This window comes from Streptomyces sp. NPDC002825 (genome assembly GCF_040295385.1).
In the GTDB taxonomy this organism is placed as follows: Bacteria; Actinomycetota; Actinomycetes; order Streptomycetales; family Streptomycetaceae; genus Streptomyces.
Genome location: NZ_JBEOVH010000027.1, coordinates 1 through 113,649, shown reverse-complemented (window position 1 = coordinate 113,649; position 113,649 = coordinate 1). Strand labels below are relative to the sequence as shown.

The 113,649-nt window shown below is 71.6% G+C and carries 112 protein-coding genes and 1 pseudogene (1 of these 113 only partly in view); 83 read left to right on the top strand and 30 right to left on the bottom strand.

Going from position 1 to position 113,649, the window contains the following annotated elements; all coding sequences use genetic code 11:
* Positions 1-111, bottom strand: the 5' portion of a protein-coding gene (gene cofC / locus ABT041_RS28975) for a 2-phospho-L-lactate guanylyltransferase (RefSeq protein ID WP_351189786.1). Its footprint begins 555 nt before the window's first position; only the first 111 of its 666 coding nucleotides appear in the window; it begins with the start codon at positions 109-111; its stop codon lies off the left edge, out of view.
* 127 nt (positions 112-238) lie between these two features.
* Here cofC and ABT041_RS28970 point away from each other — a divergent pair, with 127 nt between their 5' ends.
* The 3 genes from ABT041_RS28970 to ABT041_RS28960 all read left to right on the top strand — a co-directional run bounded on the left by ABT041_RS28970 (position 239) and on the right by ABT041_RS28960 (position 3,196).
* Entirely contained in the window at positions 239-991 is a 753-nt protein-coding gene (locus tag ABT041_RS28970) for a lysophospholipid acyltransferase family protein (protein WP_351189783.1), read from the top strand.
* Entirely contained in the window at positions 988-1,989 is a 1,002-nt protein-coding gene (locus tag ABT041_RS28965; RefSeq protein WP_351189780.1) for an NAD(P)H-dependent glycerol-3-phosphate dehydrogenase, read from the top strand. The genes ABT041_RS28970 and ABT041_RS28965 overlap by 4 nt, the downstream gene beginning before the upstream one ends.
* Positions 1,990-2,056: 67 nt before the next feature.
* The gene (locus ABT041_RS28960) at positions 2,057-3,196 is read left to right on the top strand and encodes a D-alanine--D-alanine ligase family protein (RefSeq protein WP_351189777.1); all 1,140 of its coding nucleotides are present in this window, start codon (positions 2,057-2,059) and stop codon (positions 3,194-3,196) included.
* Between the two features lie 29 nt (positions 3,197-3,225).
* Here the strand turns inward: ABT041_RS28960 and ABT041_RS28955 are convergent, their stop codons facing one another.
* The gene (locus ABT041_RS28955) at positions 3,226-3,708 is read right to left on the bottom strand and encodes a DUF3515 domain-containing protein (RefSeq protein WP_351189775.1); all 483 of its coding nucleotides are present in this window, start codon (positions 3,706-3,708) and stop codon (positions 3,226-3,228) included.
* A 20-nt stretch (positions 3,709-3,728) separates the two neighbouring features.
* Positions 3,729-3,962 (bottom strand): Lrp/AsnC family transcriptional regulator, encoded by a 234-nt coding sequence (locus tag ABT041_RS28950; RefSeq protein WP_017947604.1) that lies wholly within the window; start codon positions 3,960-3,962, stop codon positions 3,729-3,731.
* A 233-nt stretch (positions 3,963-4,195) separates the two neighbouring features.
* On the opposite strand from ABT041_RS28950, the gene ABT041_RS28945 reads away from it, so the two are divergent.
* A complete protein-coding gene (locus tag ABT041_RS28945) occupies positions 4,196-5,158 on the top strand; it encodes a thiamine-phosphate kinase (RefSeq protein ID WP_116158650.1) in 963 nt (320 codons plus the stop codon).
* On the top strand, positions 5,155-5,949 hold the full coding sequence (gene thiD, locus ABT041_RS28940; RefSeq protein WP_351189771.1) for a bifunctional hydroxymethylpyrimidine kinase/phosphomethylpyrimidine kinase: 795 nt from the start codon (positions 5,155-5,157) through the stop codon (positions 5,947-5,949). Before ABT041_RS28945 ends, thiD begins: the two co-directional genes overlap by 4 nt.
* A gap of 162 nt (positions 5,950-6,111) precedes the next feature.
* Here thiD and rpmB read toward each other — a convergent pair whose 3' ends face one another.
* A complete protein-coding gene (gene rpmB, locus ABT041_RS28935) occupies positions 6,112-6,297 on the bottom strand; it encodes a 50S ribosomal protein L28 (RefSeq protein WP_003957616.1) in 186 nt (61 codons plus the stop codon).
* A 275-nt stretch (positions 6,298-6,572) separates the two neighbouring features.
* Between rpmB and ABT041_RS28930 the strand changes: the two genes are divergently transcribed.
* The 9 genes from ABT041_RS28930 (at position 6,573) to mutM (ending at position 15,642) form a co-directional block, all read left to right on the top strand.
* Entirely contained in the window at positions 6,573-8,297 is a 1,725-nt protein-coding gene (locus ABT041_RS28930) for a DAK2 domain-containing protein (RefSeq protein WP_351189769.1), read from the top strand.
* Between the two features lie 59 nt (positions 8,298-8,356).
* A complete protein-coding gene (recG, locus tag ABT041_RS28925; protein ID WP_351189766.1) occupies positions 8,357-10,549 on the top strand; it encodes an ATP-dependent DNA helicase RecG in 2,193 nt (730 codons plus the stop codon).
* An 80-nt stretch (positions 10,550-10,629) separates the two neighbouring features.
* Positions 10,630-11,211 (top strand): 16S rRNA (guanine(966)-N(2))-methyltransferase RsmD, encoded by a 582-nt coding sequence (rsmD, locus tag ABT041_RS28920; protein ID WP_351189763.1) that lies wholly within the window; start codon positions 10,630-10,632, stop codon positions 11,209-11,211.
* Positions 11,212-11,237: 26 nt separating this feature from the next.
* Entirely contained in the window at positions 11,238-11,717 is a 480-nt protein-coding gene (gene coaD / locus ABT041_RS28915; protein WP_351189829.1) for a pantetheine-phosphate adenylyltransferase, read from the top strand.
* A gap of 110 nt (positions 11,718-11,827) precedes the next feature.
* Positions 11,828-12,850, top strand: a complete 1,023-nt coding sequence (locus tag ABT041_RS28910) for a F0F1 ATP synthase subunit B (RefSeq protein WP_351189761.1) — start codon at positions 11,828-11,830, stop codon at positions 12,848-12,850.
* Between the two features lie 138 nt (positions 12,851-12,988).
* Positions 12,989-13,651, top strand: coding sequence for a YceD family protein (locus ABT041_RS28905; RefSeq protein ID WP_351189826.1), 663 nt, complete (start codon positions 12,989-12,991; stop codon positions 13,649-13,651).
* Positions 13,652-13,653: 2 nt separating this feature from the next.
* Positions 13,654-13,827, top strand: coding sequence for a 50S ribosomal protein L32 (gene rpmF, locus ABT041_RS28900; protein WP_015036448.1), 174 nt, complete (start codon positions 13,654-13,656; stop codon positions 13,825-13,827).
* A gap of 19 nt (positions 13,828-13,846) precedes the next feature.
* Complete coding sequence (gene rnc, locus ABT041_RS28895) at positions 13,847-14,641, top strand: ribonuclease III (RefSeq protein ID WP_351189757.1); 795 nt, start codon at positions 13,847-13,849, stop codon at positions 14,639-14,641.
* A gap of 140 nt (positions 14,642-14,781) precedes the next feature.
* Entirely contained in the window at positions 14,782-15,642 is an 861-nt protein-coding gene (mutM, locus tag ABT041_RS28890; protein ID WP_351189754.1) for a bifunctional DNA-formamidopyrimidine glycosylase/DNA-(apurinic or apyrimidinic site) lyase, read from the top strand.
* 161 nt (positions 15,643-15,803) lie between these two features.
* Here mutM and ABT041_RS28885 read toward each other — a convergent pair whose 3' ends face one another.
* Positions 15,804-16,214 carry a winged helix-turn-helix transcriptional regulator gene (locus ABT041_RS28885; protein ID WP_351189751.1) on the bottom strand — a complete coding sequence of 137 codons (411 nt, stop codon included), beginning with the start codon at positions 16,212-16,214 and terminating at the stop codon, positions 15,804-15,806.
* Between the two features lie 123 nt (positions 16,215-16,337).
* Between ABT041_RS28885 and ABT041_RS28880 the strand changes: the two genes are divergently transcribed.
* A complete protein-coding gene (locus ABT041_RS28880) occupies positions 16,338-16,922 on the top strand; it encodes a flavodoxin family protein (protein WP_351189748.1) in 585 nt (194 codons plus the stop codon).
* Between the two features lie 491 nt (positions 16,923-17,413).
* Here ABT041_RS28880 and ABT041_RS28875 read toward each other — a convergent pair whose 3' ends face one another.
* The 3 genes from ABT041_RS28875 to ABT041_RS28865 all read right to left on the bottom strand — a co-directional run bounded on the left by ABT041_RS28875 (position 17,414) and on the right by ABT041_RS28865 (position 20,686).
* A complete protein-coding gene (locus ABT041_RS28875) occupies positions 17,414-18,442 on the bottom strand; it encodes a hypothetical protein (protein ID WP_351189745.1) in 1,029 nt (342 codons plus the stop codon).
* Positions 18,443-19,035: 593 nt separating this feature from the next.
* Positions 19,036-19,848, bottom strand: coding sequence for a protein phosphatase 2C domain-containing protein (locus ABT041_RS28870; RefSeq protein ID WP_351189742.1), 813 nt, complete (start codon positions 19,846-19,848; stop codon positions 19,036-19,038).
* Position 19,849: 1 nt separating this feature from the next.
* Positions 19,850-20,686, bottom strand: a complete 837-nt coding sequence (locus ABT041_RS28865; protein ID WP_351189739.1) for a sigma-70 family RNA polymerase sigma factor — start codon at positions 20,684-20,686, stop codon at positions 19,850-19,852.
* Positions 20,687-20,853: 167 nt separating this feature from the next.
* Between ABT041_RS28865 and ABT041_RS28860 the strand changes: the two genes are divergently transcribed.
* The 13 genes from ABT041_RS28860 to ABT041_RS28800 all read left to right on the top strand — a co-directional run bounded on the left by ABT041_RS28860 (position 20,854) and on the right by ABT041_RS28800 (position 28,427).
* Complete coding sequence (locus tag ABT041_RS28860; RefSeq protein ID WP_351189736.1) at positions 20,854-21,186, top strand: SCO3933 family regulatory protein; 333 nt, start codon at positions 20,854-20,856, stop codon at positions 21,184-21,186.
* Positions 21,187-21,188: 2 nt separating this feature from the next.
* Positions 21,189-22,538 carry an FtsK/SpoIIIE domain-containing protein gene (locus tag ABT041_RS28855; protein WP_351189734.1) on the top strand — a complete coding sequence of 450 codons (1,350 nt, stop codon included), beginning with the start codon at positions 21,189-21,191 and terminating at the stop codon, positions 22,536-22,538.
* 79 nt (positions 22,539-22,617) lie between these two features.
* Positions 22,618-23,322, top strand: coding sequence for a DUF2637 domain-containing protein (locus tag ABT041_RS28850; protein WP_351189731.1), 705 nt, complete (start codon positions 22,618-22,620; stop codon positions 23,320-23,322).
* 19 nt (positions 23,323-23,341) lie between these two features.
* Positions 23,342-23,530: a mobile element transfer protein gene (locus ABT041_RS28845; RefSeq protein WP_351189728.1), complete on the top strand. Its 189-nt coding sequence runs from the start codon at positions 23,342-23,344 to the stop codon at positions 23,528-23,530.
* A gap of 18 nt (positions 23,531-23,548) precedes the next feature.
* The gene (locus tag ABT041_RS28840; RefSeq protein ID WP_107103710.1) at positions 23,549-23,704 is read left to right on the top strand and encodes a hypothetical protein; all 156 of its coding nucleotides are present in this window, start codon (positions 23,549-23,551) and stop codon (positions 23,702-23,704) included.
* A 12-nt stretch (positions 23,705-23,716) separates the two neighbouring features.
* Complete coding sequence (locus tag ABT041_RS28835; RefSeq protein WP_351189724.1) at positions 23,717-24,031, top strand: SpdD-like protein; 315 nt, start codon at positions 23,717-23,719, stop codon at positions 24,029-24,031.
* Position 24,032: 1 nt separating this feature from the next.
* Positions 24,033-24,272 (top strand): hypothetical protein, encoded by a 240-nt coding sequence (locus ABT041_RS28830; protein ID WP_351189721.1) that lies wholly within the window; start codon positions 24,033-24,035, stop codon positions 24,270-24,272.
* 5 nt (positions 24,273-24,277) lie between these two features.
* Positions 24,278-24,829: a GGDEF domain-containing protein gene (locus ABT041_RS28825; protein WP_351189718.1), complete on the top strand. Its 552-nt coding sequence runs from the start codon at positions 24,278-24,280 to the stop codon at positions 24,827-24,829.
* A 94-nt stretch (positions 24,830-24,923) separates the two neighbouring features.
* Complete coding sequence (locus ABT041_RS28820; protein WP_351189715.1) at positions 24,924-25,103, top strand: hypothetical protein; 180 nt, start codon at positions 24,924-24,926, stop codon at positions 25,101-25,103.
* Positions 25,104-25,107: 4 nt separating this feature from the next.
* Positions 25,108-26,505, top strand: a complete 1,398-nt coding sequence (gene repSA, locus ABT041_RS28815) for a replication initiator protein RepSA (protein ID WP_351189713.1) — start codon at positions 25,108-25,110, stop codon at positions 26,503-26,505.
* 2 nt (positions 26,506-26,507) lie between these two features.
* The gene (locus ABT041_RS28810) at positions 26,508-26,705 is read left to right on the top strand and encodes a helix-turn-helix domain-containing protein (RefSeq protein WP_351189710.1); all 198 of its coding nucleotides are present in this window, start codon (positions 26,508-26,510) and stop codon (positions 26,703-26,705) included.
* A complete protein-coding gene (locus tag ABT041_RS28805) occupies positions 26,705-27,937 on the top strand; it encodes a tyrosine-type recombinase/integrase (protein ID WP_351189707.1) in 1,233 nt (410 codons plus the stop codon). The genes ABT041_RS28810 and ABT041_RS28805 overlap by 1 nt, the downstream gene beginning before the upstream one ends.
* A gap of 52 nt (positions 27,938-27,989) precedes the next feature.
* The gene (locus tag ABT041_RS28800) at positions 27,990-28,427 is read left to right on the top strand and encodes a hypothetical protein (RefSeq protein WP_351189704.1); all 438 of its coding nucleotides are present in this window, start codon (positions 27,990-27,992) and stop codon (positions 28,425-28,427) included.
* A gap of 96 nt (positions 28,428-28,523) precedes the next feature.
* On the opposite strand, the gene ABT041_RS28795 is transcribed toward ABT041_RS28800, so the two are convergent.
* Positions 28,524-29,420, bottom strand: coding sequence for a CAP domain-containing protein (locus ABT041_RS28795; RefSeq protein ID WP_351189702.1), 897 nt, complete (start codon positions 29,418-29,420; stop codon positions 28,524-28,526).
* A gap of 202 nt (positions 29,421-29,622) precedes the next feature.
* Here ABT041_RS28795 and ABT041_RS28790 point away from each other — a divergent pair, with 202 nt between their 5' ends.
* The 4 genes from ABT041_RS28790 to ABT041_RS28775 all read left to right on the top strand — a co-directional run bounded on the left by ABT041_RS28790 (position 29,623) and on the right by ABT041_RS28775 (position 35,900).
* On the top strand, positions 29,623-29,904 hold the full coding sequence (locus ABT041_RS28790) for an acylphosphatase (RefSeq protein ID WP_351189699.1): 282 nt from the start codon (positions 29,623-29,625) through the stop codon (positions 29,902-29,904).
* A 384-nt stretch (positions 29,905-30,288) separates the two neighbouring features.
* A complete protein-coding gene (locus ABT041_RS28785) occupies positions 30,289-30,507 on the top strand; it encodes a hypothetical protein (protein WP_351189696.1) in 219 nt (72 codons plus the stop codon).
* 232 nt (positions 30,508-30,739) lie between these two features.
* Positions 30,740-34,273, top strand: coding sequence for a chromosome segregation protein SMC (gene smc / locus ABT041_RS28780; RefSeq protein ID WP_351189694.1), 3,534 nt, complete (start codon positions 30,740-30,742; stop codon positions 34,271-34,273).
* A 193-nt stretch (positions 34,274-34,466) separates the two neighbouring features.
* Positions 34,467-35,900: a sugar porter family MFS transporter gene (locus ABT041_RS28775; RefSeq protein WP_351189692.1), complete on the top strand. Its 1,434-nt coding sequence runs from the start codon at positions 34,467-34,469 to the stop codon at positions 35,898-35,900.
* A 45-nt stretch (positions 35,901-35,945) separates the two neighbouring features.
* Here ABT041_RS28775 and ABT041_RS28770 read toward each other — a convergent pair whose 3' ends face one another.
* Positions 35,946-36,917 (bottom strand): LLM class flavin-dependent oxidoreductase, encoded by a 972-nt coding sequence (locus tag ABT041_RS28770; protein WP_351189690.1) that lies wholly within the window; start codon positions 36,915-36,917, stop codon positions 35,946-35,948.
* A gap of 202 nt (positions 36,918-37,119) precedes the next feature.
* A pseudogene (locus ABT041_RS28765) lies at positions 37,120-37,962 on the bottom strand (RNA-guided endonuclease InsQ/TnpB family protein); the annotation flags it as partial.
* Between the two features lie 85 nt (positions 37,963-38,047).
* Between ABT041_RS28765 and ftsY the strand changes: the two are divergent.
* The gene (gene ftsY / locus ABT041_RS28760) at positions 38,048-39,253 is read left to right on the top strand and encodes a signal recognition particle-docking protein FtsY (RefSeq protein WP_351189688.1); all 1,206 of its coding nucleotides are present in this window, start codon (positions 38,048-38,050) and stop codon (positions 39,251-39,253) included.
* Between the two features lie 63 nt (positions 39,254-39,316).
* Here the strand turns inward: ftsY and ABT041_RS28755 are convergent, their stop codons facing one another.
* Positions 39,317-39,970: a bifunctional DNA primase/polymerase gene (locus ABT041_RS28755; protein WP_351189686.1), complete on the bottom strand. Its 654-nt coding sequence runs from the start codon at positions 39,968-39,970 to the stop codon at positions 39,317-39,319.
* Between the two features lie 424 nt (positions 39,971-40,394).
* On the opposite strand from ABT041_RS28755, the gene nsdA reads away from it, so the two are divergent.
* The 6 genes from nsdA to ftsH all read left to right on the top strand — a co-directional run bounded on the left by nsdA (position 40,395) and on the right by ftsH (position 50,166).
* Positions 40,395-41,870, top strand: a complete 1,476-nt coding sequence (nsdA, locus tag ABT041_RS28750) for a transcriptional repressor NsdA (protein WP_351189683.1) — start codon at positions 40,395-40,397, stop codon at positions 41,868-41,870.
* Positions 41,871-42,189: 319 nt separating this feature from the next.
* Positions 42,190-43,536, top strand: a complete 1,347-nt coding sequence (locus ABT041_RS28745; protein ID WP_351189680.1) for an ammonium transporter — start codon at positions 42,190-42,192, stop codon at positions 43,534-43,536.
* Positions 43,533-43,871, top strand: coding sequence for a P-II family nitrogen regulator (locus tag ABT041_RS28740; RefSeq protein WP_015036464.1), 339 nt, complete (start codon positions 43,533-43,535; stop codon positions 43,869-43,871). The genes ABT041_RS28745 and ABT041_RS28740 overlap by 4 nt, the downstream gene beginning before the upstream one ends.
* Before the next feature lie 20 nt (positions 43,872-43,891).
* Positions 43,892-46,339 carry a [protein-PII] uridylyltransferase gene (locus ABT041_RS28735; RefSeq protein ID WP_351189677.1) on the top strand — a complete coding sequence of 816 codons (2,448 nt, stop codon included), beginning with the start codon at positions 43,892-43,894 and terminating at the stop codon, positions 46,337-46,339.
* A 212-nt stretch (positions 46,340-46,551) separates the two neighbouring features.
* Complete coding sequence (gene ffh, locus ABT041_RS28730) at positions 46,552-48,105, top strand: signal recognition particle protein (protein WP_351189674.1); 1,554 nt, start codon at positions 46,552-46,554, stop codon at positions 48,103-48,105.
* A gap of 141 nt (positions 48,106-48,246) precedes the next feature.
* Complete coding sequence (ftsH, locus tag ABT041_RS28725; RefSeq protein WP_351189672.1) at positions 48,247-50,166, top strand: ATP-dependent zinc metalloprotease FtsH; 1,920 nt, start codon at positions 48,247-48,249, stop codon at positions 50,164-50,166.
* 40 nt (positions 50,167-50,206) lie between these two features.
* Here ftsH and ABT041_RS28720 read toward each other — a convergent pair whose 3' ends face one another.
* Entirely contained in the window at positions 50,207-50,932 is a 726-nt protein-coding gene (locus tag ABT041_RS28720; protein ID WP_351189669.1) for a methyltransferase domain-containing protein, read from the bottom strand.
* 377 nt (positions 50,933-51,309) lie between these two features.
* Here ABT041_RS28720 and ABT041_RS28715 point away from each other — a divergent pair, with 377 nt between their 5' ends.
* From ABT041_RS28715 to ABT041_RS28635, 17 genes are all read left to right on the top strand, one after another.
* Positions 51,310-51,903 carry a hypothetical protein gene (locus ABT041_RS28715; protein WP_030690647.1) on the top strand — a complete coding sequence of 198 codons (594 nt, stop codon included), beginning with the start codon at positions 51,310-51,312 and terminating at the stop codon, positions 51,901-51,903.
* Positions 51,904-52,057: 154 nt separating this feature from the next.
* Entirely contained in the window at positions 52,058-52,501 is a 444-nt protein-coding gene (rpsP, locus tag ABT041_RS28710; RefSeq protein WP_015036470.1) for a 30S ribosomal protein S16, read from the top strand.
* Positions 52,502-52,503: 2 nt separating this feature from the next.
* Positions 52,504-52,743, top strand: coding sequence for an RNA-binding protein (locus ABT041_RS28705; RefSeq protein ID WP_020868149.1), 240 nt, complete (start codon positions 52,504-52,506; stop codon positions 52,741-52,743).
* A gap of 109 nt (positions 52,744-52,852) precedes the next feature.
* Positions 52,853-53,434 (top strand): ribosome maturation factor RimM, encoded by a 582-nt coding sequence (rimM, locus tag ABT041_RS28700; RefSeq protein ID WP_351189664.1) that lies wholly within the window; start codon positions 52,853-52,855, stop codon positions 53,432-53,434.
* Positions 53,431-54,252 carry a tRNA (guanosine(37)-N1)-methyltransferase TrmD gene (trmD, locus tag ABT041_RS28695; RefSeq protein WP_041131460.1) on the top strand — a complete coding sequence of 274 codons (822 nt, stop codon included), beginning with the start codon at positions 53,431-53,433 and terminating at the stop codon, positions 54,250-54,252. The genes rimM and trmD overlap by 4 nt, the downstream gene beginning before the upstream one ends.
* Before the next feature lie 127 nt (positions 54,253-54,379).
* Positions 54,380-54,730: a 50S ribosomal protein L19 gene (rplS, locus tag ABT041_RS28690; RefSeq protein WP_015036473.1), complete on the top strand. Its 351-nt coding sequence runs from the start codon at positions 54,380-54,382 to the stop codon at positions 54,728-54,730.
* Positions 54,731-54,799: 69 nt separating this feature from the next.
* Entirely contained in the window at positions 54,800-55,591 is a 792-nt protein-coding gene (lepB, locus tag ABT041_RS28685; protein ID WP_351189659.1) for a signal peptidase I, read from the top strand.
* Complete coding sequence (gene lepB / locus ABT041_RS28680) at positions 55,584-56,564, top strand: signal peptidase I (protein WP_351189656.1); 981 nt, start codon at positions 55,584-55,586, stop codon at positions 56,562-56,564. The genes lepB (ABT041_RS28685) and lepB (ABT041_RS28680) overlap by 8 nt, the downstream gene beginning before the upstream one ends.
* The gene (gene lepB, locus ABT041_RS28675) at positions 56,533-57,462 is read left to right on the top strand and encodes a signal peptidase I (protein ID WP_351189823.1); all 930 of its coding nucleotides are present in this window, start codon (positions 56,533-56,535) and stop codon (positions 57,460-57,462) included. The genes lepB (ABT041_RS28680) and lepB (ABT041_RS28675) overlap by 32 nt, the downstream gene beginning before the upstream one ends.
* A gap of 74 nt (positions 57,463-57,536) precedes the next feature.
* Complete coding sequence (gene lepB / locus ABT041_RS28670) at positions 57,537-58,304, top strand: signal peptidase I (protein ID WP_351189653.1); 768 nt, start codon at positions 57,537-57,539, stop codon at positions 58,302-58,304.
* Complete coding sequence (locus tag ABT041_RS28665) at positions 58,301-58,816, top strand: NUDIX hydrolase (protein WP_351189650.1); 516 nt, start codon at positions 58,301-58,303, stop codon at positions 58,814-58,816. The genes lepB (ABT041_RS28670) and ABT041_RS28665 overlap by 4 nt, the downstream gene beginning before the upstream one ends.
* Before the next feature lie 55 nt (positions 58,817-58,871).
* Complete coding sequence (locus tag ABT041_RS28660; RefSeq protein WP_005311352.1) at positions 58,872-59,180, top strand: DUF2469 domain-containing protein; 309 nt, start codon at positions 58,872-58,874, stop codon at positions 59,178-59,180.
* Positions 59,181-59,302: 122 nt separating this feature from the next.
* Positions 59,303-59,668: a YraN family protein gene (locus tag ABT041_RS28655; protein WP_351189647.1), complete on the top strand. Its 366-nt coding sequence runs from the start codon at positions 59,303-59,305 to the stop codon at positions 59,666-59,668.
* Positions 59,668-61,281 carry a YifB family Mg chelatase-like AAA ATPase gene (locus tag ABT041_RS28650; RefSeq protein WP_351189644.1) on the top strand — a complete coding sequence of 538 codons (1,614 nt, stop codon included), beginning with the start codon at positions 59,668-59,670 and terminating at the stop codon, positions 61,279-61,281. The genes ABT041_RS28655 and ABT041_RS28650 overlap by 1 nt, the downstream gene beginning before the upstream one ends.
* A complete protein-coding gene (dprA, locus tag ABT041_RS28645) occupies positions 61,278-62,447 on the top strand; it encodes a DNA-processing protein DprA (protein WP_351189641.1) in 1,170 nt (389 codons plus the stop codon). The genes ABT041_RS28650 and dprA overlap by 4 nt, the downstream gene beginning before the upstream one ends.
* A gap of 239 nt (positions 62,448-62,686) precedes the next feature.
* A complete protein-coding gene (gene whiG, locus ABT041_RS28640) occupies positions 62,687-63,523 on the top strand; it encodes an RNA polymerase sigma factor WhiG (RefSeq protein ID WP_041131468.1) in 837 nt (278 codons plus the stop codon).
* A gap of 53 nt (positions 63,524-63,576) precedes the next feature.
* On the top strand, positions 63,577-64,143 hold the full coding sequence (locus ABT041_RS28635) for a TetR/AcrR family transcriptional regulator (protein WP_351189820.1): 567 nt from the start codon (positions 63,577-63,579) through the stop codon (positions 64,141-64,143).
* A gap of 320 nt (positions 64,144-64,463) precedes the next feature.
* On the opposite strand, the gene ABT041_RS28630 is transcribed toward ABT041_RS28635, so the two are convergent.
* Complete coding sequence (locus tag ABT041_RS28630; RefSeq protein ID WP_351189637.1) at positions 64,464-64,922, bottom strand: M23 family metallopeptidase; 459 nt, start codon at positions 64,920-64,922, stop codon at positions 64,464-64,466.
* 256 nt (positions 64,923-65,178) lie between these two features.
* On the opposite strand from ABT041_RS28630, the gene rpsB reads away from it, so the two are divergent.
* The 10 genes from rpsB (at position 65,179) to ABT041_RS28580 (ending at position 75,688) form a co-directional block, all read left to right on the top strand.
* Entirely contained in the window at positions 65,179-66,051 is an 873-nt protein-coding gene (rpsB, locus tag ABT041_RS28625; protein WP_351189634.1) for a 30S ribosomal protein S2, read from the top strand.
* A 111-nt stretch (positions 66,052-66,162) separates the two neighbouring features.
* Positions 66,163-66,999, top strand: coding sequence for a translation elongation factor Ts (gene tsf / locus ABT041_RS28620; protein ID WP_351189631.1), 837 nt, complete (start codon positions 66,163-66,165; stop codon positions 66,997-66,999).
* Between the two features lie 163 nt (positions 67,000-67,162).
* The gene (gene pyrH / locus ABT041_RS28615) at positions 67,163-67,927 is read left to right on the top strand and encodes a UMP kinase (RefSeq protein WP_351189628.1); all 765 of its coding nucleotides are present in this window, start codon (positions 67,163-67,165) and stop codon (positions 67,925-67,927) included.
* 94 nt (positions 67,928-68,021) lie between these two features.
* A complete protein-coding gene (gene frr / locus ABT041_RS28610; protein WP_030690629.1) occupies positions 68,022-68,579 on the top strand; it encodes a ribosome recycling factor in 558 nt (185 codons plus the stop codon).
* Positions 68,579-69,682, top strand: coding sequence for a phosphatidate cytidylyltransferase (locus ABT041_RS28605; protein WP_351189625.1), 1,104 nt, complete (start codon positions 68,579-68,581; stop codon positions 69,680-69,682). The genes frr and ABT041_RS28605 overlap by 1 nt, the downstream gene beginning before the upstream one ends.
* Positions 69,683-69,854: 172 nt before the next feature.
* Positions 69,855-70,967: a dual-specificity RNA methyltransferase RlmN gene (rlmN, locus tag ABT041_RS28600; protein WP_225800131.1), complete on the top strand. Its 1,113-nt coding sequence runs from the start codon at positions 69,855-69,857 to the stop codon at positions 70,965-70,967.
* Between the two features lie 220 nt (positions 70,968-71,187).
* Positions 71,188-72,282 (top strand): thiamine ABC transporter substrate-binding protein, encoded by a 1,095-nt coding sequence (locus tag ABT041_RS28595; RefSeq protein WP_351189622.1) that lies wholly within the window; start codon positions 71,188-71,190, stop codon positions 72,280-72,282.
* Between the two features lie 38 nt (positions 72,283-72,320).
* On the top strand, positions 72,321-73,937 hold the full coding sequence (locus tag ABT041_RS28590; protein WP_351189817.1) for an ABC transporter permease: 1,617 nt from the start codon (positions 72,321-72,323) through the stop codon (positions 73,935-73,937).
* The gene (locus tag ABT041_RS28585) at positions 73,937-74,959 is read left to right on the top strand and encodes an ABC transporter ATP-binding protein (RefSeq protein ID WP_351189619.1); all 1,023 of its coding nucleotides are present in this window, start codon (positions 73,937-73,939) and stop codon (positions 74,957-74,959) included. The genes ABT041_RS28590 and ABT041_RS28585 overlap by 1 nt, the downstream gene beginning before the upstream one ends.
* Before the next feature lie 81 nt (positions 74,960-75,040).
* A complete protein-coding gene (locus ABT041_RS28580) occupies positions 75,041-75,688 on the top strand; it encodes a dihydrofolate reductase family protein (protein ID WP_351189616.1) in 648 nt (215 codons plus the stop codon).
* A gap of 386 nt (positions 75,689-76,074) precedes the next feature.
* On the opposite strand, the gene ABT041_RS28575 is transcribed toward ABT041_RS28580, so the two are convergent.
* The 5 genes from ABT041_RS28575 to ABT041_RS28555 form a co-directional block, all read right to left on the bottom strand.
* Positions 76,075-77,211: an LOG family protein gene (locus tag ABT041_RS28575; protein WP_351189613.1), complete on the bottom strand. Its 1,137-nt coding sequence runs from the start codon at positions 77,209-77,211 to the stop codon at positions 76,075-76,077.
* A gap of 49 nt (positions 77,212-77,260) precedes the next feature.
* Positions 77,261-78,406 carry a hypothetical protein gene (locus ABT041_RS28570; RefSeq protein ID WP_351189610.1) on the bottom strand — a complete coding sequence of 382 codons (1,146 nt, stop codon included), beginning with the start codon at positions 78,404-78,406 and terminating at the stop codon, positions 77,261-77,263.
* A complete protein-coding gene (locus ABT041_RS28565) occupies positions 78,388-79,116 on the bottom strand; it encodes an ABC transporter ATP-binding protein (protein ID WP_351189607.1) in 729 nt (242 codons plus the stop codon). The genes ABT041_RS28570 and ABT041_RS28565 overlap by 19 nt, the downstream gene beginning before the upstream one ends.
* Before the next feature lie 213 nt (positions 79,117-79,329).
* The gene (locus ABT041_RS28560; protein WP_179199699.1) at positions 79,330-80,709 is read right to left on the bottom strand and encodes an aspartate aminotransferase family protein; all 1,380 of its coding nucleotides are present in this window, start codon (positions 80,707-80,709) and stop codon (positions 79,330-79,332) included.
* On the bottom strand, positions 80,694-81,200 hold the full coding sequence (locus tag ABT041_RS28555; RefSeq protein ID WP_265864573.1) for an Lrp/AsnC family transcriptional regulator: 507 nt from the start codon (positions 81,198-81,200) through the stop codon (positions 80,694-80,696). Before ABT041_RS28555 ends, ABT041_RS28560 begins: the two co-directional genes overlap by 16 nt.
* A gap of 190 nt (positions 81,201-81,390) precedes the next feature.
* On the opposite strand from ABT041_RS28555, the gene ABT041_RS28550 reads away from it, so the two are divergent.
* The 3 genes from ABT041_RS28550 to ABT041_RS28540 all read left to right on the top strand — a co-directional run bounded on the left by ABT041_RS28550 (position 81,391) and on the right by ABT041_RS28540 (position 84,057).
* Entirely contained in the window at positions 81,391-82,827 is a 1,437-nt protein-coding gene (locus tag ABT041_RS28550; protein ID WP_351189603.1) for a gamma-aminobutyraldehyde dehydrogenase, read from the top strand.
* A 111-nt stretch (positions 82,828-82,938) separates the two neighbouring features.
* Positions 82,939-83,472: an HXXEE domain-containing protein gene (locus ABT041_RS28545; RefSeq protein WP_351189601.1), complete on the top strand. Its 534-nt coding sequence runs from the start codon at positions 82,939-82,941 to the stop codon at positions 83,470-83,472.
* Between the two features lie 63 nt (positions 83,473-83,535).
* The gene (locus ABT041_RS28540; RefSeq protein WP_351189599.1) at positions 83,536-84,057 is read left to right on the top strand and encodes a hypothetical protein; all 522 of its coding nucleotides are present in this window, start codon (positions 83,536-83,538) and stop codon (positions 84,055-84,057) included.
* Here the strand turns inward: ABT041_RS28540 and ABT041_RS28535 are convergent.
* The 6 genes from ABT041_RS28535 to ABT041_RS28510 form a co-directional block, all read right to left on the bottom strand.
* A complete protein-coding gene (locus ABT041_RS28535; RefSeq protein WP_351189597.1) occupies positions 84,039-85,205 on the bottom strand; it encodes a serine hydrolase domain-containing protein in 1,167 nt (388 codons plus the stop codon). The genes ABT041_RS28540 and ABT041_RS28535 overlap by 19 nt on opposite strands.
* Before the next feature lie 96 nt (positions 85,206-85,301).
* Positions 85,302-86,006 carry a response regulator gene (locus tag ABT041_RS28530; RefSeq protein ID WP_351189594.1) on the bottom strand — a complete coding sequence of 235 codons (705 nt, stop codon included), beginning with the start codon at positions 86,004-86,006 and terminating at the stop codon, positions 85,302-85,304.
* The gene (locus ABT041_RS28525; protein WP_351189592.1) at positions 86,003-87,121 is read right to left on the bottom strand and encodes a sensor histidine kinase; all 1,119 of its coding nucleotides are present in this window, start codon (positions 87,119-87,121) and stop codon (positions 86,003-86,005) included. Before ABT041_RS28525 ends, ABT041_RS28530 begins: the two co-directional genes overlap by 4 nt.
* Before the next feature lie 14 nt (positions 87,122-87,135).
* A complete protein-coding gene (locus tag ABT041_RS28520; protein WP_351189589.1) occupies positions 87,136-87,915 on the bottom strand; it encodes an SAM-dependent methyltransferase in 780 nt (259 codons plus the stop codon).
* A complete protein-coding gene (locus ABT041_RS28515) occupies positions 87,912-88,601 on the bottom strand; it encodes a glycerophosphodiester phosphodiesterase (RefSeq protein WP_351189587.1) in 690 nt (229 codons plus the stop codon). Before ABT041_RS28515 ends, ABT041_RS28520 begins: the two co-directional genes overlap by 4 nt.
* A 19-nt stretch (positions 88,602-88,620) precedes the next feature.
* Entirely contained in the window at positions 88,621-89,652 is a 1,032-nt protein-coding gene (locus ABT041_RS28510) for an adenosine deaminase (protein WP_351189584.1), read from the bottom strand.
* Between the two features lie 75 nt (positions 89,653-89,727).
* On the opposite strand from ABT041_RS28510, the gene ABT041_RS28505 reads away from it, so the two are divergent.
* Positions 89,728-90,420 (top strand): DUF4190 domain-containing protein, encoded by a 693-nt coding sequence (locus ABT041_RS28505; protein WP_351189581.1) that lies wholly within the window; start codon positions 89,728-89,730, stop codon positions 90,418-90,420.
* Positions 90,421-90,524: 104 nt separating this feature from the next.
* Here the strand turns inward: ABT041_RS28505 and ybiA are convergent, their stop codons facing one another.
* On the bottom strand, positions 90,525-91,073 hold the full coding sequence (ybiA, locus tag ABT041_RS28500) for a riboflavin biosynthesis intermediates N-glycosidase (RefSeq protein WP_351189578.1): 549 nt from the start codon (positions 91,071-91,073) through the stop codon (positions 90,525-90,527).
* A 175-nt stretch (positions 91,074-91,248) separates the two neighbouring features.
* Between ybiA and ABT041_RS28495 the strand changes: the two genes are divergently transcribed.
* The 8 genes from ABT041_RS28495 to ABT041_RS28460 all read left to right on the top strand — a co-directional run bounded on the left by ABT041_RS28495 (position 91,249) and on the right by ABT041_RS28460 (position 100,936).
* Positions 91,249-92,763 carry a gamma-aminobutyraldehyde dehydrogenase gene (locus ABT041_RS28495; RefSeq protein ID WP_351189575.1) on the top strand — a complete coding sequence of 505 codons (1,515 nt, stop codon included), beginning with the start codon at positions 91,249-91,251 and terminating at the stop codon, positions 92,761-92,763.
* 49 nt (positions 92,764-92,812) lie between these two features.
* Entirely contained in the window at positions 92,813-94,060 is a 1,248-nt protein-coding gene (locus ABT041_RS28490; RefSeq protein ID WP_351189572.1) for an ABC transporter substrate-binding protein, read from the top strand.
* 43 nt (positions 94,061-94,103) lie between these two features.
* Complete coding sequence (locus tag ABT041_RS28485; RefSeq protein ID WP_351189569.1) at positions 94,104-95,273, top strand: ABC transporter ATP-binding protein; 1,170 nt, start codon at positions 94,104-94,106, stop codon at positions 95,271-95,273.
* Positions 95,270-96,199, top strand: coding sequence for an ABC transporter permease (locus ABT041_RS28480; RefSeq protein WP_351189566.1), 930 nt, complete (start codon positions 95,270-95,272; stop codon positions 96,197-96,199). Before ABT041_RS28485 ends, ABT041_RS28480 begins: the two co-directional genes overlap by 4 nt.
* Positions 96,199-96,993: an ABC transporter permease gene (locus tag ABT041_RS28475; RefSeq protein WP_351189563.1), complete on the top strand. Its 795-nt coding sequence runs from the start codon at positions 96,199-96,201 to the stop codon at positions 96,991-96,993. Before ABT041_RS28480 ends, ABT041_RS28475 begins: the two co-directional genes overlap by 1 nt.
* Before the next feature lie 37 nt (positions 96,994-97,030).
* Complete coding sequence (locus tag ABT041_RS28470) at positions 97,031-98,449, top strand: NAD(P)/FAD-dependent oxidoreductase (RefSeq protein ID WP_351189560.1); 1,419 nt, start codon at positions 97,031-97,033, stop codon at positions 98,447-98,449.
* Between the two features lie 114 nt (positions 98,450-98,563).
* On the top strand, positions 98,564-99,037 hold the full coding sequence (locus tag ABT041_RS28465; RefSeq protein ID WP_351189558.1) for a hypothetical protein: 474 nt from the start codon (positions 98,564-98,566) through the stop codon (positions 99,035-99,037).
* 93 nt (positions 99,038-99,130) lie between these two features.
* The gene (locus ABT041_RS28460) at positions 99,131-100,936 is read left to right on the top strand and encodes a chitinase (protein ID WP_351189555.1); all 1,806 of its coding nucleotides are present in this window, start codon (positions 99,131-99,133) and stop codon (positions 100,934-100,936) included.
* A gap of 79 nt (positions 100,937-101,015) precedes the next feature.
* On the opposite strand, the gene ABT041_RS28455 is transcribed toward ABT041_RS28460, so the two are convergent.
* On the bottom strand, positions 101,016-101,840 hold the full coding sequence (locus ABT041_RS28455) for a phosphatase PAP2 family protein (RefSeq protein WP_502976610.1): 825 nt from the start codon (positions 101,838-101,840) through the stop codon (positions 101,016-101,018).
* Positions 101,841-101,963: 123 nt separating this feature from the next.
* Positions 101,964-103,298, bottom strand: a complete 1,335-nt coding sequence (gabT, locus tag ABT041_RS28450; protein ID WP_351189549.1) for a 4-aminobutyrate--2-oxoglutarate transaminase — start codon at positions 103,296-103,298, stop codon at positions 101,964-101,966.
* A gap of 571 nt (positions 103,299-103,869) precedes the next feature.
* Between gabT and ABT041_RS28445 the strand changes: the two genes are divergently transcribed.
* Together ABT041_RS28445 and ABT041_RS28440 are read left to right on the top strand one after the other, a co-directional pair.
* Positions 103,870-106,395 (top strand): ATP/GTP-binding protein, encoded by a 2,526-nt coding sequence (locus ABT041_RS28445; protein WP_502976611.1) that lies wholly within the window; start codon positions 103,870-103,872, stop codon positions 106,393-106,395.
* A 159-nt stretch (positions 106,396-106,554) separates the two neighbouring features.
* Positions 106,555-108,117 (top strand): PucR family transcriptional regulator, encoded by a 1,563-nt coding sequence (locus ABT041_RS28440; protein WP_351189543.1) that lies wholly within the window; start codon positions 106,555-106,557, stop codon positions 108,115-108,117.
* Here ABT041_RS28440 and ABT041_RS28435 read toward each other — a convergent pair.
* Positions 108,114-108,317, bottom strand: coding sequence for a hypothetical protein (locus ABT041_RS28435; protein WP_351189540.1), 204 nt, complete (start codon positions 108,315-108,317; stop codon positions 108,114-108,116). The two genes, ABT041_RS28440 and ABT041_RS28435, sit on opposite strands and share 4 nt — an antisense overlap.
* Before the next feature lie 151 nt (positions 108,318-108,468).
* Between ABT041_RS28435 and ABT041_RS28430 the strand changes: the two genes are divergently transcribed.
* The gene (locus ABT041_RS28430) at positions 108,469-109,443 is read left to right on the top strand and encodes an EamA family transporter (protein WP_351189537.1); all 975 of its coding nucleotides are present in this window, start codon (positions 108,469-108,471) and stop codon (positions 109,441-109,443) included.
* Between the two features lie 161 nt (positions 109,444-109,604).
* Positions 109,605-111,050 (top strand): aldehyde dehydrogenase family protein, encoded by a 1,446-nt coding sequence (locus ABT041_RS28425; RefSeq protein WP_351189535.1) that lies wholly within the window; start codon positions 109,605-109,607, stop codon positions 111,048-111,050.
* 86 nt (positions 111,051-111,136) lie between these two features.
* On the opposite strand, the gene ABT041_RS28420 is transcribed toward ABT041_RS28425, so the two are convergent.
* Positions 111,137-111,439, bottom strand: coding sequence for a putative quinol monooxygenase (locus tag ABT041_RS28420; RefSeq protein ID WP_351189532.1), 303 nt, complete (start codon positions 111,437-111,439; stop codon positions 111,137-111,139).
* A gap of 134 nt (positions 111,440-111,573) precedes the next feature.
* Here ABT041_RS28420 and ABT041_RS28415 point away from each other — a divergent pair, with 134 nt between their 5' ends.
* Complete coding sequence (locus ABT041_RS28415; protein WP_351189530.1) at positions 111,574-113,496, top strand: acyl-CoA dehydrogenase family protein; 1,923 nt, start codon at positions 111,574-111,576, stop codon at positions 113,494-113,496.
* Positions 113,497-113,649 lie beyond the last annotated feature (153 nt).

Sequence of the window (113,649 nt, the reverse complement as noted above, 5' to 3'; positions counted from 1 at the left end):
CGCGCCCGCCGCCGCGGCGAGCCTGCTCTTCGCCAGGGCAAGGGGCTTCAGGGGTACGACCAGGGACCAGCCGTCGTCGGCGTCGGTGTGCGTCGGGTGCAGCGGCTTCATCGCGGCCCATTCTGTCCCGCCCACGCGGTCCGCCGGAGTCCCCGGGGCGTACGGTGTCACTCGACAGACCAGGAGCATGGGGCGACACTTGACCCCCTGCCAGCCAGTCCCGGAGAAAGGTGTCCGAGTGCCCCGCCGCAGAATCGGCTTCTGGTACCGCCTCGCGGCGGTCATCGCCAAACCCCCCCTGGTGGTTCTGTTCAAGCGGGACTGGCGCGGTATGGAGCACATTCCGGCCGACGGCGGTTTCATCACCGCCGTCAACCACAACTCCTACCTGGACCCGCTGTCCTACGCGCACTACCAGTACAACACCGGTCGCGTCCCGCGGTTCCTCGCCAAGGCCGGCCTCTTCAAGGGCGGCTTCGTCGCCACCATGCTCCGCAACACGGGCCAGATCCCGGTCTACCGCGAGACGACCAACGCGCTGGACGCCTTCCGCGCCGCCGTCGACGCCATCGAGCGCGGCGAGTGCGTCGCCTTCTACCCCGAGGGCACCCTCACCCGCGACCCCGAGATGTGGCCCATGGCCGGCAAGACCGGCGCCGCCCGCGTCGCGCTGCTCACCAAGGTCCCGGTCATTCCGGTGGCCCAGTGGGGCGCCAACCTCGCGATGCCGCCGTACGCCAAGGAGAACAAGCTCCGCCTGTTCCCCCGCAAGACGCTGATCGTGCAGGCCGGGCCGCCCGTCGACCTCTCGCGCTTCGACGGCCTCGAGCCCACGCCCGAGGTCCTGCGCGAGGCCACCGAGGTCATCATGGCCGCCATCACCGCCCTCCTGGAGGAGGTCCGCGGCGAGAAGGCGCCCGCCGAACCGTACGACCACCGCAGGGCCCGCCTCGAACAGCGGCGCAAGGCCGCCGGGGAGGGCACCAAGTGACCAAGGCAGCCGTCTTCGGCAACGGATCCTGGGGCACCGCCTTCGCCATGGTGCTCGCCGACGCGGGCTGCGAGGTGAGCCTCTGGGGCCGCCGCGCCGCACTCGCCGAGGAGATCAACACCACCGGCACCAACCCCGACTACCTGCCCGGCGTCGAACTCCCGAAGGGCATCACGGCCACCGCCGACCCGGCCGAGGCCGCCGCGGACGCCGACTTCACCGTCCTCGTCATCCCCTCGCAGACCCTGCGCGGCAACCTCGCCGCCTGGAAGCCGCTGCTCGCCCGGGACACCGTCCTCGTCTCCCTCATGAAGGGCGTCGAACTCGGCACCGCCAAGCGGATGAGCGAGGTCATCACGGAGGTCGCCGACGTCCCCGCCGACCGCGTCGCCGTCCTCACCGGCCCCAACCTGGCCAAGGAGATCGCCGCCCGGCAGCCCGCCGCCGCCGTCGCCGCCTGCGTCGACGAGACGGTCGCCCAGCGCCTCCAGGCCGCCTGCATGACCCCGTACTTCCGCCCGTACACCAACACCGACGTGGTGGGCTGCGAACTCGGCGGCGCCGTGAAGAACGTCATCGGCCTCGCCGTCGGCATCGCCAACGGCATGGGCCTCGGTGACAACTCCAAGGCCACCCTCATCACCCGCGGCCTCGCCGAGACCACCCGCCTCGGCCTCGCCATGGGAGCCGACCCGCTCACCTTCTCCGGCCTCGCGGGCCTCGGCGACCTCGTCGCCACCTGCTCCTCGCCGCTCTCCCGGAACAACACCTTCGGTACCAACCTCGGCCGCGGGATGACCCTCCAGGAGACCATCGCGGCCACCAAGCAGACCGCCGAGGGCGTCAAGTCCTGCGAGTCGGTGCTCGATCTGGCCCGCCGCCACGGCGTCGACATGCCCATCACCGAGACCGTCGTCTCGATCGTCCACGACGGCAAGCCGCCGGTCGTCGCGCTCAAGGAACTGATGTCGAGGTCGGCGAAGCCCGAGCGCCGCTGAGCCATCCGCGTGCGGGGAGTGCGGGGCGCTCAGGAGTTCGGGAGTCGCAAGGTACGCTCATCGCGATATGAGCGAGAACACCCAGAGCCCCCGCAAGCCGCGCGTGGCCGTCGTCTTCGGCGGACGCAGCTCCGAGCACGCCATCTCCGTCGTCACGGCGGGCGCCGTCCTGAGCGCCATCGACCGGGACAAGTACGACGTGCTGCCCATCGGCATCACGACGGACGGGCGCTGGGCGCTCACCGCCGACGCCCCCGAGCGGATGGCCATCACGGACCGGAAGCTGCCCAACGTCGCCGAACTCGCCGAGTCCGAGCAGGGCGGCGTCGTCCTCCCCGTCGACCCCTCGAGCCGCGAGGTCGTCCTCACCGAGCCGGGGCAGGTCCCCACGGCCCTCGGCGAGGTCGACGTGGTCTTCCCGATGCTCCACGGCCCGTACGGCGAGGACGGCACCCTCCAGGGCCTCCTGGAGCTCTCCGGCGTCCCCTACGTCGGCGCGGGCGTCCTCGCCTCCGCCGTCGGCCAGGACAAGGAGTACATGAAGCGGGTCTTCGTCTCCTTCGGCCTCCCCGTCGGCCCGTACGAGGTCATCCGGCCGCGCGAGTGGGAGCAGAGCCCCGCCGCCGCCCGCAAGAAGATCGTCGAGTTCGCCGCCGACCACGGCTGGCCGCTCTTCGTGAAGCCGGCCCGCGGCGGATCCTCCATGGGCATCACCAAGGTCGACGACCTCTCCGGCCTGGACGAGGCCATCGAGGAGGCCCGCCGCCACGACCCCAAGATCATCGTCGAGTCGCTCCTTCGCGGCCGTGAGATCGAGTGCGGCGTCCTGGAGTTCGAGGACGGCCCGCGCGCCAGCGTCCCGGCCGAGATCCCGCCGGTCACGAACCACGACTTCTACGACTTCGAGGCCAAGTACATCGACTCGGCCTCCGGCATCGTGCCCGCCCCCATCGGGGACGAGGCCACCGCCGAGGTCCAGCGCCTCGCCGTCGCCGCCTACGAGGCCGTGTCCTGCGAGGGCCTGGTCCGCGCCGACTTCTTCCTCACCGAGGACGGCGAGTTCGTCATCAACGAGATCAACACCATGCCGGGCTTCACGCCCATCTCCATGTACCCGCGCATGTGGCAGGAGAGCGGCGTGAGCTACCCCGAGCTCGTCGACCGCCTCATCCAGGCCGCGCTGACCCGCTCGACGGGGCTGCGCTAAGCCGGAACACGGCCGTGCCGCCGCGCCTCTCAGAGGCTCGGCGGCACGGCCTTCGCGACCGGGGCGGCGAGATCGGCGAGCGGCGTGACGTCGTGCGCGTACCGCTTGTCCAGCGTCACCTCGACGTACGTCTTCCGGTACGTCGTGGTGAAACGGGGGCCGCTGCCCTCCGGGCGCTCCAGCATCCAGTTCACGCCGTTCGCCTCGACGGCCCGCGCCTTGGGATCGCTCATCTTTTCGGGCCGGGGGACCCCGCAGCGCAGTACGATCGCACCGTCACCCCACCCGGCGGTCAACTCGGAGCCGGGCTCCGGGTCACTCCGCTCAAGGCCCGCCACGGTCTCGGGAAGCTCCTTCGCCAGGGCCTGGCAGAAGGCGGCCTCCTCCGCCGGCGGACTGGGGACCACGACGGACGCCGCGGCGTCCGGCGAGGAACAGCCGACGGCGGCCGAGAGCAGGACGGCGGCCGCGACGGCGGCGGGCAGGCCGAAGGGCCGGTGGGAAGACGTCACCGGCCAAGCGTAGACGGGGGCTACAGATGAACGACCGGGCAGGTGAGGGTGCGCGTGATGCCGTCCACTTGCTGGACCTTGGCGACCACCATGCGGCCCAGCTCGTCGACGGTGTCCGCCTGCGCGCGCACGATGACGTCGTACGGACCGGTCACGTCTTCGGCCTGGATGACCCCCGGGATCTTGGAGATGGTGTCGGCGACGGTCGACGCCTTGCCCACCTCGGTCTGGATGAGGATGTACGCCTGAACCACGGAACCTCCAGGGCGACCACGAGGATCTTGTGGGAGAAAGGGACGCCACGGTACCGCGTCGCCGCGGGCCACGGGGAGACCCGCGCGTCCGGAGGCGCTCGGGGTGTGGCGTACGCAGGACAGAAGTTGACGGTCTACTTGACGGTACCCAGCACGGTGACGGCCCGCGACCCGCGGCGCGAGACGACGCGCCCCCGCCCGCCGGCCGGCACGAAGACACGAGGTGAGACGCGGTGAAGGGCACAGTCGGAGAGCTGGGCGAGTTCGGGCTCATCAGAGAGCTCACGTCCCGGCTCACCTCCACCCCGGCGGTACGGATCGGGCCCGGCGACGACGCCGCGGTCGTCTCCGCGCCCGACCGGCGCGTGGTGGCCAGCACAGACATCCTCCTCGAAGGACGTCACTTCCGGCGCGACTGGTCGACGGCGTACGACGTCGGCCGCAAGGCCGCCGCGCAGAACCTCGCCGACATCGCCGCCATGGGCGCGGTCCCCACCGCCCTCCTCCTCGGCCTCGTCGTCCCCGCCGAACTCCCTGTGACATGGCCCACGGAATTGATGGACGGCCTGCGCGATGAATGTCAGGTCGCGGGCGCCGCGGTGGTCGGCGGCGACGTCGTCCGCGGCGACACGATCATGGTCTCCATCACCGCGCTCGGCGACCTCCGCAACCACGACCCGGTGACCCGGGGCGGCGCGCAGCCCGGCGACGTCGTCGCCTACACCGGCTGGCTCGGCTGGTCCGCCGCCGGATACGCGGTCCTCTCCCGCGGCTTCCGCTCCCCCCGCGCCTTCGTCGAGGCCCACCGCAGGCCCGAGCCGCCGTACCACGCGGGCCCCGCGGCCGCCGGTCTCGGCGCCACCGCCATGTGCGACGTCAGCGACGGCCTCATCGCCGACCTCGGGCACATCGCCGAGGCCAGCAAGGTCCGCATCGACCTGCGCTCGGGACTCATCGACATCCCCACCCAGATGAACGACATCGGCCAGGCCGTCGGCGTCGACCCCATGCAGTGGGTGCTCACCGGGGGAGAGGACCACGCGATCGTCGCCACGTTCCCGCCGGACGTGAAGCTCCCCGCCCGCTGGAAGGTCATCGGCGAGGTGCTCCACCCCTCGGCGCTGCCGCAGGTCACCGTGGACGGCGCGCCCTGGCACAGCGTGGGCGGCTGGGACCACTTCGGAGAGACGGAGTGACTCCGCCCCTCGTGCTGACCGTCGCCGGATCCGACTCCGGCGGCGGCGCCGGCATCCAGGCCGACCTGAAGACGATGCTCGCGCTCGGCGTCCACGGCATGAGCGTGCTCACCGCCGTCACCGCCCAGAACTCGCGGGGCGTCCAGGGCGTCTGGGAGCTCCCCGTGGAGGCCGTGCGCGCCCAGTACCGGGCGGTCGTCGACGACATCGGCGTCCAGGCGGTGAAGACCGGCATGCTCAGCTCCGCCGCGCTCGTCGAGACGGTGGCGGAGCTGCTGGCGTCCGTGGACGCCCCGGTGGTCGTCGACCCGGTCGGCGTCTCCAAGCACGGCGACCCGCTGCTGGCGGAGGCGGCGCTCGACTCCGTCCGTACGAAGCTGCTGCCGGCCGCGACCGTCGCCACCCCGAACCTGGACGAGGTGACGCAGCTCACGGGCGTGGTGGTCGAGGACGAGAGCGGAATGCGGCGGGCGGCCGACGCGGTCCTCGCCTACGGGCCGCGCTGGGCGCTGATCAAGGGCGGCCATCTGCCGGGCGGCCAGGAGGCCGTGGACCTGCTCAGCGACGGGACCGAGGAGCACTGGCTGCGGGCCCCGCGCCACGACAACCGGCACACCCACGGCACGGGCTGCACGCTCGCTTCGGCGATCGCGTCCGGGCTCGCGAAGGGCCTGACGGTCCCGGGGGCCGTACGGGAGGCCAAGGAGTATGTGACGGGGGCCATCGCCGCCGGGTTCGCCCTGGGCTCGGGCATCGGCCCGGTCGACCACGGCTGGCGGTTCAGGGCCTGATCGTCCCAGGGCATGTTCCCGGCATGTCTCCCGGCATGTCTCCGGGCATGTCTCAGGGCATGTCTCAGGGCATGTCTCAGGGCATGGCAAAAGGCCGGTTCACCGAGGTGAACCGGCCTCTCAAGGCAACCGCAGGGGCTGCGCTACGACAGAACGTCGCAATTAGCGCGAGACCTTGCCGGCCTTGATGCACGAGGTGCAGACGTTGAGCCGCTTCGGCGTCCGACCGACCACGGCACGCACGCGCTGGATGTTCGGGTTCCAGCGACGGGACGTACGGCGGTGCGAGTGCGAAATGTTGTTGCCGAAGCCCGGCCCCTTGCCGCAGACGTCGCAGTTGGCAGCCACGGGTCACTCCAAAGACTTCAGAATTACGGTGAAATCCGGCGCACCGGAATCAGGAGTCTGAAGTGGCTTGCCGGGGAACGGCCCGGTTTGAACCGGGCAACCGAAGCAGCATACAACGCCTGCTTCCGTGGAACGAAACTACCATGGTCTCCGCGGACCTCGCCCCGGGCCCTGGTCACAGGGGGTCCCCCCCGCTCGAGCGAAGCCGAGAGCTTGGGGGAGGCCGACCCCCGGTCTACCCTGCGGTGAGCTCACCGCCGAAGGAGGACCCCCCGTTGTCGCGAGCCCTTCAGTCCGACGAGGAGCTCGTCGAGCTCGACGCCGAAGCGGTCCGGAGCTGGTGCGCACGGGCCCTCGACGCCCTCGGGCGGGAGCGCGAGGCGATCGACGCGATCAACGTCTATCCGGTCGCGGACGGGGACACCGGCACCAATCTGTATCTGACGGCCGAGGCCGCCCACGACGCCGTCGAAGCCGTCTTCGCCGTCTCCGCGCCCGACACCGCCGAGACCGTACGGGCCATGGCCCACGGCGCCCTGCTCGGCGCCCGCGGCAACTCCGGCACCATCCTCGCCCAGCTCCTGCGCGGCATGGCCGCCGTCCTGGCCGAAGGACGTGACGGTGATCACCTCGCCCGCGCCCTCGCCGAGGCCGCCGCCGCCGCGCGGCAGGCCGTCGCCCATCCCGTGGAGGGCACCGTCCTCACCGTGGCCTCGGCTGCCGCCGACCGCTGTGCGGGGGGCGGGACGCTCGCGGAGGTGGCCACCCGGGCCCACGACGGTGCCAGGACCGCCCTGGAGGCGACCCCCGGCCTGCTGGACGTGCTCGGCCGTGCCGGGGTCGTGGACGCGGGAGGACGCGGCCTGGTCGCCGTCCTCGGAGCGCTCCTGGAGACGGTGACGGGCCGGGCGCCGGACCTGGCCGGGACCGCCGGTGACGAGGAGGCACGCGCCCGCGTCGCCGATGGTGGGGCGCACAACGGCCTCGCGACCGCCGGTGGTGGCGTGACGACCGCCCTGGACGGAGTACGGCTCCTCGGCGACCCGCGCGCCGTCCCCGCCGACGGCACCTGCCACGGCGAGGCCGGGCCCGCCTACGAGGTGATCTACCTCCTGGAGGCCGAGGACGCGGCCGTGGAGCTGCTGCGGGGCCGCCTCGACGCCCTCGGCGACTCCCTCGTGGTCGTCGGCGGCGACGGCCTGTGGAACGTCCACGTCCACGTCGACGACGCGGGCGCCGCCGTCGAGGCCGGTGTCGAGGCCGGCCGGCCCCACCGCATCCGCATCACCCACTTCGCGGCCGACGCGGCAGCGACCGCGCCCGGACGCGGGGAACGCGCCCAGCGGGCGGTCGTCGCCGTCGTCCCCGGCGAGGGCCTCGCAGGGCTCTGCGCCGAGGCCGGCGCGACCACGGTCCGCAGCAGGCCCGGCGAACCGCCCGCCGGGGAGGAGCTCGTCGAGGCGATCCGGCGGGCGCACGCGCGCGAGGTCGTCCTGCTGCCCAACGACACCGAGCTGCGCCAGACCGCGGCGGCCGCCGCCGAACGCGCCAGGGCCGAGGGGATCCGCGTCGCCCTCATCCCGACCCGGGCCGCCGTCCAGGGCATCGCGGCCCTCGCCGTCCACGAACCCGACCGGCGCTTCGACGAGGACGTCGTCGCCATGACCGCCGCCGCCGGAGCCACCCGCTACGCCGAACTCGCCGTCGCCGAACGCCAGTCGTTCACCTCCGCAGGCGTCTGCCAGGCCGGCGACATCCTCGGCCTCATCGAGGGCGACGTCGCCGTCATCGGCAAGGACCTCACCGAGACCGCCCGCACCGTCCTGGACCGGATGCTCTCGGCGGGCGGGGAACTCGTCACCCTCGTCGTCGCCGACGACACCCCGCCCGGACTCGCGTCCGACCTGGAGCGGCACGTCCGGCGCGGCTACCTGGCCGTCGACACCACCACGTACCACGCGGGCGCGGGGGCCCCGCCGCTGCTCATCGGGGTGGAATAGCCGCCGTTCCCGGCGGTTGTCCACAGGCTTCGGCGCGGCTGTCGGTCCCGTGGTCTTCAATGGGAGGCGTGCCCGCGCTCGACGAACCACTCAAGAAGTCCCTCGGCCCCGCCACCGCCAAGGTCATGGCCGAGGCACTCGACCTGCACACGGTCGGGGACCTGCTCCACCACTACCCCCGCCGGTACGCCGAGCGCGGGGAGCTGACCACGCTCTCCGACCTGCCGCTCGACGAGCACGTAACGGTCGTGGCGCAGGTCGCCGACGCCCGGGTGCACACCTTCAACGGTCCCAAGGGACGCGGCCAGCGTCTCGAAGTGACCATCACCGACGGCAGCGGCCGAGTGCAGCTGGTCTTCTTCGGCAAGGGCGTGCACAAGCCGCACAAGGACCTGCTGCCCGGCACCCGCGCGATGTTCGCCGGCAAGGTCTCCCTCTTCAACCGGCGCCTCCAGCTCGCCCACCCCTCCTACGAGTTGCTCCGCGGCGACAGCGACGAGGCCGTCGACACCTGGGCGGCCGCGCTCATCCCGATCTACCCGGCCACCGCCAAGCTGGAGTCCTGGAAGATCGCCAAGGCCGTGGACGCCGTGCTGCCCAGTGCCGGAGACGCCGTCGACCCGCTGCCGCCCGCCCTGCGCGAGGGCCGCGGCCTCTCCGAGCTGCCCGACGCCCTGCGGATGATCCACCGGCCCCGTACCAAGGCGGACATCGCCGCCGCCCGCGAGCGCCTCAAGTGGGACGAGGCCTTCGTGCTCCAGGTCGCTCTCGCCCGCCGCCGGCACGCCGACACCCAACTCCCCGCCGTCGCCCGGAGACCGGCCCCCGACGGCATCCTCGACGCCTTCGACGCCAAGCTGCCCTTCACCCTCACCGACGGCCAGCAGAAGGTCTCGAAGGAGATCTTCGACGACCTGGCCACCGAGCACCCGATGCACCGCCTCCTCCAGGGAGAAGTCGGCTCCGGCAAGACGATGGTGGCCCTGCGCGCCATGCTCGCCGTCGTCGACTCCGGCGGTCAGGCCGCCATGCTCGCCCCCACCGAGGTCCTCGCCCAGCAGCACCACCGCTCCGTCACCGAGATGATGGGCGAGCTCGCCGAGGGAGGGATGCTCGGCGGCGCCGAGCGGGCCACCAAGGTCGTCCTGCTCACCGGCTCCATGGGCGCCGCCGCCCGCCGCCAGGCACTGCTCGACCTCGTCACCGGCGAGGCGGGCATCGTCATCGGCACGCACGCGCTGATCGAGGACAAGGTCCAGTTCCACGACCTCGGCCTGGTCGTCGTCGACGAGCAGCACCGCTTCGGCGTCGAGCAGCGCGACGCCCTCAGGGGCAAGGGGAAGCAGCCGCCGCACCTCCTCGTCATGACCGCCACCCCCATCCCGCGCACGGTGGCCATGACCGTCTTCGGCGACCTGGAGACCTCCGTCCTCGACCAGCTGCCCGCCGGCCGGTCGCCGATCGCCAGCCATGTCGTGCCCGCCGCCGACAAGCCGCACTTCCTCGCACGCGCCTGGGAGCGGGTCCGCGAGGAGGTGGCGAACGGCCACCAGGCGTACGTGGTCTGCCCCCGCATCGGCGACGAGGAGGACCAGAAGAAGAAGGCCAAGGCCTCGCCGGAGGACGAGGCCGAGAAGCGCCCGCCGCTCGCCGTCCTCGACGTCGCCGAGAAGCTCGGCGCCGGCCCCCTCGCGGGCCTGCGGATCGCCGTCCTGCACGGCCGCATGCACCCCGACGACAAGGACGACGTCATGCGCCGCTTCGCCGCCGGCGAGCTCGACGTCCTGGTCGCCACCACCGTCATCGAGGTCGGCGTGAACGTGCCCAACGCCACCGCCATGGTGATCATGGACGCCGACCGCTTCGGCGTCTCCCAGCTCCACCAGCTCCGCGGCCGCGTCGGCCGAGGCTCCGCCCCCGGCCTCTGCCTCCTCGTCAGCGAGATGCCCGAGGCCAGCCCGGCCCGGCAGCGGCTGAACGCCGTCGCCACCACCCTCGACGGCTTCGAGCTCTCCCGCATCGACCTCGAACAGCGGCGCGAGGGCGACGTCCTCGGCCAGGCACAGTCCGGCGTCCGCTCCTCCCTGCGGGTCCTCGCCGTCATCGACGACGAGGAGGTCATCGCCGCCGCCCGCGAGGAGGCCACCTCCCTCGTCCTCGCCGACCCCGACCTCACCGCACACCCGGGCCTGCGCACCGCGCTCGACGCCCTCCTCAGCGAGGAGCGGGAGGAGTACCTGGAGAAGGGCTGAGACGGGCTGGGCGATCGACCGCGGCCATATCCTGGGACGTACGCATTGGACGTCGCAGGACGAAGACGACGAGGAAACTGATGACCCGCGTGATCGCCGGTACCGCCGGCGGACGGCGCCTGGCCGTGCCCCCCGGCAACGGCACCCGCCCCACCTCCGACCGGGCACGGGAGGGCCTCTTCTCCACCTGGGAGTCGTTCCACGGCCTGGCAGGGGCCCGGGTCGCCGATCTGTACGCGGGCTCCGGCGCCGTCGGCATCGAGGCGCTCTCCCGCGGCGCCGTCCACGCCCTCCTCGTCGAGGCCGAACCCCGCGCCGCGAAGACGATCCGGGACAACGTCCGGTCGATCGGCCTGCCCGGTGCCGAACTCCGCACCGGCAAGGCCGAGCAGATCGTGACCGGACCGGCCCCGGCCGAACCGTACGACCTCGTCTTCCTCGACCCGCCGTACGCGGTCACGGACGCCGATCTTCGCGAGATTCTCCTCACACTGCGCTCGGGGGGCTGGCTGAGCGAGGATGCCCTCGTCACCGTGGAGCGCAGCACCCGAGGCGGGGAATTCGGCTGGCCCGAGGGCTTCGAACCCCTGCGGTCCCGTCGCTATGGCGAGGGAACGTTTTGGTACGGTCGCGCCGCCTCTACGTGCGAAGACGCACGATGACCGGACCGGAGAGCGAGGGACCCAAGTTGCGCCGCGCCGTCTGTCCGGGGTCATTCGACCCCATCACCAACGGACACCTCGACATCATCGCCCGCGCCTCCAAGCTGTACGACGTCGTACACGTCGCGGTGATGATCAATCAGTCGAAGAAGGGCCTTTTCACGGTCGACGAGCGGATCGAGCTGATCCGCGAGGTCACCGCCGACTTCGGCAACGTCGAGGTGGAGTCCTTCCACGGCCTCCTCGTCGACTTCTGCAAGCAGCGCGACATCCCCGCGATCGTCAAGGGCCTGCGCGCGGTCAGCGACTTCGACTACGAGCTGCAGATGGCCCAGATGAACATCGGCCTCTCGGGCGTGGAGACGCTGTTCGTCCCCACCAACCCGACGTACAGCTTCCTCTCCTCCTCGCTGGTGAAGGAGGTCGCCGCCTGGGGCGGCGACGTCTCCCACCTCGTCCCGCCGACGGTCCTCCCGCGGCTGACCGAGCGCCTCCGACAGAAGTGACGCGCGGCCACCGCCGCTGACGCTCCGTCATCTGGTGTCGGACGGGCGCCGACTGCCCTTACAGTCGTCCCGTCCGTCTCCATCCAGCTGTAGAGAGTGGCGAGCACCAGGTGGACGTGCAGAAGAAGCTCGACGAGATCGTCGCGACCGTGCAGGGCGCCCGCTCCATGCCCATGTCGGCATCCTGCGTGGTCAACCGCGCCGAGCTGCTCGCCCTGCTCGAAGAGGTGCGGGAGGCCCTGCCCGGCTCCCTCGCCCAGGCCCAGGAGCTGATCGGCGGCCGCGAGCAGATGGTCGAGCAGGCCCGCCAGGAGGCCGAGCGGATCATCGAGGCCGCCCACGCCGAGCGCGGCTCGATCGTCTCCGACACCCAGGTCGCCCGCGAGTCGCAGGAGGAGGCCGACCGGATCCTCTCCGAGGCCCGCCGCGAGGCCGAGGAGGTACGGGCCGAGGCCGACGACTACGTCGACTCCAAGCTCGCCAACTTCGAGGTCGTCCTCAACAAGACCATCGGCTCCGTCGACCGCGGGCGCGAGAAGCTCCTCGGCCGCGGCCCGGGCCTGGACCAGGACGGCTACGCCGACGCGGACGCCCCCGAGTACAGCGCCGACCCGCAGACCCTGATCCAGCGGGCCGACGAGTACGTGGACGCCAAGCTGGGCGCCTTCGAGGCCGTCCTCAGCAAGACCCTGGAGGCCGTCGGCCGCGGCCGGCAGAAGCTCCACGGCCGGATCGCCACGGACGCCCTCGGCGAGCACATGGCCGCGCAGGACGGCCTGGGCGGCGCGGTGCACACCAGTGACGCGGACTATCTGGCCGGACTCGCGGAGCTGGCCACCCCCGAGCCCGTACCGGCCGCGCCGCAGATCCCGGCGCAGCAGCCCGACCCGTACGGCTACCAGCAGCCCCAGCAGGACCCCGGCTACGGCTACCAGCAGCAGGACGCCTACGGTTACCAGCAGCAGGACCCGTACGCGTACCAGGGCCAGTACGGCTACGAGCAGCAGCAGTACGACCCCCAGGCCCAGGTCCACGCCCAGCCGCAGCAGGCCGCCGCGCTCGACGAGACCAGCTTCTTCGACACGAGCATGATCGACCTGGAGCAGCTGCGCCGGTACGAACAGGGACAGTAGGGGGCACGGGGCCCGGATTGGGCCCTGAGCGAAGCGTCCAGTATCCTGGCCCTTCGGTCGCGCTATGTCCGCGATCCTTGCTGCCCACGTCTGGCAGCCTCCTCAACGCCGCAGAACGATCCGAAAGCAGGAAGAGCCCTGAGTACGCGCCTCGACCACCGCAACCCCCTCGTGTTCGACACGCACGAGCTGGGGCGGCGTCCTGGTGCCCTGCAGCGGCTCTCGCGTTCGGTCGAGGCGCCCGGTGGCTCCGGTGCGCTCGGCGTCGAAGGAGTCATCGGAGTGCCCGAGGGCTCTCCGGTGGACATCGATCTCCGTCTTGAGTCGGTCATGGAAGGGGTGCTTGTCACAGGCACCGCCCGTGCATCGGCCGAGGGGGAGTGCGTAAGGTGTCTGGAGCCCGTCGAGCTGGAGCTCGACGTGGACTTCCAGGAGATGTTCTCGTACCCCGACTCCGACGACCGGGGCCGCTCCAAGGCGGCCGCGGACGACGAAGCCGAGGACGACGAGGACATGATCCCCCTCGAGGACGGCATGTTCGACCTCGAACCCGTGCTGCGTGATGCGGTGGTGCTCGCACTGCCGATGCAGCCGGTGTGCCGGGAGGACTGTGCGGGGCTGTGTTCCGAGTGCGGAACCAACCTGAACGAGAACCCGGACCACCACCATGAAGCCGTCGACATCCGTTGGGCGGCACTGCAGGGACTCGCCGGTTCGCTGGGAACCGATGAGAAGGACAACATGAGCGGCAAAGCCTCTGACGGGGACGTCCGAAGCGCCGCCGAGAAGCAGGAGAAGTAGCCGTGGCTGTTCCGAAGCGGAAGATGTCGCGCAGCAACACGCGCCACCGCCGGTCGCAGTGGAAGGCTGCGGTCCCCACCCTGGTTTCGTGTGAGCGTTGCCAGGAGCCGAAGCTGCAGCACATCGCGTGCCCGAGCTGCGGCACCTACAACAAGCGCCAGGTCCTCTCGGTCTGAGTGGCTGGTGAGAGGCACGATGTCTGAGAACATCAGCGCAGCCTCGTCCCACACGCTTCTGGAAGGGCGGCTCGGGTATCAGCTCGAGTCCGCCCTTCTGGTGCGTGCGCTGACCCACCGCTCGTACGCGTACGAGAACGGCGGTCTGCCCACCAACGAGCGTCTCGAGTTCCTCGGGGACTCCGTGCTCGGCCTGGTGGTCACGGACACGCTGTACCGCACCCACCCCGACCTGCCGGAAGGCCAGCTGGCCAAACTGCGGGCCGCGGTGGTCAACTCGCGCGCACTGGCGGAGGTCGGCCGCGGCCTCGAACTCGGCTCCTTCATCCGGCTCGGCCGGGGCGAAGAGGGCACGGGCGGCCGGGACAAGGCGTCCATCCTCGCCGACACCCTTGAAGCGGTGATCGGCGCGGTCTATCTCGACCAGGGCCTCGACGCGGCGTCCGAGCTGGTGCACCGGCTCTTCGACCCGCTGATCGAGAAGTCCTCGAACCTCGGTGCCGGCCTGGACTGGAAGACCAGCCTCCAGGAGCTCACCGCGGCCGAGGGTCTTGGCGTCCCGGAGTACCTCGTCTCCGAGGAGGGTCCGGACCACGAGAAGACCTTTACTGCTGCCGCCCGCGTCGGTGGTGTCTCGTACGGCACCGGCACCGGCCGCAGCAAGAAGGAAGCGGAACAGCAGGCGGCGGAGTCCGCGTGGCGCGCGATCCGCGCGGCAGCGGACGAGCGTGCGGCGGCGGCGAAGGCCGCGGCCGACGCCGGCACGGGAGAGGTCGCCGACCCCTCTCCGACCGCCGACCGGGCCTCGGCCTGACGGCGAACCCCGCACTCCTTCAGCGGAGTCATCCCGCCCGCCCCGACAGGGGCGGGCGGAGCTGTTTCCGGGGGAGCGGGACGGCCTCCTTCCGGGCGGTAGGCTGACTGGGCCTGTCCGTCCCCCTTCGGAGGAGTCCCGTGCCCGAGCTGCCCGAGGTCGAGGTCGTACGGCGCGGTCTGGAGCGCTGGGTCGCCGGACGCACCGTGACCGAGGTCGAGGTGCTGCACCCCAGGGCCGTACGGCGCCACCTGGCGGGCGGCGAGGACTTCGCGGCCCGGCTGAAGGGCCAGCGCTTCGAGGTGGCTCGTCGGCGGGGCAAGTACCTGTGGCTGCCGCTGGCGGAGACCGGCACCGCCGTCCTGGGCCACCTCGGCATGAGCGGTCAGCTGCTCGTGCAGCCTGAGGGCGCCCCGGACGAGAAGCACCTCCGCATCCGCATCCGCTTCGACGATGCCGCCGGCACCGAGCTCCGCTTCGTCGACCAGCGGACCTTCGGCGGGCTCTCGCTCCACGACCAGACCCCCGAGGGGCTCCCGGACGTCATCGCGCACATCGCCCGCGACCCGCTGGACCCGGCGTTCGACGACGCCGCCTTCCAGAGCGCGCTGCGGCTGCGCCGTACCACCGTCAAGCGGGCGCTGCTCGACCAGTCGCTGATCAGCGGTGTCGGGAACATCTACGCCGACGAGGCGCTCTGGCGGGCCAGGCTGCACTACGACCGGGCGACGGCCACCCTGACGCGACCGCGCTCGGCCGAGCTGCTCGGGCACGTCCGGGACGTGATGAACGCGGCGCTCGCCGCCGGCGGCACCAGCTTCGACAGCCTGTACGTGAACGTCAACGGAGAGTCGGGCTACTTCGACCGCTCCCTCGACGCGTACGGTCGCGAGGACGAGCCCTGCCGCCGCTGCGGTACGCCGATGCGGCGACGGGCGTGGATGAACCGGTCCAGCTACTTCTGCCCGCGCTGCCAGCGCCCGCCGCGCGTCACGCCGTAGGCCGTCTCTTCCGGATCTTGCCTGACCCGCGACGCCTGGCACCGCACCTCGCCGCGTTGTCGGGCCCGCCCGAGTACGTCCAGCAATCGGGCGACCCTCCGCCTTGCGTCCCCTCGGCCCTGGCGGGCCTGGGGAGACCCCAGGCACCAGACGCCGCAAACTTAACCGGCAAGATCCGAAAGAGACGACCTGGGCGCGGTCGTGGCGCGCTCCGCGTCGTAGCTCTCGCGCGCGGCCAGCACCTGGTCCATCCGGCCCTCGACGAGGTGGATGAGGCCGAGGAGCCGCTCCGCGACCTCCTGGCCGAGCGGGGTGAGCCGGTAGTCGACCCGCGGCGGGTTCGTGGGCTGCGCCTCGCGGTGGACGAGACCGTCGCGCTCCAGTGCGTGCAGGGTCTGCGACAGCATCTTCTCGCTCACGCCGTCGACCCGGCGCCGCAGCTCGTTGAAGCGGAACGTCCCTTCGTGCAGGGCGCCCAGGGTCAGGCTGCCCCAGCGGCCCGTCACGTGCTCCAGCGTGCCGCGCGAGGGACAGGCACGCGCGAACACGTCGTAGGCGAGGTCGTCAGTCATGCCACCACCGTACTCCCGCGCAGCGCTTACTGCCATGAGGGCGCTATCCACCTGCTTGCGCTTTCCAAAAGTTAGTGCTCTACTTCTGGTCATCACCCCGAACGCCTCTTCGAGGAGCCTTTTGTGACCACCCCCGTCGTCTCCATCGCCTACCACTCCGGCTACGGCCACACCGCGGTCCTGGCCGAGGCAGTCCGTGCCGGCGCCGCCGACGCGGGCGCCACCGTCCACCTGATCAAGGTCGACGAGATCACCGACGCCCAGTGGGAGCTGCTCGACGCCTCCGACGCGATCGTCTTCGGCTCCCCGACCTACATGGGCACCGCCTCCGGCGCCTTCCACCAGTTCGCCGAGGCCAGCTCGAAGCGCTGGTTCACCGACGCCTGGCTGGACAAGCTCGCCGCCGGCTTCACGAACTCCGGCTCCAAGAGCGGCGACAAGGGCCACACCCTCCAGTTCTTCCAGACCCTCGCCGGCCAGCACGGCATGACCTGGGTCAACCTGGGCCTGAAGCCCGGCTGGAACACCAGCGAGGCCTCCGAGAACGACCTCAACCGCCTCGGCTTCTTCTCCGGCGCCGGCGCCCAGACCCACAACGACCTCGGCCCGGAGGGCGTCCACAAGGCCGACGTCGCCACCGCCGAGCACCTCGGCCGCCGCGTCGCGGCCACCGCCCGCACCTTCGCGGCCGGCAAGGCCGCCGCCTGACCCTCGCGCGCCCCTCGCGCACGCTCGCGCACGACTTCGCGTACGACCTCGCGCACGCGAAAGGGCCCCGTCACCTCGCGGTGACGGGGCCCTTTCCGGGTCCGTGGCTCAGTAGCCGAAGAAGTGACAGGCCGGATCTCTGACCTGCTCCCGTGTAAACGATCAATGCTCCGACCTGCGGCTTAGCCGTCGGCGGTTGTCGGCATTGGTCGTCGTCGAGCGCCCTTCGACGGCCCCGAGGCGGCCCGGGGGCTCGCAGAGATGAGCTGCTCCTCGGCGTCGGAGCCCCGCTTTAGAAGTTCGATCGGACCGGCCGTACTCAGCCAACAGCCGAAGGCTCCCTGCCACTGCCGACCGCCTTTGGGCTCCTGCATCCACCGCCGTTGATGTCAGCTGTAGATGTCGGCCGACGGCCACCACCCAGCCAAAGCGGGTGGGCTAACGACCTCTTTACTCACCACCGCCGGGGAGGTCGCACCCTACACGACTCCTCACCCGCTGCCTTCGCCCGATACGCGGCCACGTGCCCCTCGCCTTGATGTCGGTTTGGGAATATGCCTAGGCGATTGCAGTCGCTCGTAAATCCCGGAGCTGCCGTTCGCCCCCATCCCTGCAGCAAACGCCTTTCCTGTAGCGAGAACCTCGTGATGCCGCAATACCCGCTCTGAAAAAGTTCGCGCGAACGGAATCAGATGGCCATTCAAGTACTCATTGAAAAAGTCTTTATGGACAACATCGATCGCCATCGTTTTTCCTGTGTGGCCCATGAATGCACCCGGCTCCTCAGGCTCATGACGGAATAGCCGACTCCACGGAGTAAAGCTCAACTCCGTTCCAGTGGATGCCGTTTTCGCCGCAACCATAGGGGCATCGAGAACCGCTACCACCGCGAGAAGGTGCGCATCAAAGAAGCGGTGCGATTCCTTGGGTGCAGACGAAGCGGAGAAGTGAGTCGCTGCGCTCGCCAAGGGCATAACGATCCCGTTATATGCATCTGTTCCGGATAGTTCCAGCTTGGGCCCCTTGCGGGCACACTTGCTCATAATAGAGAAACCATCTCTACTCATGAACGGCTCCTCGGCAAGCTCGAGTGCGCGCATAACGGAGTAGAGCCACGTGGAACGAGAGTCATCAGTCGAGATGACAATTTCGTCCTGCTGCAGTCCCGCGACCTGGGGGAGAGTCAGGCGCCAGGGCGCCTCGGCGGGTGAAAAGAATACATAAGGTAGATCTGACTGCTTACATTCGATGAGGATCGTCAATGACGTACGAATCCGCGATTCGCTTGACGGCGGAGCGTCTAGCTCCTTCATGGCCATCAGGTCGCAGGACCGCATCTCGCCTGTGATTCGATCACGAAATCCCCACTCTTGCTGTACGCGAAAATCTCCTCCCAATAGATCAAAAACAGCGCTTTGGAGAGGGTAACCAGATTTCTCAATGGCGTCCGTAAGGATTTCTTCCGTGAGCCCTGCTTTGAGATGGTTACTCTGAGGGTTCGCGATTTCGATATTCGCCACTAGTCGGCACTCCCGGTTGAATCCCTCGTTTTGCTTGGATCGCCACTCTAGGGGATCCAACTCTCCAAGTTGTGGAGATCAGTGAAAGAGGGCAGCGGAGCGACTTTGAGCGAGCGGCCATGGCCTCGTCGACTTCCGGCACACCGAGCACTGCCCTGACTCCCGTCCCGTCTGCCGTCGACCCACACACCGTGGAGCAGGCGCGGTGCCGGGCGTCCAGGTGGAGCGCGCCACTGTACGAACGACCTGGACGCCCGGTGCCGTGTCTGCTCGGCTCTGCCTGGGTCGACGGCAGACGGGATGGGAGTCCCCCACCGCCACACCCCACCGGTCGGCACCCGCGCACGGGCCCCCTCCATCCCGGAGCCGGAGCGCCCCCGCCGGAGGCATCGTCCTGAGCCGCACTCGCGTGCCGCCTCGGCCACATCGTGGGTTCGTCACCCATCAACCCAAGCCGTCAGGCGTGCGGCCGGCGGCCGGGCTGGAGCGGGGCGCAGACAGGAGCGCAGGCCCGGGCGACGGGCCGCGCGCGCCGCGCCGTGCGCGGCGGGTGCCTTGATGAGGTAGAGAAATCTGTAACAGCCCCAGGGCCCCTACGGGCGGATGTACGCGATCGTGGCGTCGTCGTACTGCTTGCTTCGCGGCCATCGGCTGAGGTCGGGGTCGGATGCTTCCACTGCGCGGACTTGCCGGAGTACGTCTTCGGGGCCGCCATGGCTGAGCATGGTCATGTATCCCTGCCAGTCGGTGGCGTGGAACATCCCCACGAGTCGCCCAGCACCGTCTGTCAGCAGGGCAGCGCCTTGGACGCGGAATGCGCTCTCCGTGCCGGTGAGTGCCTGGCTTGCTGCTGCGGGGTCAGCCGCTGCCACCCAGTACCCGCCCGGAGTGTTGCGCAGGCTGCGCTCTTCCCGGACCAGGGCTTCGTGGGCTCGCTGCCGCTCCGGCGTCCCTGGGGCTGCCCTTGTGAGGGCTTCGCGGGCTCGTGGCGCTACCTGGGCGAGGCGGTCGTCCGTTGTGGCCGTCGCTACGCCGTTGCTGTCGACGAGAACCGTGCAGTCTCCCAGGACGAGCCACTCGAGGACGTCACCCCGCACCCGGGCCACAGCTACTGTTGCGGAAGGGGAAAGCGGGTTGTCGACCACGCAGGTGTCCCGGTGCAGGCTCGCCGTCGATTCGATGGCCGTCGCCAGGCAGATCGTCAGGGGCTCGTCTCCCCGGGCGGCCTCCGCGTGCAGGCGAGTCCCCAACCGCTCTACGTACCAGGCGACTCCGTGTCGGCACCCCGACTTCATCCCCGGTGCCATGCCGGCTCCGTCCAGGACCACGGCCGCGGTGGAGTCGGAGAGCGTGAAGTCCTCGTTTGGGCCCTGAGGCCGGGGGTAGCTGGCCGCGTCGACGAGCACGTCAGGTGGTCTCGTGGATCAGGACGTCGCTTAGCGCGCGGCTGCTGCTGATCGTCTTCGTGCTCGGGTCGTAGTCGGCGGCGATCACCATGGAGAACGGCGCTGTGCCCGCCTGCTTGTACAGGTCGGCGATGTTCTCGGAGAGGAAGTGGGCCACGCCCAGCGAACCCACCGCGTGGACGCCGGCGATGAGCAGGAAGGTGCCCTGTCCGTCGGGCCTCGGCAGTCGGCCGAGATATGCGATGTCCGTCGGCGACGGCGCCTCGGGGTCGTCGGTGGGAGAGGTGTGTACGGTGCCGCCGTCCCTCTCGGTCAAGGCCCAGCGCCCGTCGGGCAGGGTCTCGAAGGCCAGCCGCGGATCCTTGCCCAGAGCCTCGGCGGTGACGGGCGACGTCTTGGGACCGCAGACGACCATGAGGTCATCGCGGTTGAGGTCGATCGCGCCCGACGTCGGGATGTAGCCGAGGTCTCCGTCGAGCTGAAGCCGATGCGCCAACGCCAACAGCTTCTGTCCCGTGGAGCTGTCTTCGAGCGCTACGTAGTCCCGCTCGCCCGGTCGCATGGGTACGAGTACCTGGGCGTGCTCGGTGCCGAGGAACGCGCGCTCCGGCGGGGGGCCGGCATCACGGAGCTGCGCCACACGCGCCCGACTGACGCCCATCATCTTGGCGACGTCCGCCATGGAATGCCCGTGATCGCGCAGCCAAGCGATGCTCTCCTTGCGCATGCGAGAGGTCTCAACGACGGCGGCTTGCAAGTCCCCCATCAGCTCCACTGCGGCCTTCACGCGGAGCGCGTGATCTTGCATGGCGGCGACCCGCCGCACTTCTTCAATCACGGCGAACACCTCGCGGAACCGGACATAGGGCTGACTTCATACCCACATGTTAAGGGGGGCTTGACACCTTGCACCAGTCGAGTGCATCTTGGGTGCTAACCCCCCCTTAACACGGCCGGGGGATTCGACGCTCGGGCTGTTAAGCCCCCCTTACCGGGAGAGTGGACATGCCGTCCTTCAAGATCGACCTTTCGACCGCCGTCGTGTTCGTCGCGACCGCTCCCACGCCGAAGCTCGTGAGCAAGCAGACCGGCGAGCGCGCCATGGACCGGGAGACCGGCGCCGGGCTGTCCACGGTGGGCCTCCTGATCTCCGACGAGGGGGAGGGCAACCTCTACCAGGTGACGATCCCGGAGACCGGTCTCCCCGAGGGTCTGGCCCCCGGCATGCCGGTGTCGGTCATCGGGCTCAAGGCCCGGGACTGGGAGAACACGTTCAACGGCCAGACCCGCCACGGCATCTCGTTCCGCGCCGTCGCGGTCACCCCGATGGGGGTCTGACCATGACGGACATGGCGACGTTATGGGAGGTCGGCCTCCCGCTCGCCGGAACCGCCGGCGGTCTCGGATACGCGAAGGTCCGCGCACCCCGGGTGTTCTGGTCGCTGGTCGGCCTGCCGGTGACGCGGGTGCGGTTGGCGATGAACTACCGCTCGACGATGGACGTGTGCGGGCTGACGGTGCAGCCGTCCCGCCTGCGGGCGTTCGTGGTCCGCAACCTCGCCCGCCGCCCCGACGTCCAGCCCGTCCCGCCGAAGGTCCGCCGCGTGCGGGGCACCTCGACCGGCCTGCGGGTCACCCTCCGTCTCCCGGCCGGTCTGGAGCCCGCCGACGTGATGGCGGCCTCCGAACGGCTGCGGCACGCCTGGGGCGTCCACTCCGTCAACGTCTTCGAGACCAAGCCCGGCTTCGTGGAACTGCGGATGACCGGCTACGACGTCCTCAACCGGGTGCGGATGCCTCGCCAGAGCCCCTCGGGGCCGATGACGGTGCCGGTTGCCCTGCGGGAGGATGGGACCGCGTTCGTACGGGACTACCTCAAGGTCCCGCACGCGCTGACCCTCGGCGCGAACCAGTCGGGCAAGTCCATGTACCAGCGCAACCTGATCGCCGGGCTGGCCCGGCTGCGGGTGGCCCTGGTCGGCATCGACTGCAAGCGCGGTGTCGAACAGCGCGGCTACGCGCCCCGCCTCTCCGCCCTCGCGATCACCCCGGAGGAAGCGGACGGCCTGTTGGACGGGCTGGTGGGGGAGATGGAATCCCGCTTCGACCTGCTCAGTGACCACGGCGTCGCCGATATCTGGGCCCTCCCCGAGAAGATCCGGCCGGTCCCGGTCGTGGTCCTGGTGGACGAGGTCGCGGAACTCTTCCTCGTGGCGACGAAGAAGGACGAGGAACGCCGGGACCGGATGGTCACTCAGCTGATCCGCCTCGGCCAGCTGGCCCGCGCGGCCGGCATCTTCCTGGAGGTCTGCGGGCAGCGGTTCGGTTCCGACCTCGGCAAGGGCGCCACCGCCCTGCGCGCCCAGCTCACGGGCCGGACCGTGCACCGGGTCAACGACAAGCAGACCGCCGAGATGGGTGTCGGAGACATCGCCCCGGACGCTGTGGTCACGGTGCTGACCATCCCGCCCGACCGGCCCGGCGTCGCGGTGGCCGGGGACACCTCCGGCGGCTGGTCCCGCATCCGCACCCCCGCCCTCACCGCCGCCGAAGCGGCCGCGATCTGCGCCGCGCACGCCCACCTCACCCCGGACCTGCCCGCCCTCGCCGTCTACCGCCCCGCCATCCCGGAGAGCGTCGGCGACCCGGAGTCGGTCCCGCTGGTGAAGCCGAGCCCGGCCACCGCGTAGCTCACCTGTCCCACTTCGGTCGGCGTGACCGTCTCACGCCAGGTCCCTACCCGACCCATGCCCGAAAGGAGGTGACCGAGTGTTCCGCACCCTCCGCCTCGACGCCGTCCTGGTCCAGGCCGTCATCGCCGGGGCCTTGTCCTTCGCCCACCTGCACGACCTGGCCGAAGCGGCCGGGCAGGACGGCTGGAAGGCGTGGGCCTACCCGGTCTCCGTCGACCTGCTCCTGGTCGCTGCCTGGCGCCGGATGCGCACCGACACCGCCAACCGCGACGCCTGGCTCTGGTTCGCCATCGCCCTCATCGCTTCACTCGGCGCCAACGTCGCCACCGCCGGACTCCTCGACATGAGCGACGTCCCCGATTGGCTGCGCATCCTCGTCGCCGGATGGCCCGCCCTCGCCTTCCTCGGCGGCACCCTCCTCGCCCACGCACACGCTGCCGTACCCGTGCGGGAACCGGAGCCCGCACCGGTCAAGGAACCCGACTACGAGCCCGTTCCGGATCTGTTCGTGGAGCGCGCTCCGGAACATGCACCGGAACTCCCGCCGGCCCAACTCGGCTCGCAGGAGCCACAGCCGGAGCCTGCCCCGCAGGAACAGCTGCCGGAGCCTGCTCCCTCGGCACCCGTCGTCACCGTGCCGCCCGCGCTCCTCGCCCATGCCCAGAAAATCGCGGACGCCCACCGGGCCCAGACCGGTGCACCGATCGACGCGGAAACCCTCCGCTCCCGGCACGGCATGCCCGCCGCGCTCGCGGACTCCATCGCGCTCCAACTCGCCTGACCCGGAAGGAGCAAGACCCGTGCGCCCGAACCGCTTCCACCACGTGATCCGCATCGGCCCGGTGCAGATCGGCACCCACCACGACGGCCGGGGCCGCACCAAGCACACCGCCGTGTGCACGGCCCCCGGCTGCGACTTCTCCGCCGACTACAACACCCGCGCCGCCGCCGAACTCGCCGCCCGCACCCACCGCTGCAACCCGCGCTGACCCGAAGGAGCCCGTCTCGTGGACGTCCCGCTCTGGCTCGCCCTGATCGTCGTCGGCGGCCTCGGCATCAAGCTCATCCGCCCGCCCTGGTGGCTCGTCGCCGTCCTCCTCCTCGGCGGCTACCTCCTCGCCGACAGCCTGTTCGCCCCGCTCATCGACCCGATCACCAAGTAGGGAGACCCCGTCATGCTCCGACCGCACGTCCCGGTCAACCCGCTCCCGACCGGCACCCCCATCCCCCTCCTCAAGCCCATCCCCGTCGACAGCGGGGTCGAGCCGGTCGCCTCGACCCCGGTCCCGGCCCCGGTCGCTGCGCCTCGCACCTTGGTCCAGCTGACCCCGGGCAGCGCGCTCGCCCTCGCGGCCGGCGGCGGTGCGGTGGTCCTGGTCGTCGGCGCCGTCCTGGTCTCGATGCTCCTCGCGGTCGCCATCACCGGTGTCTCCGTCGCCGTGTGCGCGGTCGTCCTCAAGTCCCTGCTCAACCAGGAAAGGAAGCACTGAGATGGGTCTGTTCAGCCGCAAGTCCACCGACGCCCCGTCCAACCCGCAGATGGCCGAACTGGGCCGCGAGTACGCCATCGCCAGGCGCCACGGCGACCGCAAGGCCATGGGCCGCATCACCCGCCAGCTGGGCACCTCCGGCGCCAGCGCGAGCGACATGAACTCCTTTGAGCAGGGCCGGGACGCCTACGACGCCATCCCGCCCATCAAGCCCACCCGCAACCGCCGCAAGGGCCGGTGACCACCATGGACACCCAGACCCTCGCCGCCGCCGGTTTACCGGCCCTCGGCTGGGCCCTGCACGGCGGACTGCTCCTGCGCCGTCTGGCCACCGCCCGCCGCGACCCCCTGACCAGCCTCCATACCCGCGACGGATGGTCGGCCCGTGCCGAACACCTGCTGGCCAAGAACGCGAACGCGCTCGTGCTCCTGGTCGACCTGGACGACTTCAAGGCCATCAACGACACCCACGGCCACGCCGCCGGAGACGCGGTCCTCACCGCCACCGCCGACAGGCTGACCGACTGGTGCGGACGCCACGGCATCGCTGCCCGCCTCGGCGGAGACGAGTTCGCCGCCATCGTCACCGACCCCGCCCACACCGCCGGCCTCTTCGCCCTGCGGATCGCGCTGGATCAGCCGGTCGAACACAACGGTCACGTCCTGCCGGTCTCGGCCTCGGTCGGCCACTGCCACCGCGAACACCTGCCGGTCCCGACCCTCACCGACGCCCTCTCGACCGCCGACGCATCGATGTACGCGGCCAAGGGCCACGGCAGGCGCAACCACACACGCTGAGCGGCCCCCGGGACGGCCTCGGTCGCCAAACTTCCGCCGCCCCGGGCGCCTCAACCCCTCCCAGATCCACCGGACCCGAAAGGGAAACCTCATAATGCCCCAGACCCCGACCCCGCGCGTCTGCTCCCATTGCGACGGCTTCCCCGTCGTCCACATCACCACCGGCAGCCTCACCCCCGACGGACAGCGCCGCACCCTCGCCGCCGCCTGCCCCGCCTGCCAGGGCACCGGCACCCGCACCACCCCGGCCGCCGTCGTCCGTGCGGGGAAGTGACCCGTTGACCGACGCCGCCCTCCAGGCGGGCCTGGACCCGGCCACCCTGAGCGACCTGCTCCGGATGGCCGGGTCCCCCGGCTTCGACCGCCTCACCGAACAACTCCGCCGCACCGGCGGATGCACCGCCCCCATCCGCCTCACCGGCGGCACCAGGACCATCGACCCGGCCACCCGGACCGTGCTCCATGCCTACAACACCGACGCCGAGCCCGGCGGGGTCCTGCGTGTGGCCTGCGGCAACCGGCGGGCCTCCCGTTGCCCCTCCTGCGCCTGGACCTACGCGGGCGACACCTACCACCTGATCCGCGCCGGACTCGTCGGCGACAAGGGCACCCCGGAGACGATCCGCGATCACCCCCGGGTCTTCGCCACGCTCACCGCCCCGTCCTTCGGCCCGGTCCACAACCGGCCCAGCTCCCGGCCCTGCCGCTGCGGCACCCGCCACGCCGAGGATGCCCCGGAGCTGGGCACCCCGCTCGACCCGTCCTCGTACGACTACGCGGGTGCGGTGCTGTGGAACAACCACGCCTCCGAGCTGTGGCGGTACTTCACGATCTACCTCCGCCGTGAGGTCGCCGCCCGCGCCGGCCTCACCCAGAAAGCCGCCCGCGAACAGTCCCGCGTCTCCTTCGGCAAGGTCGCCGAGTACCAAAAGCGCGGCGCCGTTCACTTCCACGCCGTCATCCGCTTCGACGGCCCTCAAGGGCCCGACACCCCGCCCCCGGCCTGGGCCACCCTCGACCTCCTCACCGACGCCATCCGGGCCGCCGCCGCCCGGGCCCAAGTGGTCGTCCCCGCCGCCCCGGCCTACGGCGTCGGCCAGGATCGCACCCTCACCTGGGGCGCCCAGCTCGACGTCCAGCCCATCGGCGCCTTCGGCCAGGGCGAAGAGCTGACCGAACAGGCCGTCGCCGCCTACGTTGCCAAGTACGCCACCAAGGCCGCCGAGACCACCGGCTCTGTCGACCACCGCGTGGGCAACAAGGAAGCCCTGATCCTCCTCGACGTCCCGGACCACCCCCGGCGGCTGATGGAAGCCTGCATGGACCTGGATGCCGCCTACCCGGACCGGCGCCTCCGTGCCTGGGCTCACATGCTCGGCTTCCGCGGCCACTTCTCCACCAAGTCCCGCGCCTACTCCACCACCCTCGGCGCCTTACGCCAGGTCCGCGCCGACTACCGAGCCCACCAGCAACGCACCGCCCTCGGCCTGCCCGACCCCGACGAACACCCGGAAGCGCCCTTCCTCGTCGTCGCCCACTGGGCCTATGCCGGCCATGGCGCCACACCTGGTGAGTCCTGGCTCGCCGCCAATGTCCGCCGGGACCTCCAGCACAACCGCGAACACGCACGCGAGATCCGTACCGAACTCGAAGCCACCGACATGGGGGAGTGGTGACCGTGGCCCGTGCTCTGCCGCAGCGATACCTCACGCCGACCGACCTCGCGGACCTCCTGGGCGTCCCGCTGGAGACCGTCTACCAGTGGCGCCGGAAGGACACCGGCCCCCGGGGCTTCCGCGTCGGCCGGCACCTTCGCTTCGACCCCGAGGACGTTCGCGTCTGGGTGGCCTCCCTTATGTACAAGGAAGCCGCCTGATGGCCGGGCACATCCAGGACCGCTGGTTCAAGACGGAGCCTGGGCCCGACGGTAAGCCTCAGCGGGTCAAGACCGAGCGCCACGGTGTCGGCCTTCGGTACCGCGCCCGCTACATCGGCCCGGACGGCACCGAGAAGTCGAAAAGCTTCCCGGACAAGCAGAAGCGCAAGGCCGAGATCTGGTTGTCCAACATCGAGGCGGACATGTCCCGGGGCGACTACATCGCTCCGGAGGCAGGCAAGGTCACCTTCGAGCAGTACACGACTCAGTGGATCAAGACCCAGGGGACCGATCCGTCCACGCGGGAGTCCGTCGAGATGCGCCTCCGGCTCCACGTGCTTCCGCACATAGGGACGCGGCCCATGAGCTCCTTCAACCCGACGCACCTTCGTCTGTGGATGCGCACGCTGGAGGACGCGGGCCTCTCCGCTTCTTACCGGCGTGGGATCTTCGCGCACGTCTCTACGGTCTTCACGGCCGCCGTGGAGGACCGGATCATCAGGGCCAACCCCTGCAGTGCCCGGTCCGTAAAGGCGCCCCGGCCTGACCCCCGCAAGGTGAAGCCGTGGTCGGCTGCCCGCGTCATGGCCGTCCGGGCCGAGTTGCCCGAGCGGTACCAGGCCCTTGTCGACTCCGCCGCCGGGTGCGGTCTGCGCCAGGGGGAGGTGTTCGGCCTCGCCGTCGAGGACCTGGACCTCCGGGGCGGAGTCGTCCACGTCGTCCGACAGGTGAAGCTGCTCCGCAACCGCCCGGTCTTCGCTCCGCCCAAGGGTGGCAAGGAACGGGACGTGCCTCTGCCCGAGTCCATCGCCCTCGCGCTGTCCGATCACCTTCACCAGTTCCCGGCGGCAGAGGTCACCCTGCCCTGGAAGACGCTCGATGGTCCGCCGGTCACGGCGACGCTGATCTTCCGGAGTCCGGAGGGGCTCTCCCTGAACCGGAACCGTTTCAACGACCGCCAGTGGCGTCCGGCCCTCCGTGCCGCCGGCATCGTGGGCGGGCGGGACAACGGGATGCACGCGCTCCGGCACTTCTACGCGTCCGTACTCCTGGACGCGGGGGAGAGCATCAAGGCGCTGAGCGAGTACCTCGGCCACCACGACCCCGGGTTCACGCTGCGGACCTACACCCACCTCATGCCGTCGAGCCAGACCCGTACGCGGACCGCCGTGGACGCGGTGTGGGCCGCCCCTGTCGTCGAACCTGAAGGGCATACGGATGACCAGGCGTAGTCCGCTCAACCCGCTGGAACCCGAGGTCACGGCGTCGAGCATGATGGCCGGCATGCTGCTGACCTTTGGCCCCGACCGCCAGACCCGTGAGTTCACCTGCGATTGCTGCAAGGCTCCCAAAGAACGGGCCTGGAACTTCATCCACGCGGACGGCGCCCCGTACGCCGTGTACTTCGCCGACTGCTATCACCACACGGACCGGGACCACGATGCGTGGATCGACGTCATCTTCGGCACCTGGGGCGCCGGTCCGGACCAGTGGGCCGATCACGTCGCCTTCGGCTGCCGGGTCGGTCCGGTGCAGGGGCAGACGTCCCCCGCGTCCACTCTGGTGACCGCCGGCCTCGCCCATGCGGATGGGCCTCTCTTCGGGCGCAAGCTCGATCGGGAGGCGGCTCTTCAGCACCCGCTGCTGAACGACTTCTGGAAGGTCTCGGACTTCATCCTGGAGAACGACCCCTTGGTGCGGGGGCATCTCTACGGCCATTAGGCAGTAGGCCGCAGACGCAATGTGGGCCGCCCCAGGTGCCGATCACGGCCCCGGGACGGCCCACGAGAAGTAGTAGGGCTCTGACCTGCGGGAATCTCAGTAGCCGAAGTCCTGGGTCCACCAGGGGCCGCCGTCGCCGAAGACGACGCCCACGCCCAGGCTGGTGAAGTCGCAGTTCAGGATGTTGGCGCGGTGGCCGTCGCTGTTCATCCAGGACGCCATCACCGCCGCCGCGTCCACCTGGCCGCGTGCGATGTTCTCGCCGCCCATGCCCGTGACGCCCGCCTGCTCCGCCCGGACCCAGGGCGTGTCGCCGTCCGGGTCCGTGTGGTCGAAGAAGCCGCGGGCCGCCATGTCCGCGCTGAACGCGCCGGCCAGCGCCGAGAGCTTCGCGTCCGCGCGGACCGGGGCGCAGCCCACCTTGCCGCGTTCGACGTTGACCAGGCGCAGGACCTCGGCCTCGGCCGCGTCGCCCCGGTCGGCGGTGGAGGTGACCGTGGCCCGCTCGGTCGGAGCAGCCGTGGTCGGGACCGGCTTCGGCGCGGGCGCCTGGGTCGTGGGCGCGGCCGAGACCTTCGTCGGCACCGGCTTCGGGGTGGCCGTCCTCGTCTTCGTCGGGGTCGGCTTCGGCTTGGGGGTGGCCTTCGGGCTCGGCTTCCCGGACGGGGTCGCCGAGGGGGACGGGGAGGTGCGGGCCTTGTCGGCGCTCGACCCCGCCGGGGTCTGCGTGGCCCCGCCCTGCGTCGTCAGCTCCGGGGCCTGCCGGGTCTGGACCTGGCGCTCGCTCGTGCCGGCGCTGCCGACGGTGAACGTGTCCCCGCCGGGCAGCAAACCCGAGGCGACGGCGACCGCGCCGACCGCGACGGCCGCGGAGGCGCCGAGCAGGCCGGTGCGCACCGGCCGACGGCGGCGGGCACCCTGCTGAGGGCGGCCCGAACCGGCCGCGTAGTCTTCTGCGGCGGGTGCGGCGCCGGAGCGACGGTGGCGTCCCATCTGCTCTGCCTTCCTCTGCTGGTCTTCGCGGATCTTCGCCGGTTCTACGCCGGGCTTTGCTGATCTTTGCTGTCGGTACCGCTTCGGGTCGACAGTCGAACGGCGCGTCCCCGAACGGGTGAGGTCTGTTCGGTCGGGACTGTACGCCATGAGACGCAGGGGCGATGTGCTGATCTGGCAATCCGCCCGTTAGCGTGCAGCCATGAGTGACGACGTACGGATGACCGCCTGGGTGCGCGGCCGGGTACAGGGAGTGGGCTTCCGCTGGTTCACCAGGGCAAACGCCTTGGAGATCGGCGGCCTGGTGGGCTTCGCCCTGAACCTCGACGACGGCAGGGTGCAGGTCGTGGCCGAGGGGCCGCGTGAGAATTGCCACCGTCTGCTGGACTGGCTCCGGTCCGACGACACACCCGGACGTGTGGACGGCGTCACTGAGATCTGGGACACCCCGCGCGGCGGCTACGACAGCTTCGCCATCCGCTGACGATCACGCTCCGAAACCCCGCCCGGTGACCGAGAGCGGCACCGGGCGGACGCGCGGTAACAGGGGCGTGACCAGCGAACCGCCTGATGGTTGCCAAGTCGCGCCGGTCGTGCAAGGCTGCCCCGTAAGGATGATCGCGACGCCCCCGAGGCACCGAGTTCGAACGCCCCGCCGCCCGCTGAGCGGCCCGGGACTCCTCGGTAGCCCTTCAAACGGGGCGTGATCGTGTTGACCGTCAAACTTTTTGGTGAGACTCTGGAAGCCCCGCGCACCTTAGCTGTTTGGCAGTGGAACCGGCACGACAAACTGCCGAGCACCGCGGGTGCGAATCCCTCACGACCCACACCGCTTCGGTCGGTCACTCATTGTGGAGGACCATCCATCATGGCAAAGGCGCTTCTCGGTTACGTCGGCGGCTCCGACCCGCGACTCCTCGCCGAGATGCGACGGCTTCAGCAGCGTGTCCAGGACCTCGAATCCGAGCTGGTACGGATCCAGTCCGAGAACGACACGCTCGCCGCTGCCGCCGCTCAGCACCAGGGAGAGTCGCTGCTGAACGGCATCGACCTCGACGTACCCCAGGCAGAGCCTGCGCTCACCTGACAACCCAGCCCCCCGGGGCCAGGCGGAAAGCATTCTCGTCGGCGCAGCCGGACACCCACACAGCTGATCGTGCGGAACGACGCACGTGCACGACAGCTGGACATGCAAGGGGCGCCTCGGCGTCCCTTCTTTCTTTCACCCGCCGTTTCCCCCGCGTACCACCCCTCCTCATCCGAGGATCTGCCCCACACGATCGCGGGCGAAACGCACGCGCCCCGGTAGAGTCCCCGGGGTGCACCTCAAGGCCCTGACCCTCCGCGGATTCAAGTCGTTCGCCTCGGCCACCACGCTGCGGTTCGAACCGGGAATCACCTGTGTCGTGGGCCCCAACGGCTCCGGCAAGTCCAACGTGGTGGACGCCCTGTCCTGGGTCATGGGCGAGCAGGGCGCCAAGTCGCTGCGCGGCGGCAAGATGGAGGACGTCATCTTCGCCGGCACGACCGGGCGCCCCCCGCTCGGCCGCGCCGAGGTCTCGCTGACCATCGACAACTCCGACGGCGCGCTGCCCATCGACTACGCCGAGGTCACCCTCACCCGGATCATGTTCCGCGGCGGCAGCAGCGAGTACCAGATCAACGGCGACACCTGCCGGCTGCTCGACTTCCAGGAACTGCTCTCCGACTCCGGCATCGGCCGCGAGATGCACGTCATCGTCGGACAGGGCCAGCTCGACTCCGTGCTGCACGCCGACCCGATGGGCCGCCGCGCCTTCATCGAGGAGGCCGCCGGCGTCCTCAAGCACCGCAAGCGGAAAGAGAAGGCGCTGCGGAAGCTGGACGCGATGCAGGCCAACCTCGCGCGCGTGCAGGACCTCACCGACGAGCTCCGCCGCCAGCTCAAGCCGCTCGGCCGGCAGGCCGCCGTCGCCCGCCGCGCCGTCGTCATCCAGGCCGACCTGCGCGACGCCCGGCTCCGCCTCCTCGCCGACGACCTCGTCCGCCTCCAGCAGGCGCTGAACGCCGAGGTCGCCGACGAGGCGGCCCTGCTCGCCCGCAAGGAGGCCACCGAGGCCGAGCTCCGCGCCGCCCTCGCCCGGGAGGCCGAGCTCGAAGCGGAGGCCCGCACCCTCGTGCCCCGCCTGGAGCGCGCACAGCAGAACTGGTACGCCCTGTCCCAGCTCGCCGAGCGCGTCCGCGGCACCGTCTCCCTCGCCGACGCGCGCGTGAAGAGCGCCACCACCGCACCCGCCGAGGAGCGCCGCGGCCGCGACCCGGAGGACCTGGAGCGGGAGGCCGCCCGCGTCCGCGAACAGGAGGCCGAGCTCGAAGCCGCCCTGGAGGCCGCCGAGCGCGCCCTGGAGGACACCGTCGCCCACCGCTCCGACCTGGAGCGCAGCCTCGCGGCCGAGGAGCGCCGCCTCAAGGACCTGGCACGCGCCATCGCCGACCGCCGCGAAGGCCTCGCCCGGCTCCACGGCCAGGTCAACGCGGCCCGCTCGCGCGCCGCCTCCGCCCAGGCGGAGATCGACCGGCTCGCCGCCGCCCGCGACGAGGCCGCGGAGCGCGCGGCCGCCGCGCAGGAGGAGTACGAGCAGCTGAAGGCCGAGGTCGACGGCCTCGACGCGGAGGACACCGAGCACAGCGAGCGCTACGAGGCCGCCCGCCGCGAACTGGCCGACGCCGAGGCCGCGCTGAGCGCCGCCCGCGAGGCCGCCGCCGACGCCGAGCGCCGCCGCGCCGCCACCCGGGCCCGGCACGACACCCTCGCCCTCGGGCTCCGCCGCAAGGACGGCACGGGCGCCCTGCTCTCCGCGGGGCTCACCGGACTCCTCGGCCCGGCCGCCGAACTCCTCACCGTCACCCCCGGATACGAGATCCCCGTCGCCGCCGCCCTCGGCGCGGCCGCCGACGCGCTCGCCGCCGAAGGGCCCTCCGCCGCCGCCGAAGCCCTGCGCCTGCTGCGCAAGCAGGACGCGGGCCGGGCCACGCTGATCCTGGCCGGAGCCCCCGAGCCGCGCCCCGCGGTGCCGGCCGACGGACACCCGTACGCCGCCGACCTGGTCCACGGGCCCGGCGAACTCCTCGCCGCCGTCGGCCGGTTGCTCGCCGGCATCGTGGTCGTCGGCGACCTCGACGAAGCCGCCGAACTCGTCAGGACCCGGCCCGAGCTGACCGCCGTCACCAGCGAAGGCGACCTGCTCGGGGCGCACTTCGCTCAGGGCGGCTCGGCCGGCGCGCCCAGCCTCCTCGAAGTCCAGGCCTCCGTCGCCGAAGCCGCCGCCGAACTCGACGAACTGGCCATACGCTGCGAGGAGTTCGCCGCCGCGCAGACCGAGGCCGCCGAGCGGCGCCGCACCGCCGCGGCGCTCGTGGAGGAGCTCGACACCCGCCGCCGCGCGGGGGAGCGCGAGCGGTCCGCCGTCGCCCAGCGGCTCGGACGGCTCGCCGGCCAGGCCAGGGGAGCGGCCGGGGAGGCCGAGCGGACCGCGGCGGCCGCCGCCCGCGCCCAGGAGGCCCTGGAGAAGGCCACCGCCGAAGCCGAGGAACTCGCCGAACGGCTCCTCGTGGCCGAGGAGATGCCGGCCGAGGACGAGCCCGACACCTCCACGCGCGACCGGCTCGCGATCGACGGCTCCAACGCGCGCCAGACCGAGATGGAGGCGCGGCTCCAGGTCCGTACCCACGAGGAGCGGGTCAAGGGCCTGGCCGGACGGGCGGACTCGCTCGACCGGGCCGCCCGCGCCGAACGGGAGGCACGCGCGCGTGCCGAGCAGCGCCGGGCCCGGCTGCGCCACGAGGAGCGCGTGGCGGGCGCGGTCGCCGCCGGTGCCCGCGCCCTCCTGGCCCATGTCGAGGTCTCCCTGGTCCGCGCCGAGCGGGAGCGGGTGGTCGCCGAGGCGGCGAGGGCCGACCGGGAGCAGGGTCTGACGGCCGCCCGGGCCCGGGGCCGGGACCTCAAGGCGGAGCTCGACAAGCTGACCGACTCGGTCCACCGGGGCGAGGTGCTCGGCGCCGAGAAGCGGCTGCGGATCGAGCAGCTGGAGGCGAAGGCCCTGGAGGAGTTCGGCGTGGAGGCGACCGCCCTGGTCGCCGAGTACGGCCCGGAGCAGCCCGTGCCCCCCTCGCCCGTGGCGGAGGGGGAACCGGAGGAGGCGTCCGAGGCCCGGCCGCGGCCGTTCGTCCGTTCGGAGCAGGAGAAGCGGCTGAAGGCCGCCGAACGGGCGTACCACCAGCTCGGCAAGGTCAATCCGCTGGCCCTGGAGGAGTTCGCGGCCCTTGAGGAGCGCCACCGGTTTCTCTCGGAGCAGCTGGAGGACCTGAAGAAGACCCGCACCGACCTGCTTCAGGTCGTGAAGGAGGTCGACCTGCGCGTCGAGCAGGTCTTCACCGAGGCGTACCGGGACACCGCCCGCGAGTTCGAGGGCGTCTTCTCGCGGCTCTTCCCGGGCGGCGAGGGCCGGCTCGTGCTCACCGACCCGGACAGCATGCTCACCACCGGTGTCGAGGTGGAGGCCCGTCCGCCGGGCAAGAAGGTCAAGCGCCTCTCGCTGCTCTCCGGCGGGGAGCGCTCGCTGACCGCCGTGGCGCTGCTCGTCTCGATCTTCAAGGCCAGGCCCAGCCCGTTCTACGTGATGGACGAGGTCGAGGCGGCCCTCGACGACACCAACCTCCAGCGGCTGATCCGGATCATGCGGGAGCTCCAGGAGTCCTCGCAGCTGATCGTGATCACGCACCAGAAGCGGACGATGGAGGTCGCGGACGCCCTCTATGGCGTGTCCATGCAGGGCGACGGCGTCTCGAAGGTGATCAGCCAGCGACTCCGCTGAGGCTCGGGGGATCTCCTCTGCGTTCAACCTGTGAACTCAAGAGGCTTCGCGGTGCTCATAAAGTCACACGACATCGAGTATTGACTTCGAAACATGAAGGCATAGTCTCTGCAACGTTGCTTTTACCTTCACGTGGTGGGCGGCGTGAAGTTGTGCGCCACTGGAAGGGCTTGCCCCCCACCGAGGAGTCCATGTGACCAGCACCGCGCAGGCGCCCACGCCGCCGCCTTCCGAAGGCCGAGCCGCCCACCCGGACCACCTCGGCCACGTCATCTTCATCACGGCCTCCGCCGCGATGGGCGGCTTCCTCTTCGGCTACGACAGCTCCGTCATCAACGGCGCCGTCGAGGCGATCCGCGACCGCTACGACATCGGCTCCGGCACGCTCGCCCAGGTCATCGCCATCGCCCTGATCGGCTGCGCCATCGGCGCCGCCACCGCGGGCCGGATCGCCGACCGCATCGGACGCATCCGCTGTATGCAGATCTCCGCGGCCCTCTTCGCCGTCAGCGCCGTCGGCTCCGCGCTGCCCTTCGCCCTCTGGGACCTCGCCCTCTGGCGGATCATCGGCGGCTTCGCCATCGGCATGGCCTCCGTCATCGGCCCCGCCTACATCGCCGAGGTCGCCCCCGCCGCCTACCGAGGCCGCCTCGGCTCCTTCCAGCAGGCCGCGATCGTCATCGGCATCGCCATCTCCCAGCTGGTCAACTACGGCATCCTCCAGCTCGCCGACGGCGACCAGCGCGGCGAGATCGGCGGCATCGAGGCCTGGCAGTGGATGCTCGGCGTGATGGTCGTCCCCGCGCTCCTCTACGGCATGCTGTCCTTCGCGATCCCCGAGTCCCCCCGCTTCCTCATCTCCGTCGGGAAGATCGACCGGGCCAAGGAGGTCCTCGCCGAGGTCGAGGGCCACGGCGTCGACCTCGACCACCGCGTCGCCGAGATCGACCGGGCCATGCGCAGCGAGCACAAGTCCACCTTCAAGGACCTGCTCGTCGCCGGCAGCAGGTCCAGGCTCCTGCCCATCGTCTGGGTCGGCATCGGACTCTCGGTCTTCCAGCAGCTCGTCGGCATCAACGTCGCCTTCTACTACTCCGCGACGCTCTGGCAGTCCGTCGGCATCGACCCGTCGAGCTCGTTCTTCTACTCGTTCACCACGTCGATCATCAACATCATCGGCACCGTGATCGCGATGGTCCTGGTGGACCGCGTCGGCCGCAAGCCGCTCGCCCTCGTCGGCTCCGTCGGCATGGCGATCGCCCTCGCCTTCGAGGCCTGGGCCTTCTCCGCCGACCTCGTCGACGGCAAGCTGCCCGAGACCCAGGGCGTGGTGGCCCTCGTCGCCGCGCATGTCTTCGTGCTCTTCTTCGCCCTCTCGTGGGGCGTGGTGGTCTGGGTCTTCCTCGGCGAGATGTTCCCCAACCGGATCCGCGCCGCCGCCCTCGGCGTCGCCGCCTCCGCCCAGTGGATCGCCAACTGGGCCATCACCGCCAGCTTCCCGTCCCTCGCGGACTGGAACCTCTCCGGCACCTACGTGATCTACACGATCTTCGCCGTGCTCTCGATCCCCTTCGTGCTCCGGTACGTCAAGGAGACGAAGGGCAAGGCGTTGGAGGAGATGGGCTAAACCCCGCTGCCCCTCTCCTCACGACGACTGCCCCGGCCCGAGGCCTCACGCCCCGAGCCGGGGCAGCACGCCGTCGCAGAACAGCCGCAGGCTCCGCCACCCCTCCTCGACCGGCATCCCGCCGCACAGCGGATGCAGGACGAGACTCTCCAGGCCGAGCGCCAGGCACTCGTCCGGCGTCACCACCCGGTACACCCCCTCCGCCCGCAGCTCCGGCACCGTCGTCGCCGCCGACCGCACCGCCGAGCGGATGTCCTTCGACTGCCAGGAGGCGTACGTCCGCGCCTCGTGCAGGAAGTGCTCCCCGCACTCCGCCCAGGTCCGGTCCGGATCCTCCGACAGATGCAGCAGCGGGGTCTCCTTCGCCGGCATCATCGTCCAGCCCTCCGTGCCGTACTCCGCGCATCGCTCCCGGTAGTACGTCTCGAGCTCCGGCAGGTGCGCGCTCGGGAAGAACGGCAGCCCCAGCCGGGCCGCCCGCCGCGCCGCCGCCCGCGAGGACCCCCCGACCAGCAGCATCGGATGCGGCCGGGTGAACGGCCGCGGGGTGACCCGTACCGTACGGCCCTGGTACGTGAACGGCTCACCGGTCCAGGCCGTGAGAAGGGTCTCCAGGAGCAGGTCCTGGAGGCTGCCCCGCCGCCCCCAGTCGACCCCGCGCTCCTCGTACTCCTCCGGCCGGTAGCCGATCCCCGCCACCGTCACCAGACGGCCCCCGCTCAGCAGGTCGAGGACCGCGATGTCCTCCGCCAGGCGCAGCGGATCGTGCAGCGGGCCGATGATCGCCGAGACCGTGACCGCGATCCTGCGCGTCGCGCCGAAGACCGCGCCGGCGAAGGCGAAGGGGGAGGGCAGCCAGTTGTTCTCGACCCCGTGGTGCTCCTCGGTCTGCACGGTGTCGACCCCGTGCTCGTCGGCGTACGCGGCCATGGCGAGCGCGGCCCGGTAGCGCTCCGAGAGGGAGTCCGGGGTCGCACGGGGATCGACGAGGTTGAACCGTACGACGCTGAACGGCATGGGAAAGTCCCCCTTCGCAGGTGCGCGGAAGGGGGACAGTAGCTGACGGAGCGTCAGATGAAAACGGTCTCGCGGACCTCGGCGACAGGTTCCGCCGCCTTCTCCGCGGTGCGCGGCAGCACGGCGTACAGCACGCCCGCGACCACGATCGCGGCAGCGTCAGGAAGGAGTTGACTTCCTCCCCTCCCGAAAGAGGGGATTCCTACGGCTCGCGCCGTGGGGTTTTCTGCTTCGTCGCCGCCTGCCCGCCCGGAGTTCTCCGTTGGGGTCTTACGCCGGCTCCACAGACCGACACCGCCAGCCCGGCGGCCTTGAGGTTCTTCGCCGCGCTCACGTCCCGGTCGTGGGTCGTGCCGCAGCCCTCACACGTCCAGGTGCGGACGTGCAGCGGCATGCTCTTGGCGAGCTTGCCGCAGGTGGAGCACAGCTCGGAGGAGGGGAAGAAGCGGTCGACCGCGATCACTTCCCGCCCGTACCAGGCGGCCTTGTACTCCAGCATGCCCCGGAAGACGCTCCACGCGGCATCGCTGATGGCGCGGGCCAGGCTCCGGTTCTTGACCATGTTGCGCACGCTCAGGTCCTCGATCACGATCGTTTGGTTCTCACGAACGAGTCGAGTGGTCAGCTTGTGCAGCCCGTCGCGCCGCCGGTCGGCGATGCGGGCGTGGATCTTCGCGACCTTCCGCCGGGCCTTTCGGCGGTTGGCACCATCACCCGGAGCCTTGCGGGCAAGGCTCCGTTGTGCCTTGGCCAGAGCGGCACGGTCGCGACGTTCATGCCGGGGGTTGGCGATCTTCTCCCCCGTCGAGAGGGTCAGGAGGTGGTCCAGGCCCACGTCGATACCGACGGCCGTGTCGGTGACGGGGAGCGGTTCCACGCTGGGGTCCTCGCACAGCATCGAGACGAACCAGCGTCCCGCCGCATCCTGCGAGACGGTCACCGTCGACGGCTCCGCATCGGCTGGAAGGGGCCGGGATCACGCGATGTCAAGTGGTTCGGACATCTTGGCCAGCATGAGCCGGCCGTTCCGGAACCGGAACGGCGATGGATGGTCAGCGCGACGTGCGGGGGCGCGCCTCCGCACGGGAAGCGATGGGACGCGGGGGAGGTCGCGCCATACTGGACGGGTTATGGAACTCATCCTTGCTGTAGTCATCGCTCTGGTCGTCGTGGCGGCCGTGACGAGCGGGCTCGTGATCAGCGGTCGCAAGAAGAAGCAGCTGCCGCCGGCCGAGCCGCCGTCCACCACGCCGACCATCACCGCTCCGCCCGCCGAACCGCACGTCGGCGAGGAGGCGGAGACACCGCGGGAGGAACCACGCCGCACGGTCGAGGAGGTCGAACTCCCCACCGAGGCGGCCCCCGAGGCCCCGGTCGCGGTCGAGGAGCCCGCCGCTCCCGAGATCGAGGTCCCCGAGCCCACCGCCGGCCGCCTCGTGCGGCTCCGGGCCCGGCTCGCCCGCTCCCAGAACTCGCTCGGCAAGGGGCTGCTGACGCTCCTGTCCCGCGAGCACCTCGACGAGGACACCTGGGAGGAGATCGAGGAGACGCTCCTCACCGCCGACGTCGGCGTCGCCCCCACCCAGGAGCTCGTCGACCGGCTGCGCGAGCGGGTCAAGGTGCTCGGCACCCGCACCCCGGACGAGCTGCGCGGCCTGCTCCGCGAGGAGCTCCTCACGCTCCTCGGCGACTTCGACCGCTCCGTGAAGACCGAGAGCCCCGAGGACACCCCGGGCGTGGTCATGGTCGTCGGCGTCAACGGCACCGGCAAGACCACCACCACGGGCAAGCTGGCCCGTGTCCTGGTCGCCGACGGCAAGTCCGTCGTGCTCGGCGCCGCCGACACCTTCCGTGCCGCCGCCGCCGACCAGCTCCAGACCTGGGGCGAGCGCGTCGGCGCACGGACCGTGCGCGGACCGGAGGGCGGCGACCCGGCGTCGATCGCCTTCGACGCGGTCAAGGAGGGCATCGCCGAGAAGGCCGACGTCGTCCTGATCGACACCGCCGGCCGGCTCCACACCAAGACCGGCCTCATGGACGAGCTCGGCAAGGTCAAGCGCGTCGTCGAGAAGCACGGCCCGCTCGACGAGATCCTCCTCGTCCTCGACGCCACCACCGGCCAGAACGGTCTGATCCAGGCCCGTGTCTTCGCCGAGGTCGTCGACATCACCGGCATCGTCCTGACCAAGCTCGACGGCACCGCCAAGGGCGGCATCGTCGTCGCCGTCCAGCGCGAGCTGGGCGTCCCGGTCAAGCTGGTCGGCCTGGGCGAGGGCCCGGACGACCTGGCGCCCTTCGAGCCGGGCGCCTTCGTCGACGCCCTGATCGGCGACTGACCCGCGGTCCACGCGCACGCGTGAGGGCCCCCGCCACCAGGTGGCGGGGGCCCTCACGTATCTCTAGAAGTGCGTCCGGTGGCAGATGTACGCCAGCGTGCCGAGCAGCAGCCGGGCCTGCGGCGGCGCGCCCGCCGTGTCGAGCGTCGGGGGCCGCAGCCAGCGCACCGGCCCGAGCCCGCCCAGGTCCGACGGGGGAGCGGTGATGTGGGCGCCGGGGCCCAGACAGTGCAGGTCCAGATCGGCGTCGTCCCAGCCCATCCGGTACAGCAGCTGCGGCAGCTCGGCCGCCGCGCCCGGGGCCACGAAGAACCGCGCCCGGCCGGTCGGGGTCGCGCACACCGGGCCGAGCGGAAGCCCCATGCGCTCCAGGCGCACCAGCGCCCGCCGGCCCGCGGCCTCGGCGACCTCGATCACGTCGAAGGCGCGGCCGACCGGGAGGAGCAGCGCCGCGCCCGGGTACTCGGACCAGGCCTTCACGGCGTCGTCGAGGCCGGCGCCCGCCGGGACCGGTTCCGCGAAGGAGAGGGGGTGCGCGCCGGGGGCCGCGCAGGCCGGATCGCCGCAGGAGCACTGGCCGGAGACGGCCCGCGCGCCGGGGACGACGTCCCAGCCCCAAAGCCCCGTGTACTCGGCCACCGCTGTGCACTCCGTGGTGCGTACGCGGCGGCGTGCGCCGGACCGCATCTCACGAATGCCGCCGATCGTGAAACCCATGCCCCCTCCAACGGGTCGAGCGCGCCGGTGGTTACGACCCGGAGCACCGTCGTCACCCTTCGTCACGGTCCGTCGCCGAGGGTGGCGCGCGGTCGTGGGAGGGGTGGTGCGGACCGCGACACGCGCCTCTCCGCGCATCCGTCCGCCGACTCCGGTTCGTCGCATGTCAAGTGAATCGCGTTCCACGCGTGGCGAGTTCATTCGAAGGGGTGGCGAATGGTGGCGTTTCTTGAATCGCCCTCGTGGAGGGGTGATCGTAGGATTACTTTCGGTACTCGAACCTCGGGGTCGCTGCACGCGTGGGTATGCCGGAGGCAACCCGGTTTCCAGTTCGAAGGAGTGCGAACGTCGGACGGGTGCCGCGAGAGACGGCATTCTGATAGGGGTTCGGACGACAGGTCATCAGGTGGATGGGGGCGTTCCAGTGAGCGGCAACGGCGCAGACGGTACGACTGCCGGCAAGCGCCCGAACGAGCAGCTGGGCTCGTGGTTCGTGCGCAGCGGCTGGTCGAAGGGCGAACTGGCACGCCAGGTGAACCGCAGGGCACGCCAGATGGGCGCGCACCACATCTCCACGGACACCTCGCGCGTGCGCCGCTGGCTCGACGGCGAGCAGCCCCGCGAACCGATCCCGCGGATCCTCTCCGAGCTGTTCTCCGAGCGCTTCGGCTCCGTCGTCGCCATCGAGGACCTCGGGCTGCGCACCGCCCACCAGTCGCCCTCGGTCTCCGGCGTCGACCTCCCCTGGGCGGGTCCGCAGACCGTCGCCCTGCTGAGCGAGTTCTCCCGCAGCGACCTCATGCTCGCCCGCCGGGGCTTCCTCGGCTCCTCGCTCTCGCTCGCCGCGGGGCCCGCCCTCATCGAACCGATGCAGCGCTGGCTCGTCCCCACCCCGGTCGGCGACGTCGAGCGCCCCGAGCCGATCGTCGACGCCCGCCGCCCCAACCGGCTCTCCGAGGTCGAGCTCGACCTCCTGGAGTCCACCACCGCCATGTTCCGCAAGTGGGACGCCCAGTGCGGCGGCGGACTGCGCCGCAAGGCCGTCGTCGGGCAGCTCCACGAGGTCACCGACCTCCTCCAGGAGTCCCAGCCGGCCGCCACCGCCAAGCGCCTCTTCACCTGCGCCGCCGAACTCGCCGAGCTGGCCGGCTGGATGAGCTACGACGTCGGCCTCCAGCCCACCGCCCAGAAGTACTTCGTGCTGGCCCTGCACGCCGCCAAGGAGGCCGGCGACAAGCCCCTCGGCTCGTACATCCTCTCCTCGATGAGCCGCCAGATGATCCACCTCGGCCGGCCCGACGACGCCCTCGAACTCATCCACCTCGCCCAGTACGGCAGTCGAGACTGCGCCACCGCCCGCACCCAGGCCATGCTGTATGCGATGGAGGCCCGCGCCTACGCCAACATGGGGCAGCCCTCCAAGTGCAAGCGGGCCGTCCGGATGGCCGAGGACACCTTCGCCGACGTCGGCCTCGACGGCGAGCCCGAGCCCGACTGGATCGGCTTCTTCTCCGAGGCCGAGCTCAACGGCGAGAACTCCCACTCCTACCGCGACCTGGCCTATGTCGCCGGCCGCTCCCCGACGTACGCCTCGCTGGCCGAGCCCGTCATGGAGCGGGCCGTCGAGCTCTTCGAGAAGGACCCCGACCACCAGCGGTCGTACGCGCTGAACCTGATCGGCATGGCCACCGTCCACCTCCTCAAGCGCGAGCCCGAGCAGTCCGTGGTCCTCGCCGAGAAGGCCCTCGGGGTCGCCCGCAGCATCCGCTCCGAGCGGGTGAACACCCGGCTCCGCAAGACCGTCGACCACGCCGCCCGCAACTACAGCGACGTCGCCGAGGTCGTCCAGCTCACCGACCGGCTCACCCAGCTCCTGCCCGAGGCCGCCGAAGCGGTCTGACCCTCCCGGGCCCCGTTCCGAGGGCCCGCACCAGACCCCGGTCGCGCCGGGCGTCCCGTAAAGCCCGACTCGGCTCCCCCGCCGCAAGGTCACACGGACGCCCGACGCGGCCGGGCCCCTTTTTTGCGCCCGAACAGGCGCCGCTCCGGCGTTCACGGAGGCGTAACACGCCCGATCCCTTCGTCACGGCCGCGAAACATCGAGCGGCATCGGCGGAAACCGCGCTGCGCGAATCTCTGGCCCATAACCGGCCACCCCCGAGGCCGGACGCTCCCCGGCCCCGCCCCGCACGGCCGCATTCGACGACGAGGAGACGCCGATGGCACCAGCCATCACGACCCTGGCCGCAGACGCCCCCGAGCTGTCTGCCGCCAACACCGGGTTCATGCTCATCTGCTCCGCCCTGGTCATGCTGATGACCCCGGCGCTCGCCTTCTTCTACGGAGGCATGGTCCGCGTCAAGTCCACCCTCAACATGCTGATGATGAGCTTCATCAGCCTCGGGATCGTCACGATCCTCTGGGTGCTCTTCGGCTTCAGCCTCGCCTTCGGCACCGACTCCGGCTCGATCATCGGCTGGTCCTCCGACTACGTCGGCCTCAGCGGCATCGGCATCACCGAGCTCTGGGACGGCTACACCATCCCGGTGTACGTCTTCGCCGTCTTCCAGCTGATGTTCGCGATCATCACCCCCGCGCTCATCAGCGGCGCCCTCGCCGACCGCGTCAAGTTCACCGCCTGGGCGCTCTTCATCACGCTCTGGGTCACGATCGTCTACTTCCCCGTCGCCCACTGGGTCTGGGGCGCGGGCGGCTGGCTCTTCGAGATGGGCGTCATCGACTTCGCCGGCGGCACCGCCGTCCACATCAACGCCGGTGCGGCGGCCCTCGGCGTCATCCTCGTCATCGGCAAGCGGGTCGGCTTCAAGAAGGACCCGATGCGCCCGCACAGCCTCCCGCTGGTCATGCTCGGCGCCGGTCTCCTCTGGTTCGGCTGGTTCGGCTTCAACGCCGGCTCCTGGCTCGGCAACGACGACGGCGTCGGTGCCGTGATGTTCGTCAACACCCAGGTCGCGACCGCCGCCGCCATGCTCGCCTGGCTCGCGTACGAGAAGCTCCGCCACGGCTCCTTCACCACCCTCGGCGCCGCCTCCGGCGCGGTCGCCGGCCTCGTCGCCATCACCCCCTCCGGCGGCTCCTGCTCCCCGCTCGGCGCGATCGCCATCGGCGCCATCGCCGGTCTCCTCTGCGCCATGGCCGTCGGACTCAAGTACAAGTTCGGCTACGACGACTCCCTCGACGTCGTCGGCGTCCACCTCGTCGGCGGTGTCGTGGGCTCCCTCCTCGTCGGCCTCTTCGCCACCGGCGGCGTCCAGTCCGAGGCCAAGGGCCTCTTCTACGGCGGCGGCCTGGAGCAGCTCGGCAAGCAGGCCGTCGGCGTCTTCGCCGTCCTCGCCTACTCCCTGATCGCCTCCGCGGTCCTCGCCCTGATCATCGACAAGACGATGGGGATGCGGGTCAGCGAGGACGACGAGGTCTCCGGCATCGACCAGGTCGAGCACGCCGAGACCGCGTACGACTTCAGCGGAGCCGGCGGCGGTACCACGGGACGCAGCACCTCCGTGGCCACGCCCGTCCTGAGCGAGAACAAGAAGGTGGACGCATGAAGCTCATCACCGCGGTCGTGAAGCCGCACCGGCTCGACGAGATCAAGGAGGCCCTCCAGGCCTTCGGGGTCCACGGCCTCACGGTCACCGAGGCCAGCGGCTACGGCCGCCAGCGCGGCCACACCGAGGTCTACCGGGGCGCCGAGTACACCGTCGACCTCGTCCCCAAGATCCGCATCGAGGTCCTCGTCGAGGACGAGGATGCCGAACAGCTCATCGACGTCGTCGTGAAGGCCGCCCGAACCGGCAAGATCGGAGACGGCAAGGTGTGGAGCGTGCCGGTCGAGACCGCCGTACGGGTCCGCACCGGCGAGCGCGGTCCGGACGCACTGTAAGCACACGAAGGAGCCGCCGGGTGACGAGCATCGAAGTCAGCGAGAAGACCGAAGATTCGGGACCCGGCGGTTACGCGGCGGCCCGGCTGCTCCTCCTCCAGGGGAAGGAGCGGCCCGGGCCGCCGCGCCGTGCCGCCCTCGCCCGGCTCACCGACGACTGGCTGGCCGGGCTGTTCGCGGCCGCCGCCCCGCCCCGCGGCACCGCCCTCGTCGCCGTGGGCGGCTACGGGCGCGCCGAACTCTCCCCGCGCAGCGACCTCGACCTCGTCCTGCTCCACGACGGCACCGCCGACAAGGCCGCCGTCGCCGCCCTCGCCGACCGCATCTGGTACCCGGTCTGGGACCTCGGACTCGCCCTGGACCACTCCGTCCGCACCCCCGCAGAGGCCCGCTCCACCGCCGCCGAGGACCTCAAGGCCCACCTCGGCCTCCTCGACGCCCGGACCCTCGCCGGAGACGCCGGACTCGTCGCCGCCCTGCGCACCACCGTCCTCGCCGACTGGCGCAACCAGGCCCCCAAGCGCCTCCCCGAACTCGACGCCCTCTGCCGTGAGCGCGCCGAACGCGTGGGGGAGCTGCAGTACCTCCTCGAACCCGACCTCAAGGAGGCCAGGGGAGGCCTGCGCGACGCCCAGGTGCTGCGCGCCGTCGCCGCCTCCTGGGTCGCCGACGCCCCCCGCGAAGGACTCGACACCGCCCGCCGCCGCCTCCTCGACGCCCGCGACGCCCTCCACCTCGCCACCGGCCGCGCCACCGACCGGCTCGCCCTCCAGGAACAGGACGCCGTCGCCGCCGAACTCGGCCTCCTCGACGCCGACACCCTGCTCCGCGAGGTGTACGAGGCCGCCCGGACCATCTCGTACGCCACCGACGTCACCTGGCGCGAGGTCAACCGCGTCCTCAAGGCCCGCTCCGCCCGCCCGGCCCGGCTCCGCACCCTCCTCAGCCGGAACGGCGGCACGAAGCCCCCCGTCGAGCGCACCCCGCTCGCTGAGGGCGTCGTCGAGATGGACGGCGAGGTCGTCCTCGCCCGCAGCGCCCGGCCCGAACGCGACCCCGCGCTGCCCCTGCGGGCCGCCGCCGCGGCCGCGCAGTCCGCCCTGCCGATCTCCCTGCACGCCGTACGCCGCCTCGCGGCCGCCGCCAAGCCGCTGCCCGTGCCCTGGCCCGCCGAGGCGCGCGAGGAGCTCGTCACCCTCCTCGGCGCCGGCGAGGCCACCGTCCCCGTCTGGGAGGCCCTGGAGGCCGAAGGGCTCATCACCCAGCTCCTGCCCGACTGGGAGCGCGTCCGCTGCCGGCCCCAGCGCAACCCCGTCCACACCTGGACCGTCGACCGGCACCTCGTCGAGACCGCCGTGCGCGCCTCCTCGCTCACCCGCCGGGTCGGCCGCCCCGACCTCCTCCTCGTCGCCGCCCTCCTCCACGACATCGGCAAGGGCTGGCCGGGTGACCACTCCGTCGCCGGCGAGACCATCGCCCGCGACCTCGCCGCCCGCATCGGCTTCGACCGCACCGACACCGCCGTCATCGCCACCGTCGTCCGCCACCACCTGCTCCTCGTCGAGACCGCCACCCGGCGCGACCTCGACGACCCCGCCACCGTCAAGGCCGTCGCCACCGCCGTCGGCACCCTCGGCACCCTGGAGCTCCTGCACGCCCTCACCGAGGCCGACGCCCTCGCCACCGGGCCCGCCGCCTGGTCCTCCTGGCGCGCCTCCCTCGTCGCCGACCTGGTCAAACGGGTCGCCGGGGTCCTCGCGGGCGCACCCCTGCCCGATCCCGAGGCCGCCGCGCCCAGCGCCGAGCAGGAACGGCTCGCGATCGAGGCCCTGCGCACCGGCGAACCCGTCCTCTCCCTCCGTACCGAACCGGTCGTCGCGGAACCCGAGGAGCCCGAGCCCGTCGGCGTCGAACTCCTCATCGCCCTGCCCGACCGGCCCGGTGTCCTCCCCGCAGCCGCCGGTGTCCTCGCCCTCCACCGGCTCACCGTCCGCGCCGCCGACCTCCGCGCCGTCGAGCTCCCCAGCGGCCTCGGCTCCGGCTCCGTCCTCGTCCTCGACTGGCGCGTCGCCGCCGAGTACGGTTCCCTGCCCGAGGCCGCCCGGCTCCGTGCCGACCTCGTCCGCGCCCTGGACGGCTCCCTCGACATCCCCGCGCGGCTCGCCGAACGCGAGGCCGCCTACCCGCGCCGCCGGGGCCTCACCGCCCCGCCGCCCCGCGTCACCGTCGCCGCCGCCGACTCCCGCCTCGCCACCGTCATCGAGGTCCGTGCCCAGGACGCCCCCGGCCTGCTCCACCGCATCGGCCGGGCCCTGGAGGGCGCGGCGGTACGGGTCCGCAGCGCCCATGTCTCCACGCTCGGCGCCAACGCGGTCGACACCCTGTACGTGACCCGCCCGGACGGCTCCCTCCTCCCGGACGAGGAGGCGATCGACCTGGCCCGGGCGCTGGAGGAGGCGCTGCGGTGACCTCGGGGCGACACCGTCGTTGAGCACGGAGTGCTCCCTGCGCGAGCGGGGATGGTCCACTCCCCGGCAACGGTCGCCTGCCCGAGGCCGTGTGCTCCCCACATCTGCGGCCCGCCCTTGCCGGTCCAATTCGACCGGCAAGGGCGGTCGTGTCCTGGGGCCGGATACCCTGGGTGGCGACCATCCGCCCCGACCCGAGGATCGCGACCACCGTGTTCGATACGCTTTCCGACCGCCTCAGCGCGACTTTCAAGTCCCTCCGGGGCAAAGGCCGCCTCTCCGAGCAGGACATCGACAGTGCGGCCCGGGAAATCCGTATCGCCCTCCTTGAGGCCGATGTCGCCCTGCCGGTCGTTCGCGCGTTCATCAAGAACGTCAAGGAGAGGGCGCTCGGCGCCGAGGTCTCCAAGGCCCTGAACCCCTCGCAGCAGGTCATCAAGATCGTCAACGAGGAGCTCATCAGCATCCTCGGTGGCGAGACCCGTCGTCTGCGGTTCGCCAAGACCGCGCCGACCGTGATCATGCTCGCCGGTCTCCAGGGTGCCGGTAAGACCACCCTCGCCGGAAAGCTGGGTGTCTGGCTGAAGGGCCAGGGCCACTCGCCGCTGCTCGTCGCCTGTGACCTCCAGCGCCCCAACGCCGTCAACCAGCTCTCCGTCGTCGCCGACCGCGCGGGCGTGGCCTTCTACGGCCCGCAGCCTGGCAACGGCGTCGGCGACCCGGTCCAGGTCGCCAAGGACTCCGTCGAGTACGCGCGGACCAAGCTCTACGACGTCGTCATCGTCGACACCGCCGGCCGCCTCGGCATCGACCAGGAGCTGATGCAGCAGGCCGCGGACATCCGCGACGCCGTCAGCCCCGACGAGGTCCTCTTCGTCGTCGACGCCATGATCGGTCAGGACGCGGTCAACACCGCCGAGGCCTTCCGCGACGGCGTCGGCTTCGACGGCGTCGTGCTCTCCAAGCTCGACGGCGACGCCCGCGGTGGTGCCGCGCTCTCCATCGCGCACGTCACCGGCAAGCAGATCATGTTCGCCTCCAACGGCGAGAAGCTGGACGACTTCGACGCGTTCCACCCGGACCGCATGGCGTCCCGCATCCTCGGCATGGGCGACATGCTCTCCCTCATCGAGAAGGCGCAGCAGACCTTCGACGAGGAAGAGGCCGCCAAGATGGCCTCGAAGCTCGCCTCGAAGAAGGGCGAGGGCTTCACGCTCGACGACTTCCTGGCCCAGATGGAGCAGGTCCGCAAGATGGGCTCCATCTCGAAGCTGCTCGGGATGCTGCCCGGCATGGGCCAGATGAAGGAGCAGATCGCCAACATCGACGAGCGCGATGTCGACCGTACGGCCGCCATCATCAAGTCGATGACCCCGGCCGAGCGCCAGGACCCGACCATCATCAACGGCTCCCGCCGCGCCCGTATCGCCAAGGGCTCCGGCGTCGAGGTCAGCGCGGTCAAGGGCCTGGTCGAGCGGTTCTTCGAGGCCCGCAAGATGATGTCCCGCATGGCCCAGGGCGGCGGCATGCCGGGGATGCCGGGCATCCCGGGCATGGGCGGCGGCCCCGGCCGGCAGAAGAAGCAGGTCAAGCAGGCCAAGGGCAAGCGCAAGAGCGGCAACCCGATGAAGCGGAAGGCCGAGGAGCAGGCCGCGGCCGAGCGCCGCGAGCAGGCGCAGGCCGGTGGCGCCTTCGGTCTCCCGGCGGCGGGGCAGACCCCGAAGGACTTCGAGCTCCCGGAGGAGTTCAAGAAGTTCATGGGCTGATCGGGCCGATCGAGCTCGTGTGAGGGGCCCGGGGCGGTGCGAAACCGCTCCGGGCCCCTTTTCATCCCTCCGGACCGCCCGCGATGCCCGGTTTCTCCTGCTCTTCGATACTGGGGCCACTGCCGCCCCGAGGAGAGCCACGTGGCCAACCCCGTACCCCCGCGCGACCGGACCGACCAGCCCTGGCGCTCGGAAGGGGCCCCACCGCCCCCGCCGCCGAAGAGGCGGATGCCGGGTAGCTGGGGCAGCCTCATCCTCACGGCGCTCGTCGTCTACCTGATCGCCAACATCGTGCTGTCGTTCTTCAACGAGAGCGACGGGCCGACGATCTCGTACACGGAGTTCGACAAGCAGGTCGCCGCCGGGAACGTCACCAAGATCTACTCCAAGGGCGACGCGATCCAGGGGCAGCTGAAGAACAAGCAGCCCGTCCCGGGCGGCGACGGCGACTACACCAAGTTCCGGACCCAGCGGCCCGCCTTCGCCGACGACGACCTGTGGGCACAGCTGACCAAGCAGAACGTGGTCGTCACGGCCGAGCCCGTCGTCAAGGAGCGCAGCTTCCTCGCCAACCTCCTGATCTCGCTGGCGCCCATGCTGCTGCTCGTCGTGCTGTGGGTGTTCATCGCCCGCCGGATGAGCGCGGGCATGGGCGGCGCGGGCGGCATGCTCGGCCGCAAGCAGCCGCCGAAACCGGTCGAGCTGGAGGGCGGCAAGCGCACCACCTTCCAGGACGTCGCCGGCATCGACGAGGTCGAGGGGGAGCTCAACGACGTCGTCGACTTCCTGAAGAACCCGCAGGCCTACCGCGAGATGGGCGCCAAGATGCCCCGCGGCGTGCTCCTCGCGGGCCCGCCCGGCACCGGCAAGACCCTGCTCGCCCGGGCCGTCGCCGGTGAGGCGGGCGTGCCGTTCTTCTCGGCCTCCGCATCCGAGTTCATCGAGATGATCGTCGGCGTCGGCGCCTCCCGGGTCCGCGAGCTGTTCGCCGAGGCCCGCAAGGTCGCCCCCGCGATCATCTTCATCGACGAGATCGACACCATCGGCCGGGCCCGCGGCGGCGGCTCCGGGATGGGCGGGCACGACGAGCGCGAGCAGACCCTCAACCAGATCCTCACCGAGATGGACGGCTTCAGCGGCTCCGAGGGCGTCATCGTCCTCGCCGCCACCAACCGCGCCGACGTGCTCGACCCCGCCCTCACCCGGCCCGGCCGCTTCGACCGGATCGTCCACGTCAACCCGCCGGACCGGGGCGGCCGCGAGGCCATCCTGAAGATCCACACCCGGGAGATCCCGCTCGCCCACGACGTCGACCTGGAGCACGTGGCCCGGACCACCCCCGGCATGACGGGCGCCGAGCTCGCCAACCTCGCCAACGAGGCCGCCCTCCTCGCCGTCAAGCGCCAGCAGCGGGCCGTCACCCAGTCCGATCTGTCCGACGCCCTGGAGAAGGTCCAGCTCGGCGCCGAACGGCCGCTCGTGATGCCCCTGGAGGAGCGGCGACGGACCGCGTACCACGAGAGCGGTCACGCCCTGCTCGGCATGCTCCAGCCGGGCGCCGACCCGGTCCGCAAGATCACCATCGTGCCGCGCGGCCGGGCGCTCGGCGTCACCCTGTCGACCCCCGACGCCGACAAGTACGCCTACACCGAGGACTACCTGCGGGGCCGGATCATCGGGGCCCTCGGCGGGATGGCGGCCGAGCAGGTCGTCTTCGGCGTCATCACCACCGGCGCCGAGAGCGACCTCGAACAGGTCACCAACATCGCCCGTGGCATGGCGGGCCGCTGGGGCATGAGCGAGCGCGTCGGCCGGCTGACCGCCATCCCGAGCGACGCCCAGCAGGCGTACGGGCTCTCGGCCGCGCCCGCGACGCTCGACACCGTCGACGAGGAGATGCGGCGGATCGTCGACGAGTGCTACGAGAGCGCTGTACGGCAGCTCCGCGAGAACCGGGGCCGGCTGGACGCCTTGGCCGAGGCCCTCCTCGCCAACGAGACCCTGGAGGAGGACGCGGCCTACCGGGCGGCGGGCGTCCCGCGCCTGAAGAAGCAGGACTGAGGGTCCCCCGGAGGGGCTGAGGCCGAGGGCCCCGAAGGGCCTATGCCACCCGGCCCACCACGTACCGGAAGACGTTCGGCATCCACACCGTCCCGTCCGCGCGGACGTACGGGGCGAGGGCCTCCTCGATCTCCTTCTCCACCTGCGCGGGCTCCGTCGCCCGCACCGCCTCGTCGAAGACGCCCGTCGACAGCAGCCCGCGCACCGAGCTGCCCGCGTCCGCGTACCCGAAGGGGCAGGCCACCCGGCCCGAGCCGGCCGGCCGCAGGCCCGCCCCGGTCACCAGCGCGTCCAGGTCGGGGCCCAGCGCGGGCCCGCGGTCCGCGAGCCGGGCCGCGACCCGCAGCACCGGCTCCGTGGCGCACCGCTCCGCCGGGCCCCACCCGGCGAGCACGACCGTCGTGCCCGATTGGGCCGAACGGGTGAGAGTCCGGAGTTCGGGGAGCGTCCCGTCCGTCGCGTGGAAGGCCGTGATCACGTCGTACGTGACAGACTCCGGCGGCTCCTCGGTGACCGTGACGCCCTCCGGCAACCGCTCCCTGGCCAGCTCCACGCGCGCGTGGTCCCGGTCCGCGCCGGCCACCCGCGCGCCGCGCGCCGCGGCCATCAGGAGGGCCAGGCCGGAGCCGCAGCCCAGACCGAGCAGCCGGGTGCCCGCGCCCACGCCGAGGCGGGCGTACACCGCCTCGTAGAGCGGGACCAGCATCCGTTCCTGGATCTCGGCCCAATCGCGCGCGGGGTGGTGCGGGACGAGCGTAGGTGTCATGGAAAAGCGCCCCAATCCGTGCTCGGACGACAGCCCCCCGTAGTCAGGGAACTGCGCTTCCCCGGCCGCGTCCAGTGCTCGCGCCGGACCGATTCACCCGGGGGAGGGGCGGTGCGCCGCCTTGCGCTCGGACCCGGTAATGTCCTCGCAACACTTCCCCGGGCCGCTGCGGCCCCGAGGGGGCGCGCGCACGCTGACCGCGCGCCGGGGCGTATGCGCCACTAGACGCCGACTTGACGTTCTCTGCGTGACTTCCTCCGCAGATCGGGGCACTGGCCCCGCGTCGGCACACATCAAGGGCAACTGACGGGTACGTGCAAAATATTTGGGATGCCCCGGAATGGAACCCGGGGGCACTCCGGCTCGTTGTACGCGACGTGAGCACGACACCCCCTGTTCTCGCCGCAGAGCTGGCACAGGCGTGGGCCGACATTCAGCGGCACCACCCCGAGCTGCCCGATCTTGCCGCGCCCGAGTCCCTGATCGGAGAGTCCTCGTCCGCCTGCGGCGCCGAGCTCTCCTTCGAGCGACTGCTCCACGAGGCAGTCCACGGCATCGCCGCCGCCCGAGGTGTCCGCGACACCTCCCGCGCCGGCCGCTACCACAACCGCAGATTCCTGGCGATCGCCGAGGAGATGGGCCTCGACCATCCCGAGGAGCCGCACGCCAGCAGCGGCTTCTCCCTGGTCACGCTCAACCCCGAGGCCAGGCGCCGGTACCGGCCCACCATCGAGCGGCTCCAGCGCGCCCTCAAGGCGCACACGGTCGCCACGGCCGCCGACACCAAGCGCTCCTTCCGCGGACCGGCCGCCCGGCACGGCTCCTCGGGCGGCGGCGTGCGCGTCAAGGCCGTCTGCGACTGCGGGCGGAACGTGCGCGTGGTGCCGTCCGTGCTGGCCCAGGCCCCGATCGTCTGCGGCGGTTGCGGCAAGCCCTTCCGCATCCCCGAGACAGTGGGCGCCGCCAACTGAGTCGGCGGCGTGTGGCACAATGGCTAGCTGTACTCGACAGTCGCACAGGACCCCTCTCTCCTCCGGCTGACGCGTCCATCGGGCATCCGAGTACCGCAACCCCACGTGGCATCTCAAGTGCCCAACCACGTCAAGACCAGGAGACACCACTCCAGTGGCAGTCAAGATCAAGCTCAAGCGCCTCGGTAAGATCCGCCAGCCGCACTACCGCATCGTCGTCGCCGACTCGCGCACCCGTCGTGACGGTCGCGCGATCGAGGAGATCGGCCTCTACCACCCGACGTACAACCCGTCGCGTATCGAGGTCGACTCCGAGCGTGCGCAGTACTGGCTGTCCGTCGGCGCCCAGCCGACCGAGCCGGTCCTCGCCATCCTGAAGCTCACCGGCGACTGGCAGAAGCACAAGGGTCTGCCGGCCCCCGAGAAGGCTCTGCTCGTCCCCGCCACGAAGGAGGCGAAGCGCGCCTCGTTCGACGAGTTCGCGAAGACCCTCGAGGGCGGCGACGACAAGGGTGAGGCCATCACCCCGAAGGCCAAGAAGGCCGACAAGAAGGCGGACGAGGCCGAGGCCGCGTCCACCGAGTCGACCGAGGCCTGATCATGCTCGAGGAGGCTCTCGAGCACCTCGTGAAGGGCATCGTCGACAACCCCGACGAGGTGCAGGTCGCCTCGCGCAACCTGCGCCGGGGCCGCGTGCTGGAGGTCCGGGTCCACCCCGACGACCTCGGCAAGGTGATCGGCCGCAACGGCCGCACCGCGCGTGCGCTGCGCACCGTCGTGGGTGCCATCGGCGGCCGGGGGATCCGCGTCGACCTCGTCGACGTGGACCAGGTCCGCTGAGCAGGTCGGCGGCATAACTAGTTGTGCCGGCACGGGCCGGGGAGGGCTGAAGAGCCCACCCCGGCCCGTTGTCGTACGTACGAGCTGTGTGACAGGAGAGTGTGGAGCAGTGCAGTTGGTAGTCGCGCGGGTCGGCCGCGCCCACGGCATCAAGGGCGAGGTCACCGTCGAGGTGCGGACGGACGAGCCCGAGCTGAGGCTCGGCCCCGGTGCCGTGCTGCTCACCGACCCGGCCTCCGCCGGGCCGCTGACCATCGAGAGCGGCCGCGTCCACAGCGGCCGGCTTCTGCTGCGTTTCGAGGGCGTCCGCGACCGCACCGCCGCCGAGGCCCTGCGCAACATCCTTCTCATCGCCGAGGTCGACCCCACGGAGATGCCCGAGGAGGAGGACGAGTACTACGACCACCAGCTGATCGACCTCGACGTCGTCCTCGCCGACGGCACCGAGATCGGCGTGATCACCGAGATCTCGCACCTGCCGTCCCAGGACCTCTTCATCGTCGAGCGCCCCGACGGCACCGAGCTGATGATCCCGTTCGTCGGAGAGATCGTCACCGAGATCGACCTGGAGGAGCAGCGGGCCGTGATCGACCCGCCGCCCGGCCTGATCGACGACCGTGCCGAGATCGTCTCCTCCCGCGACGACGGCGACATGGAGTCCGGCGAGAAGTCCGGCGAGGAGTCGGCATGAGGCTCGACGTCGTCACGATCTTCCCCGAGTACCTCGAACCGCTGAACGTCTCCCTCGTCGGCAAGGCACGCGCGCGCGGACAGCTGGACGTCCATGTGCACCACCTGCGCGACTGGACGTACGACCGGCACAACACGGTCGACGACACCCCCTACGGCGGCGGCCCCGGCATGGTCATGAAGACCGAGCCCTGGGGCGACGCGCTCGACCAGACGCTCGCCGACGGCTACGAGGCCGGCGCGCACGGCCCGGTCCTCGTCGTCCCGACCCCCAGCGGCCGCCCCTTCACCCAGGAGCTCGCCGTCGAGCTCTCCGAGCGGCCCTGGCTGATCTTCACGCCGGCCCGCTACGAGGGCATCGACCGCCGCGTCATGGACGAGTACGCCACCCGGATGCCGGTCTACGAGGTCTCCATCGGCGACTACGTCCTCGCCGGCGGCGAAGCGGCCGTCCTCGTCGTCACCGAGGCCGTCGCCCGGCTGCTGCCCGGCGTCCTCGGCAACGCCGAGTCGCACCGGGACGACTCCTTCGCCCCTGGCGCCATGGCCAACCTCCTGGAGGGGCCCGTCTACACCAAGCCCCCCGAGTGGCGCGGCCGGGGCATCCCCGACGTCCTCCTCAGCGGTCACCACGGCAAGATCGCCCGCTGGCGGCGCGACGAGGCCTTCCGTCGTACGGTCGCCAACCGGCCCGACCTCATCGAGCGCTGCGACCCCTCCGCCTTCGACAAGAAGGACCGGGAGATCCTCTCCATGCTGGGGTGGGCGCCCGAGCCCGGCGGCCGATTTTGGCGCAGGGTCGAGGGCGTGGAAGAATAGGCCGCTGTCGTCCGTCCGGCGCGCGCCCCTGCCACAGGGGGAACGACGCCGCCAGAAACGGACGACGCTCCGAATCATTCGAACGTACCGCTGATGACCTGTGGCATCAGCGAGGAAAGAGACCTCCATGGCCTCCCTGCTCGACCAGGTCAACGCGGGTTCGCTCCGCTCCGACCTCCCCGCCTTCCGCCCGGGCGACACCGTCAACGTGCACGTCCGCGTCATCGAGGGCAACCGCTCCCGCATCCAGCAGTTCAAGGGTGTCGTCATCCGCCGTCAGGGCTCGGGCGTCTCCGAGACCTTCACGGTCCGCAAGGTCTCGTTCTCCGTCGGCGTCGAGCGCACCTTCCCGGTGAACTCCCCGATCTTCGAGAAGATCGAGCTCGTGACCCGCGGTGACGTCCGTCGCGCCAAGCTCTACTACCTGCGTGAGCTGCGCGGCAAGGCTGCCAAGATCAAGGAGAAGCGCGACCGCTGAGCCTCGGCTCCCGGCACGCTCACCGCTTCCGACTCCTCGCACAGACAGGCCGGATAGGCTCTGCCAGCGATGGACACCGAAGCACAGCACACGGAGCGCGACCCCTCTTCCGACACGGATTCTTCCGGTCCGGAGGAAGGGTCGCGCTCCGCGCGCGTTTCCGACGACTCCGGCCGCAGCCCCTCCTGGCGGCGCACCGCCCTCGTGGGCGGCGCCTGCGTGGCCTTCCTGCTGCTCCTGAGCCACTTCGTGATCCAGCCGTTCCTGATCCCCAGCGGCTCCATGGAGCCGACCCTCCAGGTCGGCGACCGGATCCTCGTGAACAAGCTGGCGTACCGTTTCGGCAGCGAGCCGGCCCGGGGTGACGTCGTCGTCTTCGACGGCACCGGTTCCTTCGTACGGGAAGAGCCGCAGGGCAATCCGGTCACCGGGCTGCTGCACGACGGGGCGGCCGCCCTCGGGCTCGCCGAACCCGACGAGACCGACTTCGTGAAGCGGGTCGTCGGCGTCGGCGGAGACCGGGTCGTCTGCTGCGACAAGGACGGCCGGATCACCGTCAACGGCGTCCCCGTGCAGGAGCGGTACGTGATGCTCGGCGACCGGCCCTCCAGCGTGCCCTTCGACATCGTCGTCCCGCAGGACCGGCTCTGGGTCATGGGCGACCACCGCAGCCAGTCCAGCGACTCCCGCGACCACCTGGGCGAGCCCGGCGGCGGCATGGTCCCGGTCGACAAGGTCGTCGGCCGCGCCGACTGGATCGCCTGGCCCTTCGGCCGCTGGTCCACCGTGCCCGGCACCGACGCCTTCGGAGCCGTACCCTCCCCGCCGGCCGGCGGACACGGAGCGGGAGCCCATGGGTAGCCGCGGCCGTGGCCGCTCCTCCGCCGGGACCGACCAGGCGCCCGCCGCCCTGCCGGGCCGGGCCGAGCGCCGCAGGCTGGCCCGCAAGGTCAAACGGCGCCGGCAGCGCTCTGCGATCCGGGAGATCCCGGTCCTGATCACCGTGGCCGTGCTCATCGCACTCGTCCTCAAGACCTTCCTCGTCCAGGCCTTCGTCATCCCCTCCGGCTCCATGGAGCAGACGATCCGCATCGACGACCGGGTCCTCGTCGACAAGCTCACGCCCTGGTTCGGCGCCCGACCGCAGCGCGGCGACGTCGTCGTCTTCAAGGACCCCGGCAGCTGGCTCCAGCAGGAGGCCGAGCCGCCCGCCGACGACCCGATCGGCGTCAAGCAGGCCAAGCAGGCCCTGACCTTCATCGGGCTGCTGCCCTCGGCCGACGACCGCGACCTCATCAAGCGGGTGATCGCGGTCGGCGGCGACACCGTCCGCTGCTGCGGCACGGACGGGCGGATCACCGTCAACGGCGTACCGCTGGACGAGCCGTACCTGCATCCCGGGAATCCGCCGTCCAAGATCCCCTTCGAGGTGAAGGTCCCGCAGGGCCGCATCTTCGTCCTCGGCGACCACCGCTCCGACTCGGCCGACTCCCGCTTCCACCTCCAGGAGGAGGGCCACGGCACGGTCTCCGAGGAGCAGGTCGTCGGGCGCGCGGTGGTGATCGCCTGGCCCTTCGGGCACTGGCGCGGTCTGGAGGAGCGGGAGACCTTCTCCGCCGTACCGGACGCCCGTCCGAGTTCCGAGACCGCATCCGATCTGTCGCATAGTGTGTCCCAGCGGAATCTGAACGGATTGCCCGGGCTCCCGACCCCTGCGGAACTTCTGCTCGTTATGGGAGTGGTGGGCCTGTCCCTGACCCGGGGCGGGCGTTCGCACGGACTGAGGAGTGGATGTGGGGGATTTGGCCGTCGGCGCACGATCCGGACACGATGAGCCGGACAAGAGGGCCGACGGGGCCTTCCGCGAAGACACGACGGGTGGCGACGTGACGGGTGACGAGCAGGCGCAGCCGCCGGGCGGCGGTACGCCGGGCGACGACGGAGCGGCGGACGGGTCCGGCAAGGGCCCGAAGAAGCAGCGTTCCTTCTGGAAGGAACTGCCCCTCCTCGTCGGCATCGCGCTGGTGCTCGCCCTGCTGATCAAGACCTTCCTGGTGCAGGCGTTCTCGATTCCCTCGGAATCGATGATGAACACCCTCCAGAAGGGCGACCGCGTCCTCGTCGACAAACTGACCCCCTGGTTCGGCTCCGAGCCCGAGCGCGGCGAGGTCGTCGTCTTCCACGACCCGGGCGGCTGGCTCGAGGGCCAGGAGGCGCCCAAGCCGAACGTCGTGCAGAAGTTCCTCAGCTTCATCGGCCTCATGCCCTCCGCCGAGGAGAAGGACCTCATCAAGCGCGTCATCGCCGTCGGCGGTGACACCGTCTCCTGCAAGGAGGGCGGCAAGGTCGTCCTCAACGGCGTCGCGCTCGACGAGAGCGCGTACCTCGCTCCCGGCGCGGTGCCCTGCCAGGACTCCTTCGGCCCGATCAAGGTCCCCAAGGACCGCATCTGGGTCATGGGCGACAACCGGCAGAACTCCCTGGACTCCCGCTTCCACCAGCAGCTCCCCGGCGGCGGCACCGTCTCCAACGACGAGGTCGTGGGCCGCGCCGTCGTGATCGCCTGGCCGGTCACCCGCTGGGCCACGCTCCCCGTGCCGGACGTCTTCGACCAGCCGGCCCTCAACAAGGCCCTCGGCGCCGCCCCGCTCGGCGCGGCCGGTCTCGCCGGAGCGCTCCCGCTCGTGCTGTGGCGCCGGAAGAAGCAGGCCGCACGGCATACCGCCGAGTAGCGACCCGCGGGTAGGGTGCCGTCCCGGACCGTCGACAGGGCTACGGTCCGCCGACAGACCTACGGGGTGCGCACATGAGCGGAACCATACGGACCAAGGGCGGCCGCGGCCGCCTCGGCAGCGTGCTGTCGGGGCTGGCCGTGGCCGTCGGCTGTGTGCTCTTCCTCGGCGGATTCGTCTGGGGGGCCGTCCTCTACCAGCCGTACACCGTCCCCACCGACTCCATGACCCCCACCCTCGACGTCGGATCCAAGATCCTCGCCCAGCGGATCGACGGCGACGAGGTGCGGCGCGGTGACGTCGTCGTCTTCATCGACCCGGTCTGGGGCTCCTCGCCCATGGTGAAGCGGGTCGCCGCCGTCGGCGGCGACACCGTCGCCTGCTGCGACCGCGACGGGCGGCTCACCGTGAACGGCAAGCCCGTCGACGAGCCGTACCTGCGGCCCGGACCCGGCGGCCGGACGATCGCCTCGGGCCAGGAGTTCTCGGTGACCGTCCCCCGGGACAACCTCTTCCTGCTCGGAGACGACCGGCACACCTCGCTCGACTCCCGTACGCACCTGGAGGAGGCCGGACAGGGCTCCGTGCCCCGCTCCACGGTCGTCGGCAGGGTGGACGCCGTCGTCTGGCCCGCCAAGGGCCTCCTGGAGCCCGCCGAGGGCTTCGCGGGTCTCCCGGGCGGCATCTCGCGACCGGGCCCGTTCAAGACGCTCCTCGCGGCGATCACCGCCGGCACCGTGCTGATCCTCGCCGGGGCCGCGTACGGTCCGGTGGCCGCCCGCCTGGGCCGCAGCCGGTCCGGGGGGCCGAGGCCCGGCGCACGGGAGAAGGTGGGGGCATGACGGACACGGCTCCGGGCGCCGGGCCCGTCGCGCGGCAGGTCGCTCGGGTCGTCCTGCTCGACCCCGACGACCGCATCCTCCTCCTGCACGGCCACGAGCCCGACGACCCGGACGACACCTGGTGGTTCACCCCGGGCGGCGGCCTGGAGGGCGACGAGACCCGGGAGGAGGCCGCCCTGCGCGAACTCGCGGAGGAGACCGGCATCACCGAGGTCGACCTCGGCCCGGTGCTCTGGAAGCGGTACTGCTCCTTCCCCTTCGACGGGCGCCGCTGGGACCAGGACGAGTGGTACTACCTGGCCCGCACCCGCGCCACCGGGGCCGCGCCCCGGCCGCGGGCCCTCACGGAACTGGAGTCCCGCAGTCTCGCGGGCCTGAGATGGTGGACCTCCGCCGAACTGTCGGCGGCGCGTGAGACGGTGTACCCGACCAGACTCGCCGAGCTGCTGCGCACGCTGCTCGACGAGGGACCTCCGAGTGCACCGGTGGTTCTCGCCCCTGAAATCGTTTAGGGGCGCGTACGACTGGCGCACAATAGGGGGACGCACGGCTGAAGGGGAACATGCCATGAGCGCCGAGGACCTCGAGAAGTACGAGACCGAGATGGAGCTGAAGCTCTACCGGGAGTACCGCGACGTCGTCGGGTTGTTCAAATACGTGATCGAGACCGAGCGGCGCTTCTACCTCACCAACGACTACGAGATGCAGGTGCACTCGGTCCAGGGCGAGGTCTTCTTCGAGGTCAGCATGGCCGACGCCTGGGTCTGGGACATGTACAGACCCGCCAGGTTCGTGAAGCAGGTCCGCGTGCTGACCTTCAAGGACGTGAACATCGAGGAGCTCAACAAGAGCGACCTCGAACTTCCCGGCAGCTGACCCTCTCCACAGGGCGGCCTCACCCCCAGGGGTGAGGCCGTTTTCCACAGCCTCCCCGCCGTCCACAGCGCCGCACGCGGCCCTCCGCACTCCGTCACAGTCGGTGACGGAGGTGGTACCGCATGAACAGGACCCAAGCCCTCGGACGGTACGGGGAGGAGCTGGCGACCCGCCGGCTCACCGCGACCGGCATGCACATCCTCGCCCGCAACTGGCGCTGCGGCCGGACCGGCGAGATCGACATCGTCGCCCGCGACGGCGACACCCTCGTCATCTGCGAGGTCAAGACCCGGCGCGACGCCGCCTACGAACACCCGATGGCCGCCGTCACGCCCCGCAAGGCCGAGCGGCTCCGCCGCCTCGCCGCCTGCTGGCTCGACCACCACGACACCCCGGCCCCCGCCGGCGGCGTCCGCATCGACCTCGTCGGCATCGTCCTGCCCCGCAAGGGCGCCCCCGTCCTCACCCACGCCCAGGGGGTGGCGTGATGGGATTCGCCCGCACCTGCTCCGTCGCCCTCGTCGGCGTCGAAGGCGTCGTCGTCGAGGTCCAGGCCGACCTCGAACCCGGCGTCGCCGCCTTCACCCTCGTCGGCCTCCCCGACAAGAGCCTCAGCGAGAGCCGTGACCGGGTCCGCGCCGCCGTCGTCAACTCCGGCGCCGAATGGCCCCAGAAGAAGCTGACCGTCGGCCTCAGCCCGGCATCCGTCCCGAAGGGCGGCTCGGGCTTCGACCTCGCCGTGGCCGCGGCCGTGCTCGGCGCCGCCGAGCGGATCGATCCGCGGGCCATCGCCGACCTCGTCCTCATCGGCGAACTCGGCCTCGACGGGCGCGTCCGGCCCGTCCGCGGCGTGCTGCCCGCCGTCCTCGCCGCCGCCGACGCCGGATACAGCCAGGTCGTCGTCCCCGAACAGACCGCGGGCGAGGCCTCGCTGGTCCCCGGGGTCTCCGTCCTCGGCGTCCGCAGCCTCCGCCAGCTGATCGCCGTCCTCACCGACGAACCCGTCCCCGACGAGGAGGCCGACGGGGAGGGCAGGCCCGACTCCATGCTCGCCGGACTCCTCGTCCCCGGCGCCGGCATCGGCACCGGACTCACCGCCGAGCCCGGCGAAGGGCCCGACCTCGCCGACGTTGCCGGCCAGCACCGGGCCCGCCGCGCCCTGGAGATCGCCGCCGCCGGCAGCCACCACCTGCTGCTCTCCGGCCCGCCCGGCGCGGGAAAGACCATGCTGGCCGAGCGGCTCCCCGGGATCCTGCCGCCCCTCGGCCGACAGGAATCCCTGGAGGTCACCGCCGTCCACTCCGTCGCCGGCATCCTGCCGCCCGGCGAACCCCTCGTCCGCCGCGCGCCCTACTGTGCGCCCCACCACTCCGCCACCATGCAGTCCCTCGTCGGCGGCGGGAACGGCCTTCCCAGGCCCGGCGCCGTCTCCCTCGCCCACCGCGGTGTGCTTTTTCTCGACGAAGCCCCCGAGTTCTCCGGCAAGGCCCTCGACGCCCTCCGGCAGCCCCTCGAATCCGGGCACGTCGTCATCGCCCGCGCCGCCGGAGTCGTCCGCCTCCCCGCCCGTTTCCTCCTCGCCCTCGCCGCCAACCCCTGCCCCTGCGGGCGGCACACCCTCTACGGCGCGGGCTGCGAATGCCCCGCCTCCGTCGTCCGCCGCTATCAGTCCCGACTCTCCGGACCCCTGCTCGACCGCGTCGACCTGCGCGTCGAGGTCGAACCCGTCACCCGCGACGACCTCCTCGGACGCGGCGGCCGCGGCGAGACCACCGCCACCGTCGCCGCCCGCGTCCGCGAAGCCCGGGCCAGGGCCGCCGCGCGTCTCGCCGACACCCCCTGGAGGGTGAACAGCGAGATCCCCGGACACGAGCTCCGCACCCGCTACCTCGCCGCACCCGGCGCCCTCGCCACCGCCGAACGCGACGTCGAACGGGGACTGCTCACCGCCCGGGGCCTCGACCGCGTCCTCCGCGTCGCCTGGACCGTCGCCGACCTGAACGGCCACGACCGGCCCGACAGCCAGGACATCGCCCTCGCCCTCGAACTGCGCACCGGCGTAGCCCGCGGCGTGCCCGTAGGAGCGGGGGAGCCCGCATGACCATCAAAGCCGCCCCCTCGGAGGAGCGCCTCGCCCGCGCGACCCTCAGCCGCGCGGTCGAACCCGGCGACGAACACGCCGGGCGCTGGCTCCGCCAGTACGGCGCCACCGGTTTCCTCGAACACCTCCTCCGCACCGGCGACGACCCCGCGCCCTTCCCCGGCACCGGAGCCAAACGCCTCACCTCCTGGCGACAACGCGCCACAGCCGCCCGCCCCGACCACGACCTCGACGCCGTGCACGCGCTCGGCGGGCGCTTCCTCGTCCCCGGCGACACCGAATGGCCACGTCAACTCGACGACCTCGGCGACGCCCGCCCCATCGGCCTCTGGATCCGCGGCCCGGCGGACCTGCGCACCTGGGCCCTGCGCTCCGTCGCCCTCGTCGGCGCCCGCGCCTGCACCCCGTACGGCGCCCACACCGCCGCCGACCTCGCCGCCGGGCTCAGCCGGCAGGGCTGGGTCGTCGTCTCCGGAGCCGCCTACGGCATCGACGGCGCCGCCCACCGGGGCGCCCTCGCCGCGGGCGGCGCCACCGTCGCCGTCCTCGCCTGCGGCGTCGACACCCCCTACCCCCGCGGGCACGACCGGCTCATCCGACGCATCGCGGAACAGGGCCTCGTCGTCGGGGAGTTGCCACCAGACAGCCACCCCACGCCGAGCCGCTTCATCCTCCGCAACCGCGTCATCGCCGCCCTCACCCGGGGGACCGTCGTCGTGGAGGCCCAGCACCGCAGCGGCTCTCTCGTCACCGCCCGCGCCGCCGCCCGCCTCGGCCGCCACACCATGGGCGTCCCCGGCCCCGTCACCAGCGCACTCTCCGCGGGCGTCCATGAACTCCTGCGCGGCGACGCCACCCTCGTCACCGACACGGACGAGATCATCGAACTCGTCGGGGACATCGGGCAGCTCGCCCCGGCGCGCCGGGGACCCGTCCTGCCCCGCGACCTCCTCGCCCCCGCTGCCGCGCACGTCCTCGAAGCGGTCCCCGCCCGAGGTCCCACCCCCACCACCGTCATCGCCCGCCGGGCCGGCGCCACCCCCGACGACACCCTCGCCAAGCTGTACGAACTCCACTCCCTCGGCTTCCTCGAACGGCGCGGCGAAGGCTGGCAGTTGACGAACAGCGCGACAGAAGCGTCGAACGCGCGGCGAGGCGGTACTTGACCTGGCGCATTCGAGTGAAAAGGTGAAGTCGATGAACAACCGAGTTCTCTCGGCCGCACCCGAGGGGCCGAGACGCGCCACGGCCCGGGTTCGAAGATGTGGCCGACGGCGTCCACCCGGAGCGGCGCGATCCACCGATGTTCGCTCACCGCGACAGCACACTCACGCTACGCTCACCAGGATTCCCTCCAGGACACCCACACCGACGCACCCGACAGCAGAACGGCTCAAGGCAACGCATGCCCCAGCACACCTCCGGGTCTGACCGCGCTGCGGTGCCCCCAGCAGCCCGGGGCACCGTGCGACCGCCCGCACCGACCTCACTCGACGAGCTGTGGCGCTCGTACAAGGACACCGGCGACGAGCGGCTGCGGGAGCAGCTGATCCTGCACTACTCGCCGCTCGTCAAATACGTCGCGGGACGGGTCAGCGTGGGGCTGCCGTCCAATGTGGAACAGGCCGACTTCGTCTCCTCCGGGGTCTTCGGGCTCATCGACGCCATCGAGAAGTTCGACGTCGAGCGCGCGATCAAGTTCGAGACGTACGCCATCACCCGCATCCGCGGCGCCATGATCGACGAACTCCGCGCCCTGGACTGGATCCCGCGCTCCGTCCGCCAGAAGGCCCGCAACGTCGAGCGCGCCTACGCCACCCTCGAGGCGCAGCTCCGCCGGACCCCCTCCGAGAGCGAGGTCGCCGCGGAGATGGAGATCACGCTGGAGGAACTGCACGCGGTTTTCAGCCAGTTGTCCCTGGCCAACGTGGTCGCCCTGGAGGAGCTGCTGCACGTCGGCGGCGAGGGCGGCGACCGGCTCTCCCTCATGGACACCCTGGAGGACACCGCCGCCGACAACCCCGTCGAGGTCGCCGAGGACCGCGAGCTGCGCCGGCTCCTCGCCCGCGCCATCAACACGCTCCCCGAGCGGGAGAAGACCGTCGTCACGCTCTACTACTACGAGGGCCTGACCCTCGCCGAGATCGGCCATGTCCTCGGTGTCACCGAGAGCCGCGTCAGCCAGATCCACACCAAGTCCGTCCTCCAGCTCCGCGCCAAGCTGGCCGACGTCGGACGCTGACCCTTGCGGCCCGGTCGTACAGTGGAGCCGTGCCCAGGATTCGAGCGGCCTCGGTGGCCGAGCACCGGACCATGCAGCGCGGCGCCCTCCTGGACGCCGCGCGTTCCCTGCTGTCCGAGGGGGGTACGGAGGCGCTGACCTTCCCCGCCCTCGCCGAGCGCACGGGTCTGGCCCGCTCGTCGGTCTACGAGTACTTCCGGTCGCGCGCCGCCGTCGTCGAAGAGCTGTGCGCCGTCGACTTCCCCGTCTGGGCGGCCGAGGTCGAGGCGGCCATGGCCGGCGCCGAGACGCCGCGCGGCAAGGTCGAGGCGTACGTCCGCACCCAGCTGGAACTCGTCGGGGACCGGCGGCACCGGGCCGTCGTCGCCATCTCGGCGAGCGAGCTGGACGACGGCGCCCGCGAGAAGATCCGCGCGGCCCACGGCGGCCTCGTCGCCATGATCGTCGAAGCCCTCGCCGCCCTGGGCCAGCCCCAGCCCCGCCTGGGCGCCATGCTCCTCCAGGGCGTCGTCGACGCGGCCGTCCGCCGCATCGAACTCGGCGCGGCGGAAGACCCCACGACCATCGCCGAAGCAGCGGTCGCGATGGCCCTCCACGGAGTCTCCGGTCCCTCGGCCTGACCGCCGCCCCGACGGACCTGCCAGTGCCACGCCCTACGGTCCGCCCATGATGTCGAACGACTGTGGCCCCCTCTGCTGACGGAGTGCGCCCGGCACGGTCTGGTTCCCCTCCTGTGCAGCCCCCACGCCGCCACCCGCGCCGGAAGGCATCGCACCGTGGCCCCACGACCCCGGGCCGCCCTTCGAGACCTGGCCGGGGCTCGCGCCGGAGGTGCCCGCCGGCGCCGCGGGCCCGACCCCCGACGAGGCCGCTTCGAGGACAGTCGCCCGCCTCGCCGAGACGCCGTACACCCTGAGCGGCTGCCGGCGTTCTGGTGGGACTAGAAGGTGCCTGGGGTGAGGGGGAGGAGTCTTGACGCGGGGCGGGTCGTCAGGGAGAGGGGATTCAGGTAGGTGTCGCCTCTCAGGAGGCCCCAGTGGAGGCAGGTCCTCGGGCAGTGGGGGTTCTCCGTGACCTCGGCGATCCGGGTGCCCGGTGAGACCTGGGTGCCCTGGGGGACCAGTGGGGTCACCGGGGTGAACGTCGTCCGCAGTGGGGGAGCGCCCGTGCCCGGGAGGGTGAGGGTGACCGCGCCCCGGCCGCCCACCGGGCCCGCGAACGTGACCGTGCCCGCCGCCGGGGCGAGCACCGGGGTGCCCGGCGGTGCGGCGAGGTCCACGCCGCGGTGACCCGCGGCGTACGGGCCCGGCGGGGGCTCCCAGCCGCGGAGGATCTCCGGCGGCGGCGGGCCCACCGGCCAGAGCAGGGTCAACGTCATGAGCAGCATCGTCAGGTGCATGGGGGAAGGGTTTCCCGGACACCCGGTTCGCGGGGATCACGGACGATAGCTGTGGATGGAGCGCCCGCTGTGGACAGTGCCGTCACCCGGCGCTCCCGGGGTCCCGTACACTTCCTATGGCGACTCGGGTCACCGGGTCGACTTCGCACGCCCCGCCACCTGTCTCCGAGGCGGGTGGCAGCGCCTTTCGGTCCCTCTGGGGCATGGCGCGCCGGGGCGTCAGGAACACAAAACCGAGAAAACCAAGGAGATGGCCATGGCCGTCGTCACGATGCGGGAGCTGCTGGAGAGCGGCGTCCACTTCGGTCACCAGACCCGTCGCTGGAACCCGAAGATGAAGCGCTTCATCTTCACCGAGCGCAACGGCATCTACATCATCGACCTGCTCCAGTCGCTGTCGTACATCGACCGCGCCTACGAGTTCGTCAAGGAGACCGTCGCGCACGGCGGCTCCATCATGTTCGTCGGTACGAAGAAGCAGGCCCAGGAGGCCATCGCCGAGCAGGCGACGCGTGTCGGCATGCCGTACGTCAACCAGCGTTGGCTCGGTGGCATGCTCACCAACTTCTCCACCGTCTACAAGCGTCTGCAGCGCCTCAAGGAGCTCGAGCAGATCGACTTCGAGGACGTCGCCGCCTCGGGTCTCACCAAGAAGGAGCTCCTGGTCCTCTCCCGCGAGAAGGCCAAGCTGGAGAAGACCCTCGGTGGTATCCGCGAGATGCAGAAGGTGCCCAGCGCCGTCTGGATCGTCGACACCAAGAAGGAGCACATCGCCGTCGGTGAGGCGCGCAAGCTCCACATCCCGGTCGTCGCGATCCTCGACACCAACTGCGACCCCGACGAGGTCGACTACAAGATCCCGGGCAACGACGACGCGATCCGCTCCGTCACCCTGCTCACCCGCGTGATCGCCGACGCCGTCGCCGAGGGCCTCATCGCCCGCTCCGGCGCCGCGACCGGCGACTCGAAGCCGGGCGAGAAGGCCGCCGGCGAGCCGCTCGCCGAGTGGGAGCGCGACCTGCTCGAGGGTGAGAAGAAGGCCGACGAGGCCGCCGAGGCCCCCGCCGCCGAGGCCGCCCCGGCCGAGGCCGCCGCCGAGGCTCCGGCCGCGGACGCCGAGCAGGCCTGACCCTTCAGGACCCTGAGGACCTTCGGGTGACGACGGCGGGGGCCCACGAAGCCCCCGCCGTCCACCCGTGGACCCGCCCGATCTTTCAGACTTCGAGAGAGAAACAGACTCATGGCGAACTACACCGCCGCTGACGTCAAGAAGCTCCGCGAGCTCACCGGCGCCGGCATGATGGACTGCAAGAAGGCCCTGGACGAGGCCGACGGCAACGTCGACAAGGCCGTCGAGGCGCTCCGTATCAAGGGCCAGAAGGGCGTCGCCAAGCGCGAGGGCCGCTCTGCCGAGAACGGCGCCGTTGTCTCCCTCATCGCCGACGACAACACCTCCGGCGTCCTCGTCGAGCTGAAGTGCGAGACGGACTTCGTCGCCAAGGGTGACAAGTTCCAGGCCGTCGCCGCCCAGCTGGCCGAGCACGTCGCCGCCACCGCCCCGGCCGACATCGAGGCCCTGCTCGCCTCCGAGATCGAGGCCGGCAAGACCGTCCAGGCGTTCGTCGACGAGGCCAACGCCAACCTCGGCGAGAAGATCGTCCTCGACCGCTTCGCGCAGTACGCCGACGGCTTCGTCTACGCGTACATGCACCGCACGATGCCGGACCTCCCGCCGCAGATCGGTGTCCTCGTCGAGTTCGACAAGGCCGACGCCGACGTCGCCAAGGGTGTCGCCCAGCACATCGCCGCGTTCGCGCCGAAGTACCTCACCAAGGAAGACATTCCGGCCGAGGTCGTCGAGTCCGAGCGTCGCATCGCCGAGGAGACCACCCGCGCCGAGGGCAAGCCCGAGGCCGCGATCGCCAAGATCGTCGAGGGTCGCGTCAACGGCTTCTTCAAGGACGCCACGCTGCTCGGCCAGCCGTACGCCCTTGACAACAAGAAGTCCGTCCAGAAGGTCCTGGACGAGGCCGGTGTCACCCTGAAGCGCTTCACGCGCATCAAGGTCGGCATCTGAGTCCGTACGCAGACGCGACGGACACCGGACCCCGGTAGGGTCTGAGGCAGTCGTCCGCGCCCGCGCAGGACGACCGCAGATCTGACGAGGAGGCCATTGCCGTACGGGATACCGCGAGGACCCAAGGCAATGGCCTCCTTCGTATGTGCACGAGGAGATCTCCATGAACCAGGGCGCCGTACAGGGCGACGACAACAACGGCAAGAAGGCCGGCCGCTACATGCTGAAGCTGTCCGGAGAAGCCTTCTCCGGCGGTACCGGCCTGGGCGTCGACCCCGATGTCGTGCACGCCATCGCGCGTGAGATCGCGGCCGTCGTCCGCGACGGCGCGGAGATCGCGGTGGTGATCGGCGGCGGCAACTTCTTCCGCGGCGCCGAGCTCCAGCAGCGCGGCATGGACCGGGCCCGCTCCGACTACATGGGCATGCTCGGCACGGTGATGAACTGCCTCGCCCTCCAGGACTTCCTGGAGAAGGAGGGCATCGACTCGCGCGTCCAGACCGCCATCACCATGGGCCAGGTCGCCGAGCCGTACATCCCGCTGCGCGCCGTGCGCCACCTGGAGAAGGGCCGCGTGGTCATCTTCGGTGCGGGCATGGGCATGCCGTACTTCTCCACGGACACCACCGCCGCCCAGCGCGCGCTGGAGATCGACGCCGAGGCCCTGCTCATGGGCAAGAACGGCGTGGACGGCGTCTACGACTCCGACCCCAAGCGCAACCCCGACGCGGTCAAGTTCGACGCCCTCGAGTACGGCGAGGTGCTGTCCCGCGACCTCAAGGTCGCCGACGCCACCGCCATCACGCTGTGCCGGGACAACAACCTCCCGATCCTCGTCTTCGAACTGCTCACCGAGGGCAATATCGCTCGCGCGGTGAAGGGTGAGAAGATCGGCACGCTCGTGAGCGACCAGGGCACCCGGGCCTGACCCGAACCGGGGAACCGCCCCGCAAGGGGATGGACAGAGCCCTGCCGGTCGTACACCGTGCAGGACACAACGCGACGACACGCAGGAGCAAGTGGTGATCGAAGAGACCCTCCTCGAGGCCGAGGAGAAGATGGAGAAGGCCGTCGTGGTCGCCAAGGAGGACTTCGCCGCGATCCGCACCGGCCGTGCGCACCCGGCGATGTTCAACAAGATCGTGGCCGACTACTACGGTGCCATCACCCCCATCAACCAGCTGGCGTCCTTCTCCGTCCCGGAGCCGCGCATGGCCGTGGTGACGCCGTTCGACAAGAGCGCCCTGCGCAACATCGAGCAGGCGATCCGGGACTCGGACCTCGGCGTCAACCCGAGCAACGACGGCAACATCATCCGCGTGGTGTTCCCCGAGCTGACCGAGGAGCGCCGCCGGGAGTACATCAAGGTCGCCAAGGGCAAGGCCGAGGACTCCAAGATCTCGATCCGCTCGGTCCGCCGCAAGGCCAAGGAGACCATCGACAAGTTCGTCAAGGACGGCGAGGTCGGCGAGGACGAGGGCCGCCGCGCCGAGAAGGAGCTCGACGACACCACCGCGAAGTACGTCGCGCAGGTGGACGAGCTGCTCAAGCACAAGGAAGCCGAGCTGCTCGAGGTCTGATGAACGACTCTTCCTGGGGGGCCCCGGCCGGTTCCGGCCGCGGGGGACCCGACCAGGGGCCCGCCCCGGCGGGTCCCGCATACGATCGGCATCAGGCGGCGCAGACTCGGCCCATGCCCATCGTGCCCGACGTTCCCGCCGGCGGATTCCAGGACGGTCACGGCCGGGGGGCCGCTCACCCGAGCGGCCCCCTGTTCCGTGACGAGACGCCGCACGAGCACCCGCAGGAGCCCATGTCCAGCCCCACCCCGCCTCCGCCGCCCGCGCCGACGGCGCCACGGCAGAAGAAGAGCGCGGGGCGCGACCTGGGCGCGGCCATAGGAGTCGGGGTCGGTCTCGGCGCCGTCATCATCGCGTCGCTGTTCATCTGGAAGCCGGCGTTCGTCGGCGTGATAGCGGTCGCGGTGGTCGTCGGCCTGTGGGAGCTCACCTCCCGCCTCCAGGAGCGCAAGGCCATCAAGGCGCCGCTGGTGCCGCTCGCGGTCGGCGGCGCGGCGATGGTCGTCGCCGGTTACGTCCGGGGCGCCGAGGGCGCCTGGGTGGCGATGGCCCTGACGGCGCTCGCCGTGCTCGTCTGGCGGATGACGGAGCCTCCCGAGGGCTACCTGAAGGACGTCACCGCGGGGGTCTTCGCCGCGTTCTACGTGCCGTTCCTGGCGACGTTCGTGGCGATGCTCCTCACCGCGGACGACGGGCCGCAGCGGGTGCTGACCTTCCTGATCCTGACGGTGGTCAGCGACACGGGGGCGTACGCGATCGGCTGGCGGTTCGGCAAGCACAAGCTGGCCCCGCGGATCAGCCCCGGCAAGACCCGGGAGGGTCTGGTCGGCGCGGTGACGTTCGCCATGGCGGCGGGCGCGCTGTGCATGCAGTTCATGATCGACGACGGTGTCTGGTGGCAGGGCCTGATCCTCGGTCTGGCCGTGGCGGCGAGCGCGACGCTCGGCGACCTCGGCGAGTCGATGATCAAGCGTGACCTGGGCATCAAGGACATGGGCACGCTGCTGCCGGGTCACGGCGGGATCATGGACCGCCTGGACTCGCTGCTGCCGACGGCGCCGGTGGTGTGGCTGCTGATGGCCTTGTTCGTCGGAACGGCTTGACGGACAGCGGGTACTCTGGAAGGGCTCGTGGCGCGTGCGCCGCGGGCCCTTCCGTCGTCCTCGCCATCGCGGGGATGGTCCAGTGAGGTCTCCTGGCTTCGGCATTGTGATGCCGCGTTCCCCGCCGCCGCGGGGATGCCAGACCTCGTGCCGTCTGAGGAGACACCCGATCGTGGCCCGTCCAGTGCCCGGAGAACTCACTTTCGTCGCCCCCCGCGGAGCCAAGAAGCCGCCGCGGCACCTGGCCGACCTCTCGCCCGCCGAGCGGAAGGAGGCCGTCGCCGCGATCGGCGAGAAGCCGTTCCGCGCCAAGCAGCTGTCCACGCACTACTTCGCGCGGTACGCCCACGACCCCGCCGAGTGGACCGACATCCCGGCCGCCTCGCGGGAGAAGCTGGCCGGGGAGCTGCTGCCTGACCTGATGTCCGTGGTGCGGCACATCTCGTGCGACGACGACACCACCCGTAAGACCCTGTGGCGGCTGCACGACGGCACGCTCGTGGAGTCCGTGCTCATGCGCTACCCGGACCGGGTGACCATGTGCATCTCCTCGCAGGCCGGCTGCGGCATGAACTGCCCGTTCTGCGCGACCGGGCAGGCGGGGCTCGACCGGAACCTGTCGACCGCCGAGATCGTGCACCAGATCGTGGACGGCATGCGGGCCCTGCGCGACGGGGAGGTGCCCGGGGGACCGGCGCGTCTTTCCAACATCGTGTTCATGGGCATGGGCGAGCCGCTCGCCAACTACAAGCGGGTCGTCGGCGCCATCCGTCGGCTGACCGACCCCGAGCCGGACGGCCTCGGGCTGTCGCAGCGCGGCATCACCGTCTCCACCGTCGGACTCGTGCCCGCCATGCTGCGCTTCGCCGACGAGGGCTTCAAGTGCCGTCTCGCGGTCTCGCTGCACGCCCCGGACGACGAGCTGCGCGACACCCTGGTACCCGTCAACACGCGCTGGAAGGTCCGCGAGGTCCTCGACGCGGCCTGGGAGTACGCGGAGAAGTCCGGGCGCCGGATCTCCATCGAGTACGCCCTCATCCGGGACATCAACGACCAGGCCTGGCGTGGCGACCTGCTCGGCAGGCTGCTCAAGGGCAAGCGGGTGCACGTCAACCTGATCCCGCTGAACCCGACGCCCGGCTCGAAGTGGACGGCCTCCCGCCCTGAGGACGAGAAGGCCTTCGTCGAGGCGATCGCCCGCCACGGCGTGCCGGTGACCGTTCGGGACACCCGCGGTCAGGAGATCGACGGTGCCTGTGGACAGCTCGCGGCCGCCGAGCGCTGACCTTGTAGTCTGAGCTCGAACACATCTCCATATTCCGACAGGGGAGCGCCACAGCGCTGAGAGTGCGGTAACCGTAGACCGCAGACCCTCTGAACCTCGCCCAGGTCATTCTGGGTAGGAAGTTCGGTCGTAACTCAAGCTGTTGCGCCCTGCCCGCGTCCGGTCCGCCGGACGTGGGCAGGGCCGCGTCTCTTCCTGGTCACACCCAGGAGGAAATCCAGTGAGCATCAAGAAGGCCGCCGCCGCCGCGCTCGTCGCGGCGCTCGGCATCACCAGCCTCGCCGCCTGTGGCACCGACGACGTGCGGGGCTCGGCCGGCAAGACCGACCAGCCCGCGCCGAAGACGGTGACGCTGGTGAGCCACGACTCGTTCAACGCCTCCAAGGAGGTGCTCGCCGCCTTCACCCAGCAGACCGGTTTCACGGTCAAGGTCCTGAAGAGCGGCGACGCGGGTGAAGCCGTCAACAAGGAGATCCTCACCAAGGGCTCCCCGCAGGGCGACGTCTTCTTCGGCGTCGACAACACCCTCCTCTCCCGCGCCCTCGACAACGGGATCTTCGTCCCGTACGAGGCGAAGGGCCTGGACCGGGTCCCGGCGGCGTACCAGCTCGACAAGGAGCACCGGGTCACCCCGATCGACTCCGGCGACATCTGCGTCAACTACGACAAGAAGTACTTCGCCGACAAGAAGCTGGCGCCGCCGGTCACCTTCGACGACCTCGCGAAGCCGGCGTACAAGGACCTCCTTGTCGTGGAGAACCCCGAGCGGTCCTCCCCGGGCCTCGGCTTCCTGCTCGGCACGGCCGCCAAGTACGGCGACGAGGGCTGGCAGGACTACTGGAAGAAGCTCAAGGCCAACGGTGTGAAGACCGTCGACAGCTGGGAGCTCGCCTACAACCAGGAGTTCTCCGGCTCGGCCGGCGGCAAGCAGGCCAAGGGCGACCGCCCGCTGGTCGTGTCGTACGCCTCCAGCCCGCCGGCCGAGGTGCTGTACGGCGAGCCGCAGCCGAAGGTGGCGCCCACCGGGGTCTCCACCGGCACCTGCTTCCGGCAGATCGAGTTCGCGGGCCTGCTGAACGGGGCGAAGAACCCCGAGGGCGGCAAGGCGCTGATCGACTTCCTGATCTCCAAGAAGTTCCAGGAGGACATGCCGCTCCAGATGTTCGTCAACCCGGTGGCGAAGGACGCGGCCCTGCCGGAGCTCTTCACCAAGCACGGCGTGGTGATCGAGAAGCCGGAGACCATGGCGCCCGAGAAGATCGCCGAGAAGCGTGACCCGTGGATCCAGCAGTGGTCGTCGCTCGTCCTGAAGTGACCCGCGACCTCAAGGGGAGCGCGACGCGGCTGGGCCTCATGGCCCTGCCCGTCGCGTTCTTCGGGGTCTTCTTCGCCTGGCCCGTCGTGTCCATCGTGGACCGGGGGCTCAGGCCCGACGGCGCCTGGCGGTTCGGCCGGATCGGCGAGACGCTGAGCCGGCCGGACATCCTCGACGTCCTCGGCTTCACCGTGTGGCAGGCGCTCGCCTCCACCGGGCTCACCCTCCTCGTCGCGCTGCCCGGCGCGTACGTCTTCGCCCGCTTCGACTTCCCCGGCAAGAGCGTGCTGCGGGCCGTCGTCACGGTGCCGTTCGTGCTGCCGACCGTCCTCGTCGGCACGGCGTTCCTCGCGCTCGTCGGCCGGAACGGGCTCACCGACGAGCTGTGGGGCCTCAGGCTCGACACCAGCGTGTGGGCGATCCTCCTCGCGCACGTCTTCTTCAACTACGCGGTCGTCGTCCGGACCGTCGGCGGCCTCTGGTCGCAGCTCGACCCGCGTCAGGAGGAGGCCGCCCGGGTCCTCGGCGCCTCGCGCTGGACGGCCTGGCGGACGGTGACCCTGCCCGCGCTCGTGCCGGCGGTGGCGGCGGCCGCCCTGATGGTCTTCCTCTTCACCTTCACCTCCTTCGGCGTCGTCCAGATCCTCGGCGGGGACGCGTACTCCACGCTCGAAGCCGAGATCTACCGGCAGACCGCCCGGCTGCTCGACCTGCCGACGGCCGCCGTGCTCACCCTCGTGCAGTTCGTGGCCGTGGGCGTGATCCTCGGCGTGCACGCCTGGACGGTACGGCGGCGCGAGACCGCGCTCCGGCTCGTACCGCCCGAGTCCGCCGCGCGCCGGCCGCGCGGCGCCGGGCAGTGGGCGCTGCTCGCGGGCGTCCTCGCCTCGGTGGCGCTGCTGATCCTGCTGCCGCTGGGCGTCCTCGTGGAGCGGTCCTTCGCCGGGCCGGACGGGTACGGGCTCGGCTACTACCGGGCGCTCGGCTCGCTCGACGCGTCCGGGACCTTCCTCGTCCCGCCCCTGGAGGCGATCGGGAACTCCCTGCGGTACGCGGTGGCCGCCACCGCCATCGCCGTGACGATCGGCGGGCTCGCGGCGGCGGCGCTCACCCGGCGGCGGGCCGGGCGGCTCGTACGGGGCTTCGACGCGCTGCTCATGCTGCCGCTCGGGGTCTCCGCCGTCACCGTCGGCTTCGGCTTCCTCATCACGCTCGACGAGCCGCCGTTCGACCTGCGGTCCGCCTGGATCCTCGTCCCCCTCGCGCAGGCCCTGGTCGGCGTCCCCTTCGTCGTACGGACGATGCTGCCGGTGCTTCGCGCGGTGGACGAGCGGCTGCGGGAGGCGGCGGCCGTGCTCGGTGCCTCGCCGTGGCGGGCGTGGCGGGAGGTGGACCTGCCGATGGTGCGGCGGGCGCTGCTCATCGCGGCCGGGTTCGCGTTCGCGGTGTCGCTCGGCGAGTTCGGCGCGACCGTCTTCATCGCCCGGCCCGAGAGCCCGACGCTGCCGGTGGCGGTGGCCCGGCTGCTCGGCCGGCCCGGCGCCCTCAACTACGGCCAGGCGATGGCCCTCTCGACGATTCTGATGGTGGTGTGCGCGGTGTCCCTGCTGCTGCTCGAACGGCTCCGCACCGACCGGACCTCCGGGGAGTTCTGATGCTTTCGATCCAGGCCGCGACCGTACGGTTCGGGGAGCGGGCCGTGCTCGACGCCGTGGACCTGGAGGTCGCCGAGCACGAGATCGTGTGCGTGCTCGGCCCCAGCGGCAGCGGCAAGTCCACGATGCTGCGGTCCGTCGCCGGGCTCCAGGCGCTCGACGCGGGCCGGGTGCTGCTCGGCGGCGCCGACCAGGCAGGGGTGCCGGTGCACCGGCGGGGCGTCGGCCTGATGTTCCAGGACCACCAGCTGTTCCCGCAGCGGGACGTCGGCGGCAACGTCGCCTTCGGGCTTCGCATGCGCGGTGCCCGGAAGACGGAGCAGGCGGAGCGGGTCCGGGAGCTGCTCGACCTCGTCGGCCTCCCGGGGGCCGAGCGGCGGTCCGTCGCCGCGCTCTCCGGCGGCGAGCAGCAGCGGGTGGCGCTCGCCCGGGCCCTCGCGCCCCGGCCCCGGCTCCTCATGCTCGACGAACCGCTCGGGCAGCTCGACCGGGGGCTGCGGGAGCGGCTCGTCGTGGAGCTGCGGCAGCTCTTCGGACGGCTCGGGACGACGGTCCTCGCCGTCACCCACGACCAGGGCGAGGCCTTCGCGCTCGCCGACCGGGTCGTGGTCATGCGGGACGGACGGATCGCCCAGTCGGGAACGCCGGTCGACGTGTGGCGGCGGCCCGCGTCGGAGTTCGTGGCACGGTTCCTGGGCTTCGACAACGTGGTGGCGGCGCGGGTGACCGGCGCCGTCGCGGAGACCGTGTGGGGCAAGATCCCCGTGCCGGACGGCTCGCCGGAGGGGGACCGGCGGCTCCTCGTCCGCCCGGGCGGAGTACGGCTCGTGGAGCAGCGCCCGGTCTGGACGGTGGAGTCCCGGACCTTCCGGGGCAGCCAGGTCCTCGTACGGCTCCGCCCGGCCGAGGGGCCCGCCCTGGAGGCCGAGCTGCCGCTCCGGGAGGCGCCGGAGGAGGGTGCCGGGGTGGGCGTGGAGTTCCGGTCGGAGGACGTGGTGGTGCTGGGGGACGACACGCCGTAGCGCGGGGGCGATGAGTTTCCGCGGCCGGTGGAGTCTTCTGTTCGTACGTCGTCTTCTTGTCGACCGTCCGGGAGGAAAGCCGTGGTCCAGTTGCTCAGAGTCCAGAACTTCAACGTCTCGTCCGACGGATTCGGGGCCGGTGAGGGCCAGAGTCTGGAGCGGCCGTTCGGGCACGCGGATCCGGGGGAGATGTTCTCCTGGGCCGGGGCCACGGCGAGCTGGCCGATGCGGACGGATCCCGGGGGCAGCCGGGGCCTCGACGACTACCTGACGCGGGACTACGCGCGGAACATCGGCGCCGAGATCATGGGCCGCAACAAGTTCTCGCCGCTGCGCGGGCCCTGGGAGAACGAGGACTGGCGCGGCTGGTGGGGCGACGAGCCGCCGTTCCGCACGCCGGTGTTCGTGCTGACCCACCATCCGCGTCCCTCGTTCACGCTGTCCGACACGACGTTCCACTTCGTGGACGCGGATCCGGCGACGGTGCTCGGCATGGCGAAGGAGGCGGCTCAGGGGAAGGACGTCCGCCTGGGTGGTGGCGCGGCCACGATCCGGGAGTTCCTGGACGCCGATCTCGTCGACACGCTGCACGTGGCCGTGTCGCCGGTGAAGCTCGGGTCCGGGTCGCGGCTGTGGGAGTCGCCGGAGGAGCTGTTCGACCGGTTCCATTGCGATGTCGTGCCTAGCCCGGGTGGGAAGGTGACGCATTACTTGTTCTGGCGCAAGTGACCCCCCGTGCGGGGCCCGCGCCCGTGGGGGCGTCGCCCCTGGCCCCGTGTGGGGCCTGCGCCCGGCGGGGTGGTGCCCCGCCGCCGTGTGGGCAATCGTCCCTCCCCCAGACTTCGTCCGGGGGGACCCCCAGGGCGGGACGGGTGGGCACACGGGACGGCGCCCTCCAGCGGCGCCTCCGCGTTCCGGGCCTGGACCCGCACCACCAGTGCACTGCGCACGGGGTGCGGGTCCAGGCTCGGGAGCCTCTGGCGCCGGCATGGGCGCCGTTCCGTTGGGCCCACCCTCCCCCAAGCTCTCGGCTTCGCTCGAGCAGGGGGGACCCCCATCGCCCCTTGCGGAACGCCTGCCCACAACGGGGCGGAACGCATGCCCACAACGGGGGGCTACTCCCCGAGGCGTTCCAGGGCCGTCGGCGCCTCGTCGATGGAGTCCACCAGGGCTATGCGCCCGGCCATCGGGCGGCCGGCGGCCAGGGCCTCCAGGAGCGGCCAGGTCGGGAGGTGGGTCGTCCAGTGGTGGCGGTTCACCAGGACCATCGGGGTCGGGGCGCCCCGGGAGGCGTAGTAGTTCGGCGTCGCGTTGTCGAAGATCTCCTGGACCGTGCCCGCCGCGCCCGGCAGGAAGACGACGCCCGCCGTCGAGCGGGCGAGCAGGCCGTCCTCCCGGGTGGCGTTCGCGAAGTACTTGGCGATGTGCGCGGCGAACGGGTTCGGCGGCTCGTGGCCGTAGAACCAGGTCGGGATGCCGACCGAGTCCCCGCCGTCCGGCCACAGGTCCCGTACCGCGAAGGCCGCCCGCGCCCAGTCCGTCACCGACGGGGCGAACGACGGGGCCTTGGAGAGGAGAGCGAGGGACTCCGGGAGGACCTCGTCCGCGTAGGGCGCCAGATACGCGCCCAGGTTCGCGGCCTCCATCGCGCCCGGCCCGCCGCCCGTCGCCACGGTGAGCCCGGCGCGGGCCAGGGACCTGCCGAGCCGGGCGGCTCCCGCGTACTCCTCCGTGCCCCGCCCCATCGCGTGCCCGCCCATGACGCCGACGACCCGGGCCCCGTCGAGGTGTTCGTCGAGGGCGTCGGAGACGGCGTCGTCGTGGAGGGCGCGGAGCATCGAGGAGAAGATGTCGCCGTCGGCCCTGGTCCGGCCGAACCACACGTACGCGAGGAAGTCGGGCGTCGACTCGTACCCGGTCTCGGTGATCCCCGCGAAGAGTTCCTCGGGGGTGTAGAGCCTGGCCCGGTAGGGGTCGAAGGGCAGTTCGGGGACGGGAGGGAAGACGAGGGCCCCGTCGGCGCGGATCTTGGCGGCGGCCTCCGGCTCCATGGGGCAGCCGAGGAACACGGCCTCGGCGGTGACGGCGGTCAGCAGGGCGAAGGTCCGGCCGGTGAGGTCGAGCGACTGGATCCGGTGTCCGGCGAGCGAGCCGGTGCGGGCGAGCACCGCGTCGAACTCGGCGAGGGTGTGGATCTCGCGTCCGTGCCCGCGCGGTTCGGGCGGGCGGTGTGCCGGGGGAAGCGTCGCCATGGGCCCACGATAGGGGCCGCCGTACCGGGCGGCCCCTCGTGGCGGCGGCTCAGCCCTTCAGCGGCAGGGCCGCCAGTTCCGCGACCGCCCAGGTCAGGGGTGCGAACACGGCGAACAGGGCGCCCGCGCGCAGCAGCGCCGCCGTGCGCAGGACCGTGGGCGGGGCGCCGATGCGCAGGAGGGCCTCGGTGGTGTGGGCGCGGCCCTGCCGGGATTCCAGCGCGGCGGTCAGGAGGGTGGCGGTGGTGCAGGCCAGGATCAGGGCGGCGCCGAGGCCGGTGAGCGGGCCGAAGGCGTCGGCGTCCGCGTCGTACAGCGTGGCCGCCGCGAGCGCCCCGGAGATCACCGCGCTGACCACGCCGAGGGGTCGGCCGATACGGCGGGACTCGTCCATCAGGACGCGGCCCGCGAGCAGCCGTGTGGCGCCCGGCCGGACGGCCTGGAGGAGCCGGCCGCAGCCGTATGTGAGGCCGGGTCCTGCGACGGCGAGGCCCACGGCGGTGAGGACCCAGCCGGCGAGGACGCCCGCCGGGTTGCCGTCGAGGCCGCCCGGCAGCGGGAGGCCGCCCCCGGAGTCGCCCTGGGCGGCGTACGTCTCGATCGCGAGGCCGACCGCGACCAGGGCGATTCCCCAGGGCAGCCCGGACGGCATCGCCTTCTCGACGCCCTCGGGCGCGGCGGGCGCGGTCCTGGGGCGCAGGGCGAGACCGGCCGCCGTGGCGGCGACGACCGGCAGGACGGCGAGCAGGGTGAGGGCGCCGGCGAGCGGGATCGGCTGGTCGGCGGCGAGGAGCTCGGCGGCGGCCCCGTCGAAGGGCAGGCCCGTGATGTCGCCGCGCAGGTGCAGGTAGAAGAGCAGCGCGACCGTGGAGCCCAGCGTGCAGGCGACGGCCGTCGAGGCGGCGGCGATCGCGGTGAGCCGGGCGGGGCCGAGGCCGACGGCGGAGAGACCGGGGCGCGGCCGGGTGCTGGGGTCGGTGCGGGCCACGGCGACGGCGAACTGGACGGTGGCGGCGAGCGGCAGGGCGCACCAGAGCAGCCGCAGCACCGAGACAGAGGACCGGTCCGGGTGACCGACGGCGTATCCGAGGGTGCAGAGCAGCAGGAAGCCCACCCCCGCGGCCGCCGCGGCGACGAGGAGCCGGCGCGTGAGGACGAGGGGGTGGGTCCCGCGGGCTAGACGGAGAGCGAGCACGCGGCGACGCCCTCCGCCCCTGACGCCGGGGGTACGGCGCCGACCCGGCGTCCGTCGAGCAGGGTGACGGTGCGGTCGGCGAGGGCGGCGACCTCGCCGTCGTGGGTGGCGAGGAGCACGGTGATGCCGTGCGAGCGGGCCGCGGCCGTGAGCGTGCGCAGGACCTGCGCGCCGTCGGCCCGGTGCAGGGTGGCGGTGGGTTCGTCGGCGAAGAGGACCGACGGGGTGGTGACCAGGGCGCGGGCGATCGCGATGCGCTGGCGCTGGGAGTGGGTGAGGGCGTGCGGCCGCTTGCGGGCGCAGCCGCCGATGTCGAGCCGCTCCAGCCACTCGGTGGCGGCGGTCTTCGCGGCCCGGTGGGAGGTGCCGCGGAGCAGCAGCGGCAGGGCGGCGTTCTCCCAGCCGGTGAGCTCGGGGACGAGACCGGGCTCGGGGTCGATCCAGCCGAAGCGGTCGCGGCGGAGCCGTTCGCGCTGGGCGGGGCCCAGGGTGTGCACGGGGCCGCTGTTGAACCAGACCTCGCCCTGCTGGGGGACGAGCTGGCCGGAGAGGCAGCGCAGGAGGGTGGTCTTGCCGCTGCCCCGGGGGCCGACGACGGCGAGGATCTCGCCTTCGCGGACGCCGAGGGAGACGCCGCTGAGGGCGTCCGAACCGCCCAGGGCGCAGTGCAGGGAACGCGCCCAGAGCACGTCGTTGTCCGGTGGGGCCATCGCGTACACCTCGATGTCGGATCCGATTCTTAGGTCCCCCGTCCGGGGGAACGAAGGACGGGCCTGTCGGTCACTGGGCACCGTAAGGATTCAGATCCGTTTGTACGGACAGCACACGGCCCGGGCCGCCGCCATCCACTCGGATGGCCGCATGCCCGGGCCGGGGTCACGCCGTGAGGGCGGCGTGATGTCCTGTGCCTCGCGGGGAGGGGATTACAGCTTGGTCCACGCCTCGGTGAGCACGTTGCGCAGGATGCCCTCGATCTCGTCGAAGGTGCCCTGGTCCGCGATCAGCGGCGGGGCCAGCTGGATGACCGGGTCGCCACGGTCGTCGGCGCGGCAGTACAGGCCGGCGTCGTACAGCGCCTTGGAGAGGAAGCCGTACAGGACGCGCTCCACCTCCTCGTCGTTGAAGGACTCCTTGGTGGCCTTGTCCTTGACGAGCTCGATGCCGTAGAAGAAGCCGTTGCCGCGGACGTCGCCGACGATCGGCAGGTCGTGCAGCTTCGACAGCGTCGAGTAGAAGGCGCCCTCGTTGTCCAGGACGTGCTGGTTGAGGCCTTCCTTGTCGAAGATGTCGAGGTTGGCGATCGCGACCGCCGAGGACACCGGGTGGCCACCGAAGGTGTAGCCGTGCAGGAAGGTGTTGTCGCCCTTGTAGAACGGCTCGGCGATGCGGTCCGAGACGATGCAGGCACCGATCGGGGAGTAGCCCGAGGTCATGCCCTTGGCGCAGGTGATCATGTCCGGCACGTAGCCGAACTTGTCACAGGCGAACATCGTGCCGAGGCGGCCGAAGGCGCAGATCGTCTCGTCGGAGACGAGCAGCACGTCGTACTGGTCGCAGATCTCGCGGACGCGCTGGAAGTAGCCGGGCGGCGGCGGGAAGCAGCCGCCGGCGTTCTGCACCGGCTCCAGGAAGACGGCCGCGACGGTGTCGGGGCCCTCGAAGAGGATCTGCTGCTCGATCTGGTCGGCGGCCCAGCGGCCGAAGGCCTCCGGGTCGTCGCCGTGGATCGGGGCGCGGTAGATGTTGGTGTTCGGCACCTTGTGCGCGCCGGGGACCAGCGGCTCGAAGGGGGCCTTCAGGGCCGGCAGGCCGGTGATGGACAGGGCGCCCTGCGGGGTGCCGTGGTAGGCGACCGCACGCGAGATGACCTTGTACTTGGTGTGCTTGCCCTGCAGCTTGAAGTACTGCTTGGCGAGCTTCCAGGCGGTCTCGACGGCCTCGCCGCCACCGGTGGTGAAGAAGACCTTGTTGAGGTCGCCCGGGGCGTAGTCGGCGAGGCGCTCGGCGAGCTCCACGGCCTTGGGGTGCGCGTACGACCACACGGGGAAGAACGCGAGCTCCTGGGCCTGCTTGTACGCGACCTCGGCGAGCTCCTGGCGGCCGTGTCCGGCGTTGACCACGAACAGACCCGCGAGTCCGTCGAGGTAGCGCTTGCCCTTGTCGTCGAAGATGTAGGTGCCCTCACCACGCACGATGGTGGGGACGGGGTTGTTCTCGTAGGACGACATGCGGGTGAAGTGCATCCACAGGTGGTCGTACGCGGTCTTGGACAGGTCCTGGGTCACGGTTATCGAGTTCCCCACATGTAGGTCTGCTTCTTGAGCTTGAGGTAGACGAAGCTCTCGGTGGAGCGCACTCCGGGGAGTGTGCGGATGCGCTTGTTGATCACATCCAGCAGGTGGTCGTCGTCCTCGCAGACGATCTCCACCATCAGGTCGAAGGAGCCGGCGGTCATCACCACGTACTCGCATTCGGCCATGGCCGTCAGTGCGTCCGCGACCGGATCCAGGTCACCCTCGACGTTGATGCCGACCATCGCCTGCCGCCGGAATCCCACGGTGAGGGGGTCGGTGACGGCGACGATCTGCATGACGCCCTGGTCGAGCAGTTTCTGGACGCGCTGCCTCACGGCTGCCTCGGAGAGGCCGACGGCCTTTCCGATCGCCGCGTAGGGACGGCGCCCGTCCTGCTGGAGCTGCTCGATGATCGCCAGGGAGACGGCATCGATCGTCGGGGACGAACCGGTTCCGGTTCTGGAGTCTGTGCTTCGACTGGCCACGACTTCACTGTGCACCGAGATTGTCTGTCGTGCAAGCCCAGAGCGATGAAATTCGTTGTGATGAGCTCCGGATCTTGCTGAATCCGAAGTTGGGAGGGGTCGGGGCTGTTGAAAGCGTCTGTCGAGCGATTAGGCTGAGGTGTCTCGCCCATCGGGACCCCGCACAAGGACGTGCGAAGACAGAACGTGACAGGAGGGGTGGCAAGTGACCACCGAGCTGCGCCGGCTGCGTAACTACATCAACGGGGAGTTCCGCGACGCGGCCGACGGCCGCACCATCGAGGTGGTCAACCCGGCCACCGGCGAGGTGTTCGCCACCTCCCCGCTCTCCGGGCAGGCCGACGTCGACGCCGCCATGGAGGCCGCCGCTGCGGCGTTCCCCGCCTGGCGTGACAGCACGCCGTCCGAGCGCCAGAAGGTTCTCCTCAAGATCGCGGACGCGTTCGAGGAGCGCGCCGAGGAGCTCATCGCCGCCGAGGTCGAGAACACCGGCAAGCCGGTCGCTCTCACCGCGAGCGAGGAGATCCCGCCCATGGTGGACCAGATCCGCTTCTTCGCGGGTGCCGCCCGGATGCTCGAGGGCCGCTCGGCCGGCGAGTACATGGAGGGCATGACCTCCATCATCCGCCGCGAGCCGGTCGGCGTCTGCGCCCAGGTCGCGCCGTGGAACTACCCGATGATGATGGCCGTGTGGAAGTTCGCCCCGGCCCTCGCCGCGGGCAACACCGTCGTCCTCAAGCCCTCGGACACGACCCCCGCGTCGACCGTCCTGATGGCCGAGATCATCGGGCAGATCGTCCCCAAGGGCGTCTTCAACGTCGTCTGCGGCGACCGCGAGACCGGCAAGGCCATGGTCGAGCACCCGATCCCGGCGATGGCCTCGATCACCGGCTCGGTCCGCGCCGGCATGCAGGTCGCCGAGTCGGCGGCCAAGGACGTCAAGCGCGTCCACCTGGAGCTGGGCGGCAAGGCCCCGGTCGTCGTCTTCGAGGACACCGACATCGAGGCCGCCGTCGGCGACATCTCGGTCGCGGGCTTCTTCAACGCCGGCCAGGACTGTACGGCCGCGACCCGTGTCCTCGTGCACGAGTCCATCCACGACGAGTTCGTCGCCGCCCTCGCCAAGGCCGCCGCCGAGACGAAGACCGGCCAGCCGGACGACGAGGACGTGCTCTACGGCCCGCTCAACAACGCCAACCAGCTGAAGCAGGTCACCGGCTTCATCGACCGCCTCCCGGCCCACGCCAAGGTCGAGGCCGGCGGCCACCGCGTCGGCGACAAGGGCTACTTCTACGCCCCGACCGTCGTCTCCGGCCTCAAGCAGGACGACGAGATCGTCCAGAACGAGGTCTTCGGCCCGGTCATCACCGTCCAGTCCTTCACGGACGAGGCCCAGGCCCTGGAGTTCGCGAACGGCGTCGAGTACGCCCTCGCCTCCTCCGTCTGGACCAAGGACCACGCGCGCGCGATGCGCATGTCCAAGGCCCTCGACTTCGGCTGTGTGTGGATCAACACCCACATCCCGCTCGTCGCCGAGATGCCCCACGGCGGCTACAAGAAGTCCGGCTACGGCAAGGACCTCTCCGCCTACGGCTTCGAGGACTACACGCGCATCAAGCACGTCATGACCTCCCTGGGCTGATCCCCACAGGACACCGCGCGGCCCCGGCACCCATGATCGACAGGGTGCCGGGGCCGCGCCGTCTTCCGTGCGGAGGCGGAACTCGGTCGCCGGGCCGTGAGTTCCACGGTCATGACGGACACCACACGCCTCAACCCTCTCGTCACCCATGGCCTGTTCCTCGCCTGGGCCGTGCACGACGCCGAGGAGCTCGCCCGGGGGCCGCGCTGGCTCCGGGAGAACCTGCCGGGTCTGCGCGAGCGCTTCCCCGGAGTTCCGGAGCGGGTGTGGAAGGCTCTCGCGTCCGTCGACGAGCGTGAATTCGCCGCGGCCGTCGGGGTGATGGCGGTGATCGTCGGCGCCGCCGCCGCGTCGGGTGCCCGCTCCGGCGGACGGTCGGTCTTCTACCAGGGCGCGGTGACCGGCTTCGGGCTGCACGGGCTCGTCCACCTCGCGCAGGCCGCGGTCGTACGGGACGCGACACCGGGTGCGCCGACCTCTCCGCTCGTCGTCATCCCCTTCGCCCTGTGGGCCCGGGGCCGGCTGCGGCGGGCCGGGGTGCTGCGTCCGGCCAGTCCCGGGGGAGTGGTGGCGGGGCTCGCGGTGGCGGCCGGGGCGACGGTGGTCTCGCACGCGGTGGGACGCAGGCTCGCCGCCCGGTTCTGAACGCGCTCAAAAATATCCACCCCGTCTTTCTGAACGCGTTCAAGAGGGGTGTACGTTGATGCCATGAGCGACACGAACGGGCCGAGAGCCCTTCTCAAGCGCATCCGCGTCTGGCTGATCCTCTTCGTCGTCTGTCTGGTCCTGAGCGGGGCCACCGCCTTCCCGCTCGTCACCGAACTCCGGCTCCTCGACGCCTCCTTGGAGGGCTGGGCGTCCCCCGTCGCGGACCTCCTGCCCGGACTCGCCGAGTGGATCGACCGGGTGGAGGAAGGCGTCCGGGCGGCCGACGAGCAGGCCCCGTACCTGCTCTACGGCACCGACTGGCTCGCCTTCGCCCACCTCGTCATCGCGATCGCCTTCATCGGCCCGTACCGCGATCCGGTCCGCAACATCTGGGTCGTCGAATTCGGCATGATCGCCTGCGTCGGCATAGTCCCACTGGCTCTGATCTGCGGACCCGTACGGGACATCCCCCTCTGGTGGTCGGTCATCGACATGTCCTTCGGCGTCATCGGCATCCTGCCGCTGCTTCACGTACGCCGGATGACCAAGCGCCTGGAGGCCGCTCACTCCGGCAGGCCGTAGGCCGCCACCATCAGGCCGAGCGCCGTCCTGTTCATGTCCTGACCCTTGGCGTCGGTCGAGTTGACGCTGTAGACGAGGGTCCGCTCGCCGTGGCGGGTCGACGCGATGGCCGCGTTGTAGCCCCAGCGGCCGCCGGTCTTCCCCCACACCTCACGCCCGCCGAGCCTCTTCATCGACAGACCGACCGAGTACGCGGCAGGGTCGCCGGACGTGAAGTCCTCGACCTTCGGGAGCGTGAACATCTCCTCCAGGAGCGGACCGCGCACCACGCCCCCCTCGAACAGCGCCCGCGTGAAGCGCTCCAGGTCGGCGGTGGTCGAGATCAGGTCCCCGGCCGCCCAGCCGTCCGTCGTCCCCCACACCGACACGTCCCGCAGCCCGGTCGAGCCGTCGTCGATCCGCATCGTCTGGTAACCGTGGTTGTACGGGCCGCGGATCTCCGGGTCCCCGCCCGGGAAGTACGTGTCCCGCAGCCCGAGCGGCCGCAGGATCCGCCGCTCCACCTGGTGCTCGTACGAGTCGCCCGTGACCCGCTCCACGATGAGCCCGGCGATCGTGTACCCGATGTTCAGGTAGTGCTGCTTCGTGCCCGGCCGGAACTCGCGCGGCTGCGACGTCGCCGAGCGGACCAGCTCCTCCGGGGTGTGGACGGCGAAGCGGTTCGCGTACCACTCCTCGACGGTCTCCCCGGGCAGGTCGGCGGCCGGGATGCCGTGCGTGTGGTTGAGCAACTGGCGCACGGTGACCGTGGCGTAGCGGCCGGGGATCAGATCCGGGAGGTACGAGCGGGCCGTCCGGTCCAGATCGATCCGGCCCTCGGCGGCCAGCTGGAGGACGGTCGCCGCCGTGAACACCTTCGTCACCGAGCCGGCCCGGAAGCGGGCCGCCGGGTCCGCCGGGGTGTTCGTCTCCAGGTCGTGGACGCCGGCGCTGCCCCGCCAGGAGCCCTCGGTGCCGCCGACCCGTACCAGCGCGGCCGTCGCGTCGGCCCGGGGGAGTCCCGCGATCACCGCGCTCAGGTCGGGGCTCGACGCCCGGGACGCGGCCGCCGCCGAGGTCGTGGCCGCGAAGGCCGGGGTGAGCGCCGGGCCGGCGGCGACGCCCAGGACCAGGGCGGCGGCCAGCAGGGTGCGGGTGGACTTCCTCATGGTCAACTCCGGTGGTGTGAGCCGTTGTTCTCGATGGCTCCATCCTGCTGACCTGCGGCGATCCACGGATCGCCCGCACCGGCGGTCTTCGGCGGGTCAGTTCCTCCCCGGCGCGGGGGAGGAACCGGGCCCGGCGCCTCCCCCGGGCGGGGGAGAACCCGCCGCGACCAGACCCGTCTCGTACGCGCAGATCACCGCCTGGATCCGGTCCCGCAGCCCCAGCTTGGCGAGGACGTTTCCCACGTGCGTCTTCACCGTGTGGTCGCTGACCACCAGCTCCGCCGCGATCTCCGCGTTCGACAGGCCCCGGGCGAGCAGCAGCAGCGTCTCGCGCTCCCGGCCCGTGAGGACGTCGAGCCGCGGATCCGCCCTGCGCGGACCGCCCGCCGTGTACTGCTCCACCAGCCGGCGCGCCACGGACGGCGCGAGCAGCGAGTCGCCCGCCGCCACCACCCGTACCGCGTGCACCAGGTCGTCCCGCCGCACGTCCTTGAGGAGGAAGCCGCTCGCGCCCGCGTGCAGCGCCTCGTACACGTACGCGTCGGTGTCGAAGGTCGTCAGCATCACCGTCCGGCAGCCGGACTCCGCGCTGATCGCCCGGCAGGCCTCGATGCCGTCCGTCCGGGGCATCCGGATGTCGAGCAGCGCCACGTCCGGCGCGAGCCGGCGCACCGCCTCGACGGCCTCCGCCCCGTCCCCGGTCTCCGCCACCACCTCGATGTCCGGCTGCGCGTCCAGGATCATCGCGAAGCCGCTGCGGACCAGTTCCTGGTCGTCCGCGACCACCACCCGGATCGTCATCGTCCCTCCTCCCGCACGGGCAGCAGGACCCGCACCTCGAACCCCCGGCCGCCCGGGCCGGTGCCCGTCTCCGCCGTCCCGCCGTGCGCGGCGGCCCGCTCCCTGATGCCCACCAGACCGTGCCCGCCCGGACCGCCCTGGGGGCCGCGCCCGTCGTCGGTCACCGTGACCCGCAGGACGCCGTCGGCGTGGGCGAGCCGGACGTCGACCGTGCGCGCCCGGGCGTGCTTCACCACGTTCGTCAGCGCCTCCTGCACGATCCGGTAGACGCTCGCACCGGTCGCGGCCGGCAGTGCCCGCACCCCGCCCTCCGTCGCGTACCCGACGGCCAGACCGCCGGCCCGCACCCGGTCCAGGAGCACGGGGAGGTCCGCGAGGTCCGGCTGCGGCTCGCGCGGGGCCGCCGTCTCACCGCCCTCGCGCAGCAGTCCCAGCATCTGGCGCAGCTGGACCATCGCCTCCCGACCCGTCTCCGAGATCGCCTCGAACGCCGCCTCCGCGCGCTCCGGAGCGGCCCGCACGGCGACCGGCCCCGCCTCCGCCTGCACGACCATCAGGCTCACCGCGTGCGACAGGATGTCGTGCATCTCCCGGGCGATCCGGGCCCGTTCACGCGCCGCCGCCCGCTCGGCCTCCACCCGCTGCGCCCGCTGCCGGGCGTCGGTGAGCCGCCCGAAGACATAGGCCGCGCCGAACACGAAGAGGGAGAAGGTCAGTTCGCGCACCGACTGGGTGTTGAGCCACACCGAGGCGGGCACCGCGACCACCAGGAGCCCCGCCGTGACCATGCGCTGCCACGGCGGCGCGAGCACCGCGATCGTGTAGACGCTCACCAGACCCGTGTACGGCAGCGGCTGCCCCGGCCCCTCGACGGCCAGCTTGTACAGCGCGCTCGTCGCCAGGATCGCGAGCAGCACCGCCATCGGCGCACGCCGCCGCCACACCAGCGGCACCACGGTGAGCGTCGTGAGGCCGTACGCCGGCCAGGTCGCCGGTTCGAGCTCGGGCCCGCGCGGCACCACGAACGGCATCGTCATCGCCGCCTGCACGATCAGTGCCAGACCGATGTCCACCGCCCACGGATGGGCGGCCCCCCAGGTGCGCAGCTCGCGCATCCCCCGTATGCCCATTACGGCTTGCGGCCCACCGCGCCGAACTGAGCCACCACGGCGCCCTCGTCGGAGCGCCAGCGGGAGCAGGAGACGATGCCCGGCTCCAGGAGGTCGAGGCCGTCGAAGAAGGAGGTGAACTCCTCCCGGGTCCTGGCGGTGATCGGCGGGGTCGCGTTCTCGTTCCAGAAGTCCATCGCGGCCTTGTTGCCCTCGCCGCCGAGCTCGGGCTCGAGCGTCGGGTGGGTCAGCACGAGATGGCTGCCGGGGGGCACGGCGGCCATCAGGGTCCGCACGATCGACCGGGCCTTGTCGGTGTCCAGGACGAAGTTGAGGATGCCGAGCATCAGGACCGCGACCGGGCGGGACAGGTCGAGCGTGCCGATGGCCGCCGCGACGATCCGCTCGGGGTCGTGGGCGTCGGCGTCGACGTACTCCGTGACGCCCTCCGGGGCGCTCGTCAGGAGCGCGCGGGCGTGCGTGAGGACGATCGGGTCGTTGTCGACGTAGACGATCCGGGCGTCGGGGGCGACCCGCTGCGCCACCTCGTGGGTGTTCTCGGCGGTGGGCAGGCCCGTACCGATGTCCAGGAACTGGCGGACGCCCGCCTCGGCGGCCAGGTACGTCACGGCCCGGCCGAGGAACGCCCGGTCCGCGCGCGCCACTTCGCCGATGCTCGGATAGAAGGCGGTGACCTGGTCGCCGACCGCGCGGTCCACGGGGTAGTTGTCCTTGCCGCCCAGCCAGTAGTTCCACACCCGGGCGTTGTGGGCGATGTCGGTCCTGATCCGGTCGTTCATTCGCGAGCCTTTCGCAGCACGGCGGCGAGTGCGTCGACCCGGTTCGTGGTGACCGCGTCGATCCCGTTCTTGATCAGCTTACGCATGGTGTGCTTCGTGTCCGCCGTCCAGGCGGAGACGAGCAGCCCGTCCCGGTGGATCCGCTCGGTCAGCTCCCGACTCACCAGGCCGAAGCGGTAGTTGAGCCACTTCGGCCGCACGGCGTCGAGCAGCACGGGCCGGGCCGGGGCGAGCGAGGTCCACGTCAGGGCGATCTCGGCGGCCGGGTCGGCGGCCCGCACCTGGAGCATGGCCACCGCGCCCGCGCAGTAGGCGACGCGCTCCTGGGCGCCGCACTCGCGGACCGTACGGACGATCGTGCGGACCGAGTCCTCGTTCCCGCCCGGCAGGTCCAGCATCAGCCGGTGGTCCCCGGCGGCGATCAGCGCCTCGCGCAGGGTCGGCACCCCGTCGAAGGTGAGCTCGCGCAGCAGCTGGTGCGAGAGGCCGGAGAGCGGCCGGTCGTGGCCCCACAGCCGCTTCAGGGTGTCGTCGTGGAGGAGGACGGGCACCCCGTCCGCCGTCAGCCGGACGTCGACCTCGACCGCGTCCGCCCCCCGCTCGATCGCCGAGGCGATCGAGGGGAGCGTGTTCTCACGGACGCGGTACGGGTCGCCGCGATGGGCTACGACAGTCACAGGGCGCATGGCCCCATTCTCGTCGCCGTCAGCGCGCCAGCCAGTCGTTCGTGTACGTGTCGATCTCGGCGGCGATCCTGGCCTTGCCGGCCGCGTCGAGGAAGGAGGCCTCCACGGCGTTCTTGGCGAGGGCGGCGACACCGCGCTCGTCGAGGCCGAGGAGACGGGCGGCGACCGCGTACTCGGTGTTGAGGTCCGTGCCGAACATCGGCGGGTCGTCGCTGTTGATCGTGACGAGGACGCCGGCGTCGACGAACTGCCGGATCGGGTGCTCCTCCAGGGTGGCGACGGCCCGGGTCGCGATGTTCGAGGTCGGGCAGACCTCCAGGGCGATCCGGTGCTCGGCGAGGTACGCGAGGAGCTCGGGGTCCTGGGCGGAGCTGGTGCCGTGGCCGATGCGCTCGGCGCCGAGCTCGCGGATCGCGTCCCACACGGTCTCGGGTCCGGTCGTCTCGCCCGCGTGCGGGACGGAGTGCAGGCCGGCCGCGCGGGCGCGGTCGAAGTACGGCTTGAACTGCGGGCGCGGCACACCGATCTCCGGGCCGCCGAGGCCGAAGGAGACCAGCCCCTCGGGGCGCAGACCGTCGGTGGTGGCGAGCCGCGCGGTCTCCTCGGCGGAGACCAGACCGGCCTCGCCGGGGATGTCGAAGCACCAGCGCAGGACCGTGCCGAACTCGGCCTCGGCGGCCTTGCGGGCGTCCTCGATCGCCGCCATGAAGGCGCGCTCGTCGATGCCGCGGCGGGTGGAGGAGTACGGGGTGATGGTCAGCTCGGCGTAGCGGATGTTCTGCCGGGCCATGTCCCGGGCGATCTCGAAGGTCAGCAGCCGGACGTCCTCGGGCGTGCGGACCAGGTCGACGACCGACAGATAGACGTCGATGAAGTGCGCGAAGTCCGTGAACGTGAAGTAGTCGGTGAGCGCCTCCGGGTCCGTGGGGACCTTGGAGTCGGGGTGCCGGGCCGCGAGCTCGGCCACGATCCGGGGCGAGGCGGAGCCGACGTGGTGGACGTGCAGTTCTGCCTTGGGGAGCCCCGCGATGAAGGGGTGGAGGTCGGTCATCCGATCATCGTAGGCCGGGCGGTTCCCTCGCAGGGGTGAGGCCGTAACATGGCGTGACCACGATGGGGGAGGCCCATGTCTGACAACCGAGACCAGTCGCGGGGCGGCTACGACCCGACGGACCCGTGGGCTCCGCCGAACCGCGACGGGGTGGAACTGAGCAAGCCGGCGACGCCGTCGCCCCCGCCGGTGCACGACCAGCCGACCATGACGTCCTTCCCGGCCGCGCCGGGCGGTCCCGGCGCTCCTGCCGGCGACGTCCCGCCGCCGCCGGTCGCCCCCGGCGGTCCCGCGGCCACGCCCGGCTACGGCTACCCGGCGGCCACGCCGCCGGCCGGAGGGTACGGCTACCCCTCGGCGACGCCGGCGGCTCCGGTCACGTCGGGGTACGGATACCCGGGGTACGGCACCTCCGGCTACGGCCAGACCGGCTGGCAGCAGGCCCCGTCCAACGGCATGGGGACGACCTCGATGGTGCTCGGCATCATCGCGGTGGCCGGGTTCTGTCTGTACGGCCTGGGAGTGATCCTCGGCGTCCTGGCGCTGATCTTCGGCATCATCGGCCTGAAGAAGGTCGGCCGGGGCGAGGCGACGAACCGGGGCATGGCGATCGCGGGCATCGTGCTCGGCTCCGTCGGCACGCTCGTGAGCGCCGTCTTCCTGGGCTTCGTCATCTGGGCGATCGCCCAGGACCCCTCGGCCTTCGAGGAGGACTCGAGCGACGACCCGTTCGCGTCGGTCCTGCAGATCGAGCAGGACGGCCGCTGACGCACGCACGCCCACGAAGGGCCCCGCACCTCCCGGAGGTGCGGGGCCCTTCGCGCGTCATGCGGAGTTCCCGGGCCTCCCGGAGGTGCGGGGCCCTTCGCGCGTCACCCGGCGCGCAGTCGCTCCCGGGCCTCCATCAGCGCGAAGCCCAGCAGGTTGAGGCCGCGCCAGCGCGCCGGGTCGTGGGCGCGGGGGTCGTCGGCGGCGAGCCCGATGCCCCAGACGCGGTCCAGCGGGCTCGCCTCCACCAGGACGCGCTCGCCCGTGCCCACCAGGAAGGCGCGCAGCGCCTCGTCCGAGGAGAACTTGTGGACGCTCCCCTCGACGACGATCCCGAACCGCTCGCGCTCCCAGACCGCCTCGTCGAAGCCGCGCACGAGCCGGCCCGCGTTCTTGGCCTCCGCGGGCGTACGGGCGGTCAGCGCCGCCCGCTCGGCGTCCGCGTCCCGGAAGAGGCGGGCCTTGGCGGCCATCATCCAGTGCTCGGCGGTCGCGTAGGAGACCCCGTCGACCGTGAACGGCGCGGGCCACCACTGGCTCAGACAGCTCGCCGAGAGGCGCCCGTCGGGGTGCGGGCGGTGCCCCCAGAAGTGCAGCCACTTCACCCGGTCACCCCTCGTGACCTGCTGTGTCAGCTCTTCGATCTTGCTCATACATGCGAGTCTGACATCCGCCACGGACACTCCGTACGGAGATTTTCCGACCCCCTCGACACATGGTCGACCGAATCCGTCGCGTAACCAAAAGGCAACAACGGAATCCCTTGTTGGGTGGTCATCCCTCTGTCAGGATCGGCACTCAATTCGAGCTGGGACAACGGAGAGCGTCATGACCAACCGCTTCCAGGTGACGGACCGCTTCGCGGACGGCGCGCAGTACATCGGCGGAAGGCTCCGTGCCGGAACCTCAGGTCAGGAACACAGCGTGATCGACCCGGCGACGGGCGAGAGCGTCTACACCTATGCCCTCGCCTCCACGGCGGACGTGGACGAGGCCGTGGCCGCGGCCAAGGCCGCCTTCCCCGGCTGGGCGGGAGCCACCCCGGGCGAGCGCTCCGACGCGCTGCACCGCCTCGCGGGGGTCCTCGCCGACCGGGCGGAGGACATCGCCGAGGTGGAGTCCCTCCAGTGCGGCAAGCCGCTCAAGCTCACCACCGAGTTCGACGTGCCCGGCACGATCGACAACACGGCCTTCTTCGCGGGGGCGGCCCGCCACCTCCAGGGCCAGTCGGCCGCCGAGTACACCGGCGACCACACCTCGTACATCCGGCGCGAACCGATCGGCGTCGTGGGCTCCATCGCCCCCTGGAACTACCCGCTCCAGATGGCCGCCTGGAAGATCCTCCCGGCGATCGCCGCCGGCAACACGATCGTCCTGAAGCCGGCCGAGCTCACCCCGCTGACCTCGCTGATGTTCGCGCAGGCGGCGAAGGAGGCCGGCATCCCCGACGGTGTCATCAACATCGTCAGCGGCTCCGGGCGGGTCGTCGGCGAGCACCTCGTCGGCCACCCCGACGTCGTCATGACCTCCTTCACCGGTTCCACCCCGGTCGGCAAGCGGGTCGCCGAGGTCGCCACCGCCACCGTGAAGCGGCTCCACCTCGAACTCGGCGGCAAGGCGCCGTTCCTCGTCTTCGACGACGCCGACCTGGAGGCCGCCGCCCAGGGCGCGGTGGCCGCCTCCCTCATCAACAGCGGCCAGGACTGCACCGCGGCCACGCGCGCGTACGTCCAGCGTCCGCTGTTCGACGCCTTCGTGGCCCGGGTCGCCGAGCTCATGGAGACCGTCCGCGTCGGCGACCCCTTCGCGGCCGACACCGACCTCGGACCGCTCGTCAGCCACCGTCACCGCGACAGCGTCGCCGGCTTCGTCGAGCGCGCCCGCGGCTACGCCACCGTCGTCACCGGAGGCGAAGCCCCTGGTGGAGAGCTCAAGAACGGCGCATACTACCGTCCCACCCTGATCATCGGCGCCGCGCAGGACAGCGAGGTCGTGCAGTCGGAGATCTTCGGCCCGGTCCTGGTGGCCCTGCCCTTCGACGGCGACGACGAGGGCATCCGGCTCGCCAACGACACCCCGTACGGCCTCGCCGCCTCCGCCTGGAGCCGGGACGTCTACCGGGCCAACCGCGCCACGCGGGAGATCAAGGCGGGATGTGTGTGGGTCAACGACCACATCCCGATCATCAGCGAGATGCCCCACGGCGGCACCAAGGCCTCCGGTTACGGAAAGGACATGTCGGCGTACTCCTTCGAGGAGTACACGCAGGTCAAGCATGTGATGTTCGACAACACGGCGGTGGCGGCCAAGGACTGGCACCGCACGATCTTCGGGGACCGATAGCAATTCGCCGCCCGACCAGCGGCTCACTCATCCCGAAAGGGCACAGCGCATGGAGCAGTACGAGCCCGACAGCCTGTCCGCCGCGCAGCTGGCGGCGATACGGCGGAGCATGACGAGCGGCCGGGGCGCCCTCAGCCGCCGTTCGATGCTGCGCGCGGGCGGCGTCGGCGCACTCACCGTCGGCGGTCTCGCCGGCCTGAGCGCGTGTGGCATCCCGCCGGCCAAGCGGGAGGGCAACGGCCCCGCGTCCATCGACGTCTCGGCCAAGGAGAAGAGCCTCGCGTTCTCCAACTGGACCGAGTACATGGACGTCAGCGAGGACGAGAAGTCCCGCCCGACCCTGGAGGCGTTCGCCAAACGCACCGGGATCAAGGTCAAGTACACCGAGGACATCAACGACAACGTCGAGTTCTTCGGCAAGATCAAGCCGCAGCTCGCGGCCGGCCAGGACACCGGCCGCGACCTGATCTGCGTCACCGACTGGCTCGCCGCCCGCATCATCCGGCTCGGCTGGGCCCAGAAGCTGGACCCGGCGAACCTGCCGAACGCGTACGCGAACCTGTCCTCGCAGTTCCGCCGCCCCGACTGGGACCCGGGCCGTTCCTACTCGTACCCGTGGACGGGCATCTCGACCGTCATCGCGTACAACTCCAAGGCGACCGGCGGCAAGAAGGTCGACTCCGTCACCCAGCTCCTGGACGACCCCGCGCTCAAGGGCCGGGTCGGCTTCCTCACCGAGATGCGCGACTCCGTCGGCATGACCCTGCTCGACATGGGCAAGGACCCGGGGAACTTCACGGACGCCGACTACGACGCGGCGATCGGCCGCCTCCAGAAGGGCGTCGACAAGAAGCAGATCCGCCGCTTCACCGGCAACGACTACACCTCCGACCTGGACAAGGGCGACATCGCGGCCTGTCTCGCCTGGGCCGGCGACATCATCCAGCTGCAGGCGGACAACCCGGACATCAAGTTCTCCATCCCGTCCGCCGGTTACCTCACCTCCAGCGACAACCTGCTCGTCCCGGCGCAGGCCCGGCACAAGACGAACGCCGAGAAGCTCATCGACTACTACTACGAGCTTCCCGTCGCCGCCCAGCTCGCCGCCTACATCAACTACGTGTGCCCCGTCGACGGGGTGAAGGACGAGCTCGCCAAGATCGACCCCGAGCTCGCGAACAACCTGCTGATCCTCCCGGACAAGGCCATGGCCAAGAAGTCGCACGCCTTCCGCTCGCTCAGCAGCGCGGAGGAGACGGCGTACGAGGAGAAGTTCGCCAAGCTCATCGGCGCCTGAGTCCGTCCTCGTCCACCTCTCTCACTCCCTGGGACAGCAACCCATGACTGACAAGACTGTTCACACCGGAAAGAACACTGGCGGCGGCGACGTCCGTCTCACCGGGATCAGCAAGACGTACGGCTCCTTCACCGCCGTCCACCCGCTCGACCTGACCGTCCCGCAGGGCTCCTTCTTCGCCCTGCTCGGCGCCTCCGGCTGCGGCAAGACCACCACGCTGCGCATGATCGCCGGCCTGGAGGACCCCAGCACCGGCACCGTCTTCCTCGGCGACAAGGACGTCACCGACCTCCCGCCGTACAAGCGGCCGGTCAACACCGTCTTCCAGTCCTACGCGCTCTTCCCGCACATGGACATCTCCGAGAACATCGCCTTCGGCCTGCGCCGCCGCGGCATCAAGTCGGTGAAGAAGCAGGTCGACGAGATGATCGACCTCGTCCAGCTCGGCGAGCACGCGCACAAGAAGCCGCACCAGCTCTCCGGCGGCCAGCAGCAGCGCGTCGCCGTCGCCCGCGCGCTCATCAACCACCCGCAGGTGCTGCTCCTCGACGAGCCGCTCGGCGCCCTCGACCTCAAGCTGCGCCGCCAGATGCAGCTGGAGCTCAAGCGGATCCAGACCGAGGTCGGCATCACCTTCGTGCACGTCACCCACGACCAGGAGGAGGCCATGACGATGGCCGACCAGGTCGCGGTGATGAACGGCGGCCGGGTCGAGCAGCTCGGCGCCCCCGCCGACCTGTACGAGAACCCGCAGAGCACCTTCGTCGCCAACTTCCTCGGCACGTCGAACCTCATCGAGGCCGAGGTCGTCGAGACCGGCGGCGACGTTCTGGCCACGGCCGGCGGCAGCAAGCTCCGTGTGCCCGGCGACCGCTGTACGGACGCCGTCCGCGTGGGCGGCAAGGTCCTCGTGGGCGTCCGCCCCGAGAAGATCTCGCTCGCGCACGCCGACGACGCGGGCTCGATCGCCGACGGCCGCAACCGGGTCACCGGCCGGATCGTCGACTCCTCCTTCATCGGCGTCTCCACCCAGTACGTGGTGAACTCGCCGGCGGGCGCGGAGCTCCAGGTGTACGAGCAGAACATCGAGCGCGACACCCGCCTCGTCCCGGGCGCGCAGGTCGTCCTGCACTGGAACCCGGCCCACACCTTCGGCCTCGACGCGGCCCAGGACATCGACGCGGGCGTGGAGACGGTGGAGGACGCCTCGTGACCGCGACCCTGACGAAGGAGGCTCCGGGACCGGTCGAAGAACCGGTTCTGCGCAAGCCCTCCACGCGCAAGCGGCTCGTCCCGTACTGGCTGCTGCTGCCCGGCATCGTCTGGCTGCTCGTCTTCTTCGCGCTGCCGATGATCTACCAGGCCTCCACCTCGGTGCAGACCGGCTCCCTGGAGAAGGGCTTCGAGGTCACCTGGCACTTCCAGACCTACTGGGACGCCTTCCAGGAGTACTGGCCGCAGTTCGTCCGCTCCCTGCTGTACGCCGGGACCGCGACCCTGCTCTGCCTGCTGCTCGGCTACCCGCTCGCGTACCTGATCGCCTTCAAGGCCGGCCGCTGGCGGAACCTGCTGCTCGTCCTCGTCATCGCGCCGTTCTTCACCAGCTTCCTCATCCGCACGCTCGCGTGGAAGACGATCCTGGCCGACGACAGCGTCGTGGTCGACGCGCTCAACGCCCTGCACTTCCTGGACGTGACCAGCTGGCTCGGCTGGACCGAGGGCAACCGCGTCCTCGCCACCCCGATGGCGGTGGTCACCGGTCTCACGTACAACTTCCTGCCCTTCATGATCCTGCCCCTCTACACCTCCCTGGAGCGGATCGACGGCCGGCTGCACGAGGCCGCGCAGGACCTGTACGCCTCCCCGGCGACCACCTTCCGCAAGGTGACCTTCCCGCTGTCGATGCCCGGCGTCGTCTCCGGCACCCTGCTCACCTTCATCCCGGCGAGCGGTGACTACGTCAACGCCGAACTGCTCGGCTCGACCGACACCAAGATGGTCGGCAACGTCATCCAGTCGCAGTTCCTGCGCGTGCTCGACTACCCGACGGCGGCCGCGCTCTCCTTCATCCTCATGGCGATCGTGCTCGGCATGGTCACCGTGTACATCCGCCGTGCCGGAACGGAGGACCTGGTCTGATGCGCTGGATCCGCAAGAACCTGGTCGTCATCGCGGGCCTGCTGACGCTCGCGTACATGATCCTGCCGAACCTCGTGGTGATGGCGTTCTCCTTCAACAAGCCGAAGGGACGCTTCAACTACTCCTGGCAGGAGTTCTCGCTCGACGCCTGGAAGGACCCCTGCGGCGTCGCCGACATGTGCGAGTCGCTCTCGCTCTCGCTCCAGCTCGCCGCCTGGGCGACGCTCGGCGCCGTCGTCCTCGGCACGATGATCGCCTTCGCGCTGGTCCGCTACCGCTTCCGGGCGCGCGGCGCGATCAACTCGCTGATCTTCCTGCCGATGGCGATGCCCGAGGTCGTCATGGCCGCCTCGCTGCTCACGCTCTTCCTCAACATGGGCATCGAGCTGGGCTTCTGGACGGTCCTGATCGCCCACATCATGTTCTGTCTGTCGTTCGTCGTGACGGCGGTCAAGGCCCGGGTCATGTCCATGGACCCGCGCCTGGAGGAGGCCGCGCGCGACCTCTACGCCGGGCCCGCGCAGACCTTCCTGCGGGTGACCCTGCCGATCGCCGCGCCCGGCATCGCCGCCGGTGCGCTGCTCGCCTTCGCCCTCTCGTTCGACGACTTCATCATCACCAACTTCAACGCGGGCTCCACCGTCACCTTCCCCATGTTCGTCTGGGGCTCGGCGCAGCGCGGAACCCCCGTTCAGATCAACGTCATCGGCACCGCCATGTTCATCCTCGCGGTACTGATGGTCGCGGCCGGGCAGATCATCACGAACCGGCGCAAGAAAACAGCAACGGCCTGAGCGGAAGACGTCTCAGGCACCGAAGGAGTTGGAAACCATGGCCCCAGTCGCCATGCGTCTCGCTGCACAATCTCTCTCCGACGCCCAGCCCGTCCCCTTCTGGCTGGAAGACCCCGGCAAGCCCGGAGCCCTGCCCGCCCTCACCGGCACCGAGAAGTGCGATCTCCTCGTGGTCGGCGGCGGATACAGCGGACTGTGGACCGCGCTCCTCGCCAAGGAGCGCGACCCCTCCAGGGATGTCGTACTGATCGAAGGCCGCGAGGTGGGCTGGGCCGCCTCGGGCCGCAACGGAGGCTTCTGCGCGGCCTCCCTCACGCACGGCTTCGGCAACGGGCTCGCCCGCTGGCCGGGCGAGCTGCCGAAGCTGGAGCGGATGGGCGAGCGGAACCTCGACGCCATCGAGGAGACCGTCGCCCGCCACGGGATCGACTGCGAGTTCGAGCGCACCGGCGAGATCGACGTCGCCACCGAGCCGTACCAGGTGGAGGAGCTCCACGAGTGGTACGAGGAGGCCGGCCGGCTCGGTCTCGCCGAGGGCCTGGAGTTCCTGGACCGGGACGCCGTACGGGCCGAGGTCGACTCGCCGACCTTCCTCGGCGGCATGTGGGACAAGCGTGGCGTCGCCATGCTGCACCCCGCCAAGCTGGCCTGGGGCCTGAAGCGGGCCTGCCTCGACCTGGGCGTCCGGATCTACGAGAACACGCCCGGTCTGCGGCTGGTCTCCGTCGGCGCCGGCATGGGCGTGCACACCCCGTACGGCAAGGTGCTCGCCCGCCGGGTCGCGCTCGGCACCAACGTCTTCCCGTCGCTGGTCAAGCGCGTCCGCGCCTACACGGTCCCGGTCTACGACTACGCCCTGATGACCGAGCCGCTCAGCCCCGAGCAGCTCGCCTCGGTCGGCTGGAAGAACCGGCAGGGCCTCGGCGACTCCGCCAACCAGTTCCACTACTTCAGGATCACCGCCGACCACCGCATCCTCTGGGGCGGTTACGACGCGGTGTACCCCTACGGCGGCAAGGTCAGCGCCGAGATGGACCACCGCCCGGAGACGTACCTGAAGCTCGCCGAGCACTTCTTCCACTGCTTCCCGCAGCTGGAGGGGCTCCGCTTCAGCAACGCCTGGGGCGGCGCGATCGACACCTGCTCGCGCTTCTCGGCCTTCTTCGGCACGGCCCACCAGGGGAAGGTGGCGTACGCGGCCGGGTTCACCGGCCTCGGCGTCGGCGCCACCCGCTTCGGCGGCGACGTGATGCTCGACCTGCTCGCGGGCGAGCGCACCGAGCGCACCGATCTGCGGATGGTCCGCTCCAAGCCGCTGCCGTTCCCGCCGGAGCCGGTCGCCTGGGCCGGCATCGGCCTCACCAAGTGGTCGCTCGCCCGCGCCGACGAGAACGGCGGCCGGCGCAACCTGTGGCTGAAGGCCATGGACCGGCTCGGCCTCGGCTTCGACAGCTGAGCCCGAGTGTGATCCAGATCACCATCAGCGGGTAGTCGAACCCGCGTAAGAGAAGCCCCCGTACCCGCTCTCTCCCGGTGGACATCGAGTCCACACGGAGAGGAGAACGTCGCGATGACTGGTACGGGGGCTTCTGGTGTCAGGGCCGCGGTGGAGTGGCTGGCCTCGGTCGCGCCGGATCCCGAGGCCTGCCGGTGGGAATGGGAGCGCAACCCGCACGGGGTCGCCCTGCTGCCCGCCGGCCGGCGCTGGGACGTGCTGATCCTGCCGGGGGAGCTCGGCTATCCCACGCTCGACGTGCTGGCCCGGCTCGTGGACCGGCCCGGTCCGGTCCTGGCGGACTTCGGCGACGCCCGGATGGGCTTCTTCGTCCCGCCGGGAACGGCCGCCCGCTGGCTCGGTACGGGGGTGCGCGGCGCCGGCAAGGGCACCTGGATCGTCGTCCCGTACCCCGGGCGGGTGACCGGTGCGGCGCGCTGGCTGGTGGCGCCGGACGGCCTGGGCACCCTGACCGACGCCTCGCTCCTGGAGCTGGCGATGCACGAGGCGGCGGGTCAACTGGCCCGGGGGGAGAGGGGATCCGACTAGCACCCCGGTCCGCACAGAGGTCTTGACCACTTGATTGGTCTGGACCATGCTGTGGCGCGCTCCACGTCGATTCCCCCACCCCCGGAGGCAGTTGTGGACCGCACCAGACCCCTCACCCTGCTCTTGGCGGGCTCCCTCGCCGCCGGCGGACTCCTCGCCCTCACCCCAGCCGCCCAGGCCGCCGACACCGAACTCGCCCGCAACGGCGGCTTCGAGGCCGGCCTCGACGGCTGGAGCTGCACGGCGGGCAGCGGCGCCGTCGTCCCGTCACCCGTGCACGGCGGGGCGAAGGCGCTCCAGGCCACCCCCGCCGGCAGCGACAACGCCAAGTGCTCCCAGACCGTCACCGTGAAGCCCAACTCCACCTACACGCTGAGCGGCTGGGTGCGCGGCAGCTACGTCTACCTCGGCGCCTCCGGCACCGGCACCACCGACGTCTCCACCTGGACGGCCTCCGCCCCCGACTGGCAGAAGCTCACCACCTCGTTCACCACGGGCGCGTCCACCACCTCGGTCACGATCTACACCCACGGCTGGTACGGCACCCCCGCCTACCAGGCCGACGACCTCTCCCTGTACGGCCCCGGCGGCGACCCCGTCCAGCTCCCGGCCGCCCCCACCGGCCTCACGGCGGGCTCTCCGACCTCCACCTCCGTGCCGCTGAGCTGGACCGCGGTCTCCGGTGCCACCTCGTACAACGTCTACCAGGGCGCCACCAGGATCCAGACGGTCACCGGCACCACCGCCACCGCGACCGGACTCACGGCCTCCACCCCGTACACCTTCCAGGTCACCGCCGTGAACAGCGTCGGCGAGTCCCCGAAGTCGGCCCCCGTCACCGCGACCACGACCTCCGGTGGCGGCGGCGATCCCGGCGGCTCCCTTCCCGCCCACGCCCTCGTCGGCTACCTCCACGCGAGCTTCGCCAACGGCTCCGGCTACACCCGCGTGGCCGACGTCCCCGACTCCTGGGACGTCATCAACCTCGCCTTCGGCGAACCGACCTCCGTCACCTCGGGAGACATCCGCTTCACCCTCTGCCCGGCGACCGAGTGCCCGAACGTCGAATCCCTCGCCGACTTCAAGGCGGCCATCAAGGCCAAGCAGGCCGCCGGCAAGAAGGTCCTCATCTCCATCGGCGGCCAGAACGGCCAGGTGCAGCTCTCCACCACCGCCGCCCGCGACACCTTCGTCTCCTCCGTCTCGAAGATCATCGACGAGTACGGCCTCGACGGCCTCGACATCGACTTCGAGGGCCACTCCCTCTCGCTCCAGACCGGCGACACCGACTTCCGGAACCCGACCAGCCCGGTCGTCGTCAACCTGATCCAGGCGGTGAAGACCCTCAAGGCCAAGTACGGCGCGAAGTTCGTCCTGACGATGGCCCCGGAGACCTTCTTCGTCCAGCTCGGCTACCAGTACTACGGCTCCGGCCCCTGGGGCGGGCAGGACCCGCGCGCCGGCGCCTACCTGCCGGTCATCCACGCCCTGCGCGACGACCTGACCCTGCTCCACGTCCAGGACTACAACTCGGGCTCCATCATGGGCCTCGACAACCAGTACCACTCGATGGGCGGCGCCGACTTCCACATCGCGATGACCGACATGCTCCTCACCGGCTTCCCCGTCGCCGGCAACACGGACCGCTTCTTCCCGGCCCTCCGCCCCGACCAGGTCGCCATCGGCCTCCCCGCCTCCACCCAGGCGGGCAACGGCCACACCAGCCCGGCCGAGGTGAACAAGGCCCTGGACTGCCTCACGAAGAAGACGAACTGCGGCACCTACCAGACCCACGGCACCTGGCCCGCCCTGCGCGGCCTGATGACCTGGTCGGTCAACTGGGACCGGTACAACCAGTGGGAGTTCTCCAAGAACTTCGACGCCTACAACTGGAGTTAGCCGAGCGGCAGGGCGAACGGCCGGGCCGGGGCGCGCGAAGGCCCCGGCCCGGCCGGCTCGTCGAGGACCGCCCGACGGTTCATGCCGACCGGGACGACCCGTCCTTCGGCCGTGACGGCGTACCGCCGTGCGGCGTCCCCCATCTCCCCTCCCTCTGCCGTGCGTTCGGCGCCGCCCGGCCGTATCGCGCGGCGAGCACCGGCCAGCGCAGAAGGGGGAGGCAGAGGGCGAGGGAGGCCAGCACGTCCAGCGGCCAGTGGAAGCCGCGCAGGATCAGACCGGTCCCCGTGATCGCCGTCAGGACGGCCGCGACCGGGATCAGGCGGTTCGAGACGAGGAAGGCCGCGCCGAAGTAGGCGACCATGGCCGTGGCGGTGTGACCCGAGGGGTAGTAGCCGTGCGCCCACGGCTCCAGCGGACCGGGGCGGGCCGTCCACTCCTTCAGCGGAATCACCAGAAGCGGTACGGCGGCCATGGCCAGGCCCGCGTACACGGCGGCCGCGCGCCGCCCGCGCCACACCGCGTACGCCATCGCGCAGGCGAGGACCGGGAGAGCGGCCGTCATGTTGCCGAGGTCGGAGGCGAGTTCGCTCAGGGGCCGGGGAACCGAGTCCACCAGGGCCGCGGACACCCGCTCGTCGAACCTGGTCAGGGGGCCGTGGACGAGCACCTGCCAGGTCACGACGGCGAGGGCGACGAGCGCCGAGAAGAGAGCCGGCCGCCCTGGAACAGGGGGGGTGGTTCCAGGGCGGCCGAGGGGATCGGGCTGCCGCGCGCCCCGGGGGGTGTGGGGCGGGCGGCCATCCGATCGGTGAGGAGTTCCGGGGCACGAGGCCCCGGTGGTGTGCGCGATGGCACGGTGTGGGCGGGGCTGGGGAGGCTCCGCCCGGGGTGTTTCTCTCATCTGCAGAAACCGTACGTCACGAAGTGGGGGGCCGACAGCGGGAAACGCGTCCCGCCATCGGCCCCCCACAGAGTCTTCACACCGTGTGCCGGTTCGGCCTCAGGAGGCCGTTCCGAAAGCCGCTCAGAGGGCGGCCAGCGCCGCCTCGATGACGTCCAGGCCCTCGTTGAGGAGGTCCTCGCCGATGACCAGCGGCGGCAGGAAGCGGAGCACGTTGCCGTAGGTGCCGCAGGTCAGGACGAGCACGCCCTCGTTGTGGCAGTACTTGGCGAGCGCCGCGGCGGCCTCCGCGTGCGGCTCCTTGGTGACCGGGTCCTTCACCAGCTCGATGGCGATCATGGCGCCGCGGCCGCGGATGTCACCGATGACCGGGAACTTCTCCTGCATGGCGGTGAGGCGGCCCTTCATGACCTCCTCGATGCGCTTGGCCTTGCCGTTGAGGTCGAGCTCCTTCATCGTCTCGATGGAGCCGAGCGCACCGGCGCAGGCCACCGGGTTGCCGCCGTAGGTGCCGCCCAGACCGCCGCCGTGGACGGAGTCCATGATCTCGGCGCGGCCGGTGACGGCGGCGAGCGGCAGACCGCCCGCGATGCCCTTGGCGGTGGTGATGAGGTCCGGGACGATGCCCTCGTCCTCGCAGGCGAACCACTGGCCGGTACGGCAGAAGCCGGCCTGGATCTCGTCCGCGACGAAGACGATGCCGTTGTCGTTGGCGAACTTCACGATCGCCGGCAGGAAGCCCTTGGCCGGCTCGATGAAGCCGCCCTCGCCGAGGACCGGCTCGATGACGATCGCGGCGACGTTCTCGGCGCCGATCTGCTTGGTGATGTTGTCGATCGCCTGGGCGGCGGCCTCGGGGCCGCAGTTCTCGGCACCGGTGGGCCAGCGGTAGCCGTAGGCGACCGGCACGCGGTAGACCTCGGGGGCGAACGGACCGAAGCCCTGCTTGTACGGCATGTTCTTCGCCGTCATGCCCATGGTGAGGTTCGTACGGCCGTGGTAGCCGTGGTCGAAGACGACGACGGCCTGGCGCTTGGTGTACGAGCGGGCGATCTTCACCGCGTTCTCGACGGCCTCGGCGCCCGAGTTGAACAGCGCGGACTTCTTGGCGTGGTCGCCCGGGGTCAGCTCGGCCAGCGCCTCGCAGACCTCCACGTAACCCTCGTACGGCGTCACCATGAAACAGGTGTGGGTGAAGTCCTGGAGCTGCGCGGTGGCGCGGCGCACGACGGCCTCGGCGGACGCGCCGACCGAGGTCACGGCGATGCCGGAGCCGAAGTCGATCAGGCGGTTGCCGTCGACGTCCTCGATGATGCCGCCGCCGGCCCGCGCGGTGAAGACGGGCAGCGTGGAGCCGACGCCACCGGCGACCGTGTCGAGACGGCGGGCCTGAAGCTCCTGCGACTTCGGACCGGGGATGGCGGTGACGACGCGCCGCTCCTGCGGGACAGCGTTCATGCGGGGCTCCTGGGGGTGTTCTGGACGCACTTGCGGGTTTCCTCCGCAGGCTAGGCGCGGGGGAGGGGCTGAGGCATGCGCCGATCGGGAGTGGTGGCGGGTGTGTCGTTGTCCGCGATGGACATGGCGGCTCCGCTTCCGCGGCCCGGACACGTCCGGACACCTCGGGGCGGGCCTCGGCCGTACGGGTGGTCGAATCCCCTCCCGGGGGCGCCGGGCCCACTAGATTGACGGTGGCACAGACGCGGCGACCTGGCTGGTCAGGGGGCAGGGGTTCATGGAGACCGACGGCACGTACGAGTCACGCGACACCAGAGGAGGCGCGCTCCCGCGCCCAACGGCGCCGCCGACCGCCGACCGGGCCCCGATGACCCCGCCGCGGACGCGCCCGGGGGCGTCCGCGCCTGGGCCGGTCCCGGCCGGCGAGGACCTGCCGGCGAGCGCGCCGCCACGCCCGGCCGCGCCTGCTGACGGCCGGGGCCTTGGGGCCCCGCCGCCGACGCGCCCCGGGGCGCACTCCGGCCCGGGCGCGCCGGTGCCCGGACCGCCGCGCGTGCCGCCGCGACCGGCGATGGCGCCCGGGGCTTCTGGGGTGCCGGAGGGCTCTGGGGCTGCCGGGGGTACTCCCGGCACTCCCGGCACTCCCGGTTCTCCCGGCACTCCCGGTTCTCCCGGCACTCCCGGTTCTCCCGGTTCTCCCGGTTCTCCCGGAACCGCCGGTTCTCCCGGCACCCCCGGTTCTCCCGGCACTCCCGGCACTCCCGGTTCTCCCGGCACCCCCGGTTCTCCCGGTGCCCCCCTGCCGTCGGGTGCCCCCGGCGTACCCCCCGCCCCGCCCGTCGTCGCCTGGCTCGATGCCCCGCGGCCCGAGGCCGCGCCCGGGATCTGGCGGTTCCGGCACGTGCCACCGCCGCCGCCCAAGGACGCGCGGAAGCTCGCGCCCGTCACCGTGGCCGGGCTGCTGATCCCGCTCGTCGTGGGGCTGCTGCTGTGGTCGGCCTGGCGGCGGGGAGCCGTCCCGTACGAGTGGATCCCGCTCGCCACCTTCACCCCCTCCGAGTGGTGGTACGCCGGGGGCACCTCCCCCCGCGACTGGCACGGCGCCGAGGCCCACGTCGTCTACGACGGGGTCTTCTTCGCCGTCCTCCTCTACGCGATGGCCCGCCTCGGCGCCTGGGCCGAACTCGCCCGGCACCTCCTCGCCGACCGCCGCCCGCCCGTGCGCGCCGCGCTCACGGCGGGCGCCGCGCTGATCGCCCTGACCTTCGTCTGGCCGGACGCCTTCCCCGGCGTCGGCTGGGACGCGCTGCCGGTCGTCGCGCCGCTGCTCTCCCTCGTGGTGCTCCTCGGCGGCGGGTACGGCGTCCTCGCCTCGCCCGTCCTCGTCTACACCCTGTACGGCCTGATCACGGCCGCCGTGCTCTGGCCCTTCGCCCGCCTCGGCGACTGGCCCGGCCTGGTCCGCGGATGGCTCAGGGCCCGCGCCGCCACGGCGGACGGCACCCCGCCGTCCGCCGACCCCGCCGCGCCCGTACCGCTCTCCCAGTGGCCCGAGCTGCGGGCCGCCGGGCAGCAGCAGGCGGCGGACGTGCTCGCCGCCGAACTGTTCGCCGGGCGCATGAACGACGTGGACTGCGCCCGGGTCCGCCGCGGCCTGGAGCCCGGCCACGCGCCGGCCGGCCTCGCCTCCTTCGTCGACACCGTGCTCCGGCAGGGCGCCGCGGCCGGCGTCCACCCCTCCGGCGACCGCGACCTGCCGGGCCGCACCGCCACCCACGACCTCCTCCTCGGGCAGGTCCGCATCGGCCGCTGCGTGGCCGAAGGGCGCAACCCGGCCGCCTACCGGGGCGTCGGCCTCGCCCTCGAACCGGCCGCCCTCGCCACCTCCCTCCTCGTCGTGGGCCCCTCGGGCGCCGGGAAGACCACGCGCCTGACCGGCCCGGTCGTCGAGTCCCTCACCCTGCAGGCCCTCACCGGAGCCTGCGCGGTCGTCGCCGTCGGTACGGCGGACGCCCCGCTCGGCCCGGACGCCGCCTACGACGTCGTGGTCCGGCCCGGCGACCCGTCCTCGCCGTACGACCTCGACCTGTACGCCGGCCACACCGACCCCGACGAGGCCGCCGCGCTGCTCGCGGAGGGCCTGGCCGGCGACGTCGAGGGCCTCGACGTCCGACGGGCCGCCACCGTCCTCGCCCAGCTCATCGGCCCCTACCGGGCGGCGTACGGCCGCTTCCCGTCCGTACCGGTGCTCAGGGAACTCCTCGAAGCGGGCCCGGAGACGCTGTCCGCGCTCCTCGGCCGGCTCCCGGCCGACGCCACGGCCATGCGCCGCGAGCTGGAGGCCCGGATCCGGCAGGCCGGCACCGCCGCCGATGCCGGGCCGCTCCTGGCGGACCGCCTGTCGCTCCTCGACCGGCCGGCCTTCGCCGAGTTCTTCGGCGCCGACGGCAGCGACGTACGGCCCTTCTCGCTGAAGTCCGTCGTCCACCACCCGCTCCGGGTCCGGATCAAGCTGCCCGAGCGCGGCCACGAGGAGGCCTCGCGGCTCCTCGCCCGGCTCGTCCTCGCCCAGTTCCTGGCGGCGGCCCGGACCGGCACCAAGCGCACGCACTTCGTCGCCCTCGTCCTCGACGACGCCCACGGGGCGCTCACCACCGGCACCGTCCGCTCCCTCCAGCGGCTGCGCCCGCACAACGCCGGCGTCGTCCTCGGACTCCGTACCCTCGGCGAGGTCCCCGAGGCCCTGCACGGCCCGCTGCTCGGCGCCGTCGGCTGCCGGGTGGCGCTCTCCGGCATCACCACCTGGGACGGCCGGGGCTTCGCCGAGACCTGGGGCAAGGAATGGGTGGAGACCACCGAGGTGGCCCAGCACACGGTCTTCGCCCACCAGCCGATGACCCGGTTCATCCACTTCCTGCGGAAGAAGGTCACCGGCGTGGCCGTCACCACCGACGCGGTCACGACCCGGAAGGTCGAGCGCGAGCGCTGGTCCGCCTCGGAGCTCGCCCACTCGGTGCCGCCCGGGCACGCGGTCGTGTCCCTGACGACGCCGCAGGGCGCGCACACCCCGCCGGTCCTGGTCGACCTGCGCGCCTGAGCAGGCAGGCGGCACGGCCGTCTCACCCCTCGCGCGGCTGAGCGGGGTCCCGGCGGCCCTGGCACAATCGGGGGCGCCGCTCGTCTGAGCGGTGCCTCCCCGCTTCCGTGCACGGCTCCCCCCGCGCACGGTCCTCGCTCAAAGGTCCGACGGTCCCCAATGCCGCCCACCCTCGCCTCACTCGTCCAGCACTCCTCCCTCAAGCTCATCGTCCGCGCCGGTGAGGACCGTCTGGACACCCCCGTCCGCTGGGCGCACGTCAGCGAGCTCGCCGACCCCGTCCCGTACATGGAGGGCGGCGAACTCCTCCTCACCACCGCGCTCACGCTCGACGCCGAGGACCTGGAGTCGATGCGCCGCTATGTGCGGCGGCTGCTCGGCGCCGGAGTCGTGGGCCTCGGGTTCGCCGTGGGCGTCAACTACGAGGAGATCCCGCCGGCCCTGCTCGACGCGGCGCGCGAGGAGCACCTGCCCCTCCTGGAGGTGCCGCGCCGGACGCCGTTCCTCGCCATCAGCAAGGCCGTGTCGGCGGCCATCTCCGCCGACCAGTACCGCGCCGTCACGGCCGGTTTCGAGGCGCAGCGCGAGCTGACCCGCGCCGCCCTCGCCGAGGGACCGGAGGCCGTCGTCGCCCGGCTCGCCGCGCACGTCGACGGCTGGGCCGCGCTGTACGACGCCTCCGGCACCGTCGTCGCCGTCTCGCCCGAGTGGGCGGCGCGCCGGGCCGCCCGCCTCACCCCCGACGTGGAGCGGCTGCGCGAGCGGCCCGCGCCCGCCAGCGCGGTCGTCGGCGGTACGGACGACCGCGTCGAGCTCCAGTCGCTCGGCACCGGACGCCGGGTGCGGGGCGCCCTCGCGGTCGGTACGGGCGCGCCCCTCGGCACGGCCGAGCGGTACGCGGTGCACTCGGCGATCGCCCTGCTCACCCTCACGACGGAACGTTCCCGCTCGCTCCAGGCCGCGGAGCAGCGGCTCGGTGCGGCGGTCCTGCGCCTGATGCTCGCGGGCCAGCCGGAGCCCGCCCGCGCGGTGGCCGGCGACCTGTACGGAGGGCTGCTCGACGCCCCGTACCGGCTGCTCGTCGCCGAGCCCGCCGGGGGAGAGCCGGCCGCCGAGCCGCCGCTGCCGGTGCTCGCCGAGGCCCTGGAGGCCGCCGCCGCCCGCGCGGGCGAGGCGGTGCTGACCGTGGCCGAGAGCGGACAGCGGCTCGTCGTCCTCGCCGGGGACGGGGGAGCGGTGGTCACCGCCTGCGAGGCGTACGCGGACCGCGAGGCCGACGAGGCCGGCGTCGTCGTCGGTCTCTCCGCCCCGGCGGGCCCGGCCGCGGCGGCGGCCGCGTACAAGCAGGCCGAGCAGGCCCTCTCGGTCGCCCGGCGGCGGGGCAGGGCGCTCGTCGAGCACGAGGACCTGGCGGCGGGCTCGGTCCTTCCGCTCCTCGCCGACGACGCCGTCCGGGCCTTCGCCGACGGGATGCTCCGCGCGCTGCGGGAGCACGACGCGACCGGCCGCGGCGACCTCGTGGCCTCGCTGCGCGCCTGGCTCTCCCGGCACGGCCAGTGGGACGCGGCGGCGGCGGACCTGGGCGTCCACCGGCACACGCTGCGGTACCGGATGCGCCGGGTGGAGGAGATCCTCGGCCGCTCCCTGGACGATCCGGACGTCCGGATGGAACTGTGGCTGGCGCTGAAGGCGACCGGCGAGGACGGCAGCGCGGCTTCCTAGTCCGAGCCGAGGGAGCTCGCGTCGTCGCCTCCGCCCCGCTTACCGTTCCGACGCTGTCCGTCGCGGACCAGCTCGCCGCCCAGCAGGGTCACGGTGGCCACGGCGCGCACCCAGCGGGGCCCGCCCCGCGACGCCCACACCACGCAGCCGCAGCCGGCGACGGCCAGGACCAGGACGCCGATCAGTACGTAAAGGATCATGCTTTCCCCCCGTGGGTTGTTCGGTCCCGGCCATCCTCCCACCCCTCCACAAGGTCCCCTCCGCCCCCGCGCCGTCCGAATCCCGCTACGCCTGCCCGAATACGGGCAATTTCCTTGGCGATCGGCCCCGGAACTCCATAGTCTCCCGTTCATGACAAGCCCCGCCGTCGACCCGGCCCCCGAGACGCACCCGGCCGCCCCCGCACTCCGTACCGCAGCCCCCGCCGCCGCCCCGGCCCGCCGGATCACCGGCGCCGTCTGGGCCGCGCTCGGCATCGTGTACGTCGTCTGGGGGTCCACGTACCTCGGGATCCGGATCGTCGTCGAGACCCTCCCGCCGTTCCTCTCCGGCGGCGCCCGCTTCGTCACCGCCGGCCTGGTCCTCGCCGGGATCGTCGCCTGGCGGCAGGGTCCCGCCGCGCTCAGGGTCACCCGCCGGGAACTCGGCTCCGCCGTCCTCGTCGGCCTGCTCCTCATCCTCGGCGGCAACGGCCTCGTCGTCCTCGCCGAGACCTCCATCCCCTCCGGTCTCGCCGCGCTCCTCGTCGCCGCCGTCCCCGTCTGGGTCGTCCTGCTCCGCGCGGCCCTCGGCGACCGCCCCGGCCTCGGCGCCTTCGGCGGCGTCCTGCTCGGCTTCGCGGGCCTCGGCGTCCTCACCGTCCCGGGCCTGAGCGGCGAGGTGAAGATCGGCGGCGTCCTGCTCGTCCTCGTCGCGGCCCTGTGCTGGTCGGCCGGCTCCGTCTCCTCCGCCCGGCTGCCGATGCCCGCCAACCCGTTCACCGCGAGCGTGTACGAGATGCTGGCCGGCGGTCTCGCCGCGCTCACCGTCGGCCTCGTACGCGGCGAACACCACGGCCTCGACCTGGGCGCCGTCTCCGGCCGTTCCTGGGCCGCCCTCGCGTACCTCGTCGTCTTCGGCTCGCTCGTCGCCTTCACGGCGTACGCCTGGCTCCTCCAGTCCGCCCCGGTCTCCCTCGCCGCCACCTACGCCTATGTGAACCCGGTCGTCGCCGTCCTCCTCGGCGCACTCATCCTGAACGAGGCCCTGACCTGGCCGATCCTCCTCGGCGGCGCGATCGTCGTCGGCGCCGTCTGCCTCATCGTCTCCACCGAGCGGCGCGGCTGACCCTCCGGCGTGGGGGAGCCTGCCACCTTCCGCTTCGGCCGAAGCGGACAGAGCCGGCACCCCCACTACTCCATACCGGACAAGCCCGCGCGCGCCGTCCCGGCCCTACGGTGTCACCAGAGCAACCGCTCGCACCCCGAAACGGAAAGGGCCGGGACGCAATGACGACCACCCACGCCTTCTGGCTCGCCGGCCGCGAGGCCACCGGCGACGCCACCTTCGACGTCACGAACTCGTACGACGGACGTCTGGTCGGCAAGGTCAGCGTGCCCACCGAGGCCCAGGTCGAGGAGGCCGTCGCCGCCGCGCACGCCGTCGTCGACGAGTTCGCCGCGACCCCGGCGCACGTCCGCGCCGCCGCCCTCGACCACGTGTCGAAGCGGCTCGCCGAGCGCACCGAGGAGATCGCCCAGCTGATCTCCGCCGAGAACGGCAAGCCCATCAAGTGGGCCCGCGGCGAGGTCGGCCGTGCCGTCTCCGTCTTCCGTTTCGCCGCCGAGGAGGCCCGCCGCTGGAACGCCGGCGAGGCCCAGCGCCTGGACACCGAGGCCGGCGGCGCGGGCCGCCTCGCCCTCACCCGCCGCATCCCCAAGGGCGTCGTCCTCGGCATCGCGCCGTTCAACTTCCCGCTGAACCTCAGCGCCCACAAGGTCGCCCCGGCCATCGCCGTCGGCGCCCCCATCATCCTCAAGCCGGCCCCGGCGACCCCGATCTCCTCCCTGATCCTGGGCGAGATCCTGGCCGAGACCGACCTGCCGGCCGGCTCCTGGTCGATCCTGACCGTGCCGAACGACCGCATGCCGGCCCTCGTCCAGGACGAGCGCCTCCCGGTCATCTCCTTCACCGGCTCCGACAAGGTCGGCTACGCCATCCAGCAGTCGGTGCCGCACAAGCACTGCACCCTGGAGCTCGGCGGCAACGCCGCGGCCGTCGTCCTGCCCGACTGGTCCTCCGAGGCCGACCTGGACTGGGCCGCGACCCGCATCGCGACCTTCTCCAACTACCAGGGCGGCCAGTCCTGCATCTCCGTCCAGCGCGTGATCGCCGACGCCTCGGTCTACGACCGCCTGGTGCCGAAGATCGTCGCCGCCGTCGAGGCGCAGGTCACCGGAAACCCGGCGGACGACGCCACCGACGTCGGCCCGCTCGTCGACGAGGCCGCCGCCCAGCGCGTCGAGTCCTGGGTCGACGAGGCCGTCGCGGCCGGCGCGAAGCTCCTCACCGGCGGCAAGCGCGAGGGCGCCACCTACGCCCCGACCGTCCTCACCGAGCTCCCGGCCGAGGTCACCCTGGCCCGCGCCGAGGTCTTCGGCCCGGTCCTGACCATCGCCAAGGTCGACGGCGAGGCCGAGGCCTTCGCCGCGGTCAACGACTCGGACTTCGGCCTCCAGGCCGGTGTCTTCACCCACGACCTGCAGACCGCCTTCCGCGCCCACCGCGCGCTGGAGGTCGGCGGCGTGATCGTCGGCGACGTCCCCTCGTACCGCGCCGACCAGATGCCGTACGGCGGCGCCAAGCGCTCCGGCGTCGGCCGCGAGGGCGTCAAGTTCGCGATGGACGACTACACGTACGAGCGCGTGCTCGTCCTGACGGGCCTCGCCCTCTAGGGCGCAGGCCTCACGAGACCAGGCGGTCCGAGCCCACTGTGCGGGGGCTCGGGCCGCCTTTCCTCATGAGGCGCGCTTCTCGAGACTCATGAGACCGGGGCGTCCACGAGGCGGACGACCTCGGCCGGCCCCGCGCGGAACGCCTTGTTCGCGGCGTCGGCGGCGACCATGTGCGGGGCGACGTCGTGCGCCGCGAGGGCCTCCGCCGAGGCCCAGCGCTCGATCAGGGCGAAGCGGTCGGGGTCGTCGGCCACCCGGTGCAGGTCGTACTGCAGGCAGCCCTCCTCGGCCCTGACCAGGGGTGCGAGCGCCTCGAAGGCGGCGAGCTGTTCCGCGCCACGGCCGGGCAGGGTGGCGACGAGGACGATGAGCTTGATCGGCTGAGACATGCCGCGGACCCTACGCGCGGCCCAGGCCGCACGGTCGGAGCGTCTCATCTGGAGGACAAACCCGGAGGGATCCCCTCCTCTTTCCGTACCCGCCGGAATCGGGTACGACGGACAGGAAGCCCAAGGAGGTGTCCATGTCCGCACCCACCCAGCGGCCGAAGGTCACCGAGCGCGAGGCCCGGCAGGTCGCCGAGGCCGCGCGCGAGCGGGACTGGCGGAAACCCAGCTTCGCCAAGGAGCTGTTCCTCGGCCGCTTCCGCCTCGACCTCGTGCACCCGCACCCGCTGCCCGCCGCCGAGGACGTACGCCGCGGCGAGGCCTTTCTCGCCGTCCTCCGCGAGTTCTGCGAGACCCGGATCGACGGCGCCCGCATCGAGCGCGAGGCCCGCATCCCCGACGAGACGATCGCCGGACTCAAGGAGCTCGGCGCCCTCGGGATGAAGATCGACCCGGCGTACGGCGGGCTCGGCCTCACCCAGCTGTACTACAACCGGGCCCTCGCCCTCGTCGGCTCCGCGAGCCCCGCCGTCGGCGCCCTCCTCTCCGCGCATCAGTCGATCGGCGTACCGCAGCCGCTGAAACTCTTCGGCACCCAGGAGCAGAAGGACGCCTTCCTGCCCCGGCTCGCCCGCACCGACCTCTCCGCCTTCCTCCTCACCGAGCCGGACGTCGGCTCGGACCCGGCGCGCCTGGCCACCACGGCCGTGCCGGACGGGGACGCGTACGTCCTCGACGGCGTGAAGCTGTGGACCACCAACGGCGTCGTCGCCGACCTCCTCGTCGTCATGGCCCGCGTCCCCGCCTCCGAGGGGCACCGCGGCGGCATCACCGCCTTCGTCGTGGAGGCCGACGCGCCCGGCATCACCGTCGAACACCGCAACGCCTTCATGGGCCTGCGCGGCCTGGAGAACGGCGTCACGCGCTTCCACGGCGTACGGGTCCCCGCCAGTCACCGCATCGGCCCCGAGGGCGCCGGCCTGAAGATCGCCCTCACCACCCTCAACACCGGTCGGCTCTCCCTGCCCGCCGCCTGCGCGGGCGCCGCCAAGTGGTGCCTGAAGATCGCCCGCGAGTGGTCGGGGGAGCGGGAGCAGTGGGGCAGGCCGATCGGCCGCCACGAAGCCGTCTCGACCAAGATCTCGTTCATCGCGGCCACCGCCTTCGCCCTGGAGGCCGTCGTCGACCTCGCCTCCCAGATGGCCGACGAGGACCGCAACGACATCCGCATCGAGGCCGCCCTCGCCAAGCTGTACGGCTCCGAGAAGGCCTGGCTGATCGCCGACGAACTCGTCCAGATCCGGGGCGGCCGCGGCTACGAGACCGCCGACTCGCTCGCCGCCCGCGGCGAGCGGGCCGTCCCCGCCGAACAGCTCCTGCGCGATCTCCGCATCAACCGGATCTTCGAGGGCTCCACCGAGATCATGCATCTGCTGATCGCCCGTGAGGCCGTCGACGCCCACCTCTCCGTCGCCGGGGACCTCATCGACCCCGAGAAGTCCCTCGCCGACAAGGCGAAGGCGGGCGCGCGGGCGGGCGGCTTCTACGCCCGCTGGCTGCCGCAACTGGTCACCGGCGCGGGACAGCTCCCGGGCTCGTACGGGGAGTTCGGCGCCCTCGCGGGCCACCTCCGCTACGTCGAGCGGACCTCGCGCAAGCTGGCCCGGTCCACCTTCTACGCGATGTCCCGGTGGCAGGGCCGGATGGAACTGAAGCAGGCGTTCCTGGGGCGGATCGTGGACATCGGCGCCGAGCTGTTCGCGATGAGCGCCGCCTGCGTCCGCGCCGAACTCCTGCGCACCACCTCGGACCACGGGCCCGAGGCCCAGCAGCTGGCGGACGTCTTCTGCCACCAGGCCCGTCTCCGGGTCGACGAACTCTTCACCCGCCTCTGGTCCAACACGGACGACCTGGACCGCCGGGTCTCCGACGGCGTCCTCGCGGACCGCTACACGTGGCTGGAGGCGGGCATCGTGGACCCGAGCGGGAAGGGCCCGTGGATCGCGGACGCGACCCCGGGCCCGACGACCGAGCAAAACGTCCACCGCCGAATCCCGTAGCACCCGTTGTGGGCCGCGCTTCCGCCCGTTGTGGGCAGGCGTCCCGCTGGGGCGGGACGGGTGGGCACACGGGACGGCGCCCATGCCGGCGCCAGAGGCTCCCGAGCCTGGACCCGCACCCCGTGCGCAGTGCACTGGTGGTGCGGGTCCAGG

Coding starts and splice junctions, on each gene's coding strand:
- ABT041_RS28960 (WP_351189777.1), top strand. CDS start 2,057: ATGAGCGAGAACACCCAGAGCCCCCGCAAGCCGCGCGTGGCCGTCGTC.
- recG (WP_351189766.1), top strand. CDS start 8,357: ATGGGAGGCGTGCCCGCGCTCGACGAACCACTCAAGAAGTCCCTCGGC.
- rsmD (WP_351189763.1), top strand. CDS start 10,630: ATGACCCGCGTGATCGCCGGTACCGCCGGCGGACGGCGCCTGGCCGTG.
- rnc (WP_351189757.1), top strand. CDS start 13,847: ATGTCTGAGAACATCAGCGCAGCCTCGTCCCACACGCTTCTGGAAGGG.
- ABT041_RS28885 (WP_351189751.1), bottom strand. CDS start 16,214: ATGACTGACGACCTCGCCTACGACGTGTTCGCGCGTGCCTGTCCCTCG.
- ABT041_RS28860 (WP_351189736.1), top strand. CDS start 20,854: ATGCCGTCCTTCAAGATCGACCTTTCGACCGCCGTCGTGTTCGTCGCG.
- ABT041_RS28855 (WP_351189734.1), top strand. CDS start 21,189: ATGACGGACATGGCGACGTTATGGGAGGTCGGCCTCCCGCTCGCCGGA.
- ABT041_RS28835 (WP_351189724.1), top strand. CDS start 23,717: ATGCTCCGACCGCACGTCCCGGTCAACCCGCTCCCGACCGGCACCCCC.
- ABT041_RS28830 (WP_351189721.1), top strand. CDS start 24,033: ATGGGTCTGTTCAGCCGCAAGTCCACCGACGCCCCGTCCAACCCGCAG.
- ABT041_RS28825 (WP_351189718.1), top strand. CDS start 24,278: ATGGACACCCAGACCCTCGCCGCCGCCGGTTTACCGGCCCTCGGCTGG.
- ABT041_RS28820 (WP_351189715.1), top strand. CDS start 24,924: ATGCCCCAGACCCCGACCCCGCGCGTCTGCTCCCATTGCGACGGCTTC.
- ABT041_RS28805 (WP_351189707.1), top strand. CDS start 26,705: ATGGCCGGGCACATCCAGGACCGCTGGTTCAAGACGGAGCCTGGGCCC.
- ABT041_RS28800 (WP_351189704.1), top strand. CDS start 27,990: ATGCTGCTGACCTTTGGCCCCGACCGCCAGACCCGTGAGTTCACCTGC.
- ABT041_RS28795 (WP_351189702.1), bottom strand. CDS start 29,420: ATGGGACGCCACCGTCGCTCCGGCGCCGCACCCGCCGCAGAAGACTAC.
- ABT041_RS28790 (WP_351189699.1), top strand. CDS start 29,623: ATGAGTGACGACGTACGGATGACCGCCTGGGTGCGCGGCCGGGTACAG.
- ABT041_RS28785 (WP_351189696.1), top strand. CDS start 30,289: ATGGCAAAGGCGCTTCTCGGTTACGTCGGCGGCTCCGACCCGCGACTC.
- ABT041_RS28770 (WP_351189690.1), bottom strand. CDS start 36,917: ATGCCGTTCAGCGTCGTACGGTTCAACCTCGTCGATCCCCGTGCGACC.
- ftsY (WP_351189688.1), top strand. CDS start 38,048: ATGGAACTCATCCTTGCTGTAGTCATCGCTCTGGTCGTCGTGGCGGCC.
- ABT041_RS28755 (WP_351189686.1), bottom strand. CDS start 39,970: ATGGGTTTCACGATCGGCGGCATTCGTGAGATGCGGTCCGGCGCACGC.
- ABT041_RS28745 (WP_351189680.1), top strand. CDS start 42,190: ATGGCACCAGCCATCACGACCCTGGCCGCAGACGCCCCCGAGCTGTCT.
- ABT041_RS28740 (WP_015036464.1), top strand. CDS start 43,533: ATGAAGCTCATCACCGCGGTCGTGAAGCCGCACCGGCTCGACGAGATC.
- ABT041_RS28720 (WP_351189669.1), bottom strand. CDS start 50,932: ATGACACCTACGCTCGTCCCGCACCACCCCGCGCGCGATTGGGCCGAG.
- ABT041_RS28705 (WP_020868149.1), top strand. CDS start 52,504: ATGCTCGAGGAGGCTCTCGAGCACCTCGTGAAGGGCATCGTCGACAAC.
- trmD (WP_041131460.1), top strand. CDS start 53,431: ATGAGGCTCGACGTCGTCACGATCTTCCCCGAGTACCTCGAACCGCTG.
- rplS (WP_015036473.1), top strand. CDS start 54,380: ATGGCCTCCCTGCTCGACCAGGTCAACGCGGGTTCGCTCCGCTCCGAC.
- lepB (WP_351189659.1), top strand. CDS start 54,800: ATGGACACCGAAGCACAGCACACGGAGCGCGACCCCTCTTCCGACACG.
- lepB (WP_351189656.1), top strand. CDS start 55,584: ATGGGTAGCCGCGGCCGTGGCCGCTCCTCCGCCGGGACCGACCAGGCG.
- lepB (WP_351189653.1), top strand. CDS start 57,537: ATGAGCGGAACCATACGGACCAAGGGCGGCCGCGGCCGCCTCGGCAGC.
- ABT041_RS28665 (WP_351189650.1), top strand. CDS start 58,301: ATGACGGACACGGCTCCGGGCGCCGGGCCCGTCGCGCGGCAGGTCGCT.
- ABT041_RS28660 (WP_005311352.1), top strand. CDS start 58,872: ATGAGCGCCGAGGACCTCGAGAAGTACGAGACCGAGATGGAGCTGAAG.
- ABT041_RS28655 (WP_351189647.1), top strand. CDS start 59,303: ATGAACAGGACCCAAGCCCTCGGACGGTACGGGGAGGAGCTGGCGACC.
- ABT041_RS28650 (WP_351189644.1), top strand. CDS start 59,668: ATGGGATTCGCCCGCACCTGCTCCGTCGCCCTCGTCGGCGTCGAAGGC.
- dprA (WP_351189641.1), top strand. CDS start 61,278: ATGACCATCAAAGCCGCCCCCTCGGAGGAGCGCCTCGCCCGCGCGACC.
- whiG (WP_041131468.1), top strand. CDS start 62,687: ATGCCCCAGCACACCTCCGGGTCTGACCGCGCTGCGGTGCCCCCAGCA.
- ABT041_RS28630 (WP_351189637.1), bottom strand. CDS start 64,922: ATGCACCTGACGATGCTGCTCATGACGTTGACCCTGCTCTGGCCGGTG.
- rpsB (WP_351189634.1), top strand. CDS start 65,179: ATGGCCGTCGTCACGATGCGGGAGCTGCTGGAGAGCGGCGTCCACTTC.
- tsf (WP_351189631.1), top strand. CDS start 66,163: ATGGCGAACTACACCGCCGCTGACGTCAAGAAGCTCCGCGAGCTCACC.
- pyrH (WP_351189628.1), top strand. CDS start 67,163: ATGAACCAGGGCGCCGTACAGGGCGACGACAACAACGGCAAGAAGGCC.
- ABT041_RS28605 (WP_351189625.1), top strand. CDS start 68,579: ATGAACGACTCTTCCTGGGGGGCCCCGGCCGGTTCCGGCCGCGGGGGA.
- ABT041_RS28590 (WP_351189817.1), top strand. CDS start 72,321: ATGGCCCTGCCCGTCGCGTTCTTCGGGGTCTTCTTCGCCTGGCCCGTC.
- ABT041_RS28585 (WP_351189619.1), top strand. CDS start 73,937: ATGCTTTCGATCCAGGCCGCGACCGTACGGTTCGGGGAGCGGGCCGTG.
- ABT041_RS28575 (WP_351189613.1), bottom strand. CDS start 77,211: ATGGCGACGCTTCCCCCGGCACACCGCCCGCCCGAACCGCGCGGGCAC.
- ABT041_RS28565 (WP_351189607.1), bottom strand. CDS start 79,116: ATGGCCCCACCGGACAACGACGTGCTCTGGGCGCGTTCCCTGCACTGC.
- ABT041_RS28545 (WP_351189601.1), top strand. CDS start 82,939: ATGACGGACACCACACGCCTCAACCCTCTCGTCACCCATGGCCTGTTC.
- ABT041_RS28540 (WP_351189599.1), top strand. CDS start 83,536: ATGAGCGACACGAACGGGCCGAGAGCCCTTCTCAAGCGCATCCGCGTC.
- ABT041_RS28535 (WP_351189597.1), bottom strand. CDS start 85,205: ATGAGGAAGTCCACCCGCACCCTGCTGGCCGCCGCCCTGGTCCTGGGC.
- ABT041_RS28530 (WP_351189594.1), bottom strand. CDS start 86,006: ATGACGATCCGGGTGGTGGTCGCGGACGACCAGGAACTGGTCCGCAGC.
- ABT041_RS28525 (WP_351189592.1), bottom strand. CDS start 87,121: ATGCGCGAGCTGCGCACCTGGGGGGCCGCCCATCCGTGGGCGGTGGAC.
- ABT041_RS28520 (WP_351189589.1), bottom strand. CDS start 87,915: ATGAACGACCGGATCAGGACCGACATCGCCCACAACGCCCGGGTGTGG.
- ABT041_RS28515 (WP_351189587.1), bottom strand. CDS start 88,601: ATGCGCCCTGTGACTGTCGTAGCCCATCGCGGCGACCCGTACCGCGTC.
- ABT041_RS28510 (WP_351189584.1), bottom strand. CDS start 89,652: ATGACCGACCTCCACCCCTTCATCGCGGGGCTCCCCAAGGCAGAACTG.
- ABT041_RS28505 (WP_351189581.1), top strand. CDS start 89,728: ATGTCTGACAACCGAGACCAGTCGCGGGGCGGCTACGACCCGACGGAC.
- ybiA (WP_351189578.1), bottom strand. CDS start 91,073: ATGAGCAAGATCGAAGAGCTGACACAGCAGGTCACGAGGGGTGACCGG.
- ABT041_RS28495 (WP_351189575.1), top strand. CDS start 91,249: ATGACCAACCGCTTCCAGGTGACGGACCGCTTCGCGGACGGCGCGCAG.
- ABT041_RS28490 (WP_351189572.1), top strand. CDS start 92,813: ATGGAGCAGTACGAGCCCGACAGCCTGTCCGCCGCGCAGCTGGCGGCG.
- ABT041_RS28485 (WP_351189569.1), top strand. CDS start 94,104: ATGACTGACAAGACTGTTCACACCGGAAAGAACACTGGCGGCGGCGAC.
- ABT041_RS28475 (WP_351189563.1), top strand. CDS start 96,199: ATGCGCTGGATCCGCAAGAACCTGGTCGTCATCGCGGGCCTGCTGACG.
- ABT041_RS28470 (WP_351189560.1), top strand. CDS start 97,031: ATGGCCCCAGTCGCCATGCGTCTCGCTGCACAATCTCTCTCCGACGCC.
- ABT041_RS28465 (WP_351189558.1), top strand. CDS start 98,564: ATGACTGGTACGGGGGCTTCTGGTGTCAGGGCCGCGGTGGAGTGGCTG.
- ABT041_RS28455 (WP_502976610.1), bottom strand. CDS start 101,840: ATGAGAGAAACACCCCGGGCGGAGCCTCCCCAGCCCCGCCCACACCGT.
- gabT (WP_351189549.1), bottom strand. CDS start 103,298: ATGAACGCTGTCCCGCAGGAGCGGCGCGTCGTCACCGCCATCCCCGGT.
- ABT041_RS28445 (WP_502976611.1), top strand. CDS start 103,870: ATGGCGCCCGGGGCTTCTGGGGTGCCGGAGGGCTCTGGGGCTGCCGGG.
- ABT041_RS28440 (WP_351189543.1), top strand. CDS start 106,555: ATGCCGCCCACCCTCGCCTCACTCGTCCAGCACTCCTCCCTCAAGCTC.
- ABT041_RS28435 (WP_351189540.1), bottom strand. CDS start 108,317: ATGATCCTTTACGTACTGATCGGCGTCCTGGTCCTGGCCGTCGCCGGC.
- ABT041_RS28430 (WP_351189537.1), top strand. CDS start 108,469: ATGACAAGCCCCGCCGTCGACCCGGCCCCCGAGACGCACCCGGCCGCC.
- ABT041_RS28425 (WP_351189535.1), top strand. CDS start 109,605: ATGACGACCACCCACGCCTTCTGGCTCGCCGGCCGCGAGGCCACCGGC.
- ABT041_RS28420 (WP_351189532.1), bottom strand. CDS start 111,439: ATGTCTCAGCCGATCAAGCTCATCGTCCTCGTCGCCACCCTGCCCGGC.
- ABT041_RS28415 (WP_351189530.1), top strand. CDS start 111,574: ATGTCCGCACCCACCCAGCGGCCGAAGGTCACCGAGCGCGAGGCCCGG.